This is a genomic window from Variovorax soli NBRC 106424 (genome assembly GCF_001591385.1).
GTDB lineage: Bacteria > Pseudomonadota > Gammaproteobacteria > Burkholderiales > Burkholderiaceae_C > Variovorax > Variovorax soli.
Map to the genome: position 1 here is coordinate 1 of NZ_BCUU01000004.1, position 112967 is coordinate 112967.

The 112967-nt window shown below is 68.8% G+C and carries 101 protein-coding genes and 1 pseudogene (1 of these 102 running past the window's edge); 66 read left to right on the plus strand and 36 right to left on the minus strand.

What is annotated here, in order from left to right; translation table 11 throughout:
* Window positions 1–843, minus strand: an 843-nt coding sequence (locus VSO01S_RS02135) for an amidohydrolase family protein (protein WP_068640153.1), incomplete at its 3' end; no start/stop codon positions are given.
* A gap of 128 nt (window positions 844–971) precedes the next feature.
* Between VSO01S_RS02135 and VSO01S_RS02140 the strand changes: the two genes are divergently transcribed.
* On the plus strand, window positions 972–1820 hold the full coding sequence (locus tag VSO01S_RS02140; protein ID WP_084241630.1) for a GntR family transcriptional regulator: 849 nt from the start codon (window positions 972–974) through the stop codon (window positions 1818–1820).
* Here VSO01S_RS02140 and VSO01S_RS02145 read toward each other — a convergent pair.
* A complete protein-coding gene (locus VSO01S_RS02145) occupies window positions 1777–2517 on the minus strand; it encodes an OmpW/AlkL family protein (RefSeq protein ID WP_068640256.1) in 741 nt (246 codons plus the stop codon). The two genes, VSO01S_RS02140 and VSO01S_RS02145, sit on opposite strands and share 44 nt — an antisense overlap.
* A 134-nt stretch (window positions 2518–2651) precedes the next feature.
* On the opposite strand from VSO01S_RS02145, the gene VSO01S_RS02150 reads away from it, so the two are divergent.
* From VSO01S_RS02150 to VSO01S_RS02180, 7 genes are all read left to right on the plus strand, one after another.
* Entirely contained in the window at window positions 2652–3926 is a 1275-nt protein-coding gene (locus VSO01S_RS02150) for a multifunctional CCA addition/repair protein (RefSeq protein ID WP_068640154.1), read from the plus strand.
* Between the two features lie 48 nt (window positions 3927–3974).
* Complete coding sequence (otsB, locus tag VSO01S_RS02155) at window positions 3975–4751, plus strand: trehalose-phosphatase (protein WP_068640155.1); 777 nt, start codon at window positions 3975–3977, stop codon at window positions 4749–4751.
* A complete protein-coding gene (locus VSO01S_RS02160; protein WP_084241631.1) occupies window positions 4748–6619 on the plus strand; it encodes a glycoside hydrolase family 15 protein in 1872 nt (623 codons plus the stop codon). The genes otsB and VSO01S_RS02160 overlap by 4 nt, the downstream gene beginning before the upstream one ends.
* Window positions 6620–6629: 10 nt before the next feature.
* Complete coding sequence (gene otsA / locus VSO01S_RS02165) at window positions 6630–8027, plus strand: alpha,alpha-trehalose-phosphate synthase (UDP-forming) (RefSeq protein WP_068640156.1); 1398 nt, start codon at window positions 6630–6632, stop codon at window positions 8025–8027.
* A 58-nt stretch (window positions 8028–8085) separates the two neighbouring features.
* Complete coding sequence (locus VSO01S_RS02170; protein ID WP_068640157.1) at window positions 8086–8688, plus strand: TetR/AcrR family transcriptional regulator; 603 nt, start codon at window positions 8086–8088, stop codon at window positions 8686–8688.
* A gap of 218 nt (window positions 8689–8906) precedes the next feature.
* Complete coding sequence (locus tag VSO01S_RS02175) at window positions 8907–9800, plus strand: alpha/beta hydrolase (protein WP_068640158.1); 894 nt, start codon at window positions 8907–8909, stop codon at window positions 9798–9800.
* Between the two features lie 41 nt (window positions 9801–9841).
* The gene (locus VSO01S_RS02180) at window positions 9842–10321 is read left to right on the plus strand and encodes an AAC(3)-I family aminoglycoside N-acetyltransferase (RefSeq protein WP_084241632.1); all 480 of its coding nucleotides are present in this window, start codon (window positions 9842–9844) and stop codon (window positions 10319–10321) included.
* Here the strand turns inward: VSO01S_RS02180 and VSO01S_RS02185 are convergent.
* Genes VSO01S_RS02185 through hisN form a run of 3 tightly spaced genes read right to left on the minus strand, consistent with a single transcriptional unit; the run spans window position 10318 to window position 12278 of the window.
* Window positions 10318–11244: an ROK family protein gene (locus tag VSO01S_RS02185; RefSeq protein WP_068640160.1), complete on the minus strand. Its 927-nt coding sequence runs from the start codon at window positions 11242–11244 to the stop codon at window positions 10318–10320. The genes VSO01S_RS02180 and VSO01S_RS02185 overlap by 4 nt on opposite strands.
* Window positions 11245–11279: 35 nt before the next feature.
* Window positions 11280–11477, minus strand: a complete 198-nt coding sequence (locus VSO01S_RS02190; protein ID WP_068640161.1) for a DUF2905 domain-containing protein — start codon at window positions 11475–11477, stop codon at window positions 11280–11282.
* Window positions 11478–11489: 12 nt separating this feature from the next.
* The gene (gene hisN, locus VSO01S_RS02195) at window positions 11490–12278 is read right to left on the minus strand and encodes a histidinol-phosphatase (RefSeq protein ID WP_068640162.1); all 789 of its coding nucleotides are present in this window, start codon (window positions 12276–12278) and stop codon (window positions 11490–11492) included.
* 75 nt (window positions 12279–12353) lie between these two features.
* Here hisN and VSO01S_RS02200 point away from each other — a divergent pair, with 75 nt between their 5' ends.
* Genes VSO01S_RS02200 through VSO01S_RS02225 form a run of 6 tightly spaced genes read left to right on the plus strand, consistent with a single transcriptional unit; the run spans window position 12354 to window position 15846 of the window.
* Window positions 12354–12806: a GNAT family N-acetyltransferase gene (locus VSO01S_RS02200; protein WP_068640163.1), complete on the plus strand. Its 453-nt coding sequence runs from the start codon at window positions 12354–12356 to the stop codon at window positions 12804–12806.
* Window positions 12803–13516 (plus strand): GNAT family N-acetyltransferase, encoded by a 714-nt coding sequence (locus VSO01S_RS02205; RefSeq protein ID WP_068640164.1) that lies wholly within the window; start codon window positions 12803–12805, stop codon window positions 13514–13516. Before VSO01S_RS02200 ends, VSO01S_RS02205 begins: the two co-directional genes overlap by 4 nt.
* Before the next feature lie 57 nt (window positions 13517–13573).
* Window positions 13574–14716, plus strand: coding sequence for a BamA/TamA family outer membrane protein (locus VSO01S_RS02210; RefSeq protein ID WP_153305105.1), 1143 nt, complete (start codon window positions 13574–13576; stop codon window positions 14714–14716).
* 10 nt (window positions 14717–14726) lie between these two features.
* Window positions 14727–15182: a GNAT family N-acetyltransferase gene (locus tag VSO01S_RS02215; RefSeq protein WP_068640166.1), complete on the plus strand. Its 456-nt coding sequence runs from the start codon at window positions 14727–14729 to the stop codon at window positions 15180–15182.
* A gap of 2 nt (window positions 15183–15184) precedes the next feature.
* Window positions 15185–15613, plus strand: coding sequence for a VOC family protein (locus VSO01S_RS02220; RefSeq protein ID WP_068640167.1), 429 nt, complete (start codon window positions 15185–15187; stop codon window positions 15611–15613).
* On the plus strand, window positions 15610–15846 hold the full coding sequence (locus tag VSO01S_RS02225) for a DUF1653 domain-containing protein (protein ID WP_068640168.1): 237 nt from the start codon (window positions 15610–15612) through the stop codon (window positions 15844–15846). Before VSO01S_RS02220 ends, VSO01S_RS02225 begins: the two co-directional genes overlap by 4 nt.
* Window positions 15847–15877: 31 nt before the next feature.
* On the opposite strand, the gene VSO01S_RS02230 is transcribed toward VSO01S_RS02225, so the two are convergent.
* Complete coding sequence (locus tag VSO01S_RS02230) at window positions 15878–16843, minus strand: LysR substrate-binding domain-containing protein (protein WP_068640169.1); 966 nt, start codon at window positions 16841–16843, stop codon at window positions 15878–15880.
* A 69-nt stretch (window positions 16844–16912) separates the two neighbouring features.
* Here VSO01S_RS02230 and VSO01S_RS02235 point away from each other — a divergent pair, with 69 nt between their 5' ends.
* Both VSO01S_RS02235 and VSO01S_RS02240 read left to right on the plus strand, forming a co-directional pair.
* On the plus strand, window positions 16913–17896 hold the full coding sequence (locus VSO01S_RS02235; protein ID WP_068640170.1) for a Bug family tripartite tricarboxylate transporter substrate binding protein: 984 nt from the start codon (window positions 16913–16915) through the stop codon (window positions 17894–17896).
* Between the two features lies 1 nt (window position 17897).
* Entirely contained in the window at window positions 17898–19136 is a 1239-nt protein-coding gene (locus tag VSO01S_RS02240) for a CaiB/BaiF CoA transferase family protein (RefSeq protein ID WP_068640171.1), read from the plus strand.
* 17 nt (window positions 19137–19153) lie between these two features.
* Here the strand turns inward: VSO01S_RS02240 and VSO01S_RS02245 are convergent, their stop codons facing one another.
* Complete coding sequence (locus VSO01S_RS02245) at window positions 19154–20257, minus strand: class I SAM-dependent methyltransferase (protein ID WP_068640172.1); 1104 nt, start codon at window positions 20255–20257, stop codon at window positions 19154–19156.
* An 18-nt stretch (window positions 20258–20275) separates the two neighbouring features.
* Between VSO01S_RS02245 and VSO01S_RS02250 the strand changes: the two genes are divergently transcribed.
* From VSO01S_RS02250 to VSO01S_RS02300, 11 genes are all read left to right on the plus strand, one after another.
* Window positions 20276–21100, plus strand: a complete 825-nt coding sequence (locus VSO01S_RS02250) for an SDR family oxidoreductase (RefSeq protein WP_068640173.1) — start codon at window positions 20276–20278, stop codon at window positions 21098–21100.
* On the plus strand, window positions 21097–21489 hold the full coding sequence (locus VSO01S_RS02255) for a dihydroneopterin aldolase (protein ID WP_068640174.1): 393 nt from the start codon (window positions 21097–21099) through the stop codon (window positions 21487–21489). The genes VSO01S_RS02250 and VSO01S_RS02255 overlap by 4 nt, the downstream gene beginning before the upstream one ends.
* A 39-nt stretch (window positions 21490–21528) precedes the next feature.
* Entirely contained in the window at window positions 21529–22455 is a 927-nt protein-coding gene (gene ttcA, locus VSO01S_RS02260) for a tRNA 2-thiocytidine(32) synthetase TtcA (protein ID WP_068640175.1), read from the plus strand.
* 37 nt (window positions 22456–22492) lie between these two features.
* The gene (locus VSO01S_RS02265) at window positions 22493–23209 is read left to right on the plus strand and encodes a DUF4136 domain-containing protein (RefSeq protein WP_068640176.1); all 717 of its coding nucleotides are present in this window, start codon (window positions 22493–22495) and stop codon (window positions 23207–23209) included.
* Between the two features lie 24 nt (window positions 23210–23233).
* The gene (locus VSO01S_RS02270) at window positions 23234–23878 is read left to right on the plus strand and encodes a histidine phosphatase family protein (protein WP_068640177.1); all 645 of its coding nucleotides are present in this window, start codon (window positions 23234–23236) and stop codon (window positions 23876–23878) included.
* A 114-nt stretch (window positions 23879–23992) separates the two neighbouring features.
* On the plus strand, window positions 23993–25102 hold the full coding sequence (locus VSO01S_RS02275) for a hypothetical protein (protein WP_068640178.1): 1110 nt from the start codon (window positions 23993–23995) through the stop codon (window positions 25100–25102).
* A 439-nt stretch (window positions 25103–25541) separates the two neighbouring features.
* Complete coding sequence (locus tag VSO01S_RS02280; RefSeq protein ID WP_068640179.1) at window positions 25542–32864, plus strand: type I polyketide synthase; 7323 nt, start codon at window positions 25542–25544, stop codon at window positions 32862–32864.
* Window positions 32865–32902: 38 nt separating this feature from the next.
* Window positions 32903–37882 carry a non-ribosomal peptide synthetase gene (locus VSO01S_RS02285; RefSeq protein WP_084241633.1) on the plus strand — a complete coding sequence of 1660 codons (4980 nt, stop codon included), beginning with the start codon at window positions 32903–32905 and terminating at the stop codon, window positions 37880–37882.
* Between the two features lie 18 nt (window positions 37883–37900).
* Window positions 37901–38626, plus strand: a complete 726-nt coding sequence (locus VSO01S_RS02290; RefSeq protein ID WP_068640181.1) for a 4'-phosphopantetheinyl transferase family protein — start codon at window positions 37901–37903, stop codon at window positions 38624–38626.
* Complete coding sequence (locus VSO01S_RS02295) at window positions 38623–39450, plus strand: alpha/beta fold hydrolase (RefSeq protein WP_068640182.1); 828 nt, start codon at window positions 38623–38625, stop codon at window positions 39448–39450. Before VSO01S_RS02290 ends, VSO01S_RS02295 begins: the two co-directional genes overlap by 4 nt.
* Window positions 39437–40459: an alpha/beta fold hydrolase gene (locus VSO01S_RS02300; protein ID WP_068640183.1), complete on the plus strand. Its 1023-nt coding sequence runs from the start codon at window positions 39437–39439 to the stop codon at window positions 40457–40459. The genes VSO01S_RS02295 and VSO01S_RS02300 overlap by 14 nt, the downstream gene beginning before the upstream one ends.
* 52 nt (window positions 40460–40511) lie before the next feature.
* Here VSO01S_RS02300 and VSO01S_RS02305 read toward each other — a convergent pair whose 3' ends face one another.
* Together VSO01S_RS02305 and VSO01S_RS02310 are read right to left on the minus strand one after the other, a co-directional pair.
* Window positions 40512–43655 carry an efflux RND transporter permease subunit gene (locus tag VSO01S_RS02305; RefSeq protein WP_068640184.1) on the minus strand — a complete coding sequence of 1048 codons (3144 nt, stop codon included), beginning with the start codon at window positions 43653–43655 and terminating at the stop codon, window positions 40512–40514.
* Window positions 43652–44911 carry an efflux RND transporter periplasmic adaptor subunit gene (locus VSO01S_RS02310; protein WP_174544698.1) on the minus strand — a complete coding sequence of 420 codons (1260 nt, stop codon included), beginning with the start codon at window positions 44909–44911 and terminating at the stop codon, window positions 43652–43654. Before VSO01S_RS02310 ends, VSO01S_RS02305 begins: the two co-directional genes overlap by 4 nt.
* Window positions 44912–45114: 203 nt before the next feature.
* On the opposite strand from VSO01S_RS02310, the gene VSO01S_RS27830 reads away from it, so the two are divergent.
* The 7 genes and pseudogenes from VSO01S_RS27830 (at window position 45115) to VSO01S_RS02350 (ending at window position 53827) form a co-directional block, all read left to right on the plus strand.
* The gene (locus VSO01S_RS27830) at window positions 45115–45612 is read left to right on the plus strand and encodes a hypothetical protein (RefSeq protein ID WP_174544699.1); all 498 of its coding nucleotides are present in this window, start codon (window positions 45115–45117) and stop codon (window positions 45610–45612) included.
* A 135-nt stretch (window positions 45613–45747) separates the two neighbouring features.
* Window positions 45748–47116, plus strand: a pseudogene (gene miaB / locus VSO01S_RS02320) (tRNA (N6-isopentenyl adenosine(37)-C2)-methylthiotransferase MiaB).
* A complete protein-coding gene (locus VSO01S_RS02325; protein ID WP_068640186.1) occupies window positions 47116–48543 on the plus strand; it encodes a sensor histidine kinase in 1428 nt (475 codons plus the stop codon). The pseudogene miaB and the gene VSO01S_RS02325 overlap by 1 nt, the downstream one beginning before the upstream one ends.
* A 64-nt stretch (window positions 48544–48607) precedes the next feature.
* Window positions 48608–49249, plus strand: coding sequence for a hypothetical protein (locus VSO01S_RS02330; protein ID WP_306301701.1), 642 nt, complete (start codon window positions 48608–48610; stop codon window positions 49247–49249).
* Window positions 49246–50661 carry a sigma 54-interacting transcriptional regulator gene (locus VSO01S_RS02335; RefSeq protein ID WP_068640188.1) on the plus strand — a complete coding sequence of 472 codons (1416 nt, stop codon included), beginning with the start codon at window positions 49246–49248 and terminating at the stop codon, window positions 50659–50661. The genes VSO01S_RS02330 and VSO01S_RS02335 overlap by 4 nt, the downstream gene beginning before the upstream one ends.
* 397 nt (window positions 50662–51058) lie before the next feature.
* On the plus strand, window positions 51059–53077 hold the full coding sequence (mdoH, locus tag VSO01S_RS02345) for a glucans biosynthesis glucosyltransferase MdoH (RefSeq protein ID WP_068640190.1): 2019 nt from the start codon (window positions 51059–51061) through the stop codon (window positions 53075–53077).
* A gap of 111 nt (window positions 53078–53188) precedes the next feature.
* Window positions 53189–53827, plus strand: a complete 639-nt coding sequence (locus tag VSO01S_RS02350; protein WP_068640191.1) for a LysE family translocator — start codon at window positions 53189–53191, stop codon at window positions 53825–53827.
* Between the two features lie 13 nt (window positions 53828–53840).
* Here the strand turns inward: VSO01S_RS02350 and VSO01S_RS02355 are convergent, their stop codons facing one another.
* From VSO01S_RS02355 to VSO01S_RS02380, 6 genes are all read right to left on the minus strand, one after another.
* On the minus strand, window positions 53841–54680 hold the full coding sequence (locus VSO01S_RS02355; RefSeq protein ID WP_068640192.1) for a DNA alkylation repair protein: 840 nt from the start codon (window positions 54678–54680) through the stop codon (window positions 53841–53843).
* Between the two features lie 13 nt (window positions 54681–54693).
* The gene (locus tag VSO01S_RS02360) at window positions 54694–55284 is read right to left on the minus strand and encodes an SCO family protein (RefSeq protein ID WP_174544701.1); all 591 of its coding nucleotides are present in this window, start codon (window positions 55282–55284) and stop codon (window positions 54694–54696) included.
* A gap of 235 nt (window positions 55285–55519) precedes the next feature.
* On the minus strand, window positions 55520–56428 hold the full coding sequence (gene cyoE / locus VSO01S_RS02365; RefSeq protein WP_068640194.1) for a heme o synthase: 909 nt from the start codon (window positions 56426–56428) through the stop codon (window positions 55520–55522).
* A gap of 67 nt (window positions 56429–56495) precedes the next feature.
* Window positions 56496–57692, minus strand: coding sequence for a COX15/CtaA family protein (locus VSO01S_RS02370; RefSeq protein WP_068640258.1), 1197 nt, complete (start codon window positions 57690–57692; stop codon window positions 56496–56498).
* A 5-nt stretch (window positions 57693–57697) separates the two neighbouring features.
* Window positions 57698–58372, minus strand: coding sequence for an SCO family protein (locus VSO01S_RS02375; protein WP_245684085.1), 675 nt, complete (start codon window positions 58370–58372; stop codon window positions 57698–57700).
* Entirely contained in the window at window positions 58365–59210 is an 846-nt protein-coding gene (locus VSO01S_RS02380) for an SURF1 family protein (RefSeq protein ID WP_153305106.1), read from the minus strand. Before VSO01S_RS02380 ends, VSO01S_RS02375 begins: the two co-directional genes overlap by 8 nt.
* Window positions 59211–59285: 75 nt before the next feature.
* On the opposite strand from VSO01S_RS02380, the gene VSO01S_RS02385 reads away from it, so the two are divergent.
* Window positions 59286–59525, plus strand: a complete 240-nt coding sequence (locus tag VSO01S_RS02385) for a twin transmembrane helix small protein (protein ID WP_068640196.1) — start codon at window positions 59286–59288, stop codon at window positions 59523–59525.
* Window positions 59526–59608: 83 nt separating this feature from the next.
* Here VSO01S_RS02385 and VSO01S_RS02390 read toward each other — a convergent pair whose 3' ends face one another.
* The 8 genes from VSO01S_RS02390 to VSO01S_RS02420 form a co-directional block, all read right to left on the minus strand.
* The gene (locus tag VSO01S_RS02390; protein ID WP_068640197.1) at window positions 59609–60490 is read right to left on the minus strand and encodes a cytochrome c oxidase subunit 3; all 882 of its coding nucleotides are present in this window, start codon (window positions 60488–60490) and stop codon (window positions 59609–59611) included.
* A 57-nt stretch (window positions 60491–60547) separates the two neighbouring features.
* The gene (locus VSO01S_RS02395; protein ID WP_068640198.1) at window positions 60548–60769 is read right to left on the minus strand and encodes a DUF2970 domain-containing protein; all 222 of its coding nucleotides are present in this window, start codon (window positions 60767–60769) and stop codon (window positions 60548–60550) included.
* On the minus strand, window positions 60769–61398 hold the full coding sequence (locus VSO01S_RS02400) for a cytochrome c oxidase assembly protein (RefSeq protein ID WP_068640199.1): 630 nt from the start codon (window positions 61396–61398) through the stop codon (window positions 60769–60771). The genes VSO01S_RS02395 and VSO01S_RS02400 overlap by 1 nt, the downstream gene beginning before the upstream one ends.
* A 5-nt stretch (window positions 61399–61403) precedes the next feature.
* Window positions 61404–61514 (minus strand): cytochrome oxidase small assembly protein, encoded by a 111-nt coding sequence (locus VSO01S_RS27855; RefSeq protein ID WP_218002309.1) that lies wholly within the window; start codon window positions 61512–61514, stop codon window positions 61404–61406.
* Window positions 61515–61547: 33 nt separating this feature from the next.
* On the minus strand, window positions 61548–63191 hold the full coding sequence (gene ctaD / locus VSO01S_RS02405; protein ID WP_068640200.1) for a cytochrome c oxidase subunit I: 1644 nt from the start codon (window positions 63189–63191) through the stop codon (window positions 61548–61550).
* A gap of 37 nt (window positions 63192–63228) precedes the next feature.
* Window positions 63229–64410: a cytochrome c oxidase subunit II gene (gene coxB, locus VSO01S_RS02410; RefSeq protein ID WP_068640201.1), complete on the minus strand. Its 1182-nt coding sequence runs from the start codon at window positions 64408–64410 to the stop codon at window positions 63229–63231.
* Window positions 64411–64487: 77 nt separating this feature from the next.
* The gene (locus VSO01S_RS02415) at window positions 64488–64964 is read right to left on the minus strand and encodes a DUF2244 domain-containing protein (RefSeq protein ID WP_068640202.1); all 477 of its coding nucleotides are present in this window, start codon (window positions 64962–64964) and stop codon (window positions 64488–64490) included.
* A gap of 146 nt (window positions 64965–65110) precedes the next feature.
* On the minus strand, window positions 65111–66028 hold the full coding sequence (locus tag VSO01S_RS02420) for a class I SAM-dependent methyltransferase (protein WP_068640203.1): 918 nt from the start codon (window positions 66026–66028) through the stop codon (window positions 65111–65113).
* A gap of 26 nt (window positions 66029–66054) precedes the next feature.
* On the opposite strand from VSO01S_RS02420, the gene VSO01S_RS02425 reads away from it, so the two are divergent.
* Both VSO01S_RS02425 and trmL read left to right on the plus strand, forming a co-directional pair.
* Window positions 66055–66771, plus strand: coding sequence for a ComF family protein (locus VSO01S_RS02425; protein ID WP_068640204.1), 717 nt, complete (start codon window positions 66055–66057; stop codon window positions 66769–66771).
* A 32-nt stretch (window positions 66772–66803) separates the two neighbouring features.
* On the plus strand, window positions 66804–67277 hold the full coding sequence (trmL, locus tag VSO01S_RS02430; protein WP_068640205.1) for a tRNA (uridine(34)/cytosine(34)/5-carboxymethylaminomethyluridine(34)-2'-O)-methyltransferase TrmL: 474 nt from the start codon (window positions 66804–66806) through the stop codon (window positions 67275–67277).
* A gap of 6 nt (window positions 67278–67283) precedes the next feature.
* Here the strand turns inward: trmL and VSO01S_RS02435 are convergent, their stop codons facing one another.
* The gene (locus VSO01S_RS02435; protein ID WP_174544700.1) at window positions 67284–67745 is read right to left on the minus strand and encodes a MaoC family dehydratase; all 462 of its coding nucleotides are present in this window, start codon (window positions 67743–67745) and stop codon (window positions 67284–67286) included.
* A gap of 85 nt (window positions 67746–67830) precedes the next feature.
* A complete protein-coding gene (locus tag VSO01S_RS02440; RefSeq protein ID WP_068640207.1) occupies window positions 67831–68451 on the minus strand; it encodes a nucleotide-binding protein in 621 nt (206 codons plus the stop codon).
* A 102-nt stretch (window positions 68452–68553) separates the two neighbouring features.
* On the opposite strand from VSO01S_RS02440, the gene kefF reads away from it, so the two are divergent.
* The 6 genes from kefF to VSO01S_RS02470 all read left to right on the plus strand — a co-directional run bounded on the left by kefF (window position 68554) and on the right by VSO01S_RS02470 (window position 75228).
* Entirely contained in the window at window positions 68554–69207 is a 654-nt protein-coding gene (kefF, locus tag VSO01S_RS02445) for a glutathione-regulated potassium-efflux system oxidoreductase KefF (protein WP_068640260.1), read from the plus strand.
* Between the two features lies 1 nt (window position 69208).
* Window positions 69209–71035 carry a glutathione-regulated potassium-efflux system protein KefC gene (gene kefC / locus VSO01S_RS02450; RefSeq protein WP_068640208.1) on the plus strand — a complete coding sequence of 609 codons (1827 nt, stop codon included), beginning with the start codon at window positions 69209–69211 and terminating at the stop codon, window positions 71033–71035.
* A gap of 211 nt (window positions 71036–71246) precedes the next feature.
* Window positions 71247–73619, plus strand: coding sequence for a TonB-dependent receptor (locus tag VSO01S_RS02455; protein WP_245684086.1), 2373 nt, complete (start codon window positions 71247–71249; stop codon window positions 73617–73619).
* A gap of 25 nt (window positions 73620–73644) precedes the next feature.
* Window positions 73645–74331 (plus strand): Fe2+-dependent dioxygenase, encoded by a 687-nt coding sequence (locus VSO01S_RS02460; protein ID WP_068640210.1) that lies wholly within the window; start codon window positions 73645–73647, stop codon window positions 74329–74331.
* Window positions 74332–74360: 29 nt separating this feature from the next.
* Window positions 74361–74666, plus strand: a complete 306-nt coding sequence (locus VSO01S_RS02465) for a PepSY domain-containing protein (RefSeq protein ID WP_084241635.1) — start codon at window positions 74361–74363, stop codon at window positions 74664–74666.
* Window positions 74667–74685: 19 nt separating this feature from the next.
* Window positions 74686–75228: a cytochrome b/b6 domain-containing protein gene (locus tag VSO01S_RS02470; protein ID WP_068640211.1), complete on the plus strand. Its 543-nt coding sequence runs from the start codon at window positions 74686–74688 to the stop codon at window positions 75226–75228.
* A 24-nt stretch (window positions 75229–75252) separates the two neighbouring features.
* Here VSO01S_RS02470 and VSO01S_RS02475 read toward each other — a convergent pair whose 3' ends face one another.
* The 4 genes from VSO01S_RS02475 to VSO01S_RS02490 form a co-directional block, all read right to left on the minus strand.
* A complete protein-coding gene (locus VSO01S_RS02475; RefSeq protein ID WP_068640212.1) occupies window positions 75253–76392 on the minus strand; it encodes a 2-aminoethylphosphonate--pyruvate transaminase in 1140 nt (379 codons plus the stop codon).
* 46 nt (window positions 76393–76438) lie between these two features.
* Entirely contained in the window at window positions 76439–78172 is a 1734-nt protein-coding gene (locus tag VSO01S_RS02480) for a putative 2-aminoethylphosphonate ABC transporter permease subunit (protein ID WP_068640213.1), read from the minus strand.
* A complete protein-coding gene (locus tag VSO01S_RS02485) occupies window positions 78169–79302 on the minus strand; it encodes a putative 2-aminoethylphosphonate ABC transporter ATP-binding protein (protein ID WP_068640214.1) in 1134 nt (377 codons plus the stop codon). The genes VSO01S_RS02480 and VSO01S_RS02485 overlap by 4 nt, the downstream gene beginning before the upstream one ends.
* Window positions 79303–79390: 88 nt before the next feature.
* On the minus strand, window positions 79391–80431 hold the full coding sequence (locus tag VSO01S_RS02490) for a putative 2-aminoethylphosphonate ABC transporter substrate-binding protein (RefSeq protein WP_068640215.1): 1041 nt from the start codon (window positions 80429–80431) through the stop codon (window positions 79391–79393).
* Between the two features lie 150 nt (window positions 80432–80581).
* Here VSO01S_RS02490 and VSO01S_RS02495 point away from each other — a divergent pair, with 150 nt between their 5' ends.
* The 5 genes from VSO01S_RS02495 to VSO01S_RS02515 are packed head-to-tail and all read left to right on the plus strand — an operon-like array spanning window position 80582 to window position 86008.
* Window positions 80582–81319, plus strand: a complete 738-nt coding sequence (locus VSO01S_RS02495) for a phosphonate utilization associated transcriptional regulator (RefSeq protein WP_068640216.1) — start codon at window positions 80582–80584, stop codon at window positions 81317–81319.
* Window positions 81316–82557 carry a phosphonoacetate hydrolase gene (gene phnA / locus VSO01S_RS02500; protein WP_068640217.1) on the plus strand — a complete coding sequence of 414 codons (1242 nt, stop codon included), beginning with the start codon at window positions 81316–81318 and terminating at the stop codon, window positions 82555–82557. The genes VSO01S_RS02495 and phnA overlap by 4 nt, the downstream gene beginning before the upstream one ends.
* Before the next feature lie 23 nt (window positions 82558–82580).
* A complete protein-coding gene (gene phnY / locus VSO01S_RS02505) occupies window positions 82581–84029 on the plus strand; it encodes a phosphonoacetaldehyde dehydrogenase (protein WP_068640218.1) in 1449 nt (482 codons plus the stop codon).
* A 9-nt stretch (window positions 84030–84038) separates the two neighbouring features.
* Window positions 84039–84614, plus strand: coding sequence for a phosphonate degradation HD-domain oxygenase (locus VSO01S_RS02510; RefSeq protein ID WP_068640219.1), 576 nt, complete (start codon window positions 84039–84041; stop codon window positions 84612–84614).
* Between the two features lie 5 nt (window positions 84615–84619).
* Window positions 84620–86008 (plus strand): FAD-dependent oxidoreductase, encoded by a 1389-nt coding sequence (locus VSO01S_RS02515; protein WP_068640262.1) that lies wholly within the window; start codon window positions 84620–84622, stop codon window positions 86006–86008.
* Window positions 86009–86045: 37 nt separating this feature from the next.
* Here the strand turns inward: VSO01S_RS02515 and VSO01S_RS02520 are convergent, their stop codons facing one another.
* Entirely contained in the window at window positions 86046–86585 is a 540-nt protein-coding gene (locus VSO01S_RS02520; RefSeq protein ID WP_068640220.1) for a MarR family winged helix-turn-helix transcriptional regulator, read from the minus strand.
* Between the two features lie 235 nt (window positions 86586–86820).
* Between VSO01S_RS02520 and VSO01S_RS02525 the strand changes: the two genes are divergently transcribed.
* The 5 genes from VSO01S_RS02525 (at window position 86821) to VSO01S_RS02545 (ending at window position 92422) form a co-directional block, all read left to right on the plus strand.
* Complete coding sequence (locus VSO01S_RS02525; RefSeq protein WP_068640221.1) at window positions 86821–87813, plus strand: Bug family tripartite tricarboxylate transporter substrate binding protein; 993 nt, start codon at window positions 86821–86823, stop codon at window positions 87811–87813.
* Window positions 87814–87981: 168 nt separating this feature from the next.
* Window positions 87982–90318: a xanthine dehydrogenase family protein molybdopterin-binding subunit gene (locus VSO01S_RS02530; RefSeq protein WP_068640222.1), complete on the plus strand. Its 2337-nt coding sequence runs from the start codon at window positions 87982–87984 to the stop codon at window positions 90316–90318.
* A complete protein-coding gene (locus VSO01S_RS02535) occupies window positions 90311–91204 on the plus strand; it encodes an FAD binding domain-containing protein (RefSeq protein ID WP_068640223.1) in 894 nt (297 codons plus the stop codon). Before VSO01S_RS02530 ends, VSO01S_RS02535 begins: the two co-directional genes overlap by 8 nt.
* The gene (locus VSO01S_RS02540) at window positions 91201–91683 is read left to right on the plus strand and encodes a (2Fe-2S)-binding protein (protein ID WP_068640224.1); all 483 of its coding nucleotides are present in this window, start codon (window positions 91201–91203) and stop codon (window positions 91681–91683) included. Before VSO01S_RS02535 ends, VSO01S_RS02540 begins: the two co-directional genes overlap by 4 nt.
* Window positions 91673–92422, plus strand: coding sequence for an SRPBCC family protein (locus VSO01S_RS02545; protein WP_068640225.1), 750 nt, complete (start codon window positions 91673–91675; stop codon window positions 92420–92422). Before VSO01S_RS02540 ends, VSO01S_RS02545 begins: the two co-directional genes overlap by 11 nt.
* 656 nt (window positions 92423–93078) lie before the next feature.
* Here VSO01S_RS02545 and VSO01S_RS02550 read toward each other — a convergent pair.
* Window positions 93079–93942, minus strand: coding sequence for an amidohydrolase family protein (locus VSO01S_RS02550; protein WP_068640226.1), 864 nt, complete (start codon window positions 93940–93942; stop codon window positions 93079–93081).
* A 108-nt stretch (window positions 93943–94050) separates the two neighbouring features.
* On the opposite strand from VSO01S_RS02550, the gene VSO01S_RS02555 reads away from it, so the two are divergent.
* The 10 genes from VSO01S_RS02555 (at window position 94051) to VSO01S_RS02600 (ending at window position 105219) form a co-directional block, all read left to right on the plus strand.
* Window positions 94051–94824, plus strand: coding sequence for a crotonase/enoyl-CoA hydratase family protein (locus VSO01S_RS02555; RefSeq protein ID WP_068640227.1), 774 nt, complete (start codon window positions 94051–94053; stop codon window positions 94822–94824).
* Window positions 94821–96683, plus strand: a complete 1863-nt coding sequence (locus VSO01S_RS02560) for a feruloyl-CoA synthase (RefSeq protein WP_068640228.1) — start codon at window positions 94821–94823, stop codon at window positions 96681–96683. The genes VSO01S_RS02555 and VSO01S_RS02560 overlap by 4 nt, the downstream gene beginning before the upstream one ends.
* Before the next feature lie 27 nt (window positions 96684–96710).
* Complete coding sequence (locus VSO01S_RS02565) at window positions 96711–97475, plus strand: SDR family NAD(P)-dependent oxidoreductase (protein WP_068640229.1); 765 nt, start codon at window positions 96711–96713, stop codon at window positions 97473–97475.
* Between the two features lie 28 nt (window positions 97476–97503).
* Window positions 97504–98640, plus strand: coding sequence for an ABC transporter substrate-binding protein (locus tag VSO01S_RS02570; RefSeq protein WP_068640230.1), 1137 nt, complete (start codon window positions 97504–97506; stop codon window positions 98638–98640).
* 29 nt (window positions 98641–98669) lie between these two features.
* Window positions 98670–99710 carry a branched-chain amino acid ABC transporter permease gene (locus tag VSO01S_RS02575; protein ID WP_068640231.1) on the plus strand — a complete coding sequence of 347 codons (1041 nt, stop codon included), beginning with the start codon at window positions 98670–98672 and terminating at the stop codon, window positions 99708–99710.
* Between the two features lies 1 nt (window position 99711).
* The gene (locus VSO01S_RS02580; protein ID WP_068640232.1) at window positions 99712–101532 is read left to right on the plus strand and encodes a branched-chain amino acid ABC transporter ATP-binding protein/permease; all 1821 of its coding nucleotides are present in this window, start codon (window positions 99712–99714) and stop codon (window positions 101530–101532) included.
* A gap of 3 nt (window positions 101533–101535) precedes the next feature.
* Window positions 101536–102279 carry an ABC transporter ATP-binding protein gene (locus VSO01S_RS02585; RefSeq protein WP_068640233.1) on the plus strand — a complete coding sequence of 248 codons (744 nt, stop codon included), beginning with the start codon at window positions 101536–101538 and terminating at the stop codon, window positions 102277–102279.
* Window positions 102276–104009, plus strand: a complete 1734-nt coding sequence (locus VSO01S_RS02590; protein ID WP_068640234.1) for an acyl-CoA dehydrogenase family protein — start codon at window positions 102276–102278, stop codon at window positions 104007–104009. Before VSO01S_RS02585 ends, VSO01S_RS02590 begins: the two co-directional genes overlap by 4 nt.
* 21 nt (window positions 104010–104030) lie before the next feature.
* Window positions 104031–104534, plus strand: coding sequence for a MarR family winged helix-turn-helix transcriptional regulator (locus tag VSO01S_RS02595; RefSeq protein WP_084241641.1), 504 nt, complete (start codon window positions 104031–104033; stop codon window positions 104532–104534).
* A 70-nt stretch (window positions 104535–104604) separates the two neighbouring features.
* Entirely contained in the window at window positions 104605–105219 is a 615-nt protein-coding gene (locus VSO01S_RS02600) for an SOS response-associated peptidase family protein (RefSeq protein WP_153305107.1), read from the plus strand.
* Between the two features lie 15 nt (window positions 105220–105234).
* On the opposite strand, the gene VSO01S_RS02605 is transcribed toward VSO01S_RS02600, so the two are convergent.
* A complete protein-coding gene (locus tag VSO01S_RS02605; RefSeq protein ID WP_068640237.1) occupies window positions 105235–106026 on the minus strand; it encodes an SDR family NAD(P)-dependent oxidoreductase in 792 nt (263 codons plus the stop codon).
* Between the two features lie 41 nt (window positions 106027–106067).
* Window positions 106068–106829 (minus strand): sulfite exporter TauE/SafE family protein, encoded by a 762-nt coding sequence (locus VSO01S_RS02610; protein WP_153305108.1) that lies wholly within the window; start codon window positions 106827–106829, stop codon window positions 106068–106070.
* Between the two features lie 109 nt (window positions 106830–106938).
* Between VSO01S_RS02610 and lhpI the strand changes: the two genes are divergently transcribed.
* Window positions 106939–107892, plus strand: coding sequence for a bifunctional Delta(1)-pyrroline-2-carboxylate/Delta(1)-piperideine-2-carboxylate reductase (lhpI, locus tag VSO01S_RS02615; protein ID WP_068640239.1), 954 nt, complete (start codon window positions 106939–106941; stop codon window positions 107890–107892).
* Window positions 107893–107933: 41 nt separating this feature from the next.
* Window positions 107934–108548, plus strand: a complete 615-nt coding sequence (locus VSO01S_RS02620; protein ID WP_068640240.1) for a hypothetical protein — start codon at window positions 107934–107936, stop codon at window positions 108546–108548.
* 2 nt (window positions 108549–108550) lie between these two features.
* Here VSO01S_RS02620 and VSO01S_RS02625 read toward each other — a convergent pair whose 3' ends face one another.
* On the minus strand, window positions 108551–109582 hold the full coding sequence (locus tag VSO01S_RS02625; RefSeq protein WP_068640241.1) for a Bug family tripartite tricarboxylate transporter substrate binding protein: 1032 nt from the start codon (window positions 109580–109582) through the stop codon (window positions 108551–108553).
* 147 nt (window positions 109583–109729) lie between these two features.
* Here VSO01S_RS02625 and VSO01S_RS02630 point away from each other — a divergent pair, with 147 nt between their 5' ends.
* On the plus strand, window positions 109730–110836 hold the full coding sequence (locus tag VSO01S_RS02630; protein ID WP_161944414.1) for a BamA/TamA family outer membrane protein: 1107 nt from the start codon (window positions 109730–109732) through the stop codon (window positions 110834–110836).
* Window positions 110837–110880: 44 nt separating this feature from the next.
* On the opposite strand, the gene VSO01S_RS02635 is transcribed toward VSO01S_RS02630, so the two are convergent.
* Together VSO01S_RS02635 and pcaF are read right to left on the minus strand one after the other, a co-directional pair.
* Complete coding sequence (locus tag VSO01S_RS02635) at window positions 110881–111840, minus strand: Bug family tripartite tricarboxylate transporter substrate binding protein (protein ID WP_068640263.1); 960 nt, start codon at window positions 111838–111840, stop codon at window positions 110881–110883.
* Between the two features lie 176 nt (window positions 111841–112016).
* Window positions 112017–112967, minus strand: partial view of a 3-oxoadipyl-CoA thiolase gene (gene pcaF / locus VSO01S_RS02640; protein ID WP_068640243.1) — the 3' portion only. Its footprint extends 258 nt past the window's final position; 951 of the gene's 1209 nt are visible here — the last part of the coding sequence; its start codon lies off the right edge, out of view; it ends in the stop codon at window positions 112017–112019.

The following is a 112967-nucleotide window of genomic DNA, read 5'->3' on the forward strand; positions in this document are numbered from 1 at the left end:
CACCATGCGCGCCGGCGGCGCGCTGGTGACCAGGGCCACGCCCAGGCGCGCCATGCGCGCCAGCAGCGCATCGCGCTCGGCCAGGCCCACGTCGCCCAGGCAGAAGCCGTGGCTGATCACCACCTGGCCCTGCAGGCCCAGCGCCTCGGTGCGGTCCAGGATCAGGCCCAGCGAGAACGCGCCCATGGCACCGGGCTCGTGCAAGTGGATGTCCACCGGCTTGCCGTGCCGCTGCGCGATCGAAAAGAGCACGTCGAGCGAGCGCACCGGGTCGTGGTCGATGGCGCAGGGGTCCAGTCCGCCCAGCACGTCGGCGCCGGCGGCCAGCGCCTGGTCGAGCAGCGCGTCGGTGCCCGGCCGGCCCAGCAGGCCCGATTGCGGGAAGGCGACGATCTGGATGTCCATCAAACCGCGCAGCGCCTCGCGCGTGCGCAGCACGCCTTCGAGGTGGCGCAGGCCGGCCTGCGTGTCCACGTCCACATGCGTGCGGATGCGCGTGGTGCCCAGGGCCAGGAAGGCCATCGCCAGCGCCTTCGACTGCGCGCCGGCGTCATGGCCGCTGGCGGCGCGGAAGGCGCGCTCGTTGTCGATCTTGTCGGTGAGCAGCGGACCGACCTCGTTGCGGTACCAGTCCATGCCCCACAGCGTCTTGTCCAGGTGCGTGTGGCTTTCCACCAGGCCTGGCAGCAGCAATGCGCCCTCGCCCTCTTCAACGGCGCAGCCCGCGGTCGCCGGCAGCCTGGCACCCAGCGCCGAGATGCGCCCGCCCCGCAGCAGAATGTCCACGGCCTGCGCACCCAGCGGGCGAACGTTGCGGATGAGAAGGTCGGAAGGCGCGGTCATCGAGGCTCCAGCTGCTGCTGTCTAGATAGTTGACGATACACGTATTTTTGGTTAACCAACACCCGCCTTGCCACGAGGGCCGAGCGCCGCTCTACTAACATGTGCGGCGTTTTCCCCCAGCTGCCCACATGCCCACCACCACGACCGGCCGCCGCCCCGCAAGCCCCGCCCCCGCCCGCCGCCGAAGCACGGCCAAGCCCGAAGCACCGCCTGCCGAAAACGGCTCGGAGGTGGACCAGCGCGTCTACGAGGCGGTGTCCAGGGCGCTGCTCAGCGGCAAGCTGCGGCCCGGCGCACCTTTGCGGGAACGCGCACTGGCCGAAGCGCTGGGCTGCACCCGTGGAGCCATCCGGAAGGTGCTCGCACGCATGGGCGTCGAAAGGCGCCTGGTGCTGGAACACAACCGCGGCGCCTTCGTGCCCAACCCGTCGGAGGAAGACATGCGCGGCGTCTACCGCGCGCGGCGCATCGTCGAGGCGGGGCTGATCAGCACGCTGTGGGGCCGCCTTTCGCGCGAGCAGCGTGCGGCGCTGCACCGGCATGTGCAGGCCGAGCAGAAGGCGTTCAAGGAGGGCCGGCGCGAAGATGCGTTCCGCCTGGCCGGCGATTTCCATCTGCTGCTGGCGCAGATGGCGCAAAGCGAGGAGCTGCTGTCGTACATGAAGCGCCTGGTCAGCAACACCGAGCTGTACAAGGCGCTGTTCGACAGCGTGGAGGCGGCCAGCTGCGCGCCGCGCGAGCACGAGGAGATCATCGATGCGCTGGCGGGTCCCTCGCTGCAACGCGCGCTGCAGCTGGCCATGGCGCATCTGGACGAGCTGGAGCAGCGGGTGATTGCCGGCGCACGGGCCGAACGCGAGAGCGACCTGGCGCAGATCCTCGCCGCTACCTCGCCCGCGCCGCGCGGCGATGCCGCGGCGCGGGCAGCCACGCTCAGAAGCGGTACGTCACGGCCACGTAAGGCACGATCGGGTTGAGCTTCAGGCTGGCTTCGCTCGTGCCCAGCTGCGCGCCGGTGGCTGCGCTGGTGGTGGTGAGCTTGGCGGTGGTCTTCAGCGGGATGTAGGACACCGAGGCAGACACGCCCCAGTGCTTGTCGAACTGGTAGGCCGCGCCGATGTTGAACACCGGTGCGAACGAGCTGTCGAGCTTGGCGGTGGTGACCGTCGAGCCCGGCGGGCGGCGCAGCAGGCCGCCCATGGCGTTCTGCATGCCCGGCGTCAGCTCCACGTCGCTGTACCAGACATAGGTCACGCCCAGGCCCACATAGGGGCGGAAGGCGGCGTTGCCTTCGTTGAAGTAGTACTTGCCCAGCAGCGTCGGGCTCCATTGGCGGGCTTCGCCGAGCTCGCCGACCGGCGCCAGGCTGCCCGCGCCTTCCAGCTTGAACCTGGGCGGCACGCCCAGCACGCCTTCGACGGCCCAGTGGCTGTCGAGGAAGTACATGGCCGACAGGCCCAGCGTGTCGGAGCTGCTCACCTTCGCATCCGAGCCCGGCACATGCATGTTCACCGGCGAGGTCAGGTTCAGGCCCTCGCTCGAATCCTGCGGCGCGAAATGCAGCCAGCCGGCACCAAGCACCCAGTCGCCGGCCTGTTGCGCCATGGCGCTGCCACCGCCGGCCAGGAGGGCCGCGGCCACGGCGGCCTGCATCGTCGTTCGGGTGTTCTTCATCTTCACGATCTTCTTGTTCAAGAATTTCTCCGTTGTTATGGGTTGAGGGGGACGACTGTGCGAGCGCGCCCTTCCGAGCCGAGTTCCGCCGAGGGTGTCATGCGCGGGACATGCCCCCTACACTCGCACGCATCATGCAAACGTACTTGGTAGGCGGCGCGGTGCGCGACCGCTTGTTGGGCTTGCCGGGCTCGGACCGCGACTGGGTCGTGGTGGGCGCGAGCCCGAAGGAAATGACCGACCTGGGCTACCTCCCCGTGGGCCGGGACTTTCCTGTGTTCCTGCACCCCGAAACACGGGAGGAACATGCGCTGGCCCGCACCGAACGCAAGAGCGCGCCAGGCTACCGCGGCTTCGTGGTCCATGCCGACCCGGGCGTGACGCTGGAAGAAGACCTGGCACGGCGCGACCTCAGCATCAACGCGATCGCGGTACCCCGGGCGCTGGCCGATAGAGATCGCTTCGACGAAGCCGACCTGATCGACCCCTACGGCGGCCTGCGCGACCTGCGCGGCAAGATCCTTCGCCACGTGACCGATGCCTTTCGCGAAGACCCGGTGCGCATCCTTCGCCTGGCCCGCTTTGCCGCACGCTTCGCCGATTTCTCCGTGGCGCCCGACACCATGGCGCTGATGCGCCGGATGGTTCGCGACGGCGAGGCCGATGCACTGGTGCCCGAGCGGGTATGGCAGGAGCTCGCGCGCGGCCTGATGGAAGGCAAGCCCTCGCGCATGTTCGAGGTGCTGCGCGAATGCGGCGCGCTGAAGGTGCTGCTGCCCGAGGTGGATCGCCTCTGGGGCGTGCCGCAGCCCGAGGCGCATCACCCCGAGGTCGACACCGGCGTGCACCTGATGATGGTGCTGGACATGTCGGCACGGCTGCAGGCCCCGCTGCCGGTGCGCTTTGCCTGCCTGACGCACGACCTGGGCAAGGGCACCACGCCGCAGGACGTGCTGCCGCGCCACCTCGGCCACGAACAGCGCAGCGCAAAACTGCTCAAGCAGGTCTGCGAGCGCTGGCGCGTGCCGGTGGACATCCGCGAACTGGCCGATGTGGTGGCGCGCGAGCACGGCAACATCCACCGCAGCGGCGAGTTGAACGCCACCGCCGTGCTTCGGCTGCTGGAACGCTGCGATGCAATCCGCAAGCCCGAGCGATTCGGACAGGCGCTGCTGGCCTGCGAGTGCGACGCACGCGGCCGGCTGGGCCTGCAAGAGCGGCCCTACCCGCAGCGCCAGCGCCTGCAGGCGGCCTTGGATGCGGCGCTGGCGGTGCCCACCGAACCCATCGCGCAAGCCGCGCAGCAGCGCGGCGCCAAGGGTCCGGAAATCGGCGCCGCCATCAGCCGGGCGCGGGCCGAGGCCGTGGCACAGGCACTGCCTCGGCCCGAAGCCCCATCGATTGAGTAGGTATTGGCCGACGCGGGTCGCGCCGCGAGTCTGCTAAGGTTTGCGGCGATGCAGACGCCACCCCGCCTCCGCTCCGACGCCGCGCTGTTCCTGGACTTCGACGGCACCCTGGTCGGCATCGCCGAGACGCCTGAAGCGATCGAGGTGCCGCAAGGCCTGGTCGCGCTGCTCACCGACCTGCACGACTGGCTGGGCGGCGCATTGGCCGTCGTCTCGGGCCGGCAGATCGACGTGCTCGACCGCTTTCTCGCGCCCCTGCGCCTGCCCGCCGCCGGCGAGCACGGCGTGCAGCGGCGCGATGCCACCGGCAACATGCGCGAGCAGACACCGCCCGACCTGCAGGCGGTGCTGGACGTGGCCAACCACCTGGCGGGCAACTACCCCGACCTGCTGGTGGAGCGCAAGCACGCCGCTGTCGCGCTGCACTACCGCCGCGCGCCGCAGCTGGAACATCTTTGCCGCAATGCGCTGCTGGGCGTCATCGCCAAAGAGCCGCGGCTGGAACTGATGCACGGCAAGGCGGTGTTCGAAGTCAAGCCGGCCGGCATCAATAAGGGCATTGCCATCGACGAGTTCATGAACGAGCCGCCCTTTGCCGGCCGCGTGCCGGTGTTCGCCGGCGACGACACCACCGACGAGAGCGGCTTCGCCATCGTGCAGCCGCGCGGCGGCGTGGCCATCAAGGTCGGCAGCGGCCCCAGCCTCGCCCAGCACCGGCTCGAGTCGCCGCTGGCCGTCTTCGAATGGCTGGCCGCCGCGCGCGGCGCGCAGCCCGACCCCACCCCATCTTCTTCCGCCAGGAACAGCAAGGACGAGCCTGCATGACGGACAACAACGAGGCGAACAAGGCACTGATCGACGAAGCCACCCTCGCCACCCCCGCCGAGGCGCCGCCGGAATTTCCACCGGCAGCCCCCGCCTCGCTGTCGGTGGGCGTGATCGGCAACTGCGCCTTCAGCGCACTGGTCGACCAGCGCGCGCGCATCGTGTGGTGCTGCCTGCCGCGCTTCGACGGCGAGCCGGTGTTCAACGCGCTGCTCGACAACAGCGACAACGGCAGCGCCTGGGCCATCGAGCTGGAAGACTTCGCCACCGCCGAGCAGGAATACGAGCACAACACCGCCGTGCTGCGCACACGCCTGTACGACAGCAAGGGCCAGGGCATCGAGATCACCGATTTCGCGCCGCGCTTCTTCAGCCGCTCGCGCTACTTCCGCCCCTTGAGCATCGTGCGCCGGGTGCGCCCGGTGGCCGGCGCGCCGCGCATCCGCATCACGCTCGAGCCGCGCTTCCAGTGGGGCGAAACCAGGCCCACCATCACGCGCGGCAGCAACCACATCCGCTACGTGGGGCCCGACACCACCTTGCGCCTGACCACCGATGCGCCGGTGTCGCACATCCTGTCGCGCCAGCCCTTCGTGATGGCGCGCGACTACCACTTCATCCTCGGCGCCGACGAGACGCTGACGGACGGCATCGCCGACACGGTGCGCCACTTCGAGCAGGAAACCATCTCCTACTGGCGCACCTGGAGCAAGCGCCTGGCCATTCCCTTCGAGTGGCAGGAGGCGGTGATCCGCGCCGCCATCACGCTGAAGATGTCGCTGTACGAGGACACGGGCGCCATCGTCGCGGCCATGACCACCAGCATTCCCGAAGCGCCCGGCAGCCAGCGCAACTGGGACTACCGCTACTGCTGGCTGCGCGATGCCTTCTTCGTGGTGCGCGCGCTCAACTCGCTCAGCGAAGTGGGCACCATGGAGGACTACCTGCGCTGGCTCACCAACGTGGTGGTGGGCTCGCGCGGCGAGCACATCCAGCCGCTGTACGGCATCGGGCTGGAGCGGCACCTGCCCGAATCCATCGTCGACTTCCTGCCCGGCTACCGCGGCATGGGGCCGGTGCGCGTGGGCAACCAGGCACAGGAGCACTTCCAGCACGACGTGTACGGCAACATCGTGCTGGGCGCGGCCCAGGCCTTTCACGACCACCGACTGCTGCGGCGCGCGGGGGAGGCGGAGTTTCCGCACCTGGAGGCGGTGGGCGAGCAGGCCATCCGCGTCTACGGCACGCCCGATGCCGGCATGTGGGAGCTGCGCACGCGCGCCCGTGTGCACACCAGCTCAGCCCTGATGAGCTGGGCGGCCTGCGACCGCCTGGCCAAGATCGCCCGCGCCATCGGCAAGCCCGACCGCGCCGCCTACTGGCACGGCCATGCGGCGCGCATGCGCGAAGAGATATTGGCCAAGTCCTGGAGCGAAGAGCGCCAGGCCTTTGCCGAGAGCTTTGGCGGCAACGAGCTGGACGCCAGCATCCTGCTGATGGTGGAAGTGGGCCTGATCGAGGCGCGCGACCCGCGCTTCATCTCGACCGTGGACGCCATGGAGAAGACACTTTGCGACGGACCCTACATGCGCCGCTACGAGGCGGCGGACGACTTCGGCAAGCCCGAGACGGCCTTCAACATCTGCACCTTCTGGCGCATCGACGCGCTGGCCAAGATCGGCCGCAAGGCCGAGGCGCGCCAGATCTTCGAGACCATGCTGGCAGCGCGCAATCCGCTGGGCCTCTTGTCGGAAGACACGCATCCGGTCACGGGCGAGATGTGGGGCAACTTCCCGCAGACGTATTCGATGGTGGGGATCATCAACGCGGCAGTGCGCCTCTCCGCGCCTTGGGATTCAGCGATTTGAAGGAGCGTTCATGGGCCGTCTAGTCGTCGTCTCCAACCGCGTGGCGGACCCGCGCAAGGCGGCGGCGGGCGGTCTGGCGGTGGCGCTGGGCGAATCGCTGCAGCAAAGCGGCGGCATGTGGTTCGGCTGGAGCGGCACGGTGGTGCAGGACGGCCCCACCGGCGAAGGCGAGCTGCACCGCCAGCAGGCCGGCAAGGTGACGCTGGCCACCATCGACCTCAGCCGCGACGACCACGACAGCTACTACCTGGGCTACAGCAACGACGTGCTGTGGCCGGTGTTCCACAACCGGCTGGACCTCGCGCATTTCGATGCGGGCTTCATCGGCGGCTACCGGCGGGTCAACCAGCTCTTTGCGCGCAAGCTGATGCCCCTGCTGGCCGAAGACGACGTGGTCTGGGTGCACGACTACCATCTGATTCCCCTGGCGGCCGAGCTGCGCGCCATGGGCTGCAAGAACCGCATCGGCTTCTTCCTGCACATTCCGCTGCCGCCGCAGATCATCTTCGCGGCCATTCCGCAGCACGACTGGCTCATGCGCTCGCTGTTCGCCTACGACCTGATCGGCCTGCAGGCGAACCAGGACATCCGGCACTTCGAGCACTACGTGATCAACGAGGCGCAGGGCGAGGTGCTGGGCGACGGCCTGTACAGCGCCTACGGCCACACGGTGCGCGCGGGCGCCTTCCCCATCGGCATCGACGTGGACGAGTTCGCCGAGCTCACGCACGCCAAGGAATCGCGCGACATGTACGAGACCATGAAGCGCGAGTACGCCACCCGGCGCCTGCTGGTGGGCATCGACCGGCTCGACTATTCCAAGGGCATTCCGCAGCGCGTGCGCGCCTTTCGCGAGCTGCTGGCCAACTACCCGGAGAACCGGCGCAGTGCCACGCTGATCCAGATCGCCTCGCCCACGCGCGAGACGGTGGACGCGTATGCCGACATCCGGCGCGAGCTCGAATCCATGTGCGGCGCCATCAACGGCGACTTCGGCGAACTGGACTGGATGCCGGTGCGCTACATCCACCGCGTGGTGGCGCGTCGGCGCGTGCCCGGCTTGTGCCGCGCGGCCGCGGTGGGGCTGGTGACGCCGCTGCGCGACGGCATGAACCTGGTGGCCAAGGAATACGTGGCCGCGCAGGACCCGGCCGACCCGGGCGTGCTGGTGCTGTCGCGCTTTGCCGGCGCCGCCGAGCAACTGAAGGAAGCGCTGCTGGTGAACCCGTACGACACGCACGGCACCGCGCAGACGCTGCAGCATGCCCTGCGCATGCCGCTGGAAGAGCGGCGTCTGCGCCACCAGAAGCTGCTCACCCGCATCCGCGAGCAGGATGTGCACTGGTGGCGCAACAGCTTCCTCGAAGCGCTGCGAACCGCGCCCAGCGAAAGAACCCTGGCGACCTGAGGGGCAAGCGCCAACTGGGCGCTTGCACTTTCGCACGCACGTGCTAAAGTGCGCCGCCATGGACGCCAAGACCCAGAAAAGCGAACTCACGCGCGCCGCCATCGTCGGCGCCGCGCTCGACCTCGCGTCTGCGCAGGGCCTCGAGTCCATTTCGCTGCAGGCGGTGGCCGACCGCATCGGCCTGTCCAAGAGCGGCGTGTTCTCGCGCGTGGGCTCGCGCGAGGCGCTGCAGAAAGCGGTGATCGAGGAATACGGGCGCCGCTTCCTGGCCGACGTGTTCGTACCCGCCATGCAAAAGCCCAAGGGGCTGCCCCGTCTGGACGAGATCATGCAGCGCTGGATCGTGCGCATGCGCGATGTCGAGGTCCACACCGGCTGCCTGTACACCGCCGGCGCCTTCGAGCTGGACGACCGCGAAGGCGAACTGCGCGACCTGCTGCACACCGAAGTCATGCGCTGGCGCGCGGCGCTGCGCCGCACGGTGGCGCAGGCGGTGGAGGTCGGCCACTTCAAGCCCGACACCGACCCCGAGCAGGTGGTCAGCGAGTTGAGCAGCCTGGCCATCGGCCTGCTGCACGACGCGCGCTTTCTGCGCGACACGCGTGCCGCCGAACGTGCCGTGTCCACCTGGCAGCGGCTGCAGCAAAGCTACCGCGCCTGAGTTTCGAACCATGACCGCACCCCTCCGTTTCGTACGCCGATATTTCGCACAACCGTGCGAAGAAAGGTCTTGCCATGTGGATCTACCTGAGCCTGCTGGTTTTTCTGCTGCTGGTCGTCGTGCCGGCCGTGCGCGCGCTGTTCAGCACGCTGGACGGACTGCCGCGCAGCAACGACGACTGGTTCTTCTATTGAGAGATGAATGACAGGAGCCTTCCGATGACCCCACCCGCCCTGCAAGCCGCTTCGCGCTACTACGACGCACGCCCCGGCATCCGCCTGTTCCGCCTGGGCCTGGCCGCGGCGCAGCAACTATGGCCTGCGCTGTCCGTGCGTGCCGCCTACCGGCTGTTTGCCACGCCGCTGCCGCTGCGGCTGTTCGCCCGAAAAACCCGCTGGGACAACAGTTGGCGCATCGAATCCTGGCCCTTCGAGTCGGCCGGCCTCACGCTCTACTCGCCGGCGCTGGCCGGCAACGGGCCCACCGCACTGCTCGTGCATGGCTGGGGCGGCCACGCCGGCCAGATGCGCCCACTGGCAAACGCGCTGCTCGAACAAGGCCTGCGCCCCGTGATCCTGGAACTGCCCGCGCATGGCCGCAGCGCGGGCTCCAGCAGCAACCTGCCGCAGTTCACCCGCGCCATCGAATATGTGAGCGCCCGTCTGCACCAGGAAGGGCATGCGCTGCAACTGGCGGTGGCGCATTCGCTCGGCGCCAACGCGCTGGCGCAGGCCGCCAGCCGCGGCTTGGATGCGCCGCGCCTGGTGCTGCTGGCGCCGCCGGCCTCGCCCTACGAGTTCACGCGAATGTTCGCCCATGTCTTCGGGCTGAAGGAAAGCATCCGCGCCTCGATGCAGCGGCGCATCGAGGCGCGCGAAGGCATCCTGATGTCGCGCTTCGAGCCGGCCGCCGTGGGGCCCCGCATCCGCGTGCCCACGCTGGTCGTGCACGACCGGGGCGATGCGGTCAACCGGTTCGCGGACGGCGAAGCCTTCGTCCGCGCCATTGCCAATGCCCGGCTCGTCGCGACCGTCGGCCTGGGCCACCGCAAGCTGCTGCAAGACCCGCAGGTGCTCAGGGACGTGGTGGCGTTCGCATCATCGGCGGCTTAGCCAGAATGCGGGGGTCATTCCCTCCCGCAAAGGACAGCGCCATGACAGATGCCTGCACCACCCGCGTGCTCGGTGCCGACGATATTGCCGACATGCGCAGCATGCTCGCGGTGCTCGGAGAAGCGTTCGGCGAGCCGGACACCTTCTCCTCCAACCCGCCGGACGACGCCTACCTTTCGAAGCTGCTGGCGTCCGACACTTTCGTCGCGGTGGCGGCGTTGGCCGACGACCGCGTCGTGGGCGGGCTGGCCGGCTATGTGCTGCCCAAGTTCGAGCAGGCCCGCAGCGAGTTCTACATCTACGACCTGGCGGTGGATGCTGCCTACCGGCGCAGGGGCGTGGCCACCGCGCTGATCCGCACGCTGCAGGAAGCGGTTCGGCCGCGCGGCGTGTATGTGGTGTTCGTCCAGGCGGATTACGGCGACGATGCGGCCGTGGCGCCGTACACCAAGCTGGGTGTTCGCGAGGACGTCATGCACTTCGACCTGCTGCCGCCAGGCAGCGGGCCGGGCGGCGCCTAATCCAGCAACGCCAGCGCCGCGTAGTCGCCCACCCGGTCGCCGAGGCCGGCCGCCACCAGCAACACGCCGCGCGTGAGCGGCGGCAGGTGCCCATCCACCTGCGCCTGCAGGCGCGGCAGCAGGAAGTCGCGGTTGTGCCAGAACACGCTGCCGCCCAGGCTGATGCGCTGCAGGTCCAGCGTGGCGATCAGGTTGTAGAGCATGCGGCCCATGACGCGGCACAGCGCATCGGTGATCTCGCGCGCATGCGTCTCGCCGGCCGCAGCGGCGGCGAACAGGTCTTGCGCCGGCTGGCCGAAGCGCCGCGCCATCGAGTTGCCGGCCACCAGCGCCTCGACGTCGCCCATGTTGCCGCAGCCGCACAGGGCGCCGCTGGCGTCGTCGACCACGAAGCTGTGGCCCGCATGGCCGGCATTGCCATTCTTGCCGCGCAGGATGCGCCCGTCCACGCACAGGCCCACGCCCACGCCGGTGCTCCAGGTGACGTAGGCGCAGTGGTCCAGGCCCTGCAGTGCGCCCCAGCGGCGCTCGGCCTCCAGCGCGGCGACGCCGTCGTTTTCCACCCGCACGCGGGCAAAGCGCTGCCTCAGCGGCGCTTCCAGCTGTGCGGTGCGCCAGTCGTTGGGCAGGCCGCGCGCCGGGCCGGCAATGCCGCCACAGATGTTGGGCGTGGCCAGCTCCACCATGCCGCCGTGCAGCTCGAACGGGCCCGCCGTGGACACGCCAACACAGTCGATGCTCTTCGGATCCACGCCCTGCTCGGCGCAGGCCTCGTCGATCATCCGCAGGATCTGCCGTGCCACGGCGTCGTTGGTGCCGGTCTTGGCGGTGGGCTCGGTGCGGCGGCCGACGAGCGGCGAACCGCTCGCGGGCGACAGGCTCACGGCCACCTTGGTTCCGCCGATGTCTACGCAAACTCTCATGGGACGGTTCTCTTCTTTCTCAGTCGTCGGGGCGTCTAGAGCCAGCGCGCGATGAGCGCCGCGATGACGCTCAGCGCCACGGTGCTGCCGATGGGCAGGTCCCACTCCCGGCCGAAGGCACGGAAGACGAAATCGCCCGGCAATCGCCCGAAGCCGAAATAGCGCCGCAGCCACGCCGCCAGGCCGTTGAACAGCACCAGCGCCAGCACGACGACGATCAACCAGCGAATCATGACGAGGCCAGTTTAGGCCCGCAGCAAGTCCAGGGCGGCGCGATGGAGTTCAGGGGTGGCGGCCGCGACCACACGCCCGTCGGACGCGAGGCCCAGCGGCTTGCCTTCCCAGTCGGTGATCACGCCGCCGGCCGCCTCGATCAGCCCCGCGGGGCCCAGGTAGTCATAAGGCTGCAGGCCGGTCTCCACCACCAGGTCGATGGTGCCACCGGCCAGCTGCGCATAGCCATAGCAGTCGCCGCCGAAGCGGCGCATGGCGCAGCGTTTGCTGAGCGTGTCGAAGGCCTGCCAGTCGGCTTCGCTGAAGATGTCCGGCGAGGTGGTGACGATGCGTGCCTGGTCGAGCTGCGTGCACTGGCTGGCACGAACCGGCCGGCCGTTGCGCAGCGCCAGGCGGCCCTGCGCGTCGGAAACGCCCCACCAGCGCTCGCCCAGCACCGGCATGTCCACCAGGCCCAGGCGCACCTGGCCGCCTTCGAGCAGGCCGATGAGCGTGCCCCACAGGGGCGAGCCGGTGATGAAGCTGCGCGTACCGTCGATGGGGTCGAGCACCCAGACCCGTCCGGCGTCCAGCCGCTCGCGGCCGTGTTCTTCGCCGTAGATGCCGTCCTGCGCGCACTGTGCGGCCAGCACCTCGCGCATGGCGGTTTCCGCGGCGCGGTCGGCCAGCGTCACGGGGCTTTGGTCTTCCTTGCTGATGATTTCCAGCGGCGTGCGGAAGTAGCGCATGGATTGCGCCGCGGCGGCATCGGCGAGCGCGTTGGCCACCGAAAGGAGTTCGAGCGAATGGGGGGTCGGCATCCCTGGATTAAACGCCAAGTGCGGCGGCCTTTCTTCTTTCTTGCCCATGCCGGTCAGATGCGGTTGAATCGGCCCATGCCATTGCACTGGACCACCGACATCCGCGAAACCGATTGGGACGAACTCGCCGCCCTCTACCGCGCGGCGCCCCTGGGCGACAAGAGCCCCCAGGGCCTGCGAACGGCCTTCACGCACAGCATGTTCAGGTTCCTCGTGCGCGAGAACGGCAAGCTGGTGGGCGCCGGCCGCGCGCTGGCCGACGGCGTGGACTGTTCCTACATCTGCGACGTGGCGGTGCTGCCCAGCCATCAGGGCACGGGCCTGGGCCGCGCGCTCGTGTCGCGGCTGGTCGAGGCCTCGCGCGGGCATCGCAAGATCATCCTGTACGCAGTGCCCGGCAAGGAGGGCTTCTACGAGAAGTTCGGCTTCGCGCGCATGAACACCGCGATGGCCATCTTCCAGAACCAGGCGCAGGCGGTGGAGCGAGGCTACGTGCAGGGCAGCAGCCGGCAGGGTGAAAGCGCGTGAGCACGGCGCCCGGCTCCCCGCTTTCACTCCTAGACAACCTCTTCTGGCACGCACTGGCCGGACCGCAGGCGCACTTCGCGGTGGGCGGCGATGAGGTTCGCCGCTTTGCGCCGGGCTTCTCGCCCATCGTCGGGTTTGCCGACCCGGCCCATCCGAAGCTCGACGCGCTGATTCCTTTCTGCCAAAGCGGCGAGCAGTTCTATTCCGACGGCTGGTCGGGCGCCGTGCCCGCCGGCTGGCAGGTCGATGCCGAGGCCCGCATGCAGAAGATGATCTGGCGCGCGCCGATGCCGGCCACCGACGAGGCGCCCGAGGCGGTGCGGCTCGCGCCGGAGCAGATTCCGCAAATTCTGGAATTGGTGGGCCTCACCCGGCCGGGGCCGTTCGGCCCGCGCACCATCGAGCTGGGCGAGTACTACGGACTGGTCGAGCCGGGCAGCGGCCGCCTCATGGCCATGGCCGGCGAGCGCTGCGCGGCGGGGCCGCTGCGCGAGATCAGCGGCGTGTGCACCCATCCGGACTTCCAGGGGCGCGGCCTGGCGCGCCGCCTCATGGCCAAGCTGATTCGGCGCCAGATGGCGCGCGGCGAAACGCCGGTGCTGCACGTGATGAGCGTCAACGAGGGCGCGATTGCGCTGTACAAACGCATGGGCTTCGACGCACACCGCGAATCGGTCGTGCGCGTCATCTCGCGGCGCGAAGCCGCTTGAGCGAATCGACAGACAACAACAACCACCGACAAGAGGGGGATTGAATCGATGCATTGGATGAAACGCATCCTGCCAACCGTGTGCGCCTTATTCATGGCCGCCGCCAGCCCGCCCGGGCATGCCTTCATGGAAGGCTTCATCGACCCCAGCGACGGCTACCTCGACATGTCGGACTGGCTGGTGAACAAGCAGGGCTTCCTGCCCGTTCCGATCGTCATCACGGAACCGGCCGTGGGCTACGGCGGCGGCGTGGCGCTGATGTTCGTGCGCAACTCCATCCGCGAGAGTGCGGAAAAAGCCAAGGAAACCGGCCACCTCACGCCGCCCGACATCTGGGTGGTGGGTGGCGCCGGCACCGAGAACGGCACCCGCGCCCTCTTCGGCGGCGGAATGGCCAGCTTCGACGAAGACCGCTGGCGCTACCGCGGCGGCGTGGCCCGCACCGACGTCAACCTCAACTTCTACGGCGTGGGCGGCCAGCTCGAGAGCGGGGCGCGCAGCCTGGCCTATTCGCTGGACGGCTGGATCTCCAGCCAGCAGGTGCTGCGCCGCCTGGGCCAGAGCAACACCTTTTTGGGTGCGCGCTGGATCTACCTGGACCTGAACAGCAAGGCCGACCTCGACGGCCGCCTCTCGCGCCTGCTGCCCGACGAGATGAGCAAGAAGAGCTCGGGCCTGGGCCTGACCCTGGAGCACGACACGCGCGACAACATCTTCACGCCCAACAAGGGCTGGGTCGGCGCGGTGGACGCCATGTTCTACGACCCCGACTGGGGCAGCGACACGCGCTTCCAGGCCTACCGCGGCCATGTGTTCGCCTACCTGCCCATCGGCAAGGAACTGGTGCTGGGCGGGCGCGCCGACATGCGCGCCGCGCGCGGCCGCGTGCCCTTCTACCAGCTGCCCTTCATCGACCTGCGCGGTGTTCCGGCGGCGCGCTACCAGGATGAGAACACCGCCGTGCTGGAAACCGAGCTGCGCTGGAACGTCACGCCGCGCTGGGCCGCCATCGGCTTTCTGGGTGCCGGACGCACCTGGGGCCGGCAGACCAGCTACAGCGAAGGCGAGGACGTGTACACGCGCGGCATGGGCTTTCGCTACCTGCTGGCCAGGCAACTGGGCCTGTGGGTAGGCATCGACGTGGCCAAGGGCCCCGAGGACACGGCCTGGTACATCCAGGTGGGCAATGCCTGGCGCTGACGACACGACAATGCACATCCGAATCGACGACCTGCGCGGCCCCGAGATCCGAGCGCTGCTCGAAGAACACCTGCAGGACATGCGCCGAATCTCGCCGCCGGAGAGCGTGCATGCGCTCGACCTGGACGCGCTGCGCCAGCCCGAGATCACCTTTTGGACCGTCTGGGCCGACGGCGAACTGGTGGGTTGCGGCGCACTCAAGATGCTCGACGCGCGCCACGGCGAGATCAAGTCCATGCGCGTATCGAGCCGCCGGCGCCGCACCGGCGCCGGCCGCGCCATGCTGCTTCACATCGTCGACGAGGCGCGCCGCCGAGGCCTGGCGCGCCTGAGCCTGGAGACCGGCTCGCAGCCCGAATTCGTACCGGCGCGCCAGCTCTACGCCAGCATGGGCTTTGCCGAATGCGGGCCTTTCGCCACCTATACCCTCGACCCCCACAGCGTGTTCATGACACGCACGCTCTGATCATGACTGCAAGCCCCATCCCCATCCGCGGCCTGGACCACATCGTGCTGCGCGTGGTCGACACTGACCGCATGCTGCGCTTCTATGCCGATGTGCTCGGCTGCCCGCTGGAAAAGCGGCAGGACGACCTCGGCCTGATCCAGCTGCGCGCCGGCAGCGCGCTGATCGACCTGGTGCCGGTCGACGGCAAACTGGGCCGCGAAGGCGGTGCACCGCCGGGCGCCGAGGGCCGCAACCTCGATCACTTCTGCCTGGCGGTCGAGCCCTTCGACGAGCCGGCCATCCGTGCCCACCTGAAGGCGCACGGCGTGCAGGCCGGCGAAACGGCGCCGCGCTACGGCGCGCAGGGCGAAGGCCCTTCCATCTACCTGACGGACCCGGAAGGCAATGTGGTCGAACTCAAGGGTCCGCCCGCCAAGGAGCCGCAATGAGCGACGACCTGCAGCCCCTGCCCGCCACGCCGCCGGGCCGCTACCGGCACTACAAGGGCCGCGACTACGAAGTGATCGGCGTGGCCCGCCACAGCGAGACGCTGGAAGCGCTGGTGGTCTACCGCCCGCTCTACAACGACAGCGGCCTGTGGGTGCGGCCGCACGCCATGTTCTTCGGGGACGTGGAGATCGACGGCAGGCGGCAGCCGCGCTTTGCCTTCGTGGGCAGCTAGGGCCAGTCAACACTGGCTGAGGCGCGGCGCCTCATGAATATTTGCTCGCGATCTTCCGAAGCGCCTCCTGTATGAGCGCAATCTCGGGAAGCTGGACTCCTTCCTTGCGCGTCACGAAGAAGATCGAGCCCTTGGGCATTGGACGCTCGAGAGACACTTCACGCACCGTTCCTGCGTAGTGCCTGACCGCGGCTTGCGGCGCCACGGAAAGCATTGCCGTGCTCGAGACGAGCGCAAGCCTGGTGTGGAACGAATGCGCCTCGACAAAGGGCTGAGGCGGATTCAGGCCCGCTTCGATGAACCAGCGTTCGATATGCGTGCGCCCGCTCGCGCCCACCGGCGGAAGCGCCCATCGAAACTGCGCCAGCAGTTGCGCAGGAACCTTGCGCTTGCGGGCCAGCGGATGAGTGGGGGCCGCAGCGATGGCCAGCGTCGCCTCCCAGAGCGGCGTGATGTGAAGGTCGGCCATTCCCTTCAATTGCGCATCCAGCGTGCTGACCACGCAATCGAGCTGCCCTTCCCGCAACGAGCCTGTCAGCCGCTCCACAGTCGCCTCGTGGATCTCCAGCCGCGGCAGGCGCCCCGAGCCATCCAGCAGCCCCGCAAGGGCGGGCAGCGCGCTGACCGCAAGCACCGGGATCATTCCCAGGCGTACCAACGGTATCTCGGGCTGGGCAGAAAGCGCATCCACGGTGGCATCCAATGCGCCAAGGGCAATGCGCAGGCGGCCCAGCGCCGCGGAACCAACCACGCTCAGGCGCGCGCCTCGCGATGTGCGTTCAATGAGATGAGTGCCCAAGGCCGCCTCTATCTCCTGGAGCATCTTGGTCGCGCCCGGCTGGCTGACCGCCAACCGTTGAGCCGCGCCGCTCAACGAGCCGGTCTGCGCAATCTGTTCCAGCAGCCTCAGGTGACGGATGCGCAACCGGTCGATCCGGTTGCGCAGAGGCATTGAAGGGCTGCGCTGGAGGTTCGATTCAAGCTGCTTTTTTTCCATACGATTTTGGAATGGTGCATTCACATATCAATAATTGTCAGATATGGGGAGCGTTATCACAATTCGCTCATGCAATCCACTTCCCACTCGCGCCTGCTTGCGGCTGGCGCCGCTGCGCTTGCAATGCTCGGCGCGGCGCCCACGCAGGCACAGGACGCCTTTCCCTCGCGTCCCATCACGCTGGTCGTGCCTTTCGGCGCCGGCAGCGGCACCGACATTGCCACCCGCATCCTGGCCAAGAGCATGTCCGAGCAACTCAAGGTGCCGGTGCTGGTGGACAACAAGGCCGGGGCCAACGGCGCCATCGGCGCCCAGGCGGCGGCGAAGGCCAAGGCCGACGGCTATACGCTGCTCATCGGCAGCGCGACCACCAACGCGGTCAACTTCGCCTTCTTCCCGGGCAAGCTTGGCTACGAAGCCTCGCAATTCCAGGGCGTGGCCGGACTGTCCTCGAGCCCGATCTCCCTTTACGTCGAGGCCGACTCCCCCTGGAAGAAGCTCCCCGACCTGGTGGCGGACGCCAAGCGCAACCCTGGCAAGCTCAGTTGCGGCAGCGGCAACGCCGTCACCCAGGTCGCCTGCGAAATCTTCCGCCTGCAGGCCGGCCTTCAGACCACCAACATCCCCTACAAGTCGAATCCGCAGTCGCTCACCGACGTGGTGGGCAAGCAGGTGAGCTACGCCTTCTCCGACCCGAGCGCTGCCCAGTCGTACGTCGAAGGCAAGCGGCTGCGCGCGCTGGCCGTTGCCTCCGCGGTGCGCAACCCGGCCAGGCCGGACGATGCAACCTTTCGCGAGCAAGGCATGAACGAGATCGAGTTCACCGCATGGGTGGCGGTGTTCGCGCCTACCGGCGTGCCGGCACCGGTGCTCGAACGCCTGAACGCCGTGGTGCGAAAGGCGGTCGATTCGCCCGAGATGGTGCAGACCCAGGCCAGAACCGGTGGCACCGTCATGCATTTCAATCTGCAGGAAACCCAGGCCTTCTACGGTCGCGAAGTCGCTCGCTGGGCGCGCTACATCAAGGACAGCGGTGTCAAACCGGAGCAGTGACGTGCAAGCCGACCGCGGACCGCTGGCGGGCCTGACCGTCATCGACTGGACACATGTGCTGGCCGGCCCCTTCGTGGGCTACCAGTTGGGCCTGCTGGGCGCCGACGTGATCCGTGTGGAACGGGCCGATGGCGACGACATGATTCGTGCCAAGGCCGCAGACCCCGCGCTGGCCCGCCTGGGCCTGGGCGAAGCCTTCATTGCCCAGAATGCGGGCAAGCGCAGCATTGCGCTGGACATGCGCGACGCCCGCTCGCGCCAGGCCATGGAAGCGCTGATTGCCAGGGCCGATGTCCTCTTGGAGAACTTCCGGCCCGGCAAGCTGGCCAAGCTCGGATTCGATCCGGCCCGGCTGATCGAGCGCCATCCAAAGCTGGTGGTCTGTTCCGTCACCGGTTTCGGCCAGAACTCGGACAAGCGGGCCTACGACCACGTCGTGCAAGCGGCCAGCGGACTGATGGCGGCCAATGCCGACGCCGATGGCCGGCCGCAGCGCATCGGCTTTCCGCTGGTGGACTATGCGGTGGGGCAGCAGGCCGCGATGGCGGTGCTGGCCGCGCTGCTGCGGCGCAGCCGCGCAGCCGAAGCGGGCGAGTCCCGCGCCCGCGGCGAGTGGGTTCAGGTGTCGATGATGGGCGCGGCGCTGACGCTGATGGCGCCGGCCTTTGCAGCGCCGCTGGTCAGCGGCATCGAGCCGCCCCGCAGCCGATCGACCGCCTTCTCCGGCAATCCGCTCTCGGGCACCTTCCCTGCAGGCGAGGGCTATCTGGCCATTGTCTGCAACGCAGCCAACCAGGGCGAGGCCCTGCTGCGCGCCTTGGCGCAAGCCGCCGCGGCGCCCGAGGAAGCAACGGCCCTGGCACAGGCAGCCCGGGCCGGCGAGGTGGAGCGTACACAGCAGATCCTGGGCTCGGTACTCTCGCGCAAGAGCGTGGGCGATTGGGTCGCGCTGCTCGATGCCGCCGGCGTGCCGGTGTCCGCGGCCCTGCCGCCGATCGAAGCTGTGCGCAGCGTGGCGCACGAGTGGCCCGACGTTTCGCTCGACCTGCCCGGCAAGACGCTGCAGACGAAGGTGCCAGGCATCGGCTTCAAGTCGACGGAAATGCTCACCACCCAGTTGCGAACGCCTCCGCGCCGCGGCCAGCAGACGCGGGAGGTCCTGGCCCAGGCCGGACTGGACGCGAGCAGCATCGAGGCCATGCTCCGCGAGGGCGCCGCCAGCGAGCCTTCGACAGACTGAGCGGGTTCCGGGCCCGCCTACAGCGTGTGCGTGCGGTCGCCTTCGCGAAAGCCCACGCTGTCCCAGGGCTGCACGCCCGCGACGAAGCCGATCACCTTGAACAGCTCGCCCATCTCGTGCTCGTGGATGAGCCGCGCCGCCATGGCGCGCTGCTGCACGCTCGCATGCTCCAGCCGGGCCACCAGCCCGCAGTTGATGAGAAAGCGCGCCTGGTTGCAGTAGCCCAGCACAGCCAGGCCCGCCTCCTGGCCCGCCAGGGCCACGCCGGTGAAGTCGACATGGGCCGTGATGTCCTTGGCGCCCACCTGCACCAGCGGGTTGCCGTCGGACCGGTGGCCCTGGTGGCACATCACGGTGCCCATGTGGCGTTGCGGGTGGTAGTACTCGGCTTCGGGAAAGCCGTAGTCGATGAGGAAGGCGGCGCCGCGCTCGAGCCGGTCCGCCAGCGTGGCGACAAAAGCCTGCGCCTGCGGGTGGATCTCGGTGAGGTAGTCGTGCACGCCCTGGATCTCCACCGGCGGGCGCAGTTCGGTGGGCTGGTCGGCATAGCGCAGCACGCCGTCAGGGCCCCGCACCACGCCGCGCTCGAACCACTGGCCGGCCACGCGTGCCAGCAGCTTCACCGGCATGGCGTCGAGCACCTCGTTGCCCACCACCACGCCCTGCATGGCCTCGGGCAGCTCGCTCAGCCAGCGCACCTTGTCGCCCCAGGCGCCAAGCGCCTGCTGCTGCCGCTCGCGCAGGGTGCCCGAGAGGTCGACGATGGTGTAGCGGTCGATGCGCTCGCCCAGCGATTCGAGAAGCTGCGTGGCCAGCGCGCCGGAGCCGGCGCCAAATTCCCACACCTCGCGCGTGCCGGTGTGTGCCAGCGCGTCTTCCACCGCCACGGCCAGGCTCTGGCCGAACAGCGGCGACAACTCGGGCGCGGTGACGAAATCGCTGCCCGATGAAGGCATCTGGCCGAACTTGGCCAAGGTGTTGGCGTAGTAGCCCAGACCCGGCGAATACAGCGCCAGCGCCATGAAGCGGTCGAAGGGCAGCCAGCCGCCGGCGCGCTGCAGCGCGGCGTCGATAATCCGGTCCAAGGGGTTGGCGCGCTCGGCGCCGGGCTCAATACTCATTGTTCGGGAATTATCCAGGTGACGCATTCCATTCGCAGGCAGGTGCTGGTGACAGGCGGCGGACGGCGCCTGGGCGCCGCCATCTGCGAGGCCTTTGCGCGCGCCGGCTGGACGGTGTGGTGCCACTACCGCGCCTCCAAGGCGCAGGCGCTGACGCTGAGCGAGACGCTGCGCGCGCAGGGCTGGGACGTGCAGGCCGTCGAGGCCGACATCACCCAGGAGGCGGGCCGCCAGGCGCTCATCGCACAAGTGACGGCGCTGGCGCCGCTGGACTGCGTGGTCAACAACGCCTCGGCCTTCGAGCCGGACACCGGCCTCGACTTCGACGTGGACGCCGCGCAGCGCCAGCTGGGCGTGAACCTGATCGCGCCGCTGTCCTTCGCGCGCCTGCTGGCGCGGCAGGCCGGTGCTGACGAGCAGGCCGACCGCTGCGCCATCCACATCCTGGACCAGAAGGTCTACAACCTGAACCCCGACTATTTTTCCTACACCGTCTCCAAGCTCGCCCTCGAGCGGGCCGTGGCGCTGCAGGCCCAGGCCCTGGGCCCGGGCGTGCGGGTGTGCGGCGTGGCGCCGGGCATCCTGTTCGAGAGCGGCCCGCAGACGGGCGACAACTTCCTGCGCGCCTCGCGCGCCAACCTGCTGCGCCGCCCCATCGACCCGGCCGACGTGGCCAGGAGCTGCGTGTTCCTGGCCGAGACGCGCAGCATCACCGGCACCACGCTGAGCGTGGACAACGGACAGCACCTGGTGCCCCTGCCGCGCGACATCATGTTCGTCGTGGACGAGCTGCTCCAGGCCGACAACAACAGCAACGCCGCTTCCTCCCCATCATCACCATGACCCACGCCGCCCTCGACCCCCTTCTTGCCACCTGCCGACGCGTGTTCCTGCGCGACTACGAGGTGTGGATCAACATCGGCGTGCACGAATTCGAAAAACGTGCCGAGCAGCGCGTGATCATCAATGTCGACCTGTACGTGCCGCTGGCGCTTTCCACGCCCAAGGCCGATGAGCTCGACGAGGTGGTGGACTACGACTTCATCCGCCGCACCGTGGCGGCGCGGCTGTCCAAGGGCCACATCCACCTGCAGGAAACGCTGTGCGACGACATCCTGACGCAGGTGCTGGCGCACCCGAAGGTGCAGGCCGCGCGGGTGTCCACGGCCAAGCCCGATGTGTACCCGGACTGCGACGCGGTGGGCGTCGAGGTGTTCCGCGCCAAGCCCTGAGGCGCCGCCCAGGAAAGGGCGCCCGAATAAAATCGCGGCATGAGTGCCGTTTGGATCGACGAAGCGCCCGCTGCGGCCGCCCCCCCTGCCAAGACCCTGAAGATCGAGCGCGAAACGCACAAGCTCGAGAAGCGCCTGTGCCGCCAGGTGGGCCAGGCCATCGTCGACTACAACATGATCGAAGAGGGCGACAAGGTCATGGTGTGCGTGTCCGGCGGCAAGGACAGCTACGGCCTGCTGGACATCCTGCTCAAGCTGCGCGCCCGCGCGCCCATCCACTTCGACATCGTCGCGGTCAACCTCGACCAGAAGCAGCCGGGCTTTCCGGAGGAGGTGCTGCCCACCTACCTCAGCAAACTGGGCGTGCCCTTCCACATCGAGGAGCAGGACACCTACGCCATCGTCAAGCGCGTGATTCCCGAGGGCAAGACCACCTGCGGCCTGTGCAGCCGGCTGCGCCGCGGCATCTTGTACCGCGTGGCTGACGAGCTGGGCGCCACCAAGGTCGCACTGGGCCACCACCGCGACGACATGCTGCAGACCTTCTTCCTCAACATGTTCTTCGCCGGCAAGCTCAAGAGCATGCCGCCCAAGCTGGTGAGCGACGACGGCAGGCACATCGTCATCCGCCCGCTGGCCTACACGGCCGAAAAGGACCTGGTGCGCTGGGCCCAGCACCGCGAATTTCCCATCATTCCCTGCACGCTGTGCGGCAGCCAGGAAAACCTGCAGCGCAAGCAGGTGGGCGAAATGCTGCGCGAATGGGAGCGCAAGCACCCCGGCCGCCTGGAGAACATGTTCAACGCCTTGCAGAACGTGACACCTTCGCACCTGCTGGACGGAACGCTGCACGACTTCAAGGGTCTGAAGGCCACGGGCGTGCCGGATGCCGACGGCGACCTGGCCTTCGACCCGCCGCAGTTTCCGGCGCCGGCGCAGGCCATGCGCATCGTGCCGCAGGGCTGATCGATCACATGGCGCGGCGCCCGCCTTGGGAGTCCACATGAGCAAGCGCAGTCTCTTCATCGGTTTCTTCTGGCCGCTGGCCCTGGCGGCCGCCCTCTCGGGCTGCGCCACCAGCTGGACGGTGGACAGCAACGTCACCAGCTTTTCGCGCCCGCCGGGTGCCACGGCGCCGGCCACCTACCGCTTCGAGCGCCTGCCCTCGCAGCAGGCGCAGGAGGCCAACCAGCTCGAACTCGAAGCCATGGCCGAGATGGCCATGGCGCGCGTGGGCCTCACCCGCGACGACGCGGCGCCGCGCTATGCGGCATCGATCAACGCGCGGGTGTCGGTCCAGGTCTCGCCGTGGGCCGACCCGTGGGTCTATCCAATGGGCTGGGGACCGGGCTGGGGGCCCGGCTGGGGGCCGTACGGCCGGCCTTACGGGCCCTACGGCTACCGCGGCTGGTATGGCGGCGGCTGGTACGGGCCGCCCTACAGCGCCTACTACAACCCCTGGTACCTGCGCGAGGTGAGCGTGGTGCTGCGCGAGCTGCCCGGCAACCAGGTGGTGTACGAAACGCGCGCCAGCAACGACGGGCCCTACAACGCCAACGGGCCGGTGTTCGCCGCCATGTTCCAGGCGGCGATGCAGGGCTACCCCAATCCGCCGGCCGGCCTGCGCCGGGTCGACGTGGTCATTCCGCCCAAGACCACCGAGACGGCCCAGGCGGCGCCCGCCGCCGTGCCCGCCGCGCCGGCCAAGGCCACGCCCTGAAGCGTAAAGCGGCCCGCCACCAGGATGGATGCCACCCGGATCATTGCCGTGCGCCATGGCGAAACCGCCTGGAACGTCGACACCCGCCTGCAGGGCCACCTGGACATCGAACTGAACGACCGCGGCCTGTGGCAGGCCCAGCGGGTGGCCGATGCGCTGGCGGACGAGCCCGTGGCCGCCGTCTATTCCAGCGACCTGGCGCGCGCCTGGCAGACGGCGCAGGCCATTGCGCAGCGCCACCATCTCGCCGTCCAGCCCGAACCCCGCCTGCGCGAGCGGGCCTTCGGCCATTTCGAAGGCCGCACCTTCCTCGACATCGAGCGCGAGCTGCCCGAGCAGGCCGAGCGCTGGCGCCGGCGCGACCCCGAATTCGCTCCGGCCGGCGGCGGCGAAAGCCTGCTGCAGTTTCGCGCCCGCGTCACGGCGGCGGTGGCGCACCTGGCGGGTCGGCACCCCGGCGAACTGCTGGTGCTGGTGGCGCACGGCGGCGTGATGGACCTGCTCTACCGCGCCGCCACCGGCCAGGAACTGCAGGCACCGCGCACCTGGCTGCTGGGCAACGCCCACATCAACAGGATGCTGTGGACCGGGCAAGGACTCACTTTGGTGGGCTGGGCCGACGACAGCCACCTGGACGACGGCGCCCTGGACGAAGCCGCGGCCGCCTAGCTGGCACCCTGCCGGGCCCGGCCATGTGGCAGATTCCGCGGACGCGGTCCGAAGCGGTACAAAGCTGCGTCACGAACATGCCACAGGCTTCGTGATCGAGCCACGAAAGCTTTCATGCCGAGATTCAATGACCGCTTCAACAATTTCTGCAAGACGTTCGGGCGACGTCGTCTCTGCGCCCTGGCCTGCCTGGCCCTGACGCTGGCACCCGTGCACGCGCTGGGTTCAACGCCGCTTCCGTCGCCCTCCAACGGCCCGCCCGCCGAGAGAATCTCGCTGGCAGCCATCGGCGACTCCAACAGCCTGTCCTACCAGGACCGTCTCTCCCATGCCCCGGAACACCGAGGCGGCGCCTACCGAGAGCGCACCCTGCAGTGGGGTGAGGTCATCGACCGGCTGCGCGGAGGGCAGATCGACCAAGGACCCTGGGAAGTCTCCGGCGTGTCCAACCCGCGCCTGCGGTGGATGGACATCCTGGGCATGCCCATCACACGCGCGCCGCGCAAGGAAGACTTCCGCTACAACTTCGCCAACAACGGCGCGGACTGCGAGCAATTGCTGGTCACGCGCAGACGCCAGATTCCGCGGCTCGTGAAGATGATGGACGAAGACCCGAAGCGGTGGCAGCGCGGCGTGGTGGTGATACGGATCGGATTGGCGAATCTGATTCCCCTCATGGACATCCAGGTCGCCACGCCCGGCGCGCCCGCCGTGCAGGCACGTGTGCAAAGCTGCATGGCGCGCTTTCGCGAGTCCGTGGCAATGATCCGCAGCAACCACCCGCAAACACACATCGTGCTGGTCGGCAGCTTCGATGAATCGAACGACCCGGGCAATCTCGACCATTGGCAGTCGGCGCGCGAGATCGGCAACATCGCGCTCATGTTCGACGCCTTCGACGCTGGCCTGCGCGCGATCGTCGCGCAAGACCCGAATGCCAGCTTCTTCGACGACCGTGCCTGGTTCCACAGAATGTGGGGATCGCGCGATGCCCAGGGTCGGCCGGCCTACAAAACCGTGGCCATCGGCCCCACCCTTCGCGTCACGAACACGATGGGCGACGAGCCCAGCCACGCCTTGCTGAGCGACGACCACGCCGGATTGGTCTGGAACGTGCTGTGGGCACAGGCGCTGGTGCGGCACCTGCACGATGTCGCGAAGATGCCCGTCACGCCCATCTCCGATGCCGAGGTCGAGCGGCTGGTGCGGTCGCTGACCGAATAAGGTCCAAACGCCTCGAAACCGCAACCCACCAAAAGCAATACTTTCTTGTAACAATCAAAGATCGATTGTTAGATTTTTGTATTCATATTGGGTCGGAATTGGCACAATTGGTTGCTGGAATCAGCGAACGGTGCATTTTTGTAACCGATCGAATTTCCGCCCCGTGTAAGTCAAACCTATGCCATTTGGGCAGCACGTTCGACCAATAGCGGCGGGGGACACCGGCAGGCACGATTCGAGCAGCCGCATGCATGTGCTGGGGGAGAGCTCGGATACATGGTGTTTCATGCCTGCGGTTGACGAAGGGGTCGATCATGAGTTGCACGTTTGAGGGCTGGAACGCACGTTTTGCACGTGCCGGGTCGGTTCGCCCGAACATTTCCTGCGCCGAGCGATGCGATGGCTGCAACCGGCCCCCTGTCGGGGAAGGGGCGCGGCCATGACGACGGACACCGGCTCCTCCACCGTCTGGGACCTGGCGCCGGCTGCCTCGGCGCATGCCGTGCCGGCCCTTCACCAGCATCCTGCGGCAGGACTTCAGGCGCTGACGGATTCGGCCACAGCCGGCGGCTGGCTGGCCGACGGCTGGCATGCCGCGGCCTGGGCCTGGCTGCAAAGCGCCTGGCTCGGCCAATGGCTTGTCACGTGGTTCGAACGCGGCGCGGACGGACAGTCCGTGATGGCGGCGAAGCTCTCGCCCGAGCCCGGCATGCCTGCCCGCGCCTGGGCCGCCCAGGTCGATGCGGCAAGGCGCCAGTTGCAGGCGGCGGCTGACCGCGCTGATCCAACCACCCCGTGCTGGCAGGCGGCCGGCGGCCCGTCCGCACCGGGTTCCACCTGCCTGGGGCTTTCGTCCGGCAACGGTCAGTTGTGGCTGAGCGATCTGCAGGGCCGTCTGGACACCGGCCTGGCCACCCGCTGGCTGGCCGCCATCGACGAGGTCGCTCGGGCCATGCATGCCAGCCCCGAGGCGGCGCTGTCGACCATCCCGACACTGGCTGCAGCCGACCGCCAGCGCCAATTCGAACAATTCAACGCGCCGCTGCCGGCGCTCGATGCCGCCCTCACCGTCCACGGCGTGTTCGCGCGCCGAGTGGCGCAGGACCCCGGCGCCACCGCCGTGATCGATGGCGCCACGCACTGGCGCCATGCGGACCTGGACCGGTACGCCCGGCGGGTGGCCGCAGGCCTTGTTGCCGAAGGCGTCCGTCCCGGCGAACGAGTCGGCCTGCTGATGGAACGCTCGTCGCCGGCCCTGGCCGCCATGCTCGGCGTGCTGCAGGCCGGCGCCTGCTACGTGCCGATCCAGCCGGACTATCCGGCCGAACGCATCGCCTTCATGCTGCGCGATGCGGGCATCCGCTGCCTGCTGGTTTCTGCACAGCAGGAAGAAGACCTCGGGGTGCCGGCCGAAGTCCGCACGCTCGTCGTCGAGCAGCTGCTGCAGCAACATGCCGGCGAAGCAGCCGCCGCCCTGCCGCAGGTCGACACGAATGCGCCGGCCTACGTCATGTACACCTCGGGCTCGACCGGGCAGCCCAAGGGAATCGAGATCTGCCATCGCTCGATCCTGCGCCTGGTGATCGCGCCCAACTTCGTGCAGCTGCAGCCCGGCGACCGCGTGCTGCATGCCGCGCCGCTGGGCTTCGATGCCGCCACGCTGGAAATCTGGGGCCCGCTGCTGAACGGCGGATGCTGCGTGGTGCACGACGAGAAAGTGCCCACCGGACCGGGCCTGGCCCGCACGATCGCCACGCACCAGGTGCGCACGGCCTGGCTCACCGCGGCCTTGTTCAACGCGGTGGTCGACGACGACCCGCTGCACCTGCACGGCCTGGAACAGTTGCTGGCCGGCGGCGAGGCCCTGTCGGTGCCGCATGTGCGCCGCGCGATGGCCGCGCTGCCCGGCACGCAGATCATCAACGGCTACGGCCCGACCGAGTGCACCACATTCGCCGCCACCTACCCGGTGCCGCGCGAGTTGCCGGCGGATGCCCATTCGGTGCCGATCGGCCGCCCGATCAATGCCACGGTGCTGCGCATCCTCGGACCCACGCAGGCGCTGCTGCCGGAAGGCATGGCCGGCGAGCTGTGCATCGGCGGCCACGGCCTGGCCAGCGGCTACCTGCACCGGCCCGAGCTGGACCGCGAACGCTTCATCGCCGACCCGTTCGGCGCGCCGGGCGAGCGCCTCTATCGCACCGGCGACCTCGCACGCTGGCTGCCGGACGGCGCGGTGGACTACCTGGGTCGCATGGACGACCAGGTCAAGATCCGCGGCCACCGCATCGAGCTGGGCGAAATCGAGACCTGCCTGATGGCGCACCCCGCCGTGCGCTCGGCCGCGGTGATCGCCAGGCCCGACGGCGCTGGCGAACTGCGCCTGGTCGCCTACCTGGTGGCGCAGCAGGAAGCGGTGCCGTGGCGCGTGCTGCGCGAGCACCTGGCGGCGCGGCTGCCCGAGCCCTTCCTGCCTGCGGCCATGGTGTGGCTGGCGCAGCTGCCCGTCACGAACAACGGCAAGCTGGACCGCCGCGCCCTGCCGGAACCGGCGCGCACGCGCCCCGACCTGGCCCAGGCCTTCGAGGAGGCGCGCAATGCCACGGAGGCGCGCGTGTGCGCCGCCTTCGCGCGCGCCCTCGGGCTCGAGCCCATCGGCCGGCTGGACAACTTCTTCGAGCTGGGCGGCGATTCGCTGCGCGTGCAGCGCGTGCTGGCCGATTTGCAGAAGGACAGCGCCACGCGCCTGTCGTCCAACCTGTTCTTCCGCCAGCCCACGCCGGCCGCGCTGGCGCAGGCCCTGGATGCCGCTGGCGCCGCATCTGCAAAGCCGCAAGCTGCATCCGCACCTGCGGCCGCCGCGCCTGCCCCAGGCGGCACGGAACCCATTGCCCTGATCGCCATGGCCGGCCGCTTCCCCGGCGCGGCGGATGTGGAAGGCTTCTGGGACATGCTGCTGGCCGGCCGCGACGGCATCACCGTGTTCGACGACAGCACGCTGGATGCCGGCGTGAGCGCCGCGCTGCGCGCCGACCCCGACTACGTGAAGGCGCGCGGCGTGATCGACGGCGTGGAGTACTTCGACGCCGCCTTCTTCGGCATCAACCCGAAGGAAGCGGAGCTGATGGATCCGCAGCAGCGCCTGTTCCTCGAGATCTGCTGGGAATGCCTGGAGCGCGGCGGCTATGCGCCCGACCGCTGCGAGCAGCCGGTGGGCGTGTACGCCGGCATGTACAACGCCACCTACTTCCAGCGCCACCTCGCCACCCGGCCCGACCTGGTCGACGCGGTAGGTGCCTTCCAGGTGATGCTGGGCAACGAGAAGGACTACATCACCACCCGCGTGGCGCACCGCCTGAACCTGCGCGGGCCGGCGGTGAGCATCCACACCGCCTGCTCCACCTCGCTGGTGGCGGTGCACCAGGCCATGCGCGCGCTGCGCGGCGGCGAATGCAGCATGGCGCTGGCCGGCGGCGTGGCCGTCACCTGCCCGCCGCGCAGCGGCTACCTCTACCAGGAAGGCTCGATGCTCTCGCCCGACGGGCGCACGCGCAGCTTCGACGCGAAGGCGCGCGGCACCGTGTTCAGCGACGGCGCGGCCGTGGTGCTGCTCAAGCGCCTGTCCGACGCGCTGGCCGACGGCGACCCGGTGTATGCCGTGCTGCGCGGCAGCGCGGCCAACAACGACGGCGGCAGCAAGGCCAGCTTCACCGCGCCCAGCGTGGACGGCCAGGTGCGCGTGGTCGAGGCGGCACTGGCCGACGCGAAGGTGGATGCGCGCAGCATCGGCTATGTCGAAACGCACGGCACCGCCACGCCCATGGGCGATCCGGTGGAGGTCGAGGCGCTGACGCAGGCCTATCGGCATCACACGCAGGACACGGGCTTCTGCCGCATCGGTTCGGCCAAGAGCAACGTGGGCCACACGGTGATGGCGGCCGGCGCCACCGGCCTGATCAAAACGGCGCTGTCGCTGCACACCGAGCAGCTGCCGCCTTCGCTGCACTACGAGTCGCCCAACCCGGCCATCGACTTCGATGCCACGCCCTTCCGCGTGCATGACCGCCTGGCGCGCTGGCCGCGCAGCGCCGGGCAGCCGCGCCGCGCGGGCGTGAGCGCCTTCGGCGTGGGCGGCACCAATGCGCATGTGATCGTCGAAGAAGCACCGCTGCGCGCGCCTTCCGACGCGGGCGAAGGCCCGCAGCTGCTGCAGCTTTCCGCACGCACGCCCGCCGCGCTGGCAGCGGCCTGCGAGCGGCTTGCCAGCCACCTCGAGGCGACTCCGGCCCTCTCGCTGGCCGACGTGGCCCACACCCTGCGCGTGGGCCGAACGCCCTTCGCGCAGCGCGCCTGCGTGGTGGCCGGCACGGTGGCCGACGCGGTGCAGGCGCTGCGCAGCAGCGATTCGCCGGCACGCGCCAGTGGCGCCATCGGATCGCGCGTGCCGCAACCCGTCTTCATGTTCCCCGGCCAGGGCGCGCAGTACGCCGGCATGGGACAGGCCCTTTATGCCAGTGGCCGCGCACACCGTGCGGCGTTCGATGAGTGCCTGCAAAGCTTCGAGGGGCTGCTGCCCTTCGACCTGCGCGAGCGCATGTTCTCGCCCGACCCCGCGGCCCTGGCGCCAACTTCCGTCACCCAGCCTGCGACCTTCACGCTCGAATACGTGCTGGGCATGCACCTGCTGTCGCTGGGCGTGCAGCCGGCCGCGCTGGTGGGCCACAGCATCGGCGAATTCGCCGCCGCGGTGCTGGCCGGCGTGATGAGCCTGCGCGATGCGGCGCGCCTGGTGGCACAGCGCGGCGCGCTGATGCAGGCGCAGCCGGCCGGGATCATGCTGTCGGTGCGTCTGCCGGCCGACCAGCTGCTGCCGCGCCTGCCGGCCACCGTCTCGCTGGCCGCCGAGAACGGCCCCGGCGCCTGCGTCGCTGCCGGCCCCGCGGAAGAGATCGAGCGGCTGCGCGCTGCGCTGGAGGCCGACGGCGTGGTGGCCCGGACGCTGCAGACCTCGCATGCCTTCCACTCCGCCATGATGGAACCCGCCATGGCACCGTTCGAGGCGCTGGTGCGCGAGGTGGAACTGAAGGCGCCGCAGCGCCCGGTGTATTCCACGCTCACCGGCCGACTGCTCACGCCGCAGGAAGCCACCGACCCGCACTACTGGGCGCGCCACCTGCGCGAAACCGTGCGCTTTTCGCCCGCCGTGCGCGAGATCCTGAGTGCGCTCGCCAACCCGCTGTTCATCGAACTCGGCCCGCGCAACACGCTGGCCACGCTGGTGCGCCAGCACGGCTCGAAGGCGCAGCCGGCCAATGCCGTTGCCGTGCTCGCCGACAAACCCGAGGAAGAAGAGCGCGCCTTGCGCCTGGCCGCCGGGCGCCTCTGGACCCTGGGCGCCGAGATCGACCTGGCCGCGCTGGATGCGCGCGCCACCAAGCACCGCGTGCGCCTGCCCACCTATCCCTTCGAGCGCAAGCGCTTCTGGGTGGACATCGCCCCCACCGCCTCCACCAGCGAGCCGCCCGCCGTTGCCGCCGCAACCGCGGCGATGGCATTCCCAACCGCCGCAATCAGCGCGACCCCACCGACCCCCGCCATCCCGGAGCCATCCATGACTGCCGCCGTTTCGACCGACCGCCGCCCCGCCCTCGCCCAACGCCTACGCACCCTGTTCGAAGACATCTCGGGCATCGAGCTGGGCGACGCCGAAGGCGGCACGCCCTTCGTCGAAATGGGCCTGGACTCGCTCACGCTGACGCAGGCTGCGCTGCAGGTGAAGAAGAACTTCAAGGTCAACCTCAGCTTCCGCCAGTTGATGGAAAGCTATCGCAGCTTCGACGCGCTGGCCGCCTTCGTCGACGACAACACGCCGCCCGACCCGGCCAGCGCCGCACCCGTGGTGCAGCCGGCCGCTCCGGCGGCAGCCGTGCAGGTGCCGGTGCCGGCGCCGGCCGTTGCAGCTGCCGCGCCCATGGCCACCTTCGCGGCCATGCCCGCAGCCGAAGGCACGCTGGTGCAGCAGGTGATCGCGCAGCAGATGCAGCTCATGCAGCAGCAGCTGGCCTTGCTCTCGGGCGGCGGCATGGCCGTGGCGCAGGCAGCCGTTCCCGCCGTGCAGGCGGCGCAGCCTGCCGCACAGCCCAGCGCGCAGCCCGCACCTGCTGCTGCCACGCCGCAAGCGACGCCAGCCGCGGCGGAGGAAGGCCAGGGCCCCGTCAAGTACGACGTGAAGAAGGCCTTCGGCGCGATCGCCCGCATCCACACGCAGAACAAGGACATCAGCGAGCGGCAGAAGGCGCGGCTGGCCGCCTTCACGCGCCGCTACACGGAGCGCACGCGCAAGAGCAAGGAGTTCACCGCCGCCAACCGCCCGCACATGGCCGACCCGCGCGTGGTCAACGGCTTCCGGCCCATCACCAAGGAGATCACCTACCAGATCGTGATGGAGCGCACCAAGGGTTCGCACATGTGGGACCTGGACGGCAACGAGTACGTCGACGTGCTCAACGGCTTCGGCATGAACCTGTTCGGCTGGCAGCCGGACTTCGTGCAGGAGGCGGTGCGCCGGCAGCTCGACCTGGGCTATGAGATCGGCCCGCAGCACCCGCTGGCGGCCGAGGTCACGCGGCTGATCTGCGAGCTCACCGGCTTCGACCGCGCCGCCCTGTGCAACACCGGCTCGGAATCGGTGATGGCGGCCGTGCGCATCGCCCGCACCGTCACCGGCCGCAACACGGTGGTGCTGTTCACCGGCTCCTATCACGGCACCTTCGACGAGGTGCTGGTGCGCGCGGGGCGCAATGCCAAGGGCATGCCGGCGGCGCCCGGCATCATGAGCGGCATGTTCGGCGACGTGCGCGTGCTGGAGTACGGCACGCCCGAATCGCTGCAGTTCATCCGTGACAACGCCGACGACCTGGCGGCCGTGCTGGTCGAGGTGGTGCAAAGCCGCCGCCCCGACTTCCAGCCGCGCGAGTGGGTGCGCGAGGTGCGCGCCATCACCGAGAAGTCCGGCACCTGCCTGATCTTCGACGAGGTGATCACGGGCTTCCGCTCGCACCTGCGCGGCATCCAGGCCATCTTCGACGTGCGCGCCGACCTGGCCTGCTACGGCAAGGTGATCGGCGGCGGCTTCCCGGTGGGCGTGATCGCCGGCAAGCGCGAGTACATGGACGCGCTGGATGGCGGCGCCTGGCAGTACGGCGACGACTCGGTGCCCACCGTGGGCGTGACCTACTTCGCCGGCACCTTCGTGCGGCATCCGCTGGCGCTGGCGGCCTGCAAGGCCTCGCTGGAGCACCTCAAGGCCAGCGGCGAAGCCCTGCAGACGCAGTTGAACCTGCACACCGCGGCCATGGCCGACGAGCTCACGGCCTTCTGCCGCGAGGTGGGTGCGCCCATCGAGATCCGCTACTTCGCCTCGCTGTGGCGCGTGAGCTGGCTGGAAGACCATCCGCTGCAGGACCTGCTGTTCGCCATGATGCGCAGCCGCGGCGTGCACATCCTGGACAACTTCCCCTGCTTCATGACCACCGCGCATACGCACGAGGACATCGCACTGATCAAGCAGGCCTTCAAGGAGTCGGTCGCCGAGCTGCAGGAGGCGGAGTTTCTGCCGCGCCTGGCACGCAACGACGCAGCTGTGTTCGACAGCAGCAAGCCACCGGTGCCGGGCGCGCGCCTGGGGCGCGATGCCAACGGCAAGGCAGCCTGGTTCGTGCCGAACCCGGCGCAGCCCGGCAAGTACATGCTGGTGCGGTGAAGCTCGCCGCCCGCCCCCGCCCACGTGAAGAGCAACCCATGAACACTATGACCCTGCCTCCGCTGACCGACACCGAATCCGTCGACTACGACCCCTTCGGCGCCAACGAGGTCCAGCGGGTCGTGCCGACCACCGAAGCCCAGCGCGAAATCTGGCTGGCAGATCGCCTGTCGCCCGAGGCTTCGCTGGCCTACAACGAGTCGATTTCGCTGTTTCTGGATGGCCCCTTGAACGTCGGCGCGCTGGAGCTCGCACTGCAGCTCATGGTCGACCGGCATGAAGCACTGCGCTCCAGCATCGGCCCGGAAGGCACCGAACTCTATGTGGCCAGTCAGGTGACAGTGCCGCTGCAGCACATCGACCTCTCGGGCCTGGACGCGGCGGCGCGCGAAAGTGGCGTTCAGGCGCAGCGCGACGATGCCGTCATGTGCCCCTTCGACCTGGGCAGTGACGTGCTGATCCGCGCCACGCTGGTCAAGCTGGGACCGCAAAGCCACGAACTCATCCTGGCAACCCATCACATCGTGTGCGACGGATGGTCGTTCGGAGTGATTGCCAGTGAACTGATGCAGTTCTACAGAAGCGGACCCGCCGCCGACCTGCCACCTGCACCGGGCTTTGCCGACTATGCCTTCGCCCTGGCCCAGCCCGGGGCGCTTCGCGAGCAGGCGCAGGACGAGGCTTACTGGATCGCCAAGTACGACCGCTCGGTGCCGACCATCGACCTGCCGACCGACCGCGCACGCGCTGCCGTGCGCACTTTCGCGTCGCGCCGCGAGGACGTGGTGTTCGGCGCGCAAAGGCTCGAGCGCGTCCGGCGCTTCGGCTCCAGCCAGGGGGCGACCCTGTTCGCGACGCTGCTGGGCGTGTTCGCCGGCCTGATCGGGCGGCTGGGCGGTCACAGCGACCTGGCGCTGGGCATTCCGGTGGCGGGCCAGCTGGCCGAGGGCCAGGAGGGCTTGGTGGGCCACTGCGTCAACCTGCTTCCGGTCCGCCTGGCGGTGGACATGGACGAAGACGCCGGCGCACTGGTACGCAATGCCAGCACCGCCCTGCTCGACGGCCTGGAGCATTCGAAGATGACCTTCGGCAGCCTGCTGGCGCGCCTGCAGATCGCCCGCGATCCGAGCCGCGTGCCGCTGGTGCCGGTGATGTTCAACGTCGAAGCCGGCATTGCGACGCCCGAGATGTCGGATGCCGACCTCAAGGTGCGGGTGCACGCCAACCCCCGCCGCTTCGAGAACTCCGAGATCTTCCTGAACATCGTGCAGGTGGATGGCACGCTGGTGCTGGAGTGCCAATACAACAGCGACCTGTTCGGCGCCTCCACGATCCGGCGCTGGCTGGATCTGTATTGCGAGGCGCTGGACCGCTGCGCAGCCGATCCGGCGATCAGCGCCGCTGCCGCCTTCGCCCCGACCGCCCAGGAAGAGGCGATGCTGGCCGCCTTCAACAGCGCCCGGGCCGAGTTCGACGCCAATGCGCGCATCGAAACCCTGTTCGACGCGCAGGCCGACCGCGCGCCACAGGCCGTGGCCCTGAGCTGCGGCGGCCGTCAGATGTCCTACGGCGAACTGCAGCAGCGTGCCAACGCACTGGCTTTGCAGCTTCGCGAACGCGGTGCGGGCGCAGGCGACCTGGTCGGCCTGTGCTGCGACCGCAGCGAACACATGATCGTGGCGCTCTACGGCATCCTGAAGTCGGGCGCCGGCTTCGTGCCGCTGGACCCGACCTTCCCGATGGAGCGCCTGGCATTCATGGCCGAGGATGCCGGCCTGCGCCACATCGTGGGCGACGACAGCACGCTCGAGCGCTGGCAGGCCACGGGGCGCGCGACCATCCATGCGGCGCAGGTCACGCCAAGTGCCGAGGCGCCGCCGCCAGCCGGCCGCGCCGACAACGTGGCCTACGTCATCTACACCTCGGGCTCCACCGGCCGCCCCAAGGGCGTGAAGGTGCCGCACCACACGGTGCAGAGCCTGCTGGCCGGTCTGCGCACGATGCCAGGCGTGCAGCCGCACCACGTGATGCTGGCCGTCACCACGCTGTCCTTCGACCTCTCGGTGTTCGAGGACATCCTGCCGTTGACGCTGGGTGCGCGCATCGTCATTGCCGATCGGCCGACCACCAAGGACGGCGACAAGTTGCGCGAGTTGATCGAGCGCGAACAGATCACTTGCATGGGCGCCACGCCATCCACCTGGCGACTGCTGCTGGCCGCCGGCTGGCAGGGCCGAAGCGACATGCTGGCGGTGTGCTGCGGCGAGCCGTTGCCGCCGGAGCTGGGCCGGGAGCTTCTGCCACGCGTGGGCAGCCTGTGGAACGGCTACGGGCCGACCGAGACCACCGTGTTCTCCAATTTCCATCGGCTCGAGGAGCCGATCCCGCCCCTGGTGCCCATCGGCAAGCCGGTGGCCAATGCGCAAGTGCACATTCTGGACGCCAGGCAGCGCCCCCTGCCGATCGGTGTGATGGGCGAAATCTTCATTTCCGGCGCCGGCGTCACGCAGGGATATCTGAACCGGCCGGAACTGACGGCCGAACGCTTTCTTCCCGCGCCCACCGCCGACGACCCGCAGCGGCGCTGGTACCGCAGCGGCGACCTGGGCCGCTGGCGCGCCGATGGCCTGGTGGAATGCAAGGGCCGCACGGACCAGCAGATCAAGATCCGCGGCTATCGCATCGAGCTGGGCGAGATCGAGGCCAACCTGGCCACCCACCCGGACCTGGAGCGGGTGGTGGTGATCACCCGCGAAGACCAGCCGGGCGACGTGCGCATCGTCGCCTACGTGGTGCCGCGCGGCACCATGCCCGATGTGTCCGAGCTGCGCGCCCACCTGGGCCGCATGCTGCCCGGCTACATGATTCCGCAGCACTTCGTGCCGCTCGCGTCGCTGCCCCTGTTCGCCAGCGGCAAGTTCGACCGCCAGTCGCTGCCCGCGCCGGAAGCCGGCCAGGCCGCCAAGCGCACCGCCCAGCGCGTCGCGCCCCGCAATGAGGACGAACGCGTCGCGCTGCGGATGATGGAGGATGTGCTGAACCTGCCCGGCCTGAGTGTCGACGACGATTTCTTCGCGCATGGCGGGCATTCGCTGCTGGCGGCGCGGCTGACGGCACGGCTGAACCGCGAGTTGAATCTGCAGCTGCCCTTCCGCACCTTGTTCGAAGCGCCCACCGCCGAGAAGCTGGCCCGTGCGCTCGCGGCTGCACGCACGTCCAACGCGCCGCGGCGAGATCCACTGGTGCGCCAGGAAGGCCGGCGCCACGCGCCGATGACGCCGATGCAGGAACGCATCCGTTTCATGGAGCAGCTGCATCCCGGCCGGCCTGTCTACAACGCGCCCTCTGGCCATCGCTTCACCGGACCGTTCGACGTCGACAAGTTCCGCGCCGCATTCAGCGAAATCGTGCGCCGGCAACCGACGCTGCGCACCTACATGGACATTGACGCCGATGGCATCGGCATCCAGTCCATCGCCGAAACGGTGGACTTCGACATGCCGCTGCATGACCTGAGCGGCCTGCCTGCCCAGGAGCGCGAAGCCCGCCTGCTGGAAGAGATGCAGCGCGTGGCCGATTCGTCCATGGACGTCCACCAGGCGCCGCTGTTCCGTGTGGCACTTTTCAAGGTCAGCAACGAGGAGCATGCCTTTGCCTTCGTGCCGCACCACCTGATCTGGGACGGCTGGTCCTTCGACCTGTTGCAGATGGAACTGGCGGCCATCTACGGCGCCCTGCTGCGCGGCGAGCCCCACAAGCTGCCGCCGCTCGCCGTGACCTACGGCGACTACGCGCAGTGGTATGCCCGATGGCTTGCGCAAGACGAGGCGCAAGGCCAGCTGCGTTTCTGGAAGAAGCGATTCGAACAGGCGCCCGTGCCTGTGGCCGCGCAGACCGACAGGCCCCGCGGCATCGGTGTGAGCGGAGAAGGCCGTCCGCACTGGATCCGCATCGAGCGCGACACCGCGCAGCAGCTGCGCGCCCTGGCGCGGCAGCACGACGCGACGCTCAACATGCTGGCGATGGCCGTCTACAGCCTGATGATGGCCCGGGCGATCGACACCGACGAGGTCGTCATTGCCGTGCCGGTGCGCGGGCGCGAGGCGCCCGAACTGGAAAGCGTGATGGGCTTCTTCACCAACCTGCTGCTGGTGCAGTTGCATGCGGACGGCTCGCTGCCGTTCTTCGATTACCTGCGCTACGTCAAGGACGAACTGATGGCGGTCACCAGCCACCAGCAGATCCCGTTCGAGCGCGTCAGCGCAGAACCCGAGGTCAGCGCCCGCAACCAGGGCGCGGGCCTGTACCACGCGCTGTTCTCGTTCCAGGACGCGCGCGAACGTCCCAGCGACTTCAGCGCCGGCCTCAGGCATCAGCAGATCCACCTGCGCCAGCGCGGCGCCACCGACGACCTGGGGCTGTGGCTGATGGACAAGCCGCATGGCATCGAAGGCGCGATCATCTACAACGCCGACATCTACCTGCCCGAGACCGGCGAGGCCTTTCGCACCCGCTTCCTCGAGTTGCTGCACAAGCTGGCGCAGATGCCGCAGGCCACGGTGGCCGAGCTTTCCGATCCTGCCGGCTCCGCGGCCGCGCAGGTGCTCAGCCGCCTGAAGGGCGACAGCAGCGGCACGCCGGCCCGGACCCAGCAAGCCCGCGCAGCGGCGCAGCGCGCGGCCGGCGACGAAGTGCTGCTCATGCCCGAGCAGGCGCAACTGGCGCAGATCTGGGCCAGCGTGCTGAGCATCGATGTGAACGACATCCACCCCACCGACAACTTCTTCGATCTGGGCGGCGATTCGCTGCTGGCGATGCGCGCAGTCCAGCAGGCCGAACAGGCGCTGGGCTTTCGCGTGGAGGCGCGGCGCTACGTGTTCGAAAGCCTGGCGCAGTTGTCGTCCGGTGTCGGGATGCTGGCGGGCAAGGCGGCCGCCGCGCAGCCATCGGCCGACGCCGAAGCTGGCCGGCGCGGCCTGTTCGGCCGGGTGATTTCCGCAGCGCTGGGCCGCAAGTAGCCCCCGCCGCCACAAGCGATGAAGCCCGACCGCATTCTGCCGCTCGATACCATCGAGAACTGCCGGCTGTGGCTTGTGGATCTGGACCTGCCGCTCTCGCCCGGCGAGCTGGGCTTTCTTTCCCCCGACGAGCATGCCCGCGCGCGCCGCTTCGCCTTCGCGCGCGACCGCGAGCGCTTTCTGGCTGGACGTGCGGCTCTGCGGCGCCTGCTGTCGCAATGCACCGGCCGGCCCTCGCCATCGCTGGCGCTGGCCTACGGGCCGTTTGGCAAGCCCTGGCTGCCGGCGCCGCGCGCTCCGGCCTTCAACATGAGCCACAGCCACGGGCTCGGACTGGTGGCCATCCGCACGGAGTGCGTGACCGGCGAATCCATCGGCGTGGACATCGAAGTGCTGCGCCCGATGTCCGATGCGGCCGAACTCGCGGGTGCCAACTTCGAGCCCGATGAATCGGACGAGCTGCGGACCCTGCCGGAACCCGCGCGCAGCCGCGCCTTCCTGCTGGGCTGGACGCGCAAGGAAGCCTGCCTGAAGGCGCTCGGCAGCGGCTTTTCCGGCCCCAGCCGGGTGGCCACCGGCCTGAACGCCCAGGCACGCACGGTGGCCTGGGCCGCGCATCGCGCCGCATTGCATTCCGTCGACCTGCCGCAGTTCGGTGCCGTGGCCGCCCTGGCGCGCCTGCTGCCGCCGGCGCAGGCATCCACCTCACATCGCCGCGACGCGGCACTGACTCCCGGCCCATGACTCCCATTCGCTTCGGCTCCGCACAACGCGAGCTCGCCGGCTTCTTTCATGCGGCCGATCCACGCCGCGCCAGCGGCCGCGCCGCGCTGCTGTGCAACCCCTTCGGCCACGAGGCGATGCGCTCGCACCGCTTCTATCGGCTGCTGGCCGACCGGCTGTCACGGCAAGGCGTGGCGGTCCTTCGCTTCGACTACTACGGCACCGGCGATTCGCAAGGCGACGACGAGGACGGCGATCTCGAAGGCTGGGCTCAGGACATCGTCTGCGCACAGCAGGAGCTGCTGCGCCGCAGCGGCGCGGCGCACTCCGTCTGGTTCGGCGCCCGCCTGGGCGCACGCCTGGCTCTGCTGGCCGCGCCAGGAGCGGCGCCCGGTGTCAGCCGCCTGGTGCTGTGGGACACCGTCTTCGACGGCCGCGGCTATCTGCAAGAGCTCGGCCGTGCCCAGGTGGACGAGCTGGAGCAGGCCTTCATCATTCCCGACCCCGGCTGGCGCCGCGCGCTCGCAAATGACCCGCTCGCCTTTGCCGGCGAAAGCCTGGGCTTTGCGATTTCCAAGCCGATGCAGCGCCAGCTGCTCGCCCTTGCGCCCGAACTCGGCGACCCGCTGGCACCGGGCCTGCAACTGAGCCTGATGGCGCCGCCAGGCGACCACGACGCGCCGCGCTGGGCCGCGCGAGCCCGGGCCCAGTCTCCCGGAGCCACCATCGGCTGCACGACGTTCCAGCATCCGCTAATCTGGACATCCAATCCTTTTGCCAACAATGAAATGGTCCCGGCGCAAGCGCTGCAGAAGATGATGAGCGAGATCCATGGACATCAATGAATCCACGCTGTGCTTCGGCCATGAACAGGGCCTGGTCGGCGTTCTCGCCATCCCGAACGGCGGCGCGGCCGTGCGCGTCGGCTGCCTGCTGCTCAACGTGGGCGTGAACCACCGCATCGGTCCACGGCGCCTGAACGTGAAGATGGGCCGCCGGTTGGCCGCCGCCGGCATTCCCAGCCTTCGCTTCGACATTTCCGGCGTGGGCGACAGCCGCGCTTCGGCAGCGCAAAACGACTTCCGCCAGCAGGCGCTGGTGGACATGAAAGCCGCGCTGGACCAGCTGCAGTCGGCCACCGGGCTGGAGCGCTTCATCGTCATCGGCATCTGCTCGGGTGCGGTCAACGGCATGGCGCTGGCGGTGGCAGACCCGCGCGTGGTCGGGCTGATGATGCTGGACGGCTACACCTTCCTCACCCCCGCCGTGCGGGCCGAGCGCAAGCTGCGCAGGCTGGCCGCCTTTGCCGTCAACCCGGCCATCCGCCGCAGCTTCGCTGCCTGGACCGACTGGACGGCCTGGTTGCAGTCGCCGCTCGATCCGCAGGCGCGCCGCCGGGCGCTGGCCCGCGCCCTCGGTCGCGCGACACCTCGCTCGACCGAGGAGACCGGCATCCTGACGGCCGACACGACGGGATACCAGCCGCATGAGTTCCTCCGGGACATGAAGGGGCTGGTCGACCGCGGCGTGGACGTCTACCTGGTCTATACGGCCTCGGTGGTTCCGGTGGACCGCGGCCGGCAGGTGATCCAGGGGCTGGGCCAACCGGCTTTCCTGTCTCGGGTGCGCTACGAGCACTGGCCCGACGTCGACCACACCTCCACCCTGCTGGCCGCGCAGCGCCATCTGCTCGAGGCCGCCTGCGGCTGGGCGGTGGCCATCCATGCGGCGCAGCCGGCCGCCTTGCCGGCGGCGCCGAAGACCGTGCCCATGGACGCCTCGTCGCAGCGCCTCTCGGCGGCGGCCCGGATGGCAGCCCTGGATCGCCGGCTCGGGTCGCAGGGCAGCGTCTGAGCCTGCGCTGCCCGAACTGCACCGAGCCGCTGAAGCCGGCGGGGATCGAACCCTAGGCCGCGCGCGCGTGCGCGTCCGGCAGGTCGGTCAGCGGCCCGCTGCCGCTGTACCGGTCCAGCGCCAGGTAGATCGCCGGCGTGATGTAGAGCGTGATCACCTGCGAGAAGATGAGGCCGCCCACCACCGCCACGCCCAGCGGCTGGCGCAGCTCGGCGCCCGCGCCCAGGCCCAGCGCCAGCGGCAGCGCGCCCGTGAGCGCGGCCAGCGTGGTCATCAGGATGGGGCGGAAACGCAGTCGGCAAGCCTCGCGGATGGCCTGCACCGGCGTCAGGTTCTGCGTGCGCTGGGCCTCCAGCGCGAAGTCGATCATCATGATCGCGTTCTTCTTCACGATGCCGATCAAAAGCAGGATGCCGATGGTCGCGATCAGCGTGAGGTCGAAGCCGAACAGCTTGAGCGACAGCAGTGCGCCCACCGCCGCCGAGGGCAGGCCGGCCAGGATGGTGATGGGGTGGATGTAGCTTTCATACAGCACGCCCAGCAGCACGTAGATGACCAGCACCGCAATGATGAGCAGCGCGGCCTGGCTGCCCTGCGAGCTCTGGAACACGGCCGCGTCGCCGCCGTAGCTGGTGATGATGTCGGCCGGCATCTTCAGCTCCGACGTGAAGCGGTCGATCTTGCCGGTGGCGTCGCCCAGCGGCACGTTGGGCGCGAGGTTGAAGGACACGGTCACGGCCTGCAGCTGGCCCTGGTGGTTCACCGCCGTCGGCCCCACGGTGCGGCGCACGGTCGAGAAGGCTGAGAGCGGCACCAGCTGGCCGGCCTTGTTGCGCACCGACAGGCGCGCCATGTCGTCCTCGAACTGGCGATCGCTGTCGGCCGCGGCCAGGATCACCTGGTAGGTATTGCTCGGCCCGTAGATGCTGCCGATCTGCCGGTCGCCATAGGCGTTGTACAGCGCGGTGCGCAAGTCGCCGATGGCCACGCCCAGCACGCCGGCCTTGTCCCGGTCGATGTCCAGCGTGGCCTGCAGGCCGCGGTTCTGCGAATCGCTGGTCACGTCGCGGAAGGCCGGGTCGGCACGCATGCGGTCCATCAGCTTGCCGGCCCATTCGCCGAGCGAGCCGGCGCTCACGCTCTGCAGCGTGTACTGGTAGCGTGCCTTGCTGGCGCGCCCGCCCAGGCGCAGGTTCTGCGTGGGCTGCATGTACACGGCAATGCCCGGAATCTCGCGGAAGCGCTTGCGCAGCGACTCCTGCGCCTGCGCCATCGAGGCCCGCTCGCGGCGCGGCTTGAGCACGACGAACAGGCGCCCGCTGTTCTGCGTGGCGGTGGGGCCGCCCACGCCCACGAACGAGCTCACGTCGCGCACGTTCGGATCGTCGCTGATGGCCTGCGCCACCTGGTCCTGCAGCGACAGCATGGCGGGGAAGGAGATGTCCTCGGCCGCCTCGGTGGTGATCTGGATCTGGCCGATGTCCTCTTCCGGGAAGAAGCCCTTGGGCATGGCGACCGCCAGCCAGCCGGTGAGCACGAAGGTGCCCAGGGCCAGCAGCAGCATCAGCGGCCGGTGCCCGAGCGACCAGTCCAGCGTGCGCATGTAGGTCGCATGCACGAAGCGGTAGCCGCGCTCGAACACGCGCCCCACGGCGGTACCGGGTTCAGGGTGATGCTCTTCATGATCGTCGGCATGCGGGTCGACGCCTTCGCGCGGCGTGTGCTTGAGCAGCCGGCTGGCCATCATGGGCACCAGCGTGAGCGAGACGACGGCCGACACCAGCACGGCCAGCGCCACCACCACCGCGAACTCGTGGAACAGGAGGCCGATCACGCCCGGCATGAAGAAGATGGGGATGAACACCGCCACCAGCGAGATCGAGATGGAGATGATGGTGAAGCCCACCTCGCGCGCACCACGCAGCGCCGCCGCCATCGGCTCCATGCCCTTCTCGACGTAGCGCATGATGTTTTCCAGCACCACGATGGCGTCGTCCACCACCAGGCCCACGGCCAGCGTGATGCCCAGCAGCGACACGTTGTCCAGGCTGTAGCCGAAGGCGTAGAGCAGCGCCACCGCCCCCACCAGCGAGATCGGGATGGTCACCGCCGGGATGAGCGTGGCCACCAGCCGGTGCAGGAACAGGAAGATCACCATCACCACCAGCGCGATGGTGCCCAGCAGGGTCAGCTGCACGTCGTGCACCGCCTCGCGGATGGACACCGAGCGGTCGTTGATGGGATGGATCTCCACCGACTGCGGCAGCTGCGCCTGGAAGCGCGGAATGAGCGCGCGCACCGCGTCCACCACCTGTACCGTGTTGGCATTGGGCTGGCGCTGCACCGCCAGCGTGATGGAGCGCTGGCCGTTGTAGCTGCTGGCGGTCTTGATCGACTCGTAGCTGTCTTCGACCGTGGCCACTTCGTCCAGCCGCACCGGCGCGCCGCCGCGCTGGCCGATGATCAGCTTCTTGAACTCGTCGGCCTTGAGCAGCTGCTGGTTGGCCTGGATGGTGAGCGTCTGGCGCGGTCCGTCGAGCACACCCACCGGCGTGTTGGCATTGGCCAGGCGCACCGCGCTGGCCAGTTCGTCCAGCGTGATGTTGCGTGCGTTGAGCAGGTCGGCATTGGCCTTGATGCGCACCGCGAAGCGCTTCTGCCCGTACACCAGCACCTGGGCCACGCCGTCGATGGTGGACAGCGTGGGCGACACCAGGTTCTCGGCATAGTCGTTGAGCTGCGCGGGCGTCATCGACTCCGAGGTCATGGCGATGAGCAGCACCGGCGCATCGGCCGGGTTCACCTTGCGGTAGGACGGCAGCTGCGTGAGCTCGGCCGGCAGCTGGCGCTGCGCGCGCAGCAGGGCGGCCTGCACGTCGACCGCGGCGGCGTCGATGTCGCGCGTGCTCACGAACTCCAGCGTGATGGAGCTCGTGCCCTGCGTGTTCACCGAGCTGATGGTCGACAGGCCCGGAATGGTGGAGAACTGCTTTTCCAGCGGCAGCGCCACCGAGGAGGCCATGGTGTCGGGGCTGGCGCCCGGCAGCTGGGCCGAGACGTTGATGATCGGCGTGTTGTAGCTGGGCAGCGCCGCCACCGGGATGCTGAGGTAGGCGAAGATGCCCATCACCACCACGGCGCACGACAGCAGCACCGTCATGGCCGGACGGCGGATGCACAGCTCGGAGATGTTCATGCGCGGCTCCGCGCCACCGCTGCAGCGTCAGGCGCCGCCGACGCGGCGCCGGGCCCGGTGGGGCCGCGCGAAGGTGCCGGCCCGCCGGCCGGCGATACCGGCTGCGCGGGCTGCGCCGGCGCATCGGTGCGCACCTTGCCGCCCGGCCGCACGTTCTGCTTGCCTTCCACCACCACCTGCTCGCCGGCCTGCAGGCCCTTCACCGCCACCTGGGTGCCGAAGGTGTAGAGCGCCTCCACCTTGCGGCGGGCCGCGGTGCGCTGTTCGTCCACCACGTAGACCGAGCTGCCGTCGGCCAGGAGCATGACGGAGGCGGCGGGGATCACGGTGGCATCCTTCAGCGTGCTCACCGTCACGTGGGTCTCGACGAACTGGCCGGGCCACAGGGTCTGGTCGGCGTTGTCGAACACGGCCTTGGCGCGCACGGTGCCGATCTGCGGATCGACCGTGTTGTCGACGAAATCGAGCGTGCCCTGCACCGGCTTGCGCCCCGGCACGACGGCCCGCACCGGCGTATGGCCGCGGGCGGCGGCCAGCAGGTCCTGCAGCTTGTCCTCGGGCACCGGGAAGCTCACCGCGATCGGGTCGAGCTGCGTGATGGTGAGCAGCGAGCCCGTCGGCTGCACCAGGCTGCCCGGATAGATGTTGACCGCGCCGATGCGCCCGGCAATGGGCGCGCGCAGGGTCGAATAGCTCAGCGACACCTGCGCCGCCTGCACCGCGGCCTTGTCGGCCGCCACGGCGGCGCGCTGCGCCTCCATCTGCGACAGGGTGGCGTCGGCCGCGCTCTTGGAGATGAAGTTCTGCGCCAGCAGCTCCTGGTTGCGCCGGTACTGGCGCTCCAGGTCGGCCAGCGTGGCCTCGTCCTTGAGCTGCTGGGCCTTCGCCTTGGCCAGGTTGGCCTGGTCGGCCCGCTCGTCCAGCGTGAACAGGAGCTGCCCAGCCTTGACGAACTGGCCCTCCTTCACGTGCACCTCGCGCACCGTGTTGGTCACTTGCGGGCGCAGGTCGACGCTGTTGAGCGACACCACGCTGCCGTTGACCTGCACGGTGATCGGCACGTCCTGCCTGCGCACCTGGGCCAGGGTCACCAGGGCGGGCGCGCCGCTGGCACCCGCGGCGCCATTCCCGCCGCTCGCCGGTTGCTGCTGCTGGGCCGCCACGCTCGTCGCTGCCTGGCGCGCACCCCACCACCAGGAGGCAGCGCCCCCCACGACGAGAACAGCCAGCAAGGGCAGGACGACTTTTTTCTTCATGGGGCAAATAACAACAACAGGGGGCGACGCGGGGCTGATTTGGGCCGACACTCAGATCGTTACCAAAGGCAACTATTGGACCAGCGCGGAGCCTCGCGCGTCTATGCCTTCCGTAAAGATAAGTAAAGCAAATGGCCTCGGCGCAGGGCGCGGGGCCGCGGCCCGTCTCGTAAAATCGTCTGTTCAGCCTCTGGATATACCCCATGAACCGCTGCCCCGCCATTCCTTCCAGCAAGACCCTTTTCGTTACGGCCGCAGCTGCCCTCATGCTGCTGCAGCTGCCCGCTGCCCAGGCGCAGGACCACGCCCTGCAAGGCCAGCCCGAGGCCGCCGTCGGCGGCCGCGTCTTCCCCGTGAACGCCCTGCGCGGCCAGATCGCCTTCGGCGTGCCGCCGGCCATCCAGCTCGACGGCCAGCCGGCCCGGCTGTCGCCGGGCGTGCGCGTGCAAAGCGCCCAGCGCATGCTCGCGGCGCCGGCCTCGCTGGTCGGCCAGAGCTACGTGGTGAACTACACCCGGGAAGCCACCTCTGGCATGGTCAACCAGGTGTGGATCCTGAGCGCCGAGGAAGCCGCCACCCGGCGCGCCGGCGCCGAGCGCCCCTTCCTGAACTTCTGGCCCTTCGTCGCCAACAGCAGCAACACCGGCCCGCGCGACGACGGCAACACGCCCTACAACCAGCTGCCGGGCTACGGCCAGTAGGCCCAAGCCCTCGAACGGAACGCCGGCCGCCCGCGGCCATTGGCGTTCCCGGCACCCGCACGCAGGGTCACGGACGATGCCCTGCGTGCCCGCATTTTTTTTGATCGCCCACCGACCCCACCCACGGGCACGCGCATGACCACCAAGAAAGTCTTCATCAAAACCTTCGGCTGCCAGATGAACGAGTACGACTCGGACAAGATGGCCGACGTGCTGAACGCCGCGCAGGGCTACGAGCCCACGCAGAACGTGGACGAGGCCGACCTCATCCTCTTCAACACCTGCTCGGTGCGCGAGAAGGCGCAGGAGAAGGTGTTCTCCGACCTCGGCCGCGTCAAGCACCTCAAGGCCAAGGGCGTGAAGATCGGCGTGGGCGGCTGCGTGGCCAGCCAGGAGGGCGACGCCATCATCGCCCGCGCCGTACGTGGACGTGGTGTTCGGCCCGCAGACCCTGCACCGCCTGCCCGAGCTGCTGGCCCAGCGCGAGCGGCAGGACCGCCCGCAGGTGGACATCAGCTTTCCCGAGATCGAGAAGTTCGACAACCTGCCGCCCGCGCGGGTGGAGGGCGCCACCGCCTTCGTCTCCATCATGGAAGGCTGCTCCAAATACTGCAGCTACTGCGTGGTGCCCTACACCCGCGGCGAGGAAGTCAGCCGCCCCTTCGACGACGTGCTGGTGGAAGTGGCGGGCCTTGCGGCCCAGGGCGTGCGCGAGGTGACGCTCCTGGGCCAGAACGTGAACGCCTACCGCGGCAAGATGGGCGACACGAGCGAGATCGCCGACTTCGCCCTGCTCATCGAATACGTGGCCGACATTCCCGGCATCGAGCGCATCCGCTACACCACCAGCCACCCCAACGAGTTCACGCCGCGCCTGATCGAGGCCTATGCCCGCGTGCCGCAGCTGGTGAGCCACCTGCACCTGCCGGTGCAGCACGGATCGGACCGCATCCTCATGGCCATGAAGCGCGGCTACACCGCCATGGAATACAAGAGCACGGTGCGCAAGCTGCGCGCCATCCGTCCGCAGCTTTCGCTGTCCAGCGACTTCATCGTCGGCTTCCCGGGCGAGACCGAGGACGACTTCGGCAAGATGATGAAGCTCATCGACGACGTGGGCTTCGATGCCAGCTTCAGCTTCATCTTCAGCCCGCGCCCCGGCACGCCGGCCGCGGCGCTGCACGACGACACGCCGCATGAAGTGAAACTCGCGCGCCTGCAGACGCTGCAGAAGACCATCGACGACAACGTCAGGCGCATTGGCGAGAGCCGCGTGGGCACGCTGCAGCGCGTGCTGGTGGAAGGCGCCGCCAAGCACGGCGAGGGCATGCTGATGGGCCGCACCGAGTGCAACCGCGTGGTCAACTTCGCGGGCGATGCACGCCTCGCGGGGCAGATGATCGATCTGCGCATCACCCGTTCCATGGCCTACACGCTGGCCGGCGAGGTGCCCACCCGCGAAGGCGACGGCCTGCAGGCTTCCGGCAAGGCGCTGGCCGCCTGATGGGCAAGCTGAAATCGGCACGCGGCTCCTTCCAGCAGCTGCTGCTCTTCGCTTTCCTGCTGCTCACCGCGCTGCTGGTGGGCGTGGCCCTGCGCTCGATCTTCCAGTACGACGCGCTCATGACCCAAAGCCGCGATGCCGCGGCGCGCGCCCTCACCCTGTCGGGCTCGGCCCAGTCGCTGGCCGAGCGCAGCGCGGCCATGGAGCGCGCCGGCCGGCAGTCGCTGGTGCTCAACGACGGCGTGCTGCGCCGCCGCTTCGAAGACGCGGCGCGCGATGCGCACGGCGCCATCGACCGGCTGGTGGCCAACGGCCTGCCGGTGGAGGCCGCCGACGAATGGCGCAAGCAGATCGGCTCCATCGAATCGCTGCTCACCGGCCCGCAGGAAACGGCGCTGGCGCGCGAAAGCAGCATGGCGCTGCAGTTTCGCGACCTGGACGGCAACAACACGCAGATCGCGCAGCTGGCGCAGCTGCTCATCGAGGCGCAGAACAAGGCGCTGGCCGAGCGCATCGAAAGCGCGCGCACCCGCCTCATGCGCGAGGTGCTGGCCGCCAGCGGCCTGGCGGTGGCGCTGGCGCTGGGCTTCGGTGTGTGGCTGGCGCGGCCGTTCAAGCGGCTGGAGCGCGCCATCATCGGCCTGGGCGAGAACCGGCTGGACGAGCCCATCGACATTCGCGGCCCGGCCGACGTGCGCCGCGTGTCGGAACAGCTCGAATGGCTGCGCCTGCGCCTGACCGAACTGGACGCCGACAAGGCGCGCTTCCTGCGCCACGTGTCGCACGAGCTGAAGACGCCGCTGGCGGCGCTGCGCGAGGGCGTGTCGCTGCTGGAAGAAGGCGTGACCGGTTCGCTCAACCCCGCCCAGCGCGAGGTCGCGCAGATCCTGCAGCAGAACACGGTGTCGCTGCAGGGGCAGATCGAAGCGCTGCTGCGCTTCAATGCCGCCGCCTTCGAGGCGCGCCAGCTCAACCGCGAGCGCGTGGCGCTGCTGCCGCTGATCGAAGAGCAGATCTATGCGCAGCGCCTTCAGTGGCAGGCGCAAGGCCTGGTGGTGCGCGGCGAAGGCGAAGACCTGCAGGTCACCGCCGACCGGACCAAGCTGAGCACGGCCGTTGCCAACCTGCTGTCCAACGCGATCCGCTTCTCGGCGCGCGGCGGGCTCATCACGCTCACCGTGTCGTCCGCGCCGGGCGTGGCGCGCATCGACATCTGCGATGCGGGCCCGGGCATTGCCGAGGGCGACCGCGAACGCATCTTCGAACCCTTTTACCGCGGCGAAAGACAGCCCGAGCACGCGGTCAAGGGCACCGGAATCGGTCTTTCCATCGTGCAGGAGTACATTGCAGCCCATGGCGGCCGTGTCGAACTGCTGGCCGACGGTCCAGGTGCCCGCTTTCGCATCGAATTGCCGCGCACCGCCTGACCTTCCCCTAGAGCGTCCCCCTTTCCTGGTTTTCATGTCGATCCTGTCTGTCCGCAGAAACGTCTTGCCCTGGGCCGCGGCCGTTGCCGTGCCCTGGCTGCTGGCCGGCTGCGCCACCTCCACCGCGCCGCGGCCCGCACCTTCGACGAACGTGCCGCCGCCACCCGTGGTGCAGAACCTGCCCGCACCGGTCGTGCCGGTCGAGGCCGAGCCCAACGCGCCGGCCACGCAGCCGGCCATCAACTTCATCGCCGCCACCTCCGGCCCGGTGGCCGCCGCCCTGGCCTATGGCGACAAGGTGCGCACGCTCGGCCCGCCCGAGCTGGCCGGCGAAATCTCGCGGCTGGGCGAGCCCGGCGAAGTGCCGCTGACACAGGTGCAGCTCGCGCTGGCGCTGGCCCAGACCCGCCAGGGCGCCGACCTGGTGCGCGCCCAGGGCCTGCTGCAGCGCGTGGCCGCCAACCAGGCGCCCGAGGCGCAGCAGCTGGCACCGCTGGCACGCCTGCTCTCGGCCCGCTACGGCGAACAGCGGCGCGTGGAAGACGAGCGCGACAAGCAGTCCCAGCAGCTCAAGGACAGCCAGCGCCGCATCGACCAGCTCAACGACCGCCTGGAGGCGCTGCGCGCCATCGAGCGCAGCTTCTCCCGTCCCAGCAACCATCCGCCGGTACCGAGCATGCCGGCGCCCAACGGCAGCAAACCATGAGTTCCGAGCAGGAAGCACGCGGCGCCCGGCTGCTGGTGGTCGATGACGACCCCGACATGCTGCGCCTGCTGTCGATGCGCCTGACCGGCGCCGGCTACCAGGTCACGGCCGTCACCTCGGCCGAATCGGCACTCACCCAGCTCGAGATCGAGCATCCGCAGCTGGTGCTCAGCGACGTGCGCCTGCCCGGGCGCGACGGCCTGCAGCTGTTCGACGAGATCCGCCAGCACCACCCCACGCTGCCGGTGATCCTGCTCACCGCGCACGGCACCATTCCCGATGCGGTCGAGGCCACGGCACGCGGCGTGTTCGGCTACCTCACCAAGCCCTACGACGCGCGCGAGCTGCTCGACAAGATCGCCCAGGCGCTGGCGCTGGCGGCACCTGCCGCGCGCCCGGCCAAGGGCGCGGGCGACGAGAACTGGCGCTCCGACATCGTCAGCCGCAGCAACCGCATGGCCGAACTGCTGGCCGAGGCGCGCATGGTGGCCAAGTCCGACGCCAGCGTGCTGCTGCGCGGCGACAGCGGCACCGGCAAGGAAATGCTGGCGCGCGCCATCCACAAGGCCAGCGCGCGCGCCGACAAGCCCTTCGTGGCGGTCAACTGCGGCGCCATCCCGGAGGCCCTGCTGGAGTCCGAACTGTTCGGCCACATGAAGGGCGCCTTCACCGACGCCGTGGCCAACCACAAGGGCCTGTTCCAGCAGGCCGACGGCGGCACCCTGCTGCTGGACGAGATCGGCGACATGCCGCCCGCCCTGCAGGTCAAGCTGCTGCGGGTGCTGCAGGAGCGCGCGGTTCGGCCGCTGGGCGGCAGCCAGTCGATCCAGGTGGACGTGCGCATCATCTCCGCCACCCACCGCGACCTGGACGTGGCCATGGCGGAAGGGCAGTTCCGCGAAGACCTGTACTACCGTCTCAATGTCGTGACGCTCAACCTGCCGTCGCTGGCGGCGCGGCGCGAGGACATTCCGCTTCTGGCCAACCATTTCCTGCAGCGGCTGGCGGGCAAGTACAACAAGCGGCTTTCCGGATTCGCCCCGGAGGCATTGAAGGCCCTGGCGACCGCGCCCTGGCCCGGCAATGTGCGACAGCTCTACAACGTGGTGGAGCAGGTCTGCGCCCTGTCGACCTCGCCGCTGGTGCCGCTGGCGCTGGTGCAGCGAGCGCTGCGCGTGCCCACGGTGGAAGTGCAGACTTACGCACAGGCCAAGCAGCGCTTCGAGCGGGACTACCTGGTGGGCCTGCTCAAGCTGACCGACGGCAACGTGGCCGACGCGGCCCGCCTGGCCGACCGCAACCGCACCGAGTTCTACCGCCTGCTGCAAAAGCACGAGCTCACGCCGGGGTCCTTCAAATCCGACGGTTCGCAGGGGCCCACCGACGGCGTCGCTGACGAGCGACACAGTTAAGTCATTGATTTAAAAGGACAAAATTTTTGGTCCTCATGGGCTTGTCGTGATGCGGCGACAAAATCATCGGTTTTGGGGGCCAAAACCCGCCCGGGCGGCGAAGTCGCCATTCAAAATCGGCCCAAGCCTTTGATTTGAAAGAGTTTTTTCGCGCTGGCACGGGGATTGCCCTATAGCCCGCATGAATTCTCTTTCCAGCCCATCTTTCGCCACGCGCTCGCCCCAGCTCGGCCAGCGCCACAAGCACGTTTCGCCCTCGCGGCCACGCGCGGCGACCCAACTGTCCGGCTCCCTCGAAGCTGGCCACGGGATGGCGCCCGACAGCGTCTTCAAGCGCTTTCCCGCAATCGGCGACACCCCCGTGCGCGACAAACAGGCCTTCTGAGGATCCGCCCCCATGAAGCCCAATGAATTTTCCCAGCTGCGCGTGCTGGGCGAAAGCGACTTTGTTGCTTCCCGCCCCGCGCTGCGCGAAGAACGCCATCCCAACTCGGTGACGGCGCCCCCCATCAACCGCGGCTCGATGACGCCCCGCCCCTGGCGCGGCTTCTGGAACAGCATCGGCACCGGCCTGCTGGTGCGCCTCGGTGCCGGCGGCGGACGCAAGGCCGCTGCCGCCACGGCGCCGCAAGCAGCCAAGCAACCCTGGCAACGCGCCGCCGCGACCCGCCGCAACATCTTCATGCTGCTGGCCGTGCTGAGCACGGTGCTGGCCGCCACGCTGTTCGCCAGCATCCAGCCGACCTACGACAACGCCCTGCTGGAATACGGCCAGATCGCGCTGTACGCCATCCTGTCGGGCTGGGTCGTCACCGGCTTCGTCACGGCGCTGATGGGCTTCTACGTCTCGGTGCGGGGCGACAAGCATTCGCTGTCGGCCAAGCAGGTGGCCAACCACCCGATGAACCCCGAGGCACGCACGGCGATCATCATGCCGATTTGCAACGAGGACGTGGCCACGGTGTTTGCCGGCCTGCGCGCCACCTGCGAATCGGTGGCCGCCACCGGCCACGCGAAGCAGTTCGACGTGTTCGTGCTCTCCGACAGCTACCAGAGCGGCGTGGCCGACGCCGAGCGCGCCGCCTGGGCCGACCTGCGCGCCGCGCTGGCCGAGAACCCGAACCAGCCGCAGGTCGAGGTCTACTACCGCCTGCGCACCCGCCGCACGCACCGCAAGGCCGGCAACGTGGCCGACTTCTGCCGCCGCTGGGGCAAGGACTACCGCTACATGGTCGTGCTCGACGCCGACTCGGTGATGAGCGGCGACTGCCTGACCTCCATGGTCAAGCTGATGGAAGCCAACCCCACCGCCGGCATCATCCAGACCGCCACGCAGGCCATCGGCCACGTGACGCTGCACGCCCGCGCACAGCAGTTCGCTTCCCGTGTGACGGGGCGCCTGTTCACGCTGGGCATGCAGTTCTGGCAGCTGGGCGAATCGCACTACTGGGGCCACAACGCGATCATCCGCGTCGAGCCCTTCATGCAGCACTGCGCGCTGGCCCCCATCAAGGGCAAGGGCGGCATGTCCGGCGGCATCATGAGCCACGACTTCGTCGAGGCCGCGCTGATGCGCCGCGCCGGCTACCACGTGTGGCTGGTGGCGGACCTGGTGGGCAGCTACGAGCAGCAGCCGCCAGACCTGCTGGCCGAGCTGCAGCGCGACCGCCGCTGGTGCCAGGGCAACCTGCAGAACGCCCGCCTGATGGCCGAGCCCGGCATCCACCCGGTGCACCGCGCGATGTTCGTGACCGGCACCATGGCCTATGTCTCGGCGCCGCTGTGGCTGGCCTTCCTGACGCTGGGCACCACCCTGTGGCTGGCCGGCTCGAACCTGATCGGCGACTGGCATGTGCTGCCCATGGAACTGGCCGCCCTCTGGGCCTGGACCCTGTGCCTGCTGTTCCTGCCCCGCATCCTGGGCGTGGCCGCCATCCTGATGCGCGGCGAACAGCGCCAGTACGGCGGCTTCTGGGGCCTGGTGAAGAGCTCGCTCATGGAAAGCGCCATGGCCATCGTGCAGGCACCCGTTCGCATGCTGGCTCACTCGCTGTTCGTGGTGGTGGCCATCACCGGCATCAAGCTGGAATGGAAGTCGCCGCCGCGGGAAGCAGCTGCCGTGGGCTGGAAGGACGCCACCCGCGCCCTGGCGCCCATGAGCCTGGTGGTGGGCGCTTTCGCCCTGGGCATCGCCCTGATCGACGCCAGCGCCCTGATGTGGCTGATGCCCGTGGGCCTGCCGCTGCTGCTGGCCATTCCGCTGACGGTGATGACCAGCCAGCTGAACCTGGGCGCCAGCCTGCGCGACCGCGGCTTCCTGCTGATCCCGGAAGAGTCGCGCTCGCCCGCCGTGCTGCGCCGCGCCTGGATGCATGCGCTGCGCCTGTCGCGCCCGGCGGCGCTGGCCACCGCCTGAAGGCCCTGAGCTCCAATTGAAAAGGCCCGCTGTTGCGGGCCTTTTTCTTGGATCTGTATCTGCCGGCGCCCGTCCGGCCCCTGTATGTTCGAGTGACTTTGCAGGTTGCCCATGATCTCCACCTCGCACTTCATCCTCTTCTTCGGCGCCGCACTGCTGATGGCCCTCACCCCGGGGCCGAACATGATCTACCTGATCTCCCGCTCGCTGTGCCAGGGGCGCGCGGCCGGCGTGATGTCGTGGTTCGGCGTGGTGCTGGGCTTCACGGTGCACATGTGCTCGGCCGCGCTGGGCCTCACGGCCCTGTTCATGGCGGTGCCGCTGGGCTACGAGGTGCTGAAGATCGCCGGTGCGCTCTACCTGCTGTGGCTCGCGTGGCAGGCGCTGCGCCCCGGCGCCCGCTCGCCCTTCGAGGCGCGTGACCTCGCGCCGCAGTCGCCGCGCAAGCTCTTCACCATGGGGCTGCTCACCAGCATCCTGAATCCCAAGGTGGCGATCTTCTACCTGTCGGTGCTGCCGCAGTTCATCACGCCCGAGTCGGGCTCGGTGCTGGGCCAGAGCCTGCTGCTGGGCGGCACGCAGATCGCCATCGGCGCCACCGTGAACCTGCTGGTCACGCTGTGCGCCGCCGGCATCGCCCAATGGTTTGCCGGCAACCGGTTCTGGATGAAGCTGCAGAACCAGGTGATGGGCATGGTGCTGGGCGCGCTGGCCGTGCGGCTGCTGTTCCAGCAGCGCACCCCCGCCTGAGCGGCTTTTTCTCTCAGGCGCCGGATTTGCGCAGCGTGCGCCGCGCCCGCTGGACGATGTAGCGGGTGCTGGGCACGTCGCTCTCGCGCAGCCAGCGCTCGCAGGTTTCATCGACCCACGGCCCCTGCGACTTGCTCGCATCGTTGAGCCAGTTGGCCACCGAGTTCTGCACGTAGCGGCTCGGGTCGGCGCGCAGCGCCTCCAGCAGCGGCTGCGCGCGCCACGGCTCGCGCTTGAAGGCCTCGATCTGCGCGCACCACACGCCGCGCGGACGCGTGAGCTCGCTGGCAAAGCGGCGGATGTTCGGGTCGGCGTCCAGTGCCCAGGGCTGCAGCAAGGCCACGGCTTCATCGGGCGCCGCGCCCACCGCATCGCGCACCGCCATCCACGCGAATTCGCGCACGCCGAAATGCGGGTCAGCGGCAAAGCGCCGCACCGCTTCGAGTTGCCGCGCGAGCGGCAGGCCCGACAGCATCACCCATTGCGTGGCCCAGCAGCGCGCCACGTCGCTGGCATGCGTGGCCAGCCGGTGCGCCACCGCGTCGCGCTCGGCATGCAGCGCCGCGAGGTCGTAGAGCGCGCGGGCCACATGGCCGTGGCGCTGCATCGGCTTGAAGGCGCCCAGCATGGCCAGGGTATCGAGCAGGCGCTCGGCCTGCGGGTCCAGGCCGATGTGATGGGCCACCTGCGTGGCCAGCCGTGCCACGTCCAGCGCGAGGAATTCGTTGAGGTTGACGGTCTCGATCAAACCCAGGCTCAAGCCTTCCAGCACTTCGGGCGCGATGAGCGCGATGCGGAAGGCGCCCTTGCGCGACTTCAGGTGTTCGAGATGGCCTGCTGCTGCTGCGGGCATGCTCCGGCCAGCCTCAGCCTTGCAGCAGCGTCTTCACGTCTTCCACCATGGGCGGCACGCCCGAGCCGTACCGCGCATACAGGCGCAGGCGCCCTTGCGGGTCGTACACGTAGCTGGCGGCCGAGTGGTCCATCGAATAGCTGGTGGGCGTCTTGCCTTCCACCTTCTTGTAGTAGACCTTGAAGTCCTTGGCCACCGCAGCCAGCTGCTCGGGCGAGGGAATGAGCGCGACGAAGCTGGGATCGAAGGCGCCCATGTAGGCCTTCATGACCTCGGGCGTGTCGCGCTCGGGGTCGACGGTGATGAAGACCACCTGCAGCTTGTCGCCGTCGGCGCCCAGCTGCTGCTTGACCTGCGCCATCTCGGTCATGGTGGTGGGGCACACGTCGGGGCACTGCGCGTAGCCGAAGAACAGCACCACCACCTTGCCCTTGAAGTCGGCCAGCGTGCGAGTGGCGCCGTTGGCGTCTTTCAGCGAGAAGTCCTTGGCGTAGTCGGCGCCGGTGATGTCCACCGCCTTGAAGCTCTGCTTGGCCTGCATGCAGCCGGCCAGGCCGAGCGTGGAGCCTGCGGCCAGGAGCTTGAGCACGTCGCGCTTGTTCATCGTCATCTTGGTCTCGGTCCTTCCCCGTTGCGTCGGTGGCATTGGTTGCGTTGGTTACCCGTTATCCATGGCGCAGCGCGCCCCCGCGACGCATGAAACGAGCGTCCAGCCGGCGAGCGCAGCGAAGCCTCCAGGGCACCCGCGGAACTGGCTTGGCCAGGCCGCTGGGTGCGCCCCCCTCCCGCCGAAGGCGAGAGAGGGGGGAGCGGCGAAGCCGCATGGGGGGTGCTTCATTTCAATACTTGATGTAGTGGTCCACCAGCAGCGCCGCGAAGAGCACGCTCAGGTGGATCAGCGAAAAGCGGAAGGTCTTGCGCGCCAGCTGGTCCGAATAGTGTCGCCACAGCTTGAAGGCATAGCCCGTGAAGCCCACGCTCACCGCGATCGCGACCACCAGGTACAGCCAGCCGCTCATGCCGTAGATGAAGGGCATGAGGCAGGCGGCAAAGAGGATGAAGGTGTAGAGCAGCACCTGCAGCCGCGTGAACTCGTTGCCGTGCGTGACCGGCAGCATCGGCAGGCCCGCCTTGCGGTAGTCCTCCACGCGGTAGAGCGCCAGCGCCCAGAAGTGCGGCGGCGTCCACAGGAAGATGATCAGGAACAGGATGAGCGCCTCCGGCCCCACCTCGCCGCGCATGGCCGCCCAGCCCAGCACCGGCGGCATGGCGCCCGATGCGCCGCCGATCACGATGTTCTGCGGCGTGAGCGGCTTGAGCACCACGGTGTAGATCACCGCATAGCCGACGAAGGTGGCGAAGGTGAGCCACATGGTCAGCGGGTTCACCGAGAACCACAGCAGCGCCGACCCCAGCGCGCACAGCGCGATGGAGAAGGCCAGCGCCTGCCAGTCGCTCAGTTCGCCGCGCGCCGTGGGTCGCCAGGCCGTGCGCTTCATCTTGGCGTCGATGCCCTTCTCGACCAGGCAGTTGAATGCGGCCGCGGCCGCGGCCACCAGCCAGATACCGATGCAGGCCAAGGCGCCTTGCACCACGTCGGGCCACGACGGCACGCCGGGCACAGCCAGCACCATGCCGATGAGGGCGCAGAAGACGATCAGCTGCACCACGCGCGGCTTGGTCAGGGCGTAGTACTGGCGCAGCACGCTCGTGGCGTGGCTCTGCTGCGCGGAAATGGGCGTGCTCACTTGAAAACTCTCCGTGCTGCGCGCTGCTGCTGCGCGTGCGAGCACTTTCGGAACGGACGGGCGGTGCTCATGGTTCGACCACCTTGCCGGCGGCCAGGCCGGCTGCGCGGCGGGCCGGCACGGTGGCCTGGGCGCGGCGGCTTTCGCACAGCGTCCACGTCAGCACCACCGCCAGCGCCGCCGCGCCGCCGGTGTGCAGCAGCGCCGCCACCAGCGGCCAGCCCAGCAGCACATTGCCGAGGCCGGTGGCCAGCTGCAGGAGCGCCAGGCCGATCAGCCAGTGCGCCTGCGCCCGCAGGGCCGGCGCCTGGCGCAGCAGCTGCCAGGCCAGCAGGCCGATGAGCGCGAACACGGCGTAGGCCATCAGGCGGTGGACATAGTGGATGGCGGTGAGCGCGGCGAACTCGATGGGCGCGCCGTGGCTGGCCGTGCCCAGCTCGCGCCAGATCTCGAAGCCCTGCGAGAAGTTCATCGGCGGCCACCAGCTGTCCTGGCAGGTGGGGAACTGGGTGCAGGCCAGCACCGCATAGTTGGTGCTGACCCAGCCGCCCAGTGCAATCTGCAGGGCCAGCGCGCCGGCCGTGAACCACAGCAGCGCACGCAGGCCGGGTGCCAGCGGCACCGGCATGCGCGATTGCGCCGCCTGACCATAGCGCACCGCCTGGATGCACAGCAGGGCCAGCAACACCATCGCCCCCAGCAGGTGCAGGGTGACGATGGCCGGGTACAGCCGCCAGGTGACGGTGAGCGCACCGAAGGCGCCTTGCAGGCACACCCACACCAGGGTGGCCGCCGGCCACCATGCCGACAGGGCCCTCGCGTGGTTGCCCCGCGGCGCCATGCGCTCGCGCCGCCGCACCACCCAGGTGGCGGCGGCCAGCACCAGGATCAGGAAGCCGACGCTGGTCGCCAGGTAGCGATGAACCATCTCCACCCAGGCCTTGCCGTGCGTGACGGGGCCGGTGGGCTGCGCCGCCTGGGCCATGGCGATCTCGTGGCGGGCGCCGACCGGGCTGGCGTTGCCGTAGCAGCCCGGCCAGTCGGGGCAGCCCAGGCCTGAATCGGACAGGCGGGTGAAGGCGCCGAACAGGGTCAGGTCGAAGGTGAGGAACAGGGTCAGCACGGTCAGCGCCTGCAGGCGCCGGCCAGCGCCCTCGCCCACATGGCGGCGCCAGACCCAGAACAGCGGCCCGAGCGCCAGCAGCACGCCCATGCCCAGCAGCCAGGCCACCGGTGCGAGGTCGTAGAGCGGCTGTGCGTCCATGGTGTTCATCGCCCGGCTTCGTCCCACGAAGCGGAGGCCCGCAGCATGCGCTCGATGTCGCGCTTGGCCTTGGCGGTGCCGGCGGCATCCATGCCGGCCGGGAAGCGCATCATCCAGTTGCCTTGCGGGTCGACCAGGTACATGTGCTCGTCGAGCTGGTGGCCCTGGGCGGGTTCGAGCCACTGGGCCAACCGGGCCTGCGGCACGCGCAGCACGGTGGCGCCGCGCAGCGCCGGCTCCAGGCGGGCGGGCGGCGGGGCGTCGTCGCTGACGAGCCACACGCGGTCCAGCCGGTCCTTCTCGCGGCCCAGGCTTTCGCGCAGCTGGCGCTGCAGGTACAGGTACTGCTCGCACAGGTTGTCGCAGCCGGACTTGGCCACCACCACCAGCAGCCACTGGCCCTTGAGCGAACGCAGTTCGACGGGCTTGCCGTCCGCCGCGGTGGCGGCGATGGCCGGCAGCGGACGTTGCGGCTCGATCAGCTGCCCGTAGCCGGCGCTGCCCTTGGGCTTGATGACGTAGTAGGTGAAGTACGAGGCGATGACCGGCGCCGCGCACACCAGCATCACCAGCAGCATGCGGATGCGGCCCGAGCGGGTTCGCCGCTCGTCGTCCACGCCCAGCGTCTGCTCGGGCGTGGGCATGGAATGCACCGTCAGGCCCAGCGGCTCGTCAGCCATGGCGCGAACGCCTTGCGCGGCGGAAGGGGACGATGAGTTGGAACCAGACATAAAGTACTGCGACGAGGGCCGCGAGGCCGAACCACTGGAATGCGTAGCCGTAGTGACGGTCGATGCCCAGTGCGGGGGCCGGCCAGTCACGCTGCAGCCCCTGGGAAGCGCTGCCGACCTGCTGCAAGGAAAGCTCCGTGCGCACCGGCAGGCCGGTTTGCGTGCGGAAGGCTTCCAGGTCCAGATTTTGCCGGATGGGCGAAGACCCCACGGTGGCGGGCGCCGAGGCGGTGGCCGGTGCAGCGGGAGCAGTCGCGGCATCGGCCTGCGCCTGCGGTGCCGCCGCGTCCTTGCCCAGTTCGAGCAGGTGCGCCGGCGGCGTGGCGATGACGGCATCGATTTCGACCAGGCCGCTGGGCGTTTCCACCGGCTCGAGCGCTGTGCGGTCGTTGAAGTTGCGCTGGATCCAGCCGCGCTGGACCATCACTGTCTCGTTGCTGCCTTCCAGCGCCAGCGGCGTGAGCACGTAGAAGCCCGGAAGGCCGTGCATCTGCCGGTTGTCGAGGTAGACCGACTGCGAGCCCAGCCACAGCCCGCGCAGGTGCACGCGGCGATGCAGGGCCTCGAGCGGCTTCGGCAGGGCCAGGAATTCAGCCTGGTCCAGCACCGGCAGTTGCCCCTGCGCCTGGATTCGGGCCTGCAGCGCCTCTTTCTGGGCGGCACGATTCAGTTGCCAGTTGCCCAGGGCGATGCCCGTGCCGACCAGCAGCAGCGCCAGGGCTGCGAACAGCCACGCATGCCAGCCGCGCTTGCGCTGCGATTGTTGTTGCGGCTGCCGCGGCGGCAACGCGAATCCTGGCGCACGCGCCGACTGGTGTCTTGCCGCTTCGCTCACGCGGCCCCCGGACCGCGCGGGCCGATAATGTTTGTCATGAAATACGTCATTGCCCTGGTGTTCGTGGGCATCCTGGCCAGCTTGGGATCGGCCCTGTTCTTCATGCTCAGGGGCGGCCCGTCCGGCGACAAAGCGCGCACCAAGTCCGCCGGCATGGCGCGCGCGCTCACGGTTCGGATCGGCCTGTCGGTGGTTTTGTTCCTGTGCGTGCTGCTGGCCTGGAAGCTCGGCTACATCCAGCCAGGGGGCCTTCCGGTCGGCAAATAGATCGGGCCGACGCCTCTCTTCGGAGAAGAACAATGAAAAAAGCGCCTTGCGGCGCTTTTTTGCTTTGCCGTGGTGTGAATCGCTCAAAGCCAGTAGACCAGCAGATAAAGACCCAGCCACACCACGTCCACGAAGTGCCAGTACCAGGCGGCGCCTTCGAAGCCGAAATGGCGCTCGGGCGTGAAGTGGCCCTTGTGCAGGCGCAGGGTGATGAAGAACAGCATCAGCATGCCGACGAACACGTGCAGCCCGTGGAAGCCGGTGAGCATGAAGAAGGTCGAGCCGTAGGTGCCGGAGCTGAGCTTGAGGTTCAGCTCGGTGTACAGGTGGTGGTATTCATAGCCCTGCACGCACAGGAAGATGAAGCCCAGCAGCACCGTCAGCCACATGAAGCGGATGGTCTGGGCGCGGTGGTTGGCACGCAGGGCGTGGTGGGCAATGGTCAGCGTCACGCCCGAGCTCAGCAGCAGCGCCGTGTTGATGGTGGGAAGCCAGAAGGGGCCCACGGTCTGGAAGGGCTCGACGATGTTGGCCGGCGAGGCGGTGGCACCCGCTTGCACGGTGGGCCACACGGCCTTGAAGTCGGGCCACAAGAGCGCGTTGTCCAGGCTGCCCAGCGCAGGCAGCGCGTGGGTGCGGGCCCACCACAGCGCGGTGAAGAAGGCGCCGAAGAACATCACCTCCGAGAAGATGAACCAGCTCATGCTCCAGCGGTACGACAGGTCGATCTTGTGGCCGTACTGGCCGCTTTCGCTTTCATGCGCGGCCGAGCGGAACCAGGAGTACAGGGTCGAGAGCCAGACGATCATGCCGGCCAGCAGCGACCAGGCGCCCCAGCCATGGCCGTTGATCCACTGCGAAGCGCCGAGGATCACCAGGAACAGCCCGATGGCGGACATGACCGGATAGGCCGAAGGGGCCGGCACGAAGTAGTAAGGCGTGGTGCCGTGGGCGGTTGAACTCATTTGCGCTCCTGCTTTCTCTTCTTTCTACTCAATCTCTTCTGTTGCCGTGCCGCCCGCTCAGGGCGCCACCACGAACTTGACCAAAACGACCAGCGCCACCACGAACAGCACCGCGGCCACCAGGCCCACGCCGATGATGTGCAGCGGCGTCAGGCGCTTGATGTCTTCCTGGTAGCTGCTGTTCTTGCGAACGCCGAAGAAGCCCCACGCCACGGCCTTGACGGTGCGCAGCAGGGACGAGGGCTTGTTCGCCTCGGGGGGCAGCTTGTCGGCAGCCATCACGATCTGGGCTCCGCCTTGGCGTCCACGTTCGAGGCCGCCGTCTTGCCCGGCGCCGGCGGCACCGGCGAACCGATCTCGAAGAAGGTGTAGGACAAGGTGATGGTCTTCACGTCCTTCGACAGCTTCGGGTCGATCACGAAGGCCACCGGCCACTGCTTCTTCTCGCCCGCGTCGAGCGTGTACTGGTTGAAGCAGAAGCACTCCAGCTTGTTGAAGTACGGAGCGGCCTGCTGGGGCGCGTAGCTGGGAATGGCCTGCGCGGCCATGCGCCGGTTCTGCACGTTCTGGAACTCGTACATGACCGTGTGCAGCTCGCCCGGATGGACTTCCATCGAGCTTTGCGCCGGCTTGAATTCCCACAGGCCGCGCGAGTTGGCGTCGAACTCCACCGTGATGGTGCGGCTCTTGTCGACCTGCGTGTTGTTCACCCGCACGTCCTTGCCGCCGGCGGCACCGCCGGGCACCTGCAGTTCGGACACGGCCAGGATGTTGATGCCCGTGACCTCGCAGATGGCGCGGTACATGGGCACCAGCGCATAGCCGAAGGCGAACATGCCCGCCGTGACGACGGCGAGCTTGCCCACCATGCGCAGGTTGTGGCGGCGGGTGCGTTCGGAAGCGGCCATGGCGCTCAGCCGCGCACGAAGACCATGCGCGCGATGAAGCCGAGGAAGAACACCACGGCGATGGAGGCCAGGATCAGCCCCATGCGGCGGTTGCTCTTCTTCTGTTCAGGCGTCATCTCGCGGCCTCTTGTTGCTTCAACAGCCGGCGCTCAGCCGATCACCTTGGTGGCGGTGGCGTCCAGCTTGGGCGGAGTCTCGAAGGTGTGGAAAGGCGCCGGCGAGGGCACTTCCCATTCCAGGCCTTCGGCCGCTTCCCAGGGCTTTTGCGGGGCGGGCTCGCCCTTGCCGCGCATGGTCGGCAGCACGATGAAGAAGAAGAAGTACACCTGCGCCAGGCCGAAGGCGAAGGCGCCCACCGTGGCGATGGCGTTGAAGTCGGCGAACTGCATCGGGTAGTCGGCATAGCGTCGCGGCATGCCGGCCAGGCCCAGGAAGTGCATCGGGAAGAAGGCCAGGTTGAAGGAGATCAGCGACCACCAGAAGTGCACCTTGCCGCGCCACTCGTTGTACATCACGCCGGTCCACTTGGGTGCCCAGTAGTAGTAGCCCGCGAACATGGCGTAGAGCGAGCCGGCCACCAGCACGTAGTGGAAGTGGGCCACCACGTAGTAGGTGTCCTGCAGCTGGATGTCGATGGGCGCCACGGCCAGGATCAGGCCGGTGAAGCCACCCATGGTGAACACGAAGATGAAGCCCACCGCGAACAGCATGGGCGTCTCGAAGGTCATCGAGCCCTGCCACATGGTGGCGATCCAGTTGAAGATCTTCACGGCCGTGGGCACCGCGATCAGCATCGTGGCGTACATGAAGAACAGCTGGCCCGTGACCGGCATGCCGGTGGTGAACATGTGGTGCGCCCACACGATGAAGCTCAGGATGGCGATCGAGCTGGTGGCGTACACCATCGAGGCGTAGCCGAACAGCTTCTTGCGGGCGAAGGCCGGCACGATCTGGCTGATGATGCCGAAGGCCGGCAAGATCATGATGTAGACCTCGGGGTGGCCGAAGAACCAGAAGATGTGCTGGTACATCACCGGGTCGCCGCCGCCGGCGGGGTTGAAGAAGCTGGTGCCGAAGTGGCGGTCGGTCAGCGTCATGGTGATGGCGCCGGCCAGCACGGGCATCACGGCGATCAGCAGGTAGGCGGTGATCAGCCAGGTCCAGCAGAACATCGGCATCTTCATCAGCGTCATGCCGGGGGCGCGCATGTTGAGGATGGTCACGATGATATTGATCGAGCCCATGATCGAGCTGGCGCCCATGATGTGCATGGCGAAGATGCCGGCGTCCATCGAGGGGCCCATCTGCAGCGTGAGCGGCGCGTAGAGCGTCCAGCCCGCGGCCGGCGCGCCGCCAGGCATGAAGAACGAACCCACCAGCATCACGGCCGCCGGGATCAGCAGCCAGAAGCTCAGGTTGTTCATGCGCGCAAAAGCCATGTCGGATGCGCCGATCTGCAGCGGGATCATCCAGTTCGCGAAGCCCACGAAGGCCGGCATGATCGCGCCGAACACCATGATCAGGCCGTGCATGGTGGTCAGCTGGTTGAACATCTCGGGGTTCACCAGCTGCAGGCCGGGCTGGAACAGCTCGGCACGGATGCCCAGCGCCAGGATGCCGCCGAAGATCAGCATGGCGAAGGAGAACAGCAGGTAGAGCGTGCCGATGTCCTTGTGGTTGGTCGCGAAGACCCAGCGGCGCCAGCCCGTGGGGGCGTGGTGGTCGTGATGGCCATCGTCATGACCGTGCGCGTGGCCGCCAGCGTGCCCGTGGTTGTCGAGGATTGCACTCATGTCGATCTACTTTCTCTGCAACTCTTCTGGGTAGGTCTTACTTGCCACGGGCGGCCAACACTTCGGCGGGCTGCACCAACTGACCGGTCTTGTTCGACCAGCTGTTCTTGGTGAAGCTGACGACCGCCGCGATGTCGGTGTCGCTCAGTTGCTTCCAGGCCGGCATGGCGCCGTTGGCGGCGCCGTTGAGCACGATCTGGATCTGCTTGTTGTGGTCGGCATCCAGCACGACGGCAGCGCCATCCAGCGGCTTGATCGGGCCGGCGCCCTTGCCGTTGGCCTGGTGGCAGGCGGCGCAGTTCGAGGCGTAGACCTTCTCGCCGCGCGCCAGGATGTCCGGCAGGGTCCAGACCTTGTTCGGGTCGTCCTGCTTGGCCGCGGCTTCCTTGCGCTTGCCGTCGACCCATGCGGTGTAGTCGGCCGCCGAGACCACCTTCACGTGGATGGGCATGTAGGCGTGCTCCTTGCCGCACAGCTCCTGGCACTGGCCGTAGTAGTCGCCCACCTTCTCGGCGCGGAACCAGGTGTCGCGCACGAAGCCGGGAATGGCGTCCTGCTTGATGCCGAACTGCGGCACGGCAAAGGCGTGGATCACGTCGTTGGCGGTGGTGATGATGCGGATCTTGCTGTCCACCGGCACCACCATCGGGTTGTCCACCTCGAACAGGTAGTTGTCGGGCACGGCGCCCTTGGCTCCGCTGTTGGAGACGGCGCGGTGCTCGGGCAGCAGGGTGGAGATGAAGGCCAGGCCCTCGCCCTCGCCCTTGATGTAGTCGTAGCCCCACTTCCACTGGTAGCCGGTCACCTTGATGGTGAGGTCGGCGTTGGTGGTGTCCTTCTGGGCCACCAGCACCTTGGTGGCGGGCAGCGCCATCAGGATCACGATGATGAACGGGATGATCGTCCAGACCACCTCCACCACCACCGATTCATGGAAGTTGGCCGCCTTGTGGCCCACCGACTTGCGGTGCTTCCAGATGGAATAGAACATGACCGAGAACACGCCGATGAAGATCACCGTGCACAGGATCATCATCGCGTTGTGCAGGAAGTACTGCTCCTGCGCGATCTTGGTAACGCCGACCGGCAGGTTGAGCTGGCGAACCTCCGGCCCACCCGCCAGGTTGTTGACCGCATGCGCAGCCGTGCTGAATGCAGCGCCAAATGCAGTTGCGGTGGCCACGAGCAGGTTTGCCGCCTTGTACCAATTGCTCTTCATCGTGTTCACTTCTTCATTTTCCAGTTAACCCATCGGCCAGACCGTCGGCTTTGAAGCACGGCGCACTGCGTTGTCTCTCACGCGTTGCGCAGCGCCATGCGGATCTCCCGTGCCAGCGCCGCCCGAAGCTCGGGCCGCACATAGCGGCCCACCTTCACCGAACGACCCTGGCCCGAGACCTCGATCAGCGAACGGTCGCTGACTTCCGGCTCGATCCGCACCTGGTGCGGCAAGAATTCCGTGCGCTCATGACGTCCACCGTTCTCCAGCTCGACGACCAGCCTTCCGGCCTGCAGCTCGATCATCTCGCCGTCCGTCGCATGCCGGGCATAGGCCAGGAAGGCGACGCCCACCGCCGCCAGTTCCAGCCAGGCAAATGGCAGCACGAGCGGAGCGCCGCGCAACCAGAAGCCGCCACCGATGGCCAGCGACACCAGACACAGCGATGCGTAGAGCCACGCCAGCTGACTCGGGGTGACCGAGCAGTTGCGCCTCAGGAACCAGCGGATGCCCTGGCTCGAGACGGTGGCAAAACGAAACACGGGATTCGGCACTTGCGAGACTCAGTTATCGGTGCGTTGGCGGCCTTCAAAACTGTCGTCGCTCGGGCCTGGAATAACGTGGACACAATTCGCGCAACGACAAATTGTAGCTGTGCATTTCACTCGGGTTTGTCTGTATGGACGCACCCGCGCAACCCTCAGCCGGGCTTTCCCCGGCCGGCCTGCAGCATCTGCCGCATGTCGCGCAGCGACACCGCGCTTTCGGGCGACACCGTGACCTTGGGCTTGGGCTTGAAGGCATGGCCGTAGATGATCTCGAAGGTCATTGAAATGCGGCCTTCGGTGTTCATTTTTCCGGCCAGCAGTTCATGCAATTGCGCCCGCCAGCCGCGGCCGCGCAAGCCGGCAAAGCGCTGGGGATGGAAATTGCGGCCCAGGGTGCGCAATTCGGCCAGCAGGGCCTCCGGAGAACTCCAGGTGAGCTGGATGTGCTCCATGTCCATGACCGGCTCGGCGAATCCGGCGCCCACCAGCATGTCGCCCCAGTCGTGCATGTCGGTGAAGTCGTGGCCGGCCGGCGTCCAGCCCGCAGCGGCGTAGAGCGCCCGCAGCTCGGCCAGGGTGTCGGGGCCCAGGCAGGAGAACATCAGGAAGCCGTTGGTGGCCACCAGCCTGTGCCATTGGCCGATCAGACCCTGGGGGTCGGCGGCGCTGTGCAGCGACATGTTGGCCCAGAGAAGGTCCACGCCCTCCTCCGGCACCGATTCGGCACCGAAGCGGGTGCGCGCCGCGTTCCAGCGGCGGGCGCTCCACCAGGGCTGGGCCAGGGCCTGCGCGGTGGCCTGCTGCAGCGGCGGCTCCGGCTCGACCACGAAAGACGCAGCCTCCCGGTAGCGCCGCGCCAGCAGGCCATGCGCTTCCAGGCCGCCGCGCAGCGGGGCCCAGTCGGCCCAGGTGTGCGGCTGGGCCTTGATCCACTGGAGGCGGTCTTCCATGCGACGGCCGACCTCCTCGTGCAGCCAGGGCGAAGGGCCGGCGGGCGGGGTGCGCGCCCAGCGGGCGGCGGCAACGGCATCGATGGTGGGCGGGCGCCGCGTAGGCTCGTTCTCAGGCATGGGGCGGCCAGTATATTGAGTGCGTCATGGCCGCATCCCTTCTCCTTGCCCGCTGGCGCGAGCGCCTGCCCAGCCGCTGCGCCGTCTGCGCCAGCTGGCCTTCGCGGCCGGTCTGCGAAGCCTGCGTGGCGCGCTTCGCCCCGCCGGTGCCGCGTTGCCGCAGCTGTGCGCTGCCGGTGGCCGAAGGCGTGGCGCATTGCGGGGATTGCATGCGGCACGCGCCGCCGCTGGATGTCTGCCTGGCCTGCTGCGACTACGCCTGGCCCTGGGCCGGCCAGATCGGCCGCTTCAAGTTCAGCGGCGAGGCGGGCTGGGCCGGCCCCATGGCCACGCTGATGCTCAGCACCCCCTGGGTGGAGCCCACGCTGGAGCAGGCGGACCTCGTGCTGCCCATGCCGCTGGCGCCGGCGCGGCTGCGCGGGCGCGGCTTCAACCAGGCGCTGGAACTGGCGCGCCGCCTCGCGCCTGGCAAGGTGGATGCCGGGCTGCTCGTGCGCACGCGCGAAACCACGGCGCAAAGCGGGCTGCCGCGCGCCCAGCGGCTGTCCAACCTGAAGGGCGCCTTCGCGCTGGAGCCCGCACGCGCAGAGGAAGTGCGCAGCCGCCGGGTGGTGCTGGTGGACGACGTCATGACCAGCGGCGCCTCGCTCTTCACCGCCGCCCGGGTGCTGCGCGAAGCCGGTGCCGCGCACGTCGCGGCCATCGTCTTCGCCCGCACCGACAAGCCCGGCACAACGGGCTGAGCGCTGAGCGCGGTGCCGCGACAATCGGCCCCATGTTCCACATCGTCCTGGTCGAACCGGAAATCCCGCCCAACACGGGCAACGTCATCCGCCTGGCGGCCAATACCGGCTGCACGCTGCACCTGGTGGAGCCACTGGGTTTCTCGATGGAAGACCGGCTGCTGCGCCGCGCCGGCCTGGACTATCACGAGTTCGCGCCGGTCAAGCGGCATGCCAGCTGGCAGGCGCTGCTGGACGCCGAGCGGCCCCGGCACGACCGCATGTTCGCCCTGACCACGCACGGCAGCCGTCCTGCGCATGAACTGCGCCTCGAGCCCGGCGACTGGCTCGTGTTCGGCGCCGAGACGCGCGGCCTGCCGCCCGAGCTGCGCGACGGCTTCTTTCCGACCGCACAACGCCTGCGCCTGCCGATGCGGCCGGGCCAGCGCAGCCTGAACCTGTCGAATGCGGTGGCGGTGACGGTGTTCGAGGCCTGGCGGCAGAACGGCTTCGAAGGCGCCGCGTAAAAAAGCTCAGGGATACCGGCGCGCCACCGACTCCGCCACGCAGGCCGGCTTGCCCGCGCCTTCCAGCTCGATCGTCACTTCCCACACCATCTGCTGCCCGTTGTTGTCGATCGGATCGCTCGACAGCAGCTTCATGCGCGCGCGCAGGCGGCTGCCCACCGGCACCGGCGACATGAAGCGCACCTTGTTCAGGCCGTAGTTCACGCCCATGCGCGACTCCACCACCTCCAGCGAGATGTCGAAGAAGCGCGGCAGCAGCGACAGGGTGAGAAAGCCGTGGGCGATGGGCGCGCCGAAGGGCCCCTTTTTCGCCCGCTCCACGTCCACGTGGATCCACTGGTGGTCGCCGGTGGCCTCGGCGAACTGGTTCACCTGCTCCTGGGTGATGGTGATCCAGTCGCTCACGGCGACTTCCTGGCCGACGCAGGCGGCCAGGTCCGACAGGGTCTGGAAGGTCTTCTTGGTCATGCGGCGCACTCTAGCCGCTGAGGTGAGAGCGCCGGTGTCGGGCAGGCGACAAGCGGGCCCGCCGGACCGTCAGCGCTTTCCCTAGCTAGGACTCCAGCCACCGGCAGATGGACTGCCACTGCTCCAGGTCCCGCGCCACCCGTCCCGGCGCGATGTCGAACACGGTGAGCCCGCGCGCGGCCAGCTGGACGTAGTTCTGCGTGTCGCGCAGCTCGCCGATCACCGGCAGCCCCAGGCCCGCCACGAATTCGTGCAGCCGGTCGGCGGCCAGCGTGCGCGCATCCACGCGCATGCCCACCAGGCCGATCTTCGTCTTGGCCGCATTGCGCTGGTCCTTCAGGCGGTCGACGAATTCGCGGGTGGCGTAGATGTCGAAGATGCTCGGCTGCAGCGGCACGATCACCTTGTCGGCCAGCGCCAGCACGTCCTTGAAGCGCCAGCCGTGCAGGCCGGCGGGCGAATCGAGCACGGCATGCGTGGTGCCCTTGGGCGGGCGCACCACGTTGCCGTCGCCCTGCGCTTCCCAGGTGGAGATCGGGGCGGCCGCCTGTGGCCGAAGGCCCAGCCACAGGCGGGCCGACTGCTGTCGGTCCACGTCGCCCAGCATCACCGCGTGGCCACGGCTGGCCCAGTAGCCGGCGATGTTCGTCGCCAAGGTTGACTTTCCGACACCGCCTTTGGGATTGGCGACCAGGACCACCGGCATGAGAGGCTCCTCGCTTGGGTTGGGGTGATGAAATGTTACAGGCGTTGACCTTCCAAGGAGGGCCGGGCACAGGCGGGCGCCGGTTGCGATATGTTCGCGGCCATGCCAAGCACCACCGACTCCAACGCCGCGCCGCACATCTACCTGCTGGCCGCCCACCCCCACTGGCGCGATTCGCACCTGAACCGCCGCCTGCTGGCGGCGGCGCGCGAAGTGCCGGGGGTCGACGTCAACGATCTCTATTCCACCTACCCCGACTTCGCCATCGACGTGGCGGCCGAGCAGCAGCGCCTGGCCCGCGCCGACCTGCTGGTGCTGATGCACCCGATCCAGTGGTATTCGATGCCGCCGCTGCAAAAGCTCTGGCTGGACGACGTGCTGGCCTACGACTGGGCCTACGGCTCGCGCGGCACGGCCCTGCAGGGCAAGGACTTCTGGCTGGTGGCCAGCACCGGCGGGCCCGAATCGAGCTACCACCCGCAAAGCTACAACCGCTATTTCTTCGACGCCTTCCTGCCGCCCTACGAGCAGACCGCGGCGCTGTGCGGCATGCGCTTTTTGCCGCCGATGGTCACGCACGGCGCGCGCAGGATGAGCCCCGACGAACTGGCCGCGCACGTCGACACCTTCGCCGACCGGCTGGCCAGCTATCCCGACTGGCCCGAGATGGACGAGATCGAGCCCTGCCCGCGCTGCATCGTGCCGGAGTCCGACCGGCCGCACGAGGAAGCAGCCACCGTCGAGGAAGCGGCCTGACATGGAACACGCCCCGACCTGGCTCGTCAATTCGCTCATCTACCTCAGCGCCGCGGTGATCGTGGTGCCGCTGTCCAAGGCGCTGGGGCTGGGTTCCATCATCGGCTACCTGGCTGCCGGCATCGCCATCGGCCCCTGGGGCCTGGGCCTGGTGAGCAACGTGGAGGACATCCTGCATTTCGCCGAGTTCGGCGTGGTGCTGATGCTGTTCCTGGTGGGGCTCGAGCTGGAGCCCAAGCGCCTGTGGAACCTGCGACGGCCCATCTTCGGATGGGGCTCGGCCCAGGTGCTGCTGTGTGCCGCACTGCTGCTGGCGGTCGGCATGGCGGCCGGCCTGCCCTGGCGCGTGTCGCTGGTGGCCGCGCTGGGGCTGGCGCTGTCGTCCACCGCCATTGCGCTGCAGGTGTTCGGCGAGCGCAACCTGCTGCGCACCGGCAGCGGCCAGGCCGGCTTCTCGATCCTGCTGTTCCAGGACGTGGCGGCCATCCCCATCCTGGCGCTGCTGCCGCTGCTGGCCACCGGCCACGACGCGGCAGACGCCGTCAGCGGCACCGCGCGCGCGCTGGAGGCACTGAAGATCGTCGGCGTGGTGGCGGGCATCGTGCTGGGCGGGCGGCTGCTGCTGCGCCCGCTGCTGCGCTGGATCGCGCGCAGCCGCACGCCGGAAATCTTCACCGCCGCCTCGCTGCTGCTGGTGGTGGCCATTGCGGCGCTCATGCAGCTGGTGGGCCTGTCGATGGCGCTGGGCGCCTTCCTGGCCGGCGTGCTGCTGGCAGAAAGCGAATACCGGCGCGAACTCGAGACCGACATCGAACCCTTCAAGGGCCTGCTGCTGGGCCTGTTCTTCATCGCGGTGGGCATGAGCATCGACTTCGGCGTGCTCCTGGCCAACCCGGGATGGATGGCGCTGGTGGTCCTGGGCTTCCTGGCGGTGAAGGCGGTCGCGATCTACGGCCTGGCCAAGCTGCTGGAGCTGCCGGTGCAGGAGCGCCCCGTCTTCACCCTGCTGCTGGCCCAGGGCGGCGAGTTCGCCTTCGTGGTGTTCTCGGCCGCCGGACCGAGCGTGCTGCCGCCGGCCACGGCCTCCTTCCTGGTGGCGGCGGTGGCCTTGTCGATGCTGCTCTCGCCCCTGCTGCTGGTGGCGCTGGACAAGTGGGTGCTGCCCCGCTGGAGCACCGGCGATGCCAGGGACATCGAGGAAATCTCCGAGCCGCAAGACGCCAGCGTGGTGATCTGCGGGTTCGGGCGCTACGGCCAGATCGTCGGCCGCATGATGAGTGCCGAGGGCCTGCAGGTGACGGTGCTGGACCACGACCCCGACACCGTGGAAGGCCTGCGCGAATTCGGCTACCGCGTGTTCTACGGCGATGCCACGCGGCTGGACCTGCTGCGCACCGCCGGCGCCGCCACCGCCAAGGTGCTGGTGGTGGCGGTGGACGATGTGGAGCAGTCGCTCGAAATCGTCGACCTCGCGCGCGAGCATTTCCCGAACACGAAGATCGTGGCGCGGGCCCGCAACATGAACCACTGGTACCAGTTGCGCGACCGCGAGGTGCACCTGGCCGAGCGCGAGGTGTTCGAGTCGTCCTTGCGCAGCGGCCGCCAGGTGCTGGAGATCCTGGGCTGGCCGCCACACGAGGCGCGCGAGAGCGCCATGCGCTTCCGGCAGTTCAACATCCAGTTCGCGGAAGAAACCCACCCGCTCTACAAGGACCGGGCGCAGTTCATCAGCGCGTCGAAGTTGGGACGCCAGCAGATGGAAGAGCAGATGGCCAAGGAGCGGGCCCAGCGGCAGCGGCGTGCAAAGTCGGGCTGGAGCGACGTCTAGGGCCCGTCGACGCCGGGCAAGCGCAGCGCATCGACAGGGGGCCCGGCCTGTTGTTTCGCCGCGAACTTCCAGGCCCGGTGGTGATTTCCGGGCTCTCTTTTTGTAACGCGCCGATATAATTGGGAACTATTCTCATTTCGGCGAGCCAACCCCGTCCATCGGATAGCCAGCCTTCCTGCCGCCCTGAGGGCGGTTTTTTCTGGAGGCCATCTTGGCTCGATCTCCCCGTCGCCAGGCGGCGCTGCGCGCCGTCCGTTCCCCTGCCCACCCCCGGGCCGCCAGCGAGAGCACCGCTTTTCCGCTCGGCGCATTGATGCTGGCTGCCTCGGTCAGCAGTTGGGCCCAATCGCCGGCTCAGCCGGCCCCGCCGGCACAGCCCGCCCAGCCCGCGCAAGCGGCACAGTCGGGCGGCACCCTGAGCCCCATCACCGTGACGGGCCAGGCCGAGGTGCAGGGCAAGGAACAGCTGCAGACGACCAAGACCGGCATCGCCAAGGGCAACCAGGACATCCGCGATGTGCCCAACTCGATCAACGTCATCACCGAGCGGCTGATCGACGACGCCAAGCTCGACACCCTGAAGGAAGCGCTGCACTACTCCGCCGGCATCACCTTCGCAGCCACCGAGAACGGCACCGACCAGGACATCCGCCTGCGCGGCTTCCCGGTGGCCACCGTGGGCGACCTGCTGATCGACGGCATGCGCGACCCCTCGCAGTACGACCGCGACACCTTCAACCTGGACCGCATCGAAGTGCTGCGCGGCTCGGCCTCCATGCTCTTCGGCCGCGGCTCCACCGGCGGCGTGATCAACCAGGTGACCAAGAAACCCCTGCTGCTCGACCAGACCGACGTGGTGGGCACCATCGGCAGCGACGGCTTCTACCGGGCCACCGCCGACATGAACAAGCGCGTGGGCGAAGACTCCGCCTTCCGCCTGAACGCCATGTGGAACAAGTCGGACAACGACGGCGCCAAGATCGACAAGTACGGCATTGCGCCGCAGTTCAGCTGGGGCATCGGCTCGCGTGACGAATTCAGCGTAGGCGCCTTCTACCTGAACGTGGACAACGTGCCCATGGCCGGCACGCGCTACCTGGCCAACGGCACCTTCAAGAACGGCATTGCGCAAAGCACCATTCCGGACCTGAAGCCCGGCGCCTACTACGGCAGCCCGAGCGACTACGTGACGGGCGAAGCCGCCTACGTCAACGGCTCCTGGACCCACACCTTCGACGACGGCGGCCAATTGAAGACGCAGGCGCGCAGCGGCACCTTCGACCGTTCGCAGTGGGGCAGCACCGCCAACTTCTGCAATGTGTTCCCGACGCGGCAGACCAACGGCAACATGGGCTGCGCACCCGCCGGCGCCGTGAATGCCGGCAACCTCTCGCCCGGCACCTACGTCTTTGCCAACGGCCTGGCGCCGCGCAAGGACCGCTACAAGGGCACCTACCTGCAAAGCGACTACAGCAACACCTTCAACTGGGGCGGGCTCAAGCACGAGATCCTCGCCGGCGTCGACGCCTCGCGCGAATCGGCGGACCGCTTCGGCGCCTGGGGCGCCGTCGGCACCAACTTCTACAAGGGCACGACCACCGTCGCCAACCCGAACAGCCTGCCGAACCTGGCGGCCAGCCCGACCTATCGCCCGACGCAGGAGTACTCCGCCACCAACTTCGGCGCCTACGTGCAGGACCTGGTGCAGGTCGCGGAACACTGGAAGCTGCTGGGCGGCCTGCGCTGGGACAGCATGCGCGGCGACTTCTCGCAGTTCACTTATCCCAACACCAACACCACGACGCCGAGTTCCACAGCCACGTCGCACCTGTCGGAGAACCCGCCGAGCTACCGCGCCGGCGTGCTGTACCAGCCGTCGCCGACGCAGTCGTACTACGCCTCCTACGGCACCTCGTACAACACGGCAGCCGACACGTACCAGTACGTGACGCCGCAGAACGCCAACACGCCGCCCGAGAAGAGCCGCAACATCGAAGTGGGCGGCAAGCTCGACTGGCTGGACGGCAAGCTCTCGACCCGCGCCGCGATCTTCCGCACCGAGAAATACAACGAGCGCACCACCGACTCCGACTTTGCCGGCGACACCTACCTGCTCTCGGGCAAGCGCCACTCGCAGGGCCTGGAACTGGAAGTGGTGGGCCGCCTGACGCCGCAGTGGGAGGTGTACCTGTCGTATGCCTACATCCCCGAGGCCAAGATCGACAAGATCGGCAGCGCGCAAGCCAACGTGGTCGGCTCGCCCGTGGGCCTGGTGCCCAAGAACAGCGGCGCGATGTGGGTCAGCTACCAGGCCACGCCGAAGTTCCGCGTGGCCGGTGGCATCCGCGGCGCCTCGGAGAACCGTCCGCTGCAGGGCAACACCGGCGCGGCCTCGACCACCGCCTACGTCCCCGGCTACGTGGTGGGCGACGCCATGATGGAATACAAGTTCACGCCCGACGTGTTCGCGCAGTTCAACGTGACCAACATCACCAACAAGCTCTACGGCGACCAGCTGTACCCGGGCTTCGTGGTCGCGGGCCTGCAGCGCACCTACCAGGCGACGATCGGGGTACGCTTCTGAGCTGCTGAAACCAGGAGTCAATGCGATGCTGCTGCATGTTCGAGGCGTGCTCACACCCGAAGAGGTCGCGCGGGCCAACGCCGTCCTCGCGGGTGCGCCCTGGGAAGACGGCCGGCTGACCGCCGGCACGCAATCGGCGCAGGCCAAGAACAACCTGCAGCTGCGCGAGGACTGCGACGAAACCCGCACCGTGCAGCAGATGCTGCTGCGCGGGCTGGAGCGCCACCAGGTCTTCTTCTCGGCCGCGCTGCCCAAGCAGATCTCGCCGCCGCTGTTCAACCGCTACGGCGGTACGGCCAACGCCTTCGGCAACCACGTCGACAGCGCGGTGCGCTTCTTGCGCGACGGCAGCGGGCGCGTGCGCACCGACGTGTCGTGCACGCTCTTCCTGAGCGAGCCGGCCGACTACGACGGCGGCGAGCTGGTCATCGAGGACACCTACGGCGAGCAGCGCGTGAAGCTCGCGGCCGGCGACATGGTGCTGTACCCCGGCACCAGCGTGCACCGCGTGGAGCCGGTCACGCGCGGCCACCGCGTGGCCAGCTATTTCTGGATCCAGAGCATGATCCGCAGCGACGAGCAGCGCCGGCTGCTCTACGACATGGACAACCACCTGCGCCACCTGCGCAGCAAGTTCGGCGAGACCGATCCCGGCGTGATCGGCCTGACCAGCACCTATCACAACCTGCTGCGCATGTGGCTCGACACCTGAGCCCGGCGCCCGACCGACAAGGCCTTCACATGATCCGACGTTCGTTCCCTCTTCCGGCCGCCGTGGCCGCCTTCATGCTGACCGCGGGCAGCGCAGCCCTCGCCCAGGTCGTCGACCACGACAAGGTGCGCTGCGAGCCGGTGCCCAAGGAAGAGATGAAGCCGCAGATGGACCTGCAGCGCAAGCTCACCGCCGAAGGCTGGAAGGTGCGCCAGGTCAAGAACTTCAACGGCTGCTACGAGGTCTACGGCTTCGACGCCAGCGGCAAGCGCGTCGAAGCCTTCTTCAACCCCAAGACCTTCGACAAGGTCGGGGAAGTGAAGCAGCCCGAGTAACAAGAGAGAGCCTGCGCAGGTGAACGATCGCGTCAGGGTGTGGGACCCGCTGCAGCGCCTGCTGCACTGGGGCCTGGCGGGCGCGACCGCCCTGTGCTGGTGGGCCGGCGAAGAACGGCTGGCCTTGCACATCACCCTCGGCTACACGGCGCTGGCCATCACGCTCGCGCGGGGCGTGTGGGGATGGGTGGGCACGCCCTACGCCAGGTTCGCCGGCTTCGTGTTCCCGCCCTCGGCCGTGGGCCGATACGCGCGCGACCTCCTGCGCAGGCAGGAACGCCGCTACCTGGGCCACAACCCGCTGGGCGGCTGGATGGTGGTGGCGCTTTTGCTGTGCATGGCTTTCGTGTGCGTCACCGGCTACCTCTACACCACCGACCGCTTCTGGGGCCTGGCGTGGGTCGAGCTGGCGCACCGCGGCTCGGCCTGGACGCTGGTGGGGCTGGTGGCCCTGCATGTGGCGGGCGTGGTCTTCACGAGCTGGCGCCACCGCGAGAACCTGGTTGCGGCCATGTTCAGCGGGCGCAAGCGGCGCGCCGAGGCGCAAACGCCCTCGCACTGAGCCCACGCGCGCGCCACGCTGGCGTCAGGCCTCCGCCGTCGCCACCGCGCCGCGCACCGGAATACCCATCGCCTCCAGCGTCTGCGCAATGGCGGCCACGGCCCCCGGAATGCCGGCCTCGCCGAAGTGGCCCATGCAGCCCACGCGGAAGGTTTCCATCTGGGTCAGCTTGCCCGGGTAGAGGATGTAGCCACGCTTCTTCACCTCGGCGTAGAAGCGCTTGAACTCGTAGTTCGGGTGATCGGGCGCGTGGAAGGTCACGATGATCGGCGCCTGGATGTCCGCCGACAGGAAGGAACGCACGCCGATGGCCGCCAGGCCCGAGACGAGTGCTTCGCAGTTGCGCGCATAGCGCGCGCCGCGCGCCGGCAGGCCGCCCTCCTCCAGGTACTGCTCGATGGCCTCGTCCAGCGCCGCCAGCACGTGGGTGGGCGGCGTGAAGCGCCATTGCGTGGTCTTCTGCATGTAGACCCACTGGTCGTACAGGTCCAGCGCCAGCGAAGGGCTGTTGCCTTCGCACTTCTCCAGCACGCTGCGGCGGATGATGACGAAGCCCATGCCGGGCACGCCTTCCAGGCATTTGCCCGAGGCGGCGATGACCGCGTCGAAGGGCGTGCGCGCCGCGTCGATGGGCAGCGCGCCGAAGGAGCTCATCGCGTCCACGATCAGCCCGCGGCCATGCTTTTCCACCACTTGCGCGATCTCGTGCAGCGGGTTGAGCACACCGGCGCCGGTCTCGCAATGCACCATGGCCACGTGGGTGATGCCGGGGTCGGCCGCCAGCGCGCGGTCGATGTCGGCCGGCGAGACGCGCTGGTCCTCGGTGTAGTCGATGGTGGTGACCTTGCGGCCCAGCACGCGGCAGATGCGCGCCAGGCGCTGGCAGTAGGCGCCGTTGCTGGGCACCAGCACGTGGCCATCGCGAGGCACCAGCGTGCCCACCGCCGCTTCCACCGAGAAGGTGCCGCTGCCCTGCATCGGCACGCACTCGTGCGTGGCGGCGGCATTGGCAATGGCCAGCAGGCGCTGGCGCACACGGGTGGTGATCTGGTTGAAGTCGCCGTCCCACGATCCCCAGTCGCGCAGCATGGCCTGGCGCGTGCGGTCCGAGGTGGTCAGGGGGCCGGGGGTGAGCAGGATGGGCGGGTTCGGCGTGTGGCTCATGAAGGGTCTCCGGATCGAGTGGGTGGGTTCGGAAGAAGAAGCGTCGTCAGGTGCGGGCCAGCGTGCGCCAGGCCTGGGTGCGGGCCAGCAGCACGCGGGTGAGCAGGGCGTAGGCGATGCACACCGTGATGGAGGTGAGCACGATCAGCGTGGCCAGGGCCGCGGCGGGGCCGATGTCGCCCGCGTCGTCCATGTGCATGATCGCGACGGAAGCCAGGATGGTCTCGGGCGTGTACAGAAAGATGGCGCACGACAGGCTCGCCATCGACACCACGAAGAAGTAGCGGCCGATGTCCAGGATGGCCGGCAGGCACACCGGCACCGTGACGCGGAAGAAGGTCTTGAACAGCGGAACCTTCAGCGAGGCGGACACGGCCTCGAACTCGTTGTCGATCTGCTTGAGCGCGGTGATGGCCGTGAGGTGGCTCGAGGTGTAGTAGTGCACCACCATCGAGATGATCAGGATCGCCATCGTCTGGTACATGAAGTTCAGCGGATTGGCCGGGTGGTTGAAGAACATCACGTAGCCCAGGCCCAGCACCAGGCCGGGCACGGCCATCGACAGCATGGCCATCAGGTGCATGGTGCGCCCGAGCATGCCGAGGTTGCGGGTCTTCTCGATGAGGTAGGCGCCGATGAACACGATCAGCGAACCCGCCAGCGCGGTGGCGAAGGCCACGACCAGGCTGTTGGTGTAGGCCTGCGCCATGTCGCTTTCCACCAGCACGAAGTGGTAGTGCTTGAGCGTGAAGCTCAGGTCGTAGGGCCACAGCGAGATCGCCGAGGTGTAGATCGCCATGCCCACCGTGGCCAGCAGCAGGCCGCACACCACCGCGCAGAACAGCGTCAGCAGCGCATCGGTGATGCGGCGCTGCGGCGGGAAGTACGGCACCGAGCGCGCGCTCAGCTGCGCCTTGATCTTGCGGCGCACGACGTAGTCGATGCAGAACGACACGACCGAGGGCACCAGCAGCAGCAGGCCCACCACCGCGCCGATGGCGAAGTTGTGCTGGCCCACCACCTGCTTGAACACGTCCACCGACAGCACGTTGAAGTTGCCGCCGATGACCTTGGGCGCGCCGAAGTCGCTCACCACATAGGTGAAGACCACGGTGGCCGCGCTGATCAGGCCGTACTTGGCCGACGGCAGCGTGATGGTGAAGAACTGCCGCGACGGCCGCGTGCGCAGCGCGGTGGCCGCCTCGTACAGCCGGCCGTCGGCCAGCGCCAGCGAGGTGGTCAGGATCATCAGCGCATGCGGAAAGGTGTTGTAGACCTCCGCCAGGATGATGCCCAGCGGGCCGTAGATCGACACGCCGCCCAGCAGGAACTTGAGCGCCCCCTGGTTGCCGAACCATTGCACGAAGGAGATGGCGGACAGCAGCGAAGGCGCCAGCAGCGGAATGAGCGCAATCAGCCGGAAGGTGGCCTTCAGCGGCGCCGGCATGCGGCTGCGCGTGAGCGCGTAGGCGAACACGAAGGCCGTGGGCACCGAGATGGCCACCACGGCCGCCGCCACCCACAGCGAGTTCCACACCGAGCGCAGCAGGCTGGGCGTGCTGAAGTAGGCGATGAAGTGCGTCAGGCCGACGAAGCGGCCCTGCTTGTCCTGCACCGCGTGCACGAGGATGGTGAACAGCGGCGCGGCCAGGAACAGCGCCAGCAGGGCCAGCACGGCGAACAGCACGAGCCTGGCCACGATCTCGTCGCGGCTCCAGCGCATGCGGCCGGCTGCCGCGGCCACCGGCAGGGCGGGCATCGGGGGGGCGATCGCGCTCATGCCTGGGCGCGCGCCGCAAAGGCGCGGATGCGGTTGGCGCGCAGCGCGATGTCGATGGTGTTGCCCTCGCGGATGTCCAGGTCGTGCAGCTGGTTGAGCGAGAAATGCAGCCCGATCGTCTGGCCGCGCAGTGCGTCGGCCGTGACCTCCGCAATGCACAGCCCGCCCAGGAATTCAACCCGCGTGACCAGCGCCTTCAGGCGATTGGCGGTGCTTTCATCCAGGTTCTCGACCGCGCGGTCCTCCGGCCGCAGGTACAGGTTGACCGCCTCGCCCGGCGTGAAGGCGGCGCTGCAGGCGTCGCACTGCAGTTCCATGTCGCCCACACGAAAGCGCTGGTTGCCCAGCGCCACCGACTGCAGCACGTTCACCTTGCCCACGAAGTCGGCCACGAAGGGCGTGGCCGGCCGCTCGTACACCTCCAGCGGCGTGCCCACCTGCTCGATCACGCCGTGGTTCATCACCACGATGCGGTCGGCCATGGACAGCGCCTCTTCCTGGTCGTGCGTGACCATGATGGTGGTGATGCCCACCTGCTTCTGCAGCCGGCGGATCTCGCCGCGCAGGCGGATGCGCTCCAGCGCGTCCAGCGCCGAGAGCGGCTCGTCCAGCAGGAGCAGCCCGGGCCGGGTGGCCAGCGCACGGGCCAGGGCCACGCGCTGCTGCTGCCCGCCCGACAGCTGGCTGGGGTACTTGCCGCCCGAACTGGGCAAGCCCACCAGGCGCAGCAGTTCGTCGACCCGCGCCTTGATGTCGGCGCGCCGCGCACGGCTGTTGACCAGCCCGTAGCCCACGTTGTCGGCAATGGTCAGGTTCGGGAACAGGGCATAGGACTGGAACACGATGCCGTAGTCGCGCTGGTTGGGCGGCAGCCAGGAGACGTCCTTGCCGTTCTGCAGGATGCGCCCGGCGGTCTGCGTCTCCAGCCCCGCGATGATGCGCAGCAGCGTGGTCTTGCCGCAGCCCGAGGGGCCCAGGAAGCACAGCATCTCGCCGGGGTTGACGCGCAAGTGCACGTCGCGCAATGCGCTGAAGGACTCGAAGTCCTTGCGCACCCCCACGATTTCCAGCGCGGCGGGCGCGCCCTGCGGGGCGGACTTGGAAGATGGCTCGGTGGCGGTCGATTCCATGGTTGGCTCTCTTCGGGTGGCGCGGCGGCCGGCCGGTGGCGGCGGCCGCGCGCGGGTGGGGTCCGTGTTCGCGTGGAGGCGCTGCGCCTCAGGGCTTGGGCTCGGCCTTGCCTTCGTAGCGCTTGCCCCACTCGGCCAGGATGCGCTCGCGGTTCTTGGCCGCCCACTCCAGGTCGTTCTTGGCCAGCAGCTTCTCGTAGTTGTCCGGAATGCCTTCCAGCTTGGAGGCCACGCCCGGGTAGGCCACCACGGCCCACCAGTTGGCGGTGATGACGTTGGCGTCCTTGCTGGCCATCCAGTCGGCAAAGCGCTTGGCCTGCGCGGCCTTGGCCGTGGTCTTCATGACGCCCGTGGCCTCGATGTCCCAGCCCAGGCCTTCCTTGGGAAAGACCAGGTCCACCGGGGCGCCGGACTTCTTCACCTGGTGCGCGCGGAACTCGAAGGAAATGCCGATGGGAAATTCGCCGGTGGCCGCCTGCTTGCACGGCTTGGAGCCGGAGTGCACGTACTGGGCCACGTTCTGGTGCAGTGCGTCCATGTATTTCCAGCCTTCGTCCTCGCCCCACATCTGCAGCCAGGACGACACATCGAGGTAGCCGGTGCCGCTGGAGGCCGGATGCGGCATGGAGATGGTGCCCTTGTAGATGGGCTTGGCCAGGTCCTTCCAGCTCTCGGGCTTGGGAATGCCGCGCTTTTGCGCTTCCACGCGGTTGAAGCAGATGGTGGCGGCCCACACGTCCATGCCCACCCACGAGGGCGGATTGGCGGCATCCGAGTAGGCGCGGTTGAGTTCCTTGAAGCCCTTGGGCTCGTAGGGCATGAGCATGCCCTCCTGCTTGAGCAGCGCCAGGCTGCTGGCGGCCAGCCCGGCCACCACGTCGGCCTGCGGGTTGGCCTTCTCGGCCAGCAGCTTGGCGGTGACGATGCCGGTGGAGTCGCGCACCCAGCGCACCTCGATGTCGGGGTTGGCCTTTTCGAAGGCGTCCTTGTAGAGCTTCATGGCGTCGGTCTCGAGCGCCGTGTAGACCTGCAGGGTGGTCTTCTGCGCAAAGGCGCTGGTGCCGACCAGGCCGAGTGCCGCAAGACAAAGGCCGAGCCCGAAACGGGCGGCGCGGGAGGGAGTCGTCATTCGAATAGCTCCTTGTACTTGGCTGTCACGAGAGTGGTGGAAGCTTGTGGAAGCGCCATGGGACGGACACCTCTGGAGTAAAAATGTAGAACGTCGAATGATTACTGTCAACTGTTGACAGTTAGCAATTCCCCTGAAAAAATCCGCCCCATGAGCAACACCACGCCCTCTTCCGCGCTTGCCTTCCTGCGCTCCAGTTCGCTGCCCATGGTCATGCAGGAGGAGATCGAGCGGCTCATCATGACCGGCGAGCTGCCCGTGGGCAGCCGCATCAACGAGAGCGAGCTGGCCACCCGCTTCAACACCAGCCGCGGCCCCATCCGCGAGGCGCTGCGCGCCCTGGAAGAAGCGGGCCTGGTGCGCAATGCCAAGAACCGCGGCGTGTATGTGCGCGAGATCTCCTTCGAGGAAGCCGACGAGATCTACGAGCTGCGCGAGGCGCTGGAAGAAATCATCGGCCGGCGCGTGGCGGTGGCCATGGGCCCGGACGCCATCGCCCGCCTGCGCGCCATGGTCGAGGCCATGCGCGGCGCCGCCCAGGCCAAGGACCTGGAGCAGTACGCGCAGCTCAACCTGCAGTTCCACGACACGCTGCTGGACACCGCCGGCAGCCGCAAGCTCACCGACACCTACAAGCGGCTCGTGAAGGAGCTGCACCTGTTTCGCATGCGCGCGCTCGACAGCGGCGGCGGCCTGGAAGTCTCGGCCGGCGAGCACGGCGCCATCGTCGACGCCATTGCCAGCGGCAACCCCGAGACCGCCGGCCGCGCGCTGCGCCGCCACGTGGCCGGCAGCCGCGCCCGCATGCACAAGGCCTACGGCCGCCCCGACCCCGAGGCGGCCAACGACTCCCCCCTGGATTCCACAACCGAAGGAAAGATCCGATGACCGCGAAGACCCTGGAAGTCAATGCCCGCAGCTACCGCTGGATGGCCGCGCCCGTGGTGGTCGTCTGCGTGGACGGCTGCGAACCGGCCTACCTCGATGCCGCCATCGCCGCCGGCGTTGCGCCGTATCTCCAGCGCATGCGCGCCGAAGGCGCCGACCTGCTGGCCGATTGCGTGGTGCCCTCGTTCACCAACCCCAACAACCTGTCCATCGTGACGGGCGTGCCGCCCTCGGTGCACGGCATCTGCGGCAACTACTTCTACGACCGCGAGCGCGGCGAGGAAGTGATGATGAACGACCCGCGCTACCTGCGCACCGGCACCGTGCTGGCCGCTTTCTCCGATGCCGGCGCCAAGCTGGCCGTGGTCACCGCCAAGGACAAGCTGCGCAAGCTGCTGGGCCACAAGATGAAGGGCATCTGCTTCTCCTCCGAGAAGTCCGACCAGGTCAGCCTGGCCGAGAACGGCATCGAGGACGTGCTGGGCCTGGTGGGCATGCCGGTGCCAGACGTGTACAGCGCGGAGCTGTCCGAGTTCGTCTTCGCCGCCGGCGTGAAGCTGATGGAAACCCGCCGCCCCGACCTGATGTACCTGTCGACCACCGACTACGTGCAGCACAAGGCCGCGCCCGGCAGCGCCCAGGCCAATGCCTTCTACGCCATGATGGACGGCTACCTGGCGCAGCTCGACGCGCTGGGCGCCACCATCGTGCTGACGGCCGACCACGGCATGAACGACAAGCACGATGCGCAGGGCGCGCCCCAGGTCATCTACCTGCAGGACCTGCTCGACGGCTGGTACGGCCAGGGCAAGGCCCGCGTCATCCTGCCCATCACCGACCCGTATGTGGTGCACCACGGCGCCCTGGGCTCCTTCGCCACCATCTACGCGCCCGACGAGACGAGCGTGCCCGCCTGGATCGAGCGGCTCAAGGCCGTGCCCGGCATGGAGCTGGTGCTCTCGCGCCAGGAGGCTGCAGAGCGCTTCGAGCTGCCGCCCGACCGCATCGGCGACATCGTGGTGGTGAGCGAGAAGAACACGGTGCTGGGCACCGCCGCCAGCCGGCATGACCTGTCGGGCCTGGATGCGCCGCTGCGCTCGCACGGCGGCGTGTCGGAGCAGCGCGTGCCGCTGATCTGCAACCGCCCGGTGGAGGGCATCGCCCCCGGCCGGCGCCTGCGCAACTTCGATGCGCTGGACCTCGCCCTCAACCACGCACGGGTGCCGGTGGCGGCCTGAATCCGATCCTGGAGACGCAACCCATGTCCGAACTGATCCTCAAGCCCGGCACCGTGCACCGCGAGGCCCTGCGCATCGCCGGCGAGCGCGTGCACCGCGACCAGGTGATCGAGGTCACCTACCCCTACACCGGCGAAGTGATCGCCACCGTGCCCAAGGCCACGCTGGACGACGTGCGCAAGGCCTACAGCGTGGCCCGTGCGTACAAGAGCAAGCTCACCCGCTACGAGCGCTACAAGATCCTGATGCGTGCGGGCGAGATCATCGCCTCGCGGCTGGACGAGATCTCGCGCGTGATCACCTACGAATCGGGCCTGTCGCGCAAGGATTCGCTGTACGAGGTGGGCCGCGCGTCCGACGTGCTGCTGTTCGCCGCCAACCAGGCGCTGGTGGACGACGGCCAGGTGTTCTCCTGCGACCTCACGCACCACGGCAAGAGCCGCAAGGTCTACACGCTGCGCGAGCCGCTGCAGGGCGTGATCACCGCCATCACGCCCTTCAACCATCCGCTCAACCAGGTGATCCACAAGGTGGCGCCGGCCGTGGCCACCAACAACCGCATGGTGCTCAAGCCCAGCGAGAAGACGCCGCTGTCGGCCTTCGTGCTGGCCGACATCCTGTACGAAGCCGGGCTGCCGCCGCCCATGCTCTCGGTCATCACCGGCGATCCGCGCGAGATCGCCGACGAGATGCTCACCAACCCCGACGTGGACCTGGTCACCTTCACTGGCGGCGTGCCCATTGGCAAGTACATCGCCGCCAAGGCGGTCTACAAGCGCCAGATCCTGGAGCTGGGCGGCAACGACCCGATCATCGTGATGGAGGACGCCGACATCGAGGAAGCCGCCACGCTGGCGGCCAGCGGCTCGTACAAGAACTCGGGCCAGCGCTGCACCGCCATCAAGCGCATGCTGGTGCATGAATCGGTGGCCGACCGCTTCGTCGACCTGCTGGTGCAAAAGACGCTCGGCATCAAGCACGGCGACCCGATGGACCCGGCCACCGACGTGGGCACGGTCATCGACGAGGAAGCCGCCACGCATTTCAAGAGCGTGGTGGACGACGCCATCGCCGCCGGCGCCAAGCTGCTGCACGGCAATGTGCAGCGCGGTGCCCTGTATTCGCCCACGGTGCTCGACCGGGTGCAGCCGGAGATGAAGGTGGTCAAGCACGAGACCTTCGGGCCGGTGTCGCCGGTGATCCGCTTCAAGGACATCGAAGAAGCCATCCGCATCTCCAACGGCACGGCCTTCGGGCTGTCGTCCTCGGTATGCACCAACCGGCTGGACTACATCACGCGCTTCGTGAGCGAGCTCAACGTGGGCAGCGTCAACGTGCGCGAGGTGCCGGGCTACCGCCTGGAGCTCACGCCCTTCGGCGGCATCAAGGATTCCGGCCTGGGCTACAAGGAAGGCGTGCTGGAAGCCATGAAGAGCTTCTGCAACACCAAGACCTATTCGCTGCCCTGGTAAGAGCAAACCATGAGCCTGACACTGGAAGACATCGTCACCCTGTTCGAGGCCAAGGGCCACGAGCAGTACGACGGCGAACCCGTCACGCAGCTGGAACACGCGCTGCAGTCGGCCCACCAGGCCGAGCAGGAAGGCGCCGGCAGCGCCCTCATCAGCGCGGCGCTGCTGCACGACATCGGCCACCTGCTGCACGACTTCGGCGACACGCCCTCGATGAAGGGGCTGGACGACGTTCACCAGTACCGCTGCCTGCCCTTCCTGCGCGGCCTGTTCGGCCCGGCCACGCTGGAGCCGATCCGGCTGCACGTGGACGCCAAGCGCTTCCTGTGCGCGCGCGAGCCGGCTTATCACGACAGCCTGTCGGCGGACTCGCAGCGCAGCCTGAAGCTGCAGGGCGGCATATTCGACACGGCCCAGGCCGCCGCCTTCGAGGCCCTGCCCTTCGCCATGGATGCCGTGCGCCTGCGCCGCTGGGACGACGGCGCGAAGGCCGCCGACCTGGCGGTGCCGGGCCTCGCCCACTTCGTGCGGCACCTGGAACGCGCCGCGGCCGAACACCGCCCGACCGCGCGGCAAGCTGCATGAGCCAGATGCGCCCCTTCTGGATCGAGCAGGCGCTGTTCGGCGCCGGCGACCTCGCACCCGCGCTGCAAGGCGAAACGCAGACCGATGTCTGCATTGTGGGCGGCGGCTTCACGGGCCTGTGGACCGCCATCCAGGCCAAGCAGCAGGCGCCGCAGCTGGACATCGTCATTCTGGAAAGCGACCTGTGCGGCGCCGGCGCGAGCGGGCGCAACGGCGGCTGCCTGCTGACCTGGTCGGCGAAGTACTTCACCCTGGAGCGCCTGTTCGGCGAGGCCGAGGCGGTGCGCCTGGTCAAGGCCTCGGAAGCGGCGGTGGGCCACATTGCCGAGTTCTGCAAGGCGCACGGCATCGAGGCCGAGCTGCGCATGGACGGCACGCTCTACACCGCCACCTCGCAGGCGCAGATCGGCACCATGGCGCCGGTGATGCGCGCGCTGGAAGAACGCGGCATTCATTCCTACCGCGACCTGCCGCCCGACGAGGTTGCACGCCGCTCGGGCTCGGCGCGCAATCTGGCGGGCGTGTTCTCGCCCTATGCGGCCACCGTGCATCCGGGCAAGCTGGTGCGCGGGCTGCGGCGCGTGGCGCTGGAGATGGGCATCCGCATCCACGAGCGCACGCCGATGGTCGACTTCGCCGCCGGGCCGCCGGTGGTGGTGCGCACCCCCACGGGCAGCGTGCGCGCCGGCAAGCTGGTGCTGGCAATGAACGCCTGGATGGCCAGTGCCTTTGCGAAGCAGTTCGAGCGCACCATCGCCATCGTCTCCAGCGACATGGTGATCACCGAGCGCTGCCCCGAGCTGCACGGCAGCGGGCTGGTGGACGGCGTGTCGGTGCTCGACTCGCGCACCTTCGTCTACTACTACCGCAGCACGGCCGACGGGCGCCTGATGCTGGGCAAGGGCGGCAACACCTTTGCATGGCGCGGCCGCATTTCGCCGGTGTTCGACCAGCGCTCGCCGTACGAAGACCAGCTGACGCAGGCGCTGCGCGACTTCTTCCCGGCGCTGGCCAACACGCCCATCACCGCCAGCTGGAACGGCCCGTCGGACCGCTCGGCCACAGGCTTCCCCTTCTTCGGGCGCTTTGAAGGACACCCCCACATCTACTACGGCTTCGGCTATTCGGGCAACGGCGTGGGGCCCACCTACATGGGCGGGCAGATCCTCTCGTCGCTGGTGCTGGATGCCGACAACGCCTGGACGCGCAGCCCGCTCACGCACGGCCCGCTGGGCCAGTTCCCGCCCGAGCCCATGCGCTATGTCGGCTCGATCGTGGTGCGCAACGCGATCCGCCGCAAGGAAAAGGCCGAGGACGACGGCCGCCAGCCGTGGATGGTGGACCGCATGCTCAGCAAGCTGGCCAACGCGGCCGGCAAGTCGGACAAGGGCTGAAGGGCGGACCGGCAGCGCGCTGTTCGCCGCGCACGGCTCAGATGTCCAGACCGTGCAGGTCGCCGCGCGCCGGATCGGGCGCGTCGATCTGCTGGCAGTACTCGCGCAGGTGCAGCAGCGCCAGGTACATGTCGTGCCGCAGTTCCGGCGGTATGGCACGGATGGCGGCGGCCTGCCGCGCCCGGGCGATCGGGATCGCCTCGCGGTGCAGCGCCTCGCCCTCGGGCGTGATCAGGCAGTGCAGCTTCTTGCGCGGCGTATTGCCCTCGGCCACCAGGCGCACCAGGCCGCGCTGCTCCAGCAGCTTGAGCGTTCGGCTCACCAGGGCCTTGTCGGAAGTCGACTGCACCACCAGCTCGGCAAAGGGCAGGCCCGGCGCGCCAGCATGCGCCACCAGCGCGAGCAGGCGCCACTCCGACACCGACAGGCCGAACTGGCTCGCATAGGAGACGGTGATCTTGCGCCGCAGGGCGTTGCCCACCTGGCTCATCAGGGTGGTGATGAAAGCATCCACCGTGAGGCCGGTGCCGTGTTCGTCGAGGTCGTCCCAGGGGGTGCGCGCGGAAATGTCGGACATGGCGGCATTGTTCCATGACTCTGGTCGAGTTAGTTTTTCAACTTCATAAATAACAATAAATCAATCGGTAGTAACAGCAAGTTGATTGAACAACATCAGGCGGAGAATCCGTTTTGTTGCATTGGTGGTCAAGCGTTTTACATACGAAACGCAATTTATCCGAGTACCACCGGGCGAACGCGCAACAGACACCCCTTCCACTGGCCAGATTCCCCTTCCTCCAGGAGCTCCCCCGATGCCTTCCCACCGCCGCCTCGTCCTTGCTGCCGCCGCCCTGCTGGGCGCCGCCGCCGTGCTCGGCCCCCTGCCCTCGCTGGCCCAGGGCGCCTACCCTGCCAAGCCGGTGACGGTGGTGGTGTCGTATCCGCCGGGCGGCGACACCGACGCCATTGCGCGCCTGTTCGCCGACAAGCTGGGCCAGCGCCTGAAGCAGCCGGTGGTCATCGACAACAAGCCGGGCGCCGGCGGCGCCATCGGCAACGGTTATGTCGGCCGCGCAATGCCCGACGGCTACACGCTGCTGTTCACGCCCAACCCCTTCACCACCGCCCCCATGGTGATGAAGCTGTCCGGCTCGGCCAGCTACGACGTGCTGGGCGGCTACGAGGCCGTCATCAACACCGCCACCCAGCCGCTGGTGCTGGTGGCCAACCCCGGCCTGGGCGTGAAGACGCTGCCGGCCCTGGTGGCCGCCGCCAAGGCGGGCAAGGCCGTGTCCTATGCCAGCCCGGGCGCCGGCTCGCCGATGCACATCGTGGGCGAGTGGCTCAACAAGGCCGCGGGCGTCAAGTTCTCGCATGTGCCGTACCGCGGCGTGGGCCCCTCGGTCACCGACGTGGTGGCCGGCCATGTGGACACGGCCTGGGTCACCTTCGGCGCGGTGCGGCAGTACCTGGACACGGGCAAGCTGGTGGCGCTGGCCATCGGCGACGCGCAGCGCAGCAAGCTGGCGCCCGAAGTGCCCACGCTGGTGGAGCTGGGCTACAAGGACGTGGTGGTGAGCGCCTGGAACGGCTTCTTCGCGCCCAAGGGCACGCCGGCACCCGTGGTCAAGCTGCTGAACGAGCAGCTCAACGCCATCCTCAAGGAGCCCGAGGTGGTCGATCGCCTGGCCTTCTTCGGCGCCCTGCCGGCCGGCGGCTCGCCGGATGCGCTGGCCAAGCTCAACCAGCGCGAGTACGCGGTGATGGGCAAGGCGATCCGCGATCTGGCCATCGTCGGGGAATAGGCCCACCCCCGTTTCTCCCGGACTTCGTTCCGGTCGAATCCCCCCTCGAGGGGGCGCACCCAGCGGCCCGGCAAAGCCGGTTCCGCGGGTGCTCCCGAACGGGCTTCGCTTCGCTCGCCCTTGAGGGTGGCGGCGGCAGCTTCGGCAATTGATCGCGAGGTTTTTTACATGAGACATCCACCCGAAGCCTCGGCCCTGTCCGGGGCCTCCACGCTGGGCGTGGAGATACCGCAGGTCACGGCGCGGGCCAAGGTGCTGGGGCGCGCGGTGTACGCCGGCGACATCAAGCTGGCCGGCATGCTGCATGGCAAGGTGCTGCGCAGCCCCTATCCGCATGCGCGCATCGTCTCCATCGACACCTCGGCGGCGCGCGCGCTGCCGGGGGTGAAGGCGGTGCTCACCGGCGAGGACGCGCCGGCCACGCTCTGGGGCGTGCACCACAAGGAACGCGCCGTGCTGGCCAAGGGCGTGGTGCGCTACTGCGGCGAGGAAGTGGCCGCCGTGGCCGCCGTCACCGAAGAGATCGCGCGCGATGCGCTGGACCTGATCCAGGTGGAGTACGAGGAACTGCCGGCCATCCTCAGCATCGGCGAGGCCATGGACGAGGAAGCGCCCGGCGTGCACCCGGGCCGCGGCAACGTGGGCCACGAGATCCGCTTCGAGCGCGGCGACGTCGATGCGGCCTTCGCCTCGGCCCACCTCGTGCACGAAGCCACCTACCAGACCCATTCGCAATACCCGGGCTACATGGAGCCGATGGCCACCGTGGCCGCGCCCGACCCGGACGGCCGCCTGGTGCTGTGGACTTCCACGCAGGCGGTCAACCTCGTTCGCATGCAGGTCGCGGCCACGCTGGGCCTGCCCGTGTCGCGCGTGCGGGTGGTGCAGGCCACCACCGGCGGCGGCTTCGGCGGCAAGATCGTGGAAGACGACAACCAACTCGTTGCCGGCCTGCTGGCCTTGCGCACCCAACGCCCCGTGCGGCTGGTGAACAACCGGCTGGAGGACTTCCAGGCCTGCTGCGCCAGCGTGCCCGAGCGCATCACCCTCAAGCTGGGCATGGACCGCGAGGGCACCATCGTCGCCAAGGAGGTGCGCATCCTGGCCGAGTGCGGCGCCTATGCGGGCCTGTCGGGCGATGTGATGCATGTGAGCGCCATGCGCAGCGACAACATGCACCGCAACCCCAACGTGCGCTCGCATGCGACGCTCTACTACACCAACAACCCGCCGCGCGGCGCCTTCCGCGGCTTCGGCGGCACGCAGATGCTGTTCGCGCTCAACAGCCACATCCACACCATGGCCGGGCAGCTGGGGCTGGACCCGGTGGCGGTGCACCGCCGCAACGCGGTGGGCGCCGGCGAGACCACGGTGCACGGCTGGCAGATCGGCAGCACCGGGCTGCAGGAATGCATCACCCAGGCCACCGAAGCCATCGGCTGGACCGCCAAGCGCGCCGCCCCCAAGGGCACCGGCGTGAAGCGCCGCGGCGTGGGCATGGCAGCCGCCATGCACGTGAGCGGCAACCGCACCATCGGCAACTGGGACGGCTCCACCGTGGTGGTGAAGATCAACGAGGACGGCCGCGTGAACGTGATCAGCGGCGAATGCGACATGGGCCAGGGCGCCGCCACCATGATGAGCCAGATCGTCGCGCACGAACTGGGCCTGCCGCTGGAGCAGGTGTACGTGGTGCCGCCCGACACCGACGTGGCGCCGGTGGCGGTGGGCACGCTGGCCTCGCGCGTGACCATGTCGGCCGGCAATGCCGCCATCGTGGCCGGGCGCATGGCGCGCGATGCGCTGTTCGCGCTGGCGGCGCCGCGCTGGAACGTGGAGCCGTCGCAGCTGTCCATCGGCGGCGGCGCGGTGTTCGTCACGGCACAGCCCGAGCGGCGGGCCACGCTGGCCGAGCTGGCGCGCCAGGCCGTCTGGCGCCACGGCGGCGGCGGCATCCAGGTCAGCGGCACCTGGGACCCGAAGACCGTCATGCACGACGACAACCTCTACGGCAACATCGCCGCCGCCTATTCCTATGCGGCGCAGGCGGTGGAGGTGGAGGTGGACACCGAGACCGGCCAGGTCACCGTGCTCGACAGCTACGTGGCCGACGACTGCGGCAAGGCGCTCAACCCCACCGCCGTGCACGGCCAGAGCAACGGCGCGGCGGCGCAGGCCATCGGCTGGGCGCTGTACGAGCAGCTGCACTACGAGGGCGGCCGGCTGGCCAATGGCAACTTCGCCGACTACACCCTGCCCACCGCCGACGCGCTGCCCGAACTGCGCAGCGGCCTGGTGGAATCCAACGATCCCAACGGCCCCTACGGCGCCAAGGGCGCGAGCGAGACGGCCATCCTGCCCGGCGCGCCGGCCATTGCGAATGCGGTGTACGACGCGGTGGGCGTGCGCATCACCGAGCTGCCGATCACGCCCGAGAAGGTGCTGGCCGCGCTGCGTGCACAGAAAGAAGACCAAGAGCAAGAGCAAGGAGCAGCGCATGCGTGAGTTCGACTACCTGGAGCCGGCCACGGTCGAGGAAGCCAGCCGCATGCTGGCCGACCTGGGCGACGAGGCCCGCGTGATCGCCGGCGGCACGGCACTGATGCTGGGCATGCGCCAGCGCATGCTGGCGCCCACGCACCTGGTCTCGGTCGCGAAGATCGAACGCCTGCGCGGCATCGATGCCGACGGGCAAGGGGGCCTGCGCATCGGCGCGCTGGCGCGGCATGCGGACGTGGCCCGCTCGCCGCTCGTGCAGCGGCATGCGCCGGTGCTGGCCAGCATGGCGGCGCGCGTGGCCAATCCGCAGGTGCGCAACCAGGGCACCATCGGCGGCAACCTCTGCTATGCCGACCCGTCCACCGATCCGCCAGGCTGCCTGATGGCGCTGGATGCGCTGGTGGTGTTGGGCAGCGCGCGCGGCGAGCGGGTGCTGTCCATCGAGGAGTTTTTGGTCGACTACTACGTGACCGCGCTGGAAGCCGACGAGATCGTGCTGGAGATCCGCGTGCCGCCGCTGGCGGCCGGCACCGAGGGCGTGTACTCGCGCTTCCTGCGCACGGCGGCGGAGCACCGCCCGCTGGTGAGCGTCGCCTTCGTGGCGCGCCGCGAAGAAAAGGGCGCGCTGTGCCGCCAGGCGCGCATTGCCGTCGGCGCCTCCACACCCATTCCCACACGCCTGCGCCGCGCCGAGGCCTTTCTCGAGGGCCGCAGCGTCACGCCCGCCGTGGCCGCCGAAGTGGCCGAGATGGTGGCGCAGGACATCGAGCCGGTGTCGGACCTGCGCGGCAGTGCCGAATTCCGGCGCGACATGGTGCGCGCCGTCGCGCGCCGCACGGTGGGGCAGCTGTTCGGGCTGCCCCTGGACGACGAAGGAGGCAACAAGCCATGAGCACCCACAGGATCGAATGCACCGTCAACGGCGAGCCGCACAGCATGGAGGTGCCGGCGCGCCGGCTGCTGTCCGACTTCCTGCGCGACGACCTGCACCTGACCGGCACCAAGCGCGGCTGCGAAACCGGCATCTGCGGCGCCTGCTCGGTGCTGCTGGACGGGGAAGTGGTCAAGTCCTGCCTGATGCTGGCCGTGCAGGTCAACGGCCGCGAGATCACGACCATCGAAGGCCTGGCGCCGGGCGACGGCACGCTGCACCCGCTGCAGCAGAGCTTCATGCAGTGCGGTGGCCTGCAGTGCGGCTACTGCACGCCAGGTTTCATCATGGCCTCGTGCGACCTGCTGAAGAACAACCCCCGCCCGAGCAGCCAGGACGTGCGCCACGGCCTTGCGGGCAACCTGTGCCGCTGCACCGGCTACACGCAGATCGTGGAATCGGTGCTCCAGGCCGCGGAGAACATGAACCATGGAAATTGAGAAGACCCTGACGGTGGCCGCCCCGCGCGAGCAGGTGTGGGCGCTGCTGCTGGACCCGCAGGTGATGGCCGGCGCGGTGCCCGGCATGAAGTCGATCGACGTCGTCAGCCCCACCGAGTACGTGGCGGTGATGCACCAGAAGATCTCGTTCATCAGCGCCAGGTTCAAGCTGCGCACGCACATCGTGGAGCAGCGCGCGCCCGAGTACCTGCGCGCCGAAGGCACGGGCGAGGACGCCTCGGTGGCCAGCTCGCTCAAGCAGCAGACCGAGGTCTTCCTCACCCCTGCGGCGGGCGGCGGCACGGAGTTGCGCCTGAAAGTGCGCGTGGACCTGCTGGGGCGGCTGGGCACCTTCGGCCTGGGCGTGATGAAGACCAAGGCCGATCGGCTGTGGGACGAGTTCGGTGCGAACCTGGCTGCGCGGCTGGAGGGGCGCGATGCGGCGGCGGCGCCTGTGTCGGCGCCGCCTCCCGCTGCACCTGTGGCTGCGTCGTTTGCATTGCCGATGCCTTCTTCAGCGGCTTCGAATGCTCCTCCCGCTTCGCCGCCAGTCACCCCCATCGCCGAGCCGCCTCGCAGCACCTGGTGGTCGCGCCTTGTGGGCGGCGGCGCAGCACCCCAGGCATCGGCACGAATGATCCGCGTGGAGGTTCGGCAACTGGACAAGACCGTCACGGTGGAATGGCCTGTCGAGTCTGCGCAGGCTTGCCAGGACTGGTTGCGCGAGCTGATGAAGTAGCCAACTGACGGCGCTACGTCTTCAGGTGTGGGTGGCGCGGGGCGCGGCAGGCACTTGCGGCCGGAGGCTCATACCGGGGCGGTCGATGCCTTCGGCATCGACTCCGTTGCGATGCTCGCGGAAGCGGCCTGCACCGTGGAACTCGCTCCGCTGCTGCGCAGCTGCGCTCAGACAGCCACGGTGAGCTAGAAGTTGAAGCACGCAAGGTGCCCTTGCGTGCAGGCCGCTCCCGCTGCGCTTCTCACCGCCCCGGAAATCGCCCCCGGCCGCAAGTGCCTGCCGCGCCCCGTGAGACGTTGCGCCGGCATCGGGCGGCTTGCACAACATGGCACTCCAGATTCAGCACACGTCCCGCCACCTGAACAGCCACCGACGTGTCCTGGGCCAAGGCCTGTGTGCCGCTGCGGGCCAGCGCGCCTCTTGGGCGATGAGCAGCGCAGCGGAGCCGGCCCGCTCGTGTGTGCCGAAGGACACACACGAGCTTCGTTATCTGACTTGCGGCGGGTGTTTGAGCAAAGTGAACGAAGTGAACGTCGCGAGTTCCGCCGCAGGGCCGGCTCCGCGAGCAGCGCAATGCAGTCGGCGAAGCCGACCGCCCAAGTGAAGCGCTGGCCCGCAGCGGCACACAGGCCTTGGCCCTCGCACCAAGACCAGCCTCACCCAAGGCCCAGCAAGCGCACCGCGTTGCCCTTCAAGATCCCTGGCATGACTTCCGGCTTGAACCCCGCCTCCTCGAAGTCCTTCATCCACCGGTCCGGCGTGATGAGCGGATAGTCGCTGCCGAACAGGATGCGGTCCTTCAGCAGCGTGTTGGCGTACTGCACCAGCTGCTTCGGAAAGTACTTCGGGCTCCAGCCCGACAGGTCGATCCATACGTTGGGCTTGTGCGTGGCCACCGACAGCGCCTCGTCCTGCCACGGAAAGCTGGGGTGCGCCATCACGATCTGCATGTCCGGAAAGTCGATCGCCACGTCGTCCAGGTGCATCGGGTTGCTGTACTCCAGCCGCAGCCCGCCGCCGCAGCGCATGCCCGAGCCGATGCCGCTGTGGCCCGTGTGGAAGATGGCCGGCAGCTTGTGCTCGGCAATCACTTCGTACAAGGGCCAGGCCATGCGGTCATACGGGTGGTAGCCCTGCACCGTCGGGTGGAACTTGAAGCCCTTCACCCCGTGCTCCTCGATCAGCCGGCGCACCTCGCGCGCGCCCATCTTTCCCTTGTGCGGATCGACGCTCCCAAACGCGATCATCACGTCTGGGTTCTTCTGCGCCGCCTCGGCGATCTCCTCATTGGGAATGCGCCGGCGGCCCAGGTTCGATTCGGCATCCACGCCGAACATCACGAAGCCGATCTTGCGCTCGCGGTAGTAGTCGATGCTCTCCTGAATGGTCGGCCTGCGGCTCGAGCGGAAGTACTTGTCCGCCGCGCGGTCGTACTCCTCGCCGTAGTTGTCGAAAGGGTTCCAGCAGCTCACTTCGGCGTGCGTGTGCGTGTCGATGGCAATGAGGTTGGCAATGTCCATGCTCGTGTCTCCAGATTCCTCGGGTAAGTACTAGGCCTTGGGGCCCAATCGGCGCTTGAAATGGTTATTTCTCATAACCATAATCGATTCATACCGCGGATGCAAACCATGACCTATCCCGATCTTCAAATCGAACTGAAGGACGACATCGCCGTCGTCCGACTGATGCGCCAAGCCAAGCGCAACGCCCTGTCCGACGGACTCATTCTGGCCCTGCGAGATGTCTTCGAGAAGCTGCCGCCGAACGTGCGCGCCGCCGTCATCGACGGCGACGGCCCGCACTTCTGCGCCGGCCTGGACCTGTCCGAGCTGAAGGAGCGCGACGCCGCCCAGGGCATGCACCACTCGCGCATGTGGCACGCCGCGCTCGACTGCATCCAGCACGGCCCGGTGCCCGTCATCGCGGCGCTGCACGGCGCGGTGGTGGGCGGCGGGCTGGAGCTTGCCAGCGCCTGCCACATCCGCGTGGCAGACAGCTCCACCTTCTACGCGCTGCCCGAAGGCTCGCGCGGCATCTTCGTGGGCGGGGGCGGCTCGGTGCGCATCCCCAAGCTGATCGGCGTCTCGCGCATGACCGACATGATGCTCACCGGCCGCGTCTACGGCGCCGAGGAAGGCGAGCGCGCCGGCTTCGCGCAGTATCTGGTGCCCGAGGGCACCGCCTTCGACAAGGCCATGGAACTGGCCCGCCGCGTGGCGCAGAACGCGCCGCTCACCAACTACGCGCTGATGCATGCGCTGCCGCGCATCGCCGAGCAGCCTGCCGACCACGGCTTCTTCACCGAGTCGCTGATCTGCGCCATTGCCCAGGCCGCGCCCGAGGCCAAGGAACGGCTGCGCGATTTCCTCGAAGGCCGCGCGGCCAAGGTGAGCAAGGAATGACCACCACTGCGCCGCGCTACCGGCCGCTGGGCTTCGGCGTCACGCGCGGCGTGCTGCGCGAAGGCGCGAGCGGCGTGCGCTATCTGGAGGCGGAAACGCCGCTTGCGCCCTATGGCGAGCGCATCACCGACCGCCTGCTGCACTGGGCCGAGGCGGCGCCGGACCGCACCATGATCGCCCGGCGCGAGCGCCTGGCCGATGGCCGCACCGGCGACTGGATCCACATCAGCTACGCGCAAGTGCTCGACAAGGCGCGCCGCATCGGCCAGGCCCTGCTCGACCGCGGCCTGAGCGCCGAGCGGCCCGTGGCCATCCTGTCGGAAAACAGCCTGGAGCACGCCCTGATGGTGCTGGGCTGCCTGTATGCCGGCGTGCCGCACTGCTCCGTCTCCCCGCCCTATTCCATCGTCAGCCAGGACTACGACAAGCTGCGCCATGTGCTGGCCACCCTCACACCGGGCATGGTCTTCGCCGGCGACGAGGCGCGCTACGGCCGCGCCATCCGCGAGGCGGTGCCCGCCGACATCGAGGTGGTGCTGGTCGACGGCCAGGTCGAAGGCCGCCGCTGCACCTGCTTTGCCGACCTGCTGGCCACCGAGCCCACGCCCGCGGTGGATGCCGCCATGCGCGCCACCGGGCCGGACACCATCACCAAGTTCCTCTTCACCTCGGGCTCGACCAAGCTGCCCAAGGCGGTGATCAACACGCACCGCATGTGGTGCGCCAACCAGCAGCAGCTGCGCCAGTCGATTCCCGCGCTGGCCGAAGAGCCGCCGGTGCTGGTGGACTGGCTGCCCTGGAACCACACCTTCGGCGGCAACCACAACGTGGGCATCGTGCTGAACAACGGCGGCTCGCTCTACATCGACGACGGCAAGCCCACGCCGGCCCTCATCGGCGAGACGCTGCGCAACCTGCGCGAGATCGCGCCCACGGTGTACTTCAACGTGCCCACCGGCTTCGAGGCCATTGCCAACGCCATGCAGACCGATGCGCAGCTGCGCCGCAACCTGCTGTCGCGCGTGAAGATGTTCTTCTATGCCGGCGCCGCGCTGCCGCAGCCGGTGTGGGACAGCCTGCACCGCACGCAGGAGGCCGAGATCGGCGAGCGCATCGTCATGGGCACCGGCCTGGGCATGACCGAGTCCGGCCCCTTCGCCCTGTACATCACGAGCCCGCAGGTGAGTTCGGGCGACCTGGGCCTGCCCACGCCCGGCCTGTCGCTCAAGCTGGTGGACACCGACGGCAAGACCGAAGTGCGCTACCGCGGCCCCAACATCACGCCCGGCTACTGGCGCGCGCCCGAGGCCACCGCCGAAGCCTTCGACGAGGAAGGCTACTTCTGCACCGGCGACGCCGTGACGTGGATCGACCCGCAGGACATCCACCGCGGCCTGCGCTTCGACGGCCGCATCGCCGAAGACTTCAAGCTCGCCACCGGCACCTTCGTGAGCGTGGGGCCGCTGCGCGCCAGGATCATCGCGGCCGGCGCACCGTACGTGCAGGACGCGGTGCTCACCGGCCTCAACATGAAGGAAGTGGGCGCGCTGCTCTTTCCGACGCAGGCGGTGCGCCAGCTCGCCGGCCTGCCGGCCGATGCGCCGATGCAGCAGGTGCTGCAAAGCCCAGCGGTGCAGGCGCACTTCCAGGGCGTGGTCGACCAGCTGGCGGCCAGCGGCACAGGCAGCGCCAGCCGCATCGCCCGCGCGCACCTGATGAGCGAGCCGCCCTCCATCGACAAGGGCGAGGTCACCGACAAAGGCTCGATCAACCAGCGCGCCGTGCTGCACCACCGCGCGGCCATGGTCCAGGCACTGCACGACGGCAGCCTGCCTTTCACCATCCTGCCGCGCGCCTGAACCACTCACCTTTCAAGGAAGCGAAACATGAAGATCGAAGGACAAGCCGCCCTCGTCACCGGCGGCGCATCGGGCCTGGGCGAAGCCACCGCGCGCGAGCTGGCGCGCCTGGGCGCCAAGGTGGCCGTGCTGGACCGCAATGCCGAGCTGGCCGAGAAGGTGGCCCAGGACATCGGCGGCGTGGCCTGCGGCTGCGACATCACCGACGCCGCGAGCACCGCGGCTGCACTGGAGAAGGCGGCCGCCGCGCACGGCCCGGCGCGCATCCTGATGAACATCGCCGGCATCGGCACCGCCAAGCGCATCGTCGGCAAGGACGGCAACCCGGCCCCGCTGGAAGACTTCCAGCGCGTGGTGAACGTGAACCTGGTGGGCGCCTACAACGTCAGCCGGCTGTTCGCCGCCGCCTGCGCCAAGCTCGAACCCAACGAAGGCGGCGAGCGCGGCACCATTCTCTTCACCGCCTCGGTCGCGGCCTTCGACGGCCAGGTGGGCCAGCAGGCCTACAGCGCGTCCAAGGGCGGGCTGGTGGGCATGACGCTGCCCATGGCGCGCGACCTGGCGCAGCACGGCATCCGCGTGTGCACCATTGCGCCGGGCCTGTTTGCCACGCCGCTGCTGCTGGAGCTGCCCGAGGCCGTGCAGCAGTCGCTGGCGGCGTCCATTCCCTTCCCGCCGCGCCTGGGCAAGCCCTCCGAATTCGCCGAGCTGGCCTGCCACTTTGTGACCAATGCGCATCTCAACGGCGAGGTCATCCGCCTCGACGGTGCCTTGCGCATGGCACCGCGCTAAGCCTCATTCACTCAACGAGGAGACAACCATGAAGTTCAAGAAGACCCTGCTCGCCAGCTTCGCCGCGTTCGCGCTGATGGGCGCGGCGCACGCCGACATCACCGTGGGCGTGGTGCAGCCGCTCACCGGCCCGGCCTCGGGCCTGGGCATTCCGGTGAAGAACGCCATCATGATCTGGCCCAAGACCGTGGCCGGCCAGAACATCAAGCTGGTGGTGCTGGACGATGCCAGCGACCCGACCGCCGGCGTGAAGGCGGCGCAGCGCCTGGTGACGGAAGACAAGGTCGACCTGATCATCGGCTCCTCGGCCACGCCGGTCGCCATCCCGATGGCCGACGTCACGGCCGAGGCCGCCACGCCGCAGCTGGCCACCTCGCCGGCCGCGCTGCCGCCGGGCAAGGACAAGTGGTTCTTCCGCCTGCCGCAATCGAACAGCGTGATGGCCTACGCGGTGGCGCAGCACATGAAGAAGCAGGGCGTGAAGACCATCGGCTTCCTGGGCTACACCGATGCCTACGGCGAGCTGTGGCTCAAGGCCATCACTGAAGAGGCCAACAAGAACGGCTTCAAGATCGTGGCCACCGAACGCTTCGCACGTGCCGACACCAGCGTGACGGCGCAGGCGCTCAAGCTCACCTCGGCCAACCCCGATGCGATCCTCATCGTGGCTTCGGGCAGCGGCGCGGGCATGCCGCAGAAGGCGATCATGGAGCGCGGCTTCAAGGGCAAGGTCTACCAGACCCATGCCGCCGCCACGCCCGACCTGATGCGCACCGCCGGCAAGGACGCCGAAGGCGCCTTCGTCGTCTCCGGCCCGGCCATGCTGGGCGCGCAGCTGCCCGACAGCAACCCGTCGAAGAAGGCTTCGCTGGCCTTCCTGGAGGACTACGCCAAGGCCTACGGCGCCGGCTCGGCCAACCAGTTCGGCGGCCACGGCGCGGATGCCTACACCATCCTCGAGAAGGCGGTGCCGGTGGCGCTGAAGAAGGCGCAGCCGGGCACGCCCGAATTCCGCGCCGCGCTGCGCGATGCGTTCGAAGGCATGGGCCGCACCGTGATCTCGCACGGCGTGCTCGACTGGACCGCGCAAGACCACTGGGGCTACACGAACGAGACCGGCGTGATGATGCAAGTCGTCGACGGCAAGTTCAAGGTAGTTCAATAACTTTTCGATAGCAACCTAGGCCGACGAACGTGGACTTCTCGATTGCCAGCATCCTGCTGCTGGACGGACTCACCAACGGCGCGATCTATGCCCTCTTGGGCATGTGCCTCGTGCTGGTGTTCACGGTGACCCGCATCATCTTCATTCCGCAGGGCGAGTTCGTCGCCTATGGTGCGCTCACGCTGGCCATCTTCCAGACCGGCCAGGTGCCGGGCACGGTGTGGCTGCTGCTGATCCTGGCGGCCACCGCAGCGCTGATGGACCTGGTGGCCGTGTGGCGCCATCGCCGCCGGGCCGCCCCGGCCCTGGCGGCGGCCCTGCGCACCTTCGTTCCGTCGGCGGTGGTGGCCGGCCTCTCGGTGTGGGCGGCGCCGCGCGGCCTGCCCATGCTGCTGCAGGCACTGCTCACGCTGGGCATCGTCACCTGCTTCGGGCCGCTGGTGTACCGCGTGGCCTACCAGTCGCTGGCTGGCGCCAGCACGCTGGTGCTGCTGATCGTGTCGGTCGGCGTGCACTTCGCGATGACGGGCCTGGGCCTTCTCTTCTTCGGCGCGGAGGGCTTTCGCAACCCGCCCTTCTGGGACGCGCGCATGGCGCTGGGCCCGCTCAACGTCAGCGGCCAGGCGCTGGTGATCTTCGGCATGTCGGCCGTGCTGATCGTGGTGCTTTGGCTGTTCTTCGAGCGCACGCTGTACGGCAAGGCGCTGCGCGCCACGGCGGTGAACCGGCTGGGCGCCCGGCTGATGGGCATCTCCACCAACAGCGCGGGGCAGCTCACCTTTGCGCTGGCCGCCTTCATCGGCGGGCTGTCGGGCCTCCTGATCGGGCCGACCACCACCATCTTCTACGACTCGGGCTTCCTGATCGGGCTCAAGGGCTTCGTCGCCGCGGTGATCGCGGGGCTGGCCAGCTACCCGGGTGCGCTCATCGGCGCGCTGTCGGTGGGCGCCATCGAGGCCTTCGGCTCCTTCTGGGCGAGTTCGTTCAAGGAAGTGATCGTGTTCACCATCATCCTGCCGGTGCTCTTGTGGCGTTCGCTGGCGTCCGGCCACTCCGATGAGGAACATTGAGATGAGCGCTGTCATTTCCTCCTCTGCCGCCACGCAGGCATCCGAAGCAAAGGGCAGCCCGCTGCGCCGCTTTGGCCCCTGGGTGCTCATCGCGCTGCTGGCCGTGCTGCCCTTCCTGCCGGTGCCCGACTTCTGGATCATCCAGCTCATCTACATCGGCCTGTACGCGCTGCCGGTGCTGGGGCTGGTGCTGCTCACCGGCGTGGCCGGGCTCACCTCCTTCGGGCAGGCGGCCTTCGTGGGCATCGGTGCCTACACCACCGCCTACCTCACGGTGAACACCGGCCTGTCGCCCTGGCTCACGCTCTTCATCGGCCTGGCGCTCACCGGCATCAGCGCCTTCGTCATCGGCGCCATCACGCTGCGCATGTCGGGGCACTACCTGCCGCTGGCCACCATCGCCTGGGCGCTGTCGCTGTACTACCTCATGGGCAACCTGGATGCGCTGGGCAAGTACGACGGCATCCTGGGCGTCAAGGGGCTCTCGGCCTTCGGCTTCGAGATCGGGCAGCGGCGCGTGTTCTACGGGCTGGTGTGGGTCTTCGTGATCGGCGCCTCCTTCGCGCTGATCCGCCTGCTGGATTCGCGCAGCGGCCGCGCCATCCGCTCCCTGGCGCGCGGCTCGCAGATGGCCGAGGCCATGGGCATCGACACCTTGCGCCACAAGGTCGGCATCTTCGTGCTGGCCGCCCTGCTGGCCTCGGTGTCGGGCTGGCTCTTCGCGCACTTCCAGCGCACGGTGAACCCCTCGCCCTTCGGCATCAAGATGGGCATCGAGTACCTGTTCATGGCGGTGCTCGGCGGCGCGGCCCATGTGTGGGGCGCCATCGCCGGCTCGGGCATCGTCAAGGTGCTGGAAGACCAGCTGCAGGTGCTGCTGCCCAAGCTGATCGGCACCGCCGGCAGCTACGAGGTGATCGTGTTCGGCATCCTGATCGTGCTGGTGCTCAAGTACCTGCCCGACGGCCTCTGGGCCTTCATCGACCGGCGGCTGCCGCGCGCGCCGCGCCCAGTCGACTGGCAAGGCGCCGCGCCGCTGCCCGCTCGTGCCAAGCCGGCGGCCGGCGAGGTGGTGCTGCAGGTGAAGGCGGTGCGCAAGGTCTTCGGCGGCCTGGTGGCGGTGAACGACATCAGCTTCGAGACGCGCGCCGGCCAGATCGTGGGCCTGATCGGCCCCAACGGCGCGGGCAAGTCCACCACCTTCAACCTGGTCACCGGCGTGCTGCGCCTCTCCGGCGGCGAAGTGCGCTTCCGCGGCCAGCGCGTGGACGGCCTGCCCTCGCGCAAGATCGCACAGCAGGGCATGTCGCGCACCTTCCAGCATGTGAAGCTGGTGCCCGAGATGACGGTGCTGGAGAACGTGGCCCTGGGCGCGCACCTGCGCGGCCACCGCGGCCCGATCGCGGCCATGGCCCGCCTGAACGGCGCCGAGGAAAGGCAGCTGTTCGCCGAGGCGCAGCGCCAGCTGCAGCGCGTGGGCATGGGCGAGCTGCTGCACGAGCAGGCCGGCAACCTCGCCATGGGCCAGCAGCGCCTGCTGGAAATCGCGCGCGCCCTGTGCGCCGACCCGGCCCTGCTGCTGCTGGACGAACCCGCCGCCGGCCTGCGCCACAAGGAAAAGCAGGCCCTGGCCGAAGTGCTGCGCAGCCTGCGCGCCGAAGGCATGAGCATCCTGCTGGTGGAGCACGACATGGGCCTGGTGATGGACGTGTGCGACCACATCGTGGTGATGGAGTTCGGCACGCACCTGATGGAAGGCACGCCCGCGCAAGTCCAGCAAAGCGAGAAGGTCCGCGCGGCCTACCTTGGAACCGAGCACTGAGCCATGAGCCACCCTCTTCTTCGCGTGGGCGACCTGCACGCCGGCTACGGCCGCGCCGAGGTGCTGCACGGCATCGAACTCGACGCGCCCGAAGGCAGCGTCATCACCGTCATCGGCCCCAACGGCGCCGGCAAGTCCACCCTGCTCAATGCGCTGATGGGCATCCTGCCCGCGCGCGGCAAGATCGAATTCATGGGCCAGCCCATCGACGAGTTCACGCTGGAAGAGCGCGTGATGCTCGGCCTGGCGCTGGTGCCCGAGAAGCGCGAGCTGTTCGGCACCATGCCGGTGGAAGACAACCTGGTGCTCGGGGCCTTCCGCCAGGTGCGGCTGCGCAATGCGCGCTGGCGCGAGCAGCTCGATGCGGTGTACGAACTCTTCCCGCGCCTGAAGGAGCGCCGCACGCAGCAGGCCGGCACGCTCTCCGGCGGCGAGCGCCAGATGCTGGCGGTGGGCCGCGCGCTGATGTCGCGCCCCAAGCTGCTGATGCTCGACGAGCCCAGCCTGGGCCTGGCGCCGCTGGTGGTGCAGGAGATCTTCCGCACCGTCAGCGCCCTGCGCGCCACCGGCGTGACCATCCTGCTGGTGGAGCAGAACGCCCGCGCCGCGCTCGAAGTGGCGGACCACGGCTACGTGCTCGAGATGGGCAGCGTGAGCCTGCAGGGGCCGGCCCGCGAGCTGGCGGGCGATGCCCGCGTGATCGATACCTACCTGGGCGCCGCGCGAACGGCGGCCGCCGTGGCATGAACTACCAGCCGCGTCCCGAAGACATCCGCTTCCTGCAGCAGCAGGTGCTGCAGGCGGGCCATACGCTGCGATCCCTCCCCGCCTTCGCCGAAGTCGACGATGCGCTGGCCGACCAGCTGCTGCAGGAGGCCGGCCGCTTCGTCGGCGAAGTGATTGCGCCGCTCAACCGCAGCGGCGACGAAACCGGCGCGCAGTGGAACGATGGCGAAGTGCGCATGCCGCCCGGTTTCCGCGAGGCCTACCAGGCCTTCGTCGAGGCCGGTTGGCCCGCGCTCTCGGCCGCACCGGAAGACGGCGGCCAGGGCCTGCCGGCCGCGCTCGATGCCGTGCTGTACGAATGGCTCAGCGCCGCCAACCATGGCTTCACCATGGCGCCGGGCCTGCTGCACGGCGCCTACGAATGCATCCGCCACCACGGCAGCGAAGAGCTTCGCGCACGCTACCTGGCACCCATCGCCAGCGGCCGATGGCTGGCCACCATGTGCCTCACCGAAGCCCACGCCGGCAGCGACCTGGGCCTGGTGCGCACGCGCGCGGTGCCGCAGGCCGATGGCACGCAGCGGGTGACGGGCGAGAAGATCTTCATCTCCGGCGGCGAGCACGACCTGACGGACAACATCGTGCACCTGGTGCTGGTGCGCCAGCCTGATGCGCCGCCCGGCCCCAAGGGCCTGTCGCTGGTGCTGGTGCCCAAGGTGCTGCAGGATGGCACGCGCAACACGGTGCGCTGCGAGCGCATCGAGGAAAAGATGGGCCTGCATGCCAGCCCCACCTGCGTGATGCGCTTCGACGATGCCGTGGGCTGGCTGGTGGGCGAAGCCGGCAAGGGGCTGGCAGCCATGTTCGTCATGATGAACTCGGCCCGCCTGCATGTGGCGCTGCAGGGCATCGGCCTGCTGGACGCCGCCTGGCAGAAGGCCGACGCCTATGCACGCGAGCGGCGGCAGATGCGGGCACCCACACGCCAGGGCTTGCGGCCCGCCTCGCGCGGCGACGGCGATGCGGCCGACCTCATCGCCGAACACCCGGCCATGCGCCGCATCCTGGACACACAGCGCGCCTGGGTCGACGGCGCGCGGCTCATCGCCTACCGCACCGCCGTGCAGCTGGACGTGGCCAAGCACGCCGCAGACAAGGCCCAGCGCGAAAAGGCCGAGCGCTGGTGCAGCTTCGTCACGCCGGTGCTCAAGGCCGCGTGCACGCACCAGGCCTTCCAGGGCGCCAGCGAATGCCTGCAGGTGTTCGGCGGGCACGGCTATGTGCGCGAATGGGGCATCGAGCAGGTGCTGCGCGATGCGCGCGTGACCATGATCTACGAGGGCACCAACGAGATCCAGGCCATCGACCTGCTGGTGCGCAAGGTGCTGCCCGATGCCGGCGCCGGCTTGGCCGCCTGCCTGATCGAGTTGCGCGACGAGCTCGACGCCTCCCGCGACAACGAGGCCGACGCGCAGCGCCGCATGGCGCAGCTGCGCTACCTGGGCACCTCGGTCGCGCTGGCGGCCCAGGCCGATCCGCAGCTGCCCTATGAAGTGGCCGACGACTACCTGCGCGTGGCCATGCTCACGCTGATGGCCTGGGCCTGGGCCCGCATCGAACGCGCCGCCCCGGCGGGCGACACGCGCTGGGCAGCGCCGGCCGCCGCCTTCCGCCGCTGGCTGCTGCCCGAGTTCGACATGCGCCTGGGCCTGGTCAAGCGCGCCTGCGAAAGTGTGACGGCCCCGCGCTGAAAGGCGTTAGGCTCAATGGCCATGACGCGAGACACCAAGAGCACCAAGACCGGCAAGGGCGCGGAGAAGCACGGCCACGCGGCTGCACCGCGCGGCAGCGAAAGGCTGGACAACGGCTTCCTGGAAACCCTGGTGGGCTACAACGCGCGGCGCGCCTGGTCGCAGATCAGCACCGTGTTCTCCGACCGCATGGCACCCTACGGCCTCAAGCAGGTGGACTTCTCGGTGCTGTCGCTGCTGGCACACAACCCCGGCGCCACCTCGCGCCAGCTGTGCGCCACGCTGGACATCCTGCCGCCCAACCTGGTCAACCTGATTGCCGCGCTCGACAGCCGCGGCCTGATCGAGCGCCGGCCCCATCCGCGCGACGGCCGCGCCGTCGGCCTGTACCTCACCAGCGCCGGCGAGAAGCTCACCCGCGAAGCCGAGCAGGCGGTCCAGCAGGCCGAGCTCGACGCCAGCGCCAAGCTGAATTCGCGCGAGCGTGAAACGCTGATTCGCCTATTGCAAAGACTGTATCTTTAGCGCTACTTCCGGGTCCACTCGACTTGCGACATACATACGGCGCTCGCAACCGCGCCGTATAGTGGATTCCATGATCCATTACTACCAAAGCGCGCGGGAGCGAGAGCCCTATGCCATGCGCTTTGGCGTGGCCTTTCAACCGGGGCCGCAGCAGACGGTGCGGCCCGGCGAGTCGGGCATCTTCGTGCGCAGGCCGCGCGCGGACCACCCAGGCAGCCTCAAGCCCATGAGCCCGTTCGAGGCGGTCACCGGCCGCTGGGGCTTGATCCCGCTGTTCTCCAAGGACGGTGAGGACCCACTCTTCGAAGCCGCCGCCGAAACCGCCGCAACGGAACGCAACTACCTGCAGCCCTGGAAGCGCGGACACCGCTGCGTGGTGCTGGCCGATGCGCTGATCATCGAAGGCAGGAACGGCCCGGGCAGCATCCAGCAGCTCAGCCGCGCCGACGGCACCGTGCTGGCCGTGGCGGGCCTGTGGAACGGCTGGCGCTCGCCGCAGGGCCAGTGCGTGGAAAGCTTCTCCATCCTCACCGTGCGCTGCGAAGGCGGCGTGCGGCACCCGGCGCTGCTGCATGACGCCTGGCTGGAAGACTGGCTGGCCTGCCCGGTGGAAGAAACCACCGCCTTCCTGCGGCCCTACTCGCCCGAATCGGAACTGGTGCGGCGCGAAATCGCCGGCGCCTGAGCGCGGCGGCCCAGCTCAGTTATCCCGGACGTCCGCCACCGGGTTGCTGCCGAAGTCGGCCCGGTCCAGATAGGCCAGCACCCGCGCAGCAGCCACGGGCGGGGTCGCCAGCATGCCTTCGCTCTGCATGCGCGTGAAGCGCTCCCGGTCCGGGAACTTGGCCGGGTCGCCGCCGCGCAGTTGCACCTGCATGTCGGTGTCGATCACGCCCGGGGCCAGCGACACCACGCGCGCGCCGTGGGGCGAATGGGCTTCTTCCAGGGCCAGGGCGCGCGAGAAGTGGTCCATGCCCGCCTTGGCCGCGCAGTAAGGCGCCTGGCTGGCCATGGCGTTGCGGCCCAGGCCCGACGAGATGTTGAGCACCTTGCGGCTGGCCTGCGTCCAGCCCTGGGTCGCCTTCAGGAAGGCGCTGGCCAGCAGCATGGGCGCCTCCAGCCCGACGCGCAGCGCGCGGGCCAGGTCCGGCAGTTCGGCGTCCGACAAGGGCGCGGGCCGCGCGATCACGCCGGCGTTGTTGATGAGGGTGGCGCTGGCATAGCGGCCGGCCTCCACGCCCGCGAGCCACGCCGACAACTGGCGGGCCGCCACCGAGGCGTCGTCCAGGTCATGCGTCCATTGCTGCAGCGAACTGCCTTCGCCCACCGGCGCAGCCGCCAGCTCCGGCGAGCTGCCGCGCGAGATGCAGATGAGCGTGTGGCCGGGCCGGGCCAGCAGCTGCTCGGCCATGGCGCGCCCCATGCCGCGCGAGGCGCCGGTGATGACGACGAGGTGTTGTGCTGTGTTCGCAGAAGAGTTGTTGGTGGCCATGGCGTTGCGCTCGCGTGTTGGAATGAAAAGGAGAAGTCAGGTCAGCCCGCGAAGAAGCCGTCCCACACCAGCTTCAGGCCGGCCAGGAGCATGCCCGCGTAGATGAACAGGTAGAAGGTCTTGGCGTCGATGCGGCGCGCGATGCGCACGCCCACCCATACGCCGATGGGCGCCAGCGGCATCAGCATGAGCGAGGTCGCCATGTTGCGCAGGTCCAGCAGGCCCAGCCAGGCGTAGGGAATCCACTTGCTCAGGTTCACCACGAAGAAGAAGTACGCCACCGTGGCCGTGAAGGCGATGGGCGACAGCCGCAGCGGAATGAGGTACGCATTGAGCGGCGGCCCGCCCGCATGCGAGATGAAGCTGGTGAAGCCCGACGCCACCGTCAGCACCGCGCCCACTTCGCGCCGCGGCAGCGGGTCGTTGGGCTTGGGCGGAAACATCAGCCGCTGCGCCAGGAACAGCAGCGTGAACACGCCCACGATGCCCGCCACCGTGGCCGGCGACAGCAGCCGGAACAGCAGCGTGCCGGCCACGATGCCCACCAGCCCGAAGGGAACCAGGAACTTCAGCAGCCGATAGTCCACGTCGCGCCGAAACGCCGCCAGGCCCAGCACGTCCATCACGAACAAGAGCGGCATGAGGATGGCGGCCGCGTCGGGCACCGGCACCGCCAGCGCCATCAGGGGCACGGCCAGCGATCCGAAGCCGGCGCCGAAGCCGCTCTTGCTGATGCCCAGCAGCAGCACGGCAGGCACCGCGACCATGTAGAAGTGGACATTGGTGATAACGGGGAGCGTCAAGACGAAAGCGCCGGCACAAGCGGCGGAGGCAGGAAGACGAAGGCGCCATTGTGGCGGCGCGCCACAATTCCTGCCGAGCGCCAGTCCCAACACCCCTCGCCTTCACGCCATGCAGATCTTCGATGCCGCATCCACCCGCACGCCCCTTAGCTTCGACCGCCTGGTGCCCGCGCTGAAGGCCGCCTTTGCCGCCGACACCACCGTGCCTCTGCGCCATGTGCACCAGGTGCAGGTCGGGCCGGACGCGGGCACGGTGCTGATCATGCCGGCCTGGAGCGAGGCCGGCTTCATGGGCATCAAGACGGTGAACATCTGGCCCGGCAACAGCGCGCGCGGCCTGCCGGGCCTGCATGCCAACTACATCCTGTACGACGCCCGCACCGGCGTGCCGCTGGCGCTGATGGACGGCGACGAGATCACCTCGCGCCGCACCGCGGCGGCCGCCGCGCTGGGCGCTTCCTTTCTCGCGCGCGCCGATGCGCGGCGCCTGCTGGTGCTGGGCACCGGCCGCGTGGCGCGCCTTCTGCCCGCCGCCATGGCGCAGGTGCGTCCCGGGATCGACGAGGTGATGGTGTGGAACCATCGGCCCGAAGGCGCGCAGAAGCTGGCCGCGCAATGGCGGGCCGAGGGCGTGAACGCGCAGGCGGTGCCCGACCTGCAAGCCGCGGTTCGGCGCGCCGACATCGTCAGTTGCGCCACCCTGTCCACCGCGCCCCTGGTGCAGGGCGACTGGCTGGCGCCCGGCTCGCACCTGGACCTCATCGGCAGCTTCACGCCGCAGATGCGCGAAGCCGATCCGTCCTGCTTCGGAGGCGGCGCCCGCACCTTCGTCGACACCGAAGAGGCGCTGAAGAAATCCGGCGACCTGCTGGACGCGATGGCCGGCGGCCAGCTGCGCGCGGACGCGGTGCAGTCCACGCTGGCGCAGCTGTGCAAGGGCGAGCGAACCGGCCGTACCAGCGCAGAAGAGCGCACCGTCTTCAAGGCCGTGGGCAGTGCGCTGGAAGACCTGGCCGCCGCCACGCTGGTCTGGCAGGCACAGGGGAAAAGGGACAGCACGTAGACTCATCGCCTCATGCGCGACCTTCTCTTTTCCCTCCTTCCATGAGCATCCTCAGCTGGATCTTCGTGCTGGCCGCCAGCTATGCCGTGCTCAACGCCTTCGAGCAGCGCCGTCGCATCGCCCTCTTGGGCAGCGTGCTGCGCGGCTACCAGATCGAGCGCCTGATGGAACAGCTGATGGAAGGCTACCTGCGCTGGCTCGACGAGCAGGACCCGCAGCGCCGCACCCCGCTGTGGAACATGCTGCTGGAAACCGAGCGCACGCTGGCCGGCCAGATGGCCAACTTCGCGCGCGACTTCGCCGGCGTGCCGGCATCCCAGGCCCAGGTGAGCAAGCTGCCCTTCGGCCTGCCGTATGCGCAGCAGCTGCTGCCGCGTGCCCGGCTGTTCGATGCGCGCCGCCTGTTCGAGCTGCACGCGCGCGGCCTGCAGGCGGGCATCGACAACAGCGCGCACCGCAAGGACAAGGACCGGGCCTACATGATCACGGCCGAGCTGCTGCTGTTCCAGCACAGCTGCCACTGGTTCTGCCGCTCGCGCTCGGTGGCCGATGCGCGGTTGCTCGCGCGCCACCAGACGCCGTGGCGCCAGGTGGTGTCCAGCGTGTCGGAAGAAACGCGCGGCGACTACCTCGCCCTGGTCGGCCGGCGCTACTGAGCTCAGGCGTCGGCGCGAATGCCGCGCATCAGGATCACGCCGCCCAGCGTCGCCGTGTCCTTGCGCATGCGCGAGGCCAGCGCGTCGGCCGTGCCGGGCTGCGCCTGCCAGCCCACCTCGATCAGGCGCTTGCTCACCTCGGGGCGGCGGATCACCGTCACCAGCGCGGCGTTCATCTTCTCCACGATGCTCTCCGGCAGGCTGGCCGGGCCGGCCATCGCGGTCCAGATCTCCAGGTCGGCGCCGCGCACCGATGCATCGCGCAGCGTGTTCATGCCGTTGACCAGCGGGCTGGGCTCGGGCGACGTCACGCCCACCGCACGCAGCTTGCCGGCCTGCACATGGGGCATCACCAGACCCGGTGGCAACAGCGACATCTGCACCTTGCCTTCCAGCATGGCCTTGATCACCGCCGGGTTGCCGTTGAAGGCCTGGTGCTTGGCGGTGATGCCGGTGCGCGTCTTGAGCAGCTCCATGCCCAAATGCCCCACGGTGCCGTTGCCCGGCGAGCCATAGACGGCCGATGCGCCCTGGCTGCGCGCCCAGTGCACCAGGTCCACCGGGTTGTCGCCTTGCGCATTGCCGGCCAGCGTGAACACCAGCGGCGCGGTGCCGATCAGGCCCACCGGCGCGAAGTCCGTCTCCGGGTTGAAAGGCGTCTTGTCGCTCAGCAGCTTGGCAATCGTCAGGTTGCCGTTGATCAGCGCGCCGAAGGTGTGTTCGTCGGTGGACTTGGCCACCAGGTCGGCCGCCACGTTGCCGCTGGCACCGGGCTTGTTCTCGACCACCACCGGCTGGCGCAGCAGCTGCGACAGCGGCTCGGACACGGCGCGAGCCGCCAGGTCGGGCGAGGCGCCGGCAGGAAAGCCGACCAGCAGCTTCACCGGCTTGGTGGGCCAGATGGCATCCGCAGCAGCGCGGCCGGAAGTGCGCGCACGCGCGGCCGCGTCGGGCTGCGCCCAGGCCATCGGCAGTGCGAGACCCGCAGCCGTGGCGCCGAGGCCTTGCAACCAGCGCCGTTTGTCGAGATCCACAGAAACTCCTGATGCAACGATTTGGAGTACATCAGGTTACATTTGTAAGCCGTCTCGAACAAGTCAACCAAAGGACTAAAGAACCGAGACAGTCGCGTCGACAAAGTTTGACCGCAGGCGGCCGCGCCTTCAGCATGCGCGTCGATGATGGAAGACACGCAACGCAAAGCCTCTCGCTGCCTGGCCGCCCTGGCGGCGTCGATCTGCCTGGTGGCGCATGCCCAAGAGCAGGGCCAACACGAGTCACAGCCGCAAGAAGAGGACAAGGGCGCGATGGCGCAGCATGCGCGCTCCCCCTGGCTGCTGGTGCCGCTGGTGAGCAGTGGCCCCAAGCTCGGCACCTCGGTGGGCGCGATGGGCGCCTACATCCACCGCTTCGACGAAGCGTCGCCGCCCTCGCTGATCGGCGTGCAGGCCAAGTACTCAAACACCGGCTCGTCCACGGTCGGGGCCGGCGGCAAGCTCTACTTCAATGAAGACCGCGACCGCGTCGTCGTCGGAATGGCCGGCGGCAAGGCCACCAACGACTACCTCGACTTCCTGGGCACCGGCCTGGAAGTGCATGACGACGAGCAGATCCGCGGCTACTTTTTGCGCTACCAGCACCGCGTGATGCCGCACCTGTACCTGGGCGTGCAGGCCGTGCGTTCCAACTACGGCGTGGATGGCGTGGACGTGCTGTCCGACCAGATCCTCGACGAGGCAGGCATCACCGGCGTGGACGCTGCGGGCCTGGGCATCGCCCTGAGCTACGACTCGCGCGACAACCAGCACAACCCTTCCAGCGGCGCGTACGCCCAGCTCTACAACGTGGCGTTTCGCGAAAGCCTGGGCGGCGACGTGAGCTACGACGTCTACAACGCCGACTGGCGCTGGTATGTGCGCACCGGCGAGAACAACGTGGTGGCCCTGCATGCCAGCGCCCGCTGGACGCACGACGCGCCGGCTTCACGCGAAGCCACGGTGCAGATGCGCGGCTACACGCGCGGCCAGTACCTGGGCAAGAACTCGCTGGCCTTCGAGGCCGAGAACCGCTACATGTTCCGGCCGCAATGGGGCGGCAAGGTCTTCGCCGGCGCCACCTGCCTGTACGGCGACGGCAAGTCCTGCAGCGGCGACAACCTCTACCCCATGGCGGGCCTCGGCGCCTTCTACATCATCAAGCCCAAGGAGAACATGCTGGTGAGCGTGGACTACGCCAAGGGCAGCGGCGACAACCACGGGTTCTACATCCGCTTCGGCCACAGCTTCTGATAGGCGCCGGTGGCGCCCTGTTCATTGCCGTTGCGCGTGGCGCTTCAGTCCAGCGACACGTTCGCCTTGCGGATCACGTCGGTGAAGCGCTGCGTCTCGCTCTGCACGAACTTGTTGAACTGGTCGCGCGTGGTGGGGAAAGGTTCGTAGCCGAAGCTCTTGAACTTCTCCTGCACATCCGCCTCGGCCAGGCCCTTCTCGATGTCGCGCTTGATCTTGTCGGTGACCGAGGCCGGCAGGCCCGGCGGCACCACGATCGCGTTCCAGCCGATCACCTCGAAGCCCTTGGGGCCGCCGGACTCGCCCACCGTGGGCACGTCGGGGAAGGCGGCCACGCGCTGCGGCGCCGCCACCGCCAGGAAGCGCAGCTTGCCCGCGCGCTGCAGCGGGCCCGCGGTGGCGCTGGAGCCCAGTGCGAAGGCCAGTTCGCCGGTGGCCACCGAGGTGTAGAGCTGCGTGGTTTCCTTGTAGATCACGTGCTCCATCTGCGTGCCGGTGGCCGACTCGAACAGCTCCGAGCCCAGGTGCACCGGGTTGCCCACCGACCAGGAGCCGTAGTTGAGCTTGCCCGGATGCGCCTTGGCGTCGGCGATCAGGTCGCCCACGCTCTTGTACTTGCTGTCGACCGGCACGGTGAAGAAGAAGTAGGTGCGAAACAGCGGCAGCAGCGCATCGAAGTCCTTGGCCGGGTCGTAGGGCAGCTTCTTGAACAGTGCCGGGTAGGCCGCCAGGTGCACGTTGTCGGCCACCAGCAGGTCATGCCCGTCCTTGGCACCGCGCTTCCATGCATCGATGGCGATGAAGCCGTTGCCGCCCGGGCGGTTCTCCACCACCACCGGCTGGCCCCACGCGCGCGAGAGCTTGTCCGCGATGAGCCGTGCCACGCCGTCGGGGCCGCCGCCCACCGGGAAGGGCGTGATGATGCGCACCGGCTTGGTGGGGAACTGCGCTGCGGCGGCGGACTGCGCGACTGCGGCGCCGGGCAGCAGGCCAGCGGCGGCCATGGCCAAGGATGCGGCTGCGAAACCGCGGCGGCTCAGGGCTTGGTTGAATTTCAAGGATCGTCTCCAGTGGTTTGAATCGGGGGCACACACGGTTGCGGCCGGGCACCCGTGCGCCCGGCCGCAACCGAAATGGAAAGAAGGCAGGAGATGGCCGCGAGCCGGCGCGGCCAGAGAAATCAGACGCGCTCGAGGATCACCGCAATGCCCTGCCCCACGCCGATGCACATGGTGCACAGCGCGTAGCGGCCCTTCTGCTTGTGCAGCTGGTTGATGGCCGTGGTGGCCAGGCGCGCGCCGCTGGCACCCAGCGGGTGGCCCAGCGCGATGGCGCCGCCGTTGATGTTGACGCGCGCGTCGTCGTCTTTCAGGCCCAGCATGCGCAGCACGGCCAGGCCCTGGGCGGCGAAGGCTTCGTTGAGTTCGATGACGTCGATCTGGTCGAGCTTGAGGCCGGTGAGTGCCAGCACCTTCTCGGTGGCGGGGGCCGGGCCGATGCCCATCACCCGCGGCGGCACGCCAGCGGTGGCCATGCCGACCACGCGGGCGCGCGGCGTGAGGCCGTTCTTGGCGGCAGCAGCCTCGCTGGCCAGCAGCAGCGCCACGGCGCCATCGTTCACGCCGCTGGCGTTGCCGGCCGTGACGGTGCCGTCAGGGCGCACCACGCCCTTGAGCTTGGCGAGCGCCTCGAGGCTGGTGTCGCGGGGATGCTCGTCCTTGCTGACGACCACCGGGTCGCCCTTCTTCTGCGGGATGGTGACGGGCACGATCTCCGAATCGAAGAAGCCCGACTTCTGCGCGGCCACGGCCTTCTGCTGGGATGCGAGCGCCATGCGGTCCTGCGCCTCGCGCTCGATCTTGTAATCGGTGGCCACGTTCTCCGCCGTCTCGGGCATGGAGTCGACGCCGTACTGCGCCTTCATCAGCTTGTTGACGAAGCGCCAGCCGATGGTGGTGTCGTACACCGCGTTGGCGCGGCTGAAGGCGCTTTCCGCCTTGGGCATGACAAAGGGCGCGCGGCTCATGCTTTCCACGCCGCCGGCGATCATGAGGCCGGCTTCGCCCGACTTGATGGCGCGCGCGGCGGTGCCCACCGCGTCCAGGCCCGAGCCGCACAGGCGGTTGATGGT

What these genes read in the sequence shown, in the direction of transcription:
- VSO01S_RS02140 (WP_084241630.1), top strand. Translation starts at nt 972, where the DNA reads ATGCCCACCACCACGACCGGCCGCCGCCCCGCAAGCCCCGCCCCCGCC.
- VSO01S_RS02145 (WP_068640256.1), bottom strand. Translation starts at nt 2,517, where the DNA reads ATGAAGAACACCCGAACGACGATGCAGGCCGCCGTGGCCGCGGCCCTC.
- VSO01S_RS02150 (WP_068640154.1), top strand. Translation starts at nt 2,652, where the DNA reads ATGCAAACGTACTTGGTAGGCGGCGCGGTGCGCGACCGCTTGTTGGGC.
- otsB (WP_068640155.1), top strand. Translation starts at nt 3,975, where the DNA reads ATGCAGACGCCACCCCGCCTCCGCTCCGACGCCGCGCTGTTCCTGGAC.
- VSO01S_RS02160 (WP_084241631.1), top strand. Translation starts at nt 4,748, where the DNA reads ATGACGGACAACAACGAGGCGAACAAGGCACTGATCGACGAAGCCACC.
- otsA (WP_068640156.1), top strand. Translation starts at nt 6,630, where the DNA reads ATGGGCCGTCTAGTCGTCGTCTCCAACCGCGTGGCGGACCCGCGCAAG.
- VSO01S_RS02170 (WP_068640157.1), top strand. Translation starts at nt 8,086, where the DNA reads ATGGACGCCAAGACCCAGAAAAGCGAACTCACGCGCGCCGCCATCGTC.
- VSO01S_RS02175 (WP_068640158.1), top strand. Translation starts at nt 8,907, where the DNA reads ATGACCCCACCCGCCCTGCAAGCCGCTTCGCGCTACTACGACGCACGC.
- VSO01S_RS02180 (WP_084241632.1), top strand. Translation starts at nt 9,842, where the DNA reads ATGACAGATGCCTGCACCACCCGCGTGCTCGGTGCCGACGATATTGCC.
- VSO01S_RS02185 (WP_068640160.1), bottom strand. Translation starts at nt 11,244, where the DNA reads ATGAGAGTTTGCGTAGACATCGGCGGAACCAAGGTGGCCGTGAGCCTG.
- VSO01S_RS02190 (WP_068640161.1), bottom strand. Translation starts at nt 11,477, where the DNA reads ATGATTCGCTGGTTGATCGTCGTCGTGCTGGCGCTGGTGCTGTTCAAC.
- hisN (WP_068640162.1), bottom strand. Translation starts at nt 12,278, where the DNA reads ATGCCGACCCCCCATTCGCTCGAACTCCTTTCGGTGGCCAACGCGCTC.
- VSO01S_RS02200 (WP_068640163.1), top strand. Translation starts at nt 12,354, where the DNA reads ATGCCATTGCACTGGACCACCGACATCCGCGAAACCGATTGGGACGAA.
- VSO01S_RS02210 (WP_153305105.1), top strand. Translation starts at nt 13,574, where the DNA reads ATGAAACGCATCCTGCCAACCGTGTGCGCCTTATTCATGGCCGCCGCC.
- VSO01S_RS02215 (WP_068640166.1), top strand. Translation starts at nt 14,727, where the DNA reads ATGCACATCCGAATCGACGACCTGCGCGGCCCCGAGATCCGAGCGCTG.
- VSO01S_RS02220 (WP_068640167.1), top strand. Translation starts at nt 15,185, where the DNA reads ATGACTGCAAGCCCCATCCCCATCCGCGGCCTGGACCACATCGTGCTG.
- VSO01S_RS02225 (WP_068640168.1), top strand. Translation starts at nt 15,610, where the DNA reads ATGAGCGACGACCTGCAGCCCCTGCCCGCCACGCCGCCGGGCCGCTAC.
- VSO01S_RS02230 (WP_068640169.1), bottom strand. Translation starts at nt 16,843, where the DNA reads ATGGAAAAAAAGCAGCTTGAATCGAACCTCCAGCGCAGCCCTTCAATG.
- VSO01S_RS02235 (WP_068640170.1), top strand. Translation starts at nt 16,913, where the DNA reads ATGCAATCCACTTCCCACTCGCGCCTGCTTGCGGCTGGCGCCGCTGCG.
- VSO01S_RS02245 (WP_068640172.1), bottom strand. Translation starts at nt 20,257, where the DNA reads ATGAGTATTGAGCCCGGCGCCGAGCGCGCCAACCCCTTGGACCGGATT.
- VSO01S_RS02255 (WP_068640174.1), top strand. Translation starts at nt 21,097, where the DNA reads ATGACCCACGCCGCCCTCGACCCCCTTCTTGCCACCTGCCGACGCGTG.
- ttcA (WP_068640175.1), top strand. Translation starts at nt 21,529, where the DNA reads ATGAGTGCCGTTTGGATCGACGAAGCGCCCGCTGCGGCCGCCCCCCCT.
- VSO01S_RS02265 (WP_068640176.1), top strand. Translation starts at nt 22,493, where the DNA reads ATGAGCAAGCGCAGTCTCTTCATCGGTTTCTTCTGGCCGCTGGCCCTG.
- VSO01S_RS02270 (WP_068640177.1), top strand. Translation starts at nt 23,234, where the DNA reads ATGGATGCCACCCGGATCATTGCCGTGCGCCATGGCGAAACCGCCTGG.
- VSO01S_RS02275 (WP_068640178.1), top strand. Translation starts at nt 23,993, where the DNA reads ATGCCGAGATTCAATGACCGCTTCAACAATTTCTGCAAGACGTTCGGG.
- VSO01S_RS02280 (WP_068640179.1), top strand. Translation starts at nt 25,542, where the DNA reads ATGACGACGGACACCGGCTCCTCCACCGTCTGGGACCTGGCGCCGGCT.
- VSO01S_RS02285 (WP_084241633.1), top strand. Translation starts at nt 32,903, where the DNA reads ATGAACACTATGACCCTGCCTCCGCTGACCGACACCGAATCCGTCGAC.
- VSO01S_RS02290 (WP_068640181.1), top strand. Translation starts at nt 37,901, where the DNA reads ATGAAGCCCGACCGCATTCTGCCGCTCGATACCATCGAGAACTGCCGG.
- VSO01S_RS02295 (WP_068640182.1), top strand. Translation starts at nt 38,623, where the DNA reads ATGACTCCCATTCGCTTCGGCTCCGCACAACGCGAGCTCGCCGGCTTC.
- VSO01S_RS02300 (WP_068640183.1), top strand. Translation starts at nt 39,437, where the DNA reads ATGGACATCAATGAATCCACGCTGTGCTTCGGCCATGAACAGGGCCTG.
- VSO01S_RS02305 (WP_068640184.1), bottom strand. Translation starts at nt 43,655, where the DNA reads ATGAACATCTCCGAGCTGTGCATCCGCCGTCCGGCCATGACGGTGCTG.
- VSO01S_RS02310 (WP_174544698.1), bottom strand. Translation starts at nt 44,911, where the DNA reads ATGAAGAAAAAAGTCGTCCTGCCCTTGCTGGCTGTTCTCGTCGTGGGG.
- VSO01S_RS27830 (WP_174544699.1), top strand. Translation starts at nt 45,115, where the DNA reads ATGAACCGCTGCCCCGCCATTCCTTCCAGCAAGACCCTTTTCGTTACG.
- VSO01S_RS02325 (WP_068640186.1), top strand. Translation starts at nt 47,116, where the DNA reads ATGGGCAAGCTGAAATCGGCACGCGGCTCCTTCCAGCAGCTGCTGCTC.
- VSO01S_RS02335 (WP_068640188.1), top strand. Translation starts at nt 49,246, where the DNA reads ATGAGTTCCGAGCAGGAAGCACGCGGCGCCCGGCTGCTGGTGGTCGAT.
- mdoH (WP_068640190.1), top strand. Translation starts at nt 51,059, where the DNA reads ATGAAGCCCAATGAATTTTCCCAGCTGCGCGTGCTGGGCGAAAGCGAC.
- VSO01S_RS02350 (WP_068640191.1), top strand. Translation starts at nt 53,189, where the DNA reads ATGATCTCCACCTCGCACTTCATCCTCTTCTTCGGCGCCGCACTGCTG.
- VSO01S_RS02355 (WP_068640192.1), bottom strand. Translation starts at nt 54,680, where the DNA reads ATGCCCGCAGCAGCAGCAGGCCATCTCGAACACCTGAAGTCGCGCAAG.
- VSO01S_RS02360 (WP_174544701.1), bottom strand. Translation starts at nt 55,284, where the DNA reads ATGAACAAGCGCGACGTGCTCAAGCTCCTGGCCGCAGGCTCCACGCTC.
- VSO01S_RS02370 (WP_068640258.1), bottom strand. Translation starts at nt 57,692, where the DNA reads ATGGACGCACAGCCGCTCTACGACCTCGCACCGGTGGCCTGGCTGCTG.
- VSO01S_RS02375 (WP_245684085.1), bottom strand. Translation starts at nt 58,372, where the DNA reads ATGGCTGACGAGCCGCTGGGCCTGACGGTGCATTCCATGCCCACGCCC.
- VSO01S_RS02385 (WP_068640196.1), top strand. Translation starts at nt 59,286, where the DNA reads ATGTTTGTCATGAAATACGTCATTGCCCTGGTGTTCGTGGGCATCCTG.
- VSO01S_RS02390 (WP_068640197.1), bottom strand. Translation starts at nt 60,490, where the DNA reads ATGAGTTCAACCGCCCACGGCACCACGCCTTACTACTTCGTGCCGGCC.
- VSO01S_RS02395 (WP_068640198.1), bottom strand. Translation starts at nt 60,769, where the DNA reads ATGGCTGCCGACAAGCTGCCCCCCGAGGCGAACAAGCCCTCGTCCCTG.
- VSO01S_RS02400 (WP_068640199.1), bottom strand. Translation starts at nt 61,398, where the DNA reads ATGGCCGCTTCCGAACGCACCCGCCGCCACAACCTGCGCATGGTGGGC.
- VSO01S_RS27855 (WP_218002309.1), bottom strand. Translation starts at nt 61,514, where the DNA reads ATGACGCCTGAACAGAAGAAGAGCAACCGCCGCATGGGGCTGATCCTG.
- ctaD (WP_068640200.1), bottom strand. Translation starts at nt 63,191, where the DNA reads ATGAGTGCAATCCTCGACAACCACGGGCACGCTGGCGGCCACGCGCAC.
- coxB (WP_068640201.1), bottom strand. Translation starts at nt 64,410, where the DNA reads ATGAAGAGCAATTGGTACAAGGCGGCAAACCTGCTCGTGGCCACCGCA.
- VSO01S_RS02420 (WP_068640203.1), bottom strand. Translation starts at nt 66,028, where the DNA reads ATGCCTGAGAACGAGCCTACGCGGCGCCCGCCCACCATCGATGCCGTT.
- VSO01S_RS02425 (WP_068640204.1), top strand. Translation starts at nt 66,055, where the DNA reads ATGGCCGCATCCCTTCTCCTTGCCCGCTGGCGCGAGCGCCTGCCCAGC.
- trmL (WP_068640205.1), top strand. Translation starts at nt 66,804, where the DNA reads ATGTTCCACATCGTCCTGGTCGAACCGGAAATCCCGCCCAACACGGGC.
- VSO01S_RS02435 (WP_174544700.1), bottom strand. Translation starts at nt 67,745, where the DNA reads ATGACCAAGAAGACCTTCCAGACCCTGTCGGACCTGGCCGCCTGCGTC.
- VSO01S_RS02440 (WP_068640207.1), bottom strand. Translation starts at nt 68,451, where the DNA reads ATGCCGGTGGTCCTGGTCGCCAATCCCAAAGGCGGTGTCGGAAAGTCA.
- kefF (WP_068640260.1), top strand. Translation starts at nt 68,554, where the DNA reads ATGCCAAGCACCACCGACTCCAACGCCGCGCCGCACATCTACCTGCTG.
- kefC (WP_068640208.1), top strand. Translation starts at nt 69,209, where the DNA reads ATGGAACACGCCCCGACCTGGCTCGTCAATTCGCTCATCTACCTCAGC.
- VSO01S_RS02460 (WP_068640210.1), top strand. Translation starts at nt 73,645, where the DNA reads ATGCTGCTGCATGTTCGAGGCGTGCTCACACCCGAAGAGGTCGCGCGG.
- VSO01S_RS02465 (WP_084241635.1), top strand. Translation starts at nt 74,361, where the DNA reads ATGATCCGACGTTCGTTCCCTCTTCCGGCCGCCGTGGCCGCCTTCATG.
- VSO01S_RS02475 (WP_068640212.1), bottom strand. Translation starts at nt 76,392, where the DNA reads ATGAGCCACACGCCGAACCCGCCCATCCTGCTCACCCCCGGCCCCCTG.
- VSO01S_RS02480 (WP_068640213.1), bottom strand. Translation starts at nt 78,172, where the DNA reads ATGAGCGCGATCGCCCCCCCGATGCCCGCCCTGCCGGTGGCCGCGGCA.
- VSO01S_RS02485 (WP_068640214.1), bottom strand. Translation starts at nt 79,302, where the DNA reads ATGGAATCGACCGCCACCGAGCCATCTTCCAAGTCCGCCCCGCAGGGC.
- VSO01S_RS02490 (WP_068640215.1), bottom strand. Translation starts at nt 80,431, where the DNA reads ATGACGACTCCCTCCCGCGCCGCCCGTTTCGGGCTCGGCCTTTGTCTT.
- VSO01S_RS02495 (WP_068640216.1), top strand. Translation starts at nt 80,582, where the DNA reads ATGAGCAACACCACGCCCTCTTCCGCGCTTGCCTTCCTGCGCTCCAGT.
- phnA (WP_068640217.1), top strand. Translation starts at nt 81,316, where the DNA reads ATGACCGCGAAGACCCTGGAAGTCAATGCCCGCAGCTACCGCTGGATG.
- phnY (WP_068640218.1), top strand. Translation starts at nt 82,581, where the DNA reads ATGTCCGAACTGATCCTCAAGCCCGGCACCGTGCACCGCGAGGCCCTG.
- VSO01S_RS02510 (WP_068640219.1), top strand. Translation starts at nt 84,039, where the DNA reads ATGAGCCTGACACTGGAAGACATCGTCACCCTGTTCGAGGCCAAGGGC.
- VSO01S_RS02515 (WP_068640262.1), top strand. Translation starts at nt 84,620, where the DNA reads ATGCGCCCCTTCTGGATCGAGCAGGCGCTGTTCGGCGCCGGCGACCTC.
- VSO01S_RS02520 (WP_068640220.1), bottom strand. Translation starts at nt 86,585, where the DNA reads ATGTCCGACATTTCCGCGCGCACCCCCTGGGACGACCTCGACGAACAC.
- VSO01S_RS02525 (WP_068640221.1), top strand. Translation starts at nt 86,821, where the DNA reads ATGCCTTCCCACCGCCGCCTCGTCCTTGCTGCCGCCGCCCTGCTGGGC.
- VSO01S_RS02530 (WP_068640222.1), top strand. Translation starts at nt 87,982, where the DNA reads ATGAGACATCCACCCGAAGCCTCGGCCCTGTCCGGGGCCTCCACGCTG.
- VSO01S_RS02535 (WP_068640223.1), top strand. Translation starts at nt 90,311, where the DNA reads ATGCGTGAGTTCGACTACCTGGAGCCGGCCACGGTCGAGGAAGCCAGC.
- VSO01S_RS02540 (WP_068640224.1), top strand. Translation starts at nt 91,201, where the DNA reads ATGAGCACCCACAGGATCGAATGCACCGTCAACGGCGAGCCGCACAGC.
- VSO01S_RS02545 (WP_068640225.1), top strand. Translation starts at nt 91,673, where the DNA reads ATGGAAATTGAGAAGACCCTGACGGTGGCCGCCCCGCGCGAGCAGGTG.
- VSO01S_RS02550 (WP_068640226.1), bottom strand. Translation starts at nt 93,942, where the DNA reads ATGGACATTGCCAACCTCATTGCCATCGACACGCACACGCACGCCGAA.
- VSO01S_RS02555 (WP_068640227.1), top strand. Translation starts at nt 94,051, where the DNA reads ATGACCTATCCCGATCTTCAAATCGAACTGAAGGACGACATCGCCGTC.
- VSO01S_RS02560 (WP_068640228.1), top strand. Translation starts at nt 94,821, where the DNA reads ATGACCACCACTGCGCCGCGCTACCGGCCGCTGGGCTTCGGCGTCACG.
- VSO01S_RS02565 (WP_068640229.1), top strand. Translation starts at nt 96,711, where the DNA reads ATGAAGATCGAAGGACAAGCCGCCCTCGTCACCGGCGGCGCATCGGGC.
- VSO01S_RS02570 (WP_068640230.1), top strand. Translation starts at nt 97,504, where the DNA reads ATGAAGTTCAAGAAGACCCTGCTCGCCAGCTTCGCCGCGTTCGCGCTG.
- VSO01S_RS02580 (WP_068640232.1), top strand. Translation starts at nt 99,712, where the DNA reads ATGAGCGCTGTCATTTCCTCCTCTGCCGCCACGCAGGCATCCGAAGCA.
- VSO01S_RS02585 (WP_068640233.1), top strand. Translation starts at nt 101,536, where the DNA reads ATGAGCCACCCTCTTCTTCGCGTGGGCGACCTGCACGCCGGCTACGGC.
- VSO01S_RS02590 (WP_068640234.1), top strand. Translation starts at nt 102,276, where the DNA reads ATGAACTACCAGCCGCGTCCCGAAGACATCCGCTTCCTGCAGCAGCAG.
- VSO01S_RS02595 (WP_084241641.1), top strand. Translation starts at nt 104,031, where the DNA reads ATGACGCGAGACACCAAGAGCACCAAGACCGGCAAGGGCGCGGAGAAG.
- VSO01S_RS02600 (WP_153305107.1), top strand. Translation starts at nt 104,605, where the DNA reads ATGATCCATTACTACCAAAGCGCGCGGGAGCGAGAGCCCTATGCCATG.
- VSO01S_RS02605 (WP_068640237.1), bottom strand. Translation starts at nt 106,026, where the DNA reads ATGGCCACCAACAACTCTTCTGCGAACACAGCACAACACCTCGTCGTC.
- lhpI (WP_068640239.1), top strand. Translation starts at nt 106,939, where the DNA reads ATGCAGATCTTCGATGCCGCATCCACCCGCACGCCCCTTAGCTTCGAC.
- VSO01S_RS02620 (WP_068640240.1), top strand. Translation starts at nt 107,934, where the DNA reads ATGAGCATCCTCAGCTGGATCTTCGTGCTGGCCGCCAGCTATGCCGTG.
- VSO01S_RS02630 (WP_161944414.1), top strand. Translation starts at nt 109,730, where the DNA reads ATGGAAGACACGCAACGCAAAGCCTCTCGCTGCCTGGCCGCCCTGGCG.
- VSO01S_RS02635 (WP_068640263.1), bottom strand. Translation starts at nt 111,840, where the DNA reads ATGGCCGCCGCTGGCCTGCTGCCCGGCGCCGCAGTCGCGCAGTCCGCC.